This is a genomic window from Pseudomonas sp. ADAK2 TE3594 (assembly GCF_053628675.1).
Genome location: NZ_JBRJGV010000001.1, coordinates 4,844,044 through 4,956,692 on the forward strand (window position 1 = coordinate 4,844,044; position 112,649 = coordinate 4,956,692).

Below are 112,649 nucleotides of genomic sequence, written 5' to 3' on the forward strand. Positions count from 1 at the left end.
GCCACAGGGGTTCACCGTTTGGCTGGCAATGGGGATTACTCCTAAAGCCTGCCCCCAACAAGTCGATAACCCGGCATCGATAGCTGTTGGCGATCTTCACAATCGCCCATCACCTTTCTCCACAGAAGGTTTTTATGTCTTCCAACAAAGCCCGCGCAGATTCACTTTCGCTTCTGCTGTTTACCTTGCGCAGCGGCAAGCTGATGGCGATCAACCTGCTGAAAGTCAGCGAAATCATCCCCTGCCCGCCGCTGACCAAGCTGCCGGAGTCGCACCCCCACGTCAAAGGCATCGCCACCCTGCGCGGCGCTTCGTTGTCGGTGATCGACCTGAGCCGCGCCATCGGCGAGCGACCGCTGGAAGACCCGAACGGTGGCTGCCTGATCGTCACCGACGTCAGCCGCTCCAAGCAGGGTTTGCACGTTCAAGCGGTGAGCAAGATCGTTCATTGCCTGACCACCGACATCCGTCCACCGCCCTTCGGCTCCGGCGGCGTGCGCTCGTACATCACTGGCGTGACCTCGGTCGACGGCACGCTGGTGCAAGTGCTGGACATCGAAAAGGTCATCCACGGCATCGCTCCGGCGCAGATCGAAACGGCCCCGACCGAACTGAGCATGGAAGACGCCGAAGTCCTCGGCAACGCGCGAATCCTGGTGGTCGATGACAGCCAGGTCGCCCTGCAACAGTCGGTGCACACCCTGCGCAACCTCGGTCTGCAATGCCACACCGCTCGCAGCGCCAAGGAAGCCATCGACTGCCTGCTGGACCTGCAAGGCACTGCCCAGCAGATCAATCTGATCGTCTCCGATATCGAAATGTCGGAAATGGATGGCTATGCCCTCACCCGCACATTGCGCGAGACACCGGACTTCTCGCACCTCTATGTGTTGCTGCACACCTCGCTGGACAGCGCGATGAACAGCGAGAAGGCCCGACTGGCCGGGGCCAACGCGGTGCTGACCAAATTTTCCTCGCCGGAACTGACCAAATGCCTGATCGCGGCGGCCAGGGCCGTCGCCGAACAAGGTCACTGAGTTTTGGCCGAGGACTTCTGTTTTCTGATGCGGCGCAACCTGGCTGAGGTTGTGCCGCCTTGCACTTGGCCAAATGGCATTGAGTTGACCCAGTACCGTCCTGAACTCGCCGAAGCCGTCCATCACTTGATGGAACTCGGCTATCGGGAAGGTAGCGGTCGCGTACCGGCGCTGGAGGTCTGGCAACAGCGTTTCGAAACCGATCCCGAATACGATCCGTCCCTGTGCTTTATTGCCCTGGATGCCGAGGGAATCGTCGGCGTCGCCCAGTGCTGGACCAGCGCTTACATCAAGAGCCTGGTGGTGCATCCGCGCGCTCAAGGCCTCGGACTTGGCCGTGCATTGCTGCTGAATGCTTTCAATGTGTTTCAGCAACGCCGCGAAGGCTTTGTGGATCTGAAAGTGCTGGAAAACAACCTTCGGGCCCAGCGTTTGTATGAAAGTGCCGGGATGTATGTGGTCCGCCGAGAGCCGGTTCCAACCTGACACCGCTTTCGCGGGCAAGCCTCGCTCCTACACAGGTCACCGAACCCTGTAGGAGCGAGGCTTGCCCGCGAAGAGGCCCACACAACCACCCCAAAACCATCAGGCATACTCCGACCTCGGCCACTACACGCCAAGGATGCCCAAACCATGAAAGCCACCACCCTGACCTTCCTCTGCCTCACCGCCCTAGCCACCCAAGCCCACGCCTCCAGCCCCGACGCCTGGGCCGCCTATGACAAAGCCGTGCTCGCCAGTTGCACCAAGGCCAGCGGCCTGAAGAACGCCAAACCCGTCGGCAACGCCGCGCAGTTCGATGACCGGGTCGGTTATACCGCGCTCCTGCTGCAAGGCCAGTACCCGCAAAAACACATGAAAGGCCAACAAGGCACCGAGCTGTGCCTCTACAACAAGAAAAGCAAAACCGCCTACGTGACCGAGTGGGACTCCATCCGCCCAACAGCAAAAGCGCAATGAGTGGCGCATAACTTGCTTCGGCCCAGGCCTTTGCGGTGGCTTTTTGTCGCCATTGCATGCCCTCACAGGTGACTGGCCGTTCAATGAATACAACGTTTTCCTGCGTAGGTTGTGGCAAATGCTGCAACGACCACCATGTACCCCTGACACTGGCCGAAGCCCGGATGTGGGCGGCCGATGGCGGTCAGGTGATCGTGCTGGTGGAGGCCTTCCTCGCCAATGGCCTGGGCCTGCCCGCGCAGCAACGCGAACACGCCGAACGCCGCTCGGTGGCGGTTCGAAGCGGCGCCTGCGAGGCCCACGTGGCGATCACCTTTGCCGCGTACAACGTAGGCCCCTGCCGGAATCTTGACGAAGACAACCTCTGCCGCATCTACGAACGCCGACCGCTGGTGTGCCGCATCTACCCGATGGAAATCAACCCGCACATCCCGCTCAACCCATCTATCAAGGAATGCCCGCCCGAGTCCTGGGAAACAGGGCCGGATTTGATCATCGGTGGTGAGCTGGTGGATCAGGAACTGGCAGCTTTGATCCAGCGCTCCCGTCAGGCGGATCGCGATGAGATTCAGACCAAGGAGGCGATTTGCGCGCTATTGGGGATTCGGACGACTGCGCTGAAGGGCGATGGATTTGCTGCTTATTTGCCGGACATGACGGCGTTTGCCATCGTCATTGATCAGGTGGCGCAGCAGCCCTTGGCGGCGTCGGGCGGTGAATGGGTCTTTCATGTGTCAGGCGACGATATCGCCGGGCAAGTGCAGGCCGCCGGGGCGCAGGTGGTGACAGAAGTGCCGCTGAACTATGCGTTTATTTCGTTGCGGGCGGCCTGAGCCAGAGGATGTGTTGTATTTAATGGCCTCATCGCGAGCAGGCTCGCTCCCACAGTGGATTTCGTCGTACACAACATCTGTGTCTCAAGAAGATCACATGTGGGAGCGAGCCTGCTCGCGATGACGATAGATCAGGCACCGCAGAGGCAAAAACTCAGCGCTTACCCATCGAACGACGAGTGCCAGGAGGCGCTGCACCCGGGGTCTTGGTGTGACCATTCTTCGCGCCATTCTTGTACCAAGGCTGGCTGGCATTCTTCGCCGCGGCCAATTCTCCCGGTTTGAACGGAAACTTGAACGCTGGGATCGCCGCTTTGGTTTCGCTGTCTGCGCTGGAGTCGACGCTGTCTGGCAGGTCTGCCTGGTCGTCGCTCAAAGCGTCGGCAACCGGCGGTTGTGTCGGGGAAGTCATGAAAGCTCCGGGTGATGCTCAAAGAGTCGGGCCCGGTAGGCGAGCCGCGAAAGGCGGCAGTATACCTGTGTCGGGAGCTGCAAGCTTCACGCCGCAAGCGAGTCCGTCGGGTTTTGTGCTGACGGACCTGTCGCCTTCGCGGGCAAGCCTCGCTCCTACAGGTGCATTGTGTCGTACACCGAATCTGCGAACGACGATGAACCCTGTGGGAGCGGGCTTGCCCGCGATAGCGGTGTGTCAGTCACAAAAATGTTGAATGTGCCGCCACCATCGCGGGCAAGCCCGCTCCCACAGGGGCAGTGGTCATATACAAAATCTGTGGATGACACAAATCCTGTGGGAGCGAGCCTGCTCGCGATGAACGATAACGCGGTCTACGCCGGATCGACGTTATCCAGCACCCGATTCACCGCCAACTCCGCCAACATGATGACCTGCTGGATCGCCAATGCCGTATGGCGCTGCGGGCCGGTCAGGTCATTGGCGAAATCGCTGGCCAGGACACTCGCCGAGGCCAACGATTCACAGGCATGGGCCAGCAGGCTTTCGGTATCGGCATTCGGGACGACCATGAACATCGTGCTGGGGCGGCGTTTTTTTTCGGTGTAGGACGCCGGGGGATCGAGGTAGTAATCGAGGGCGCGTTTTATGGCTTCGCGGTCTTTGAGTAACTCTTCGGTGCGCAGGGTGTCGGGGTTGGCTTTGTTGAAGTTCGAATCAGAATTATCGTTTTCCATTTGTAGCTCCTAATCTCAATTGGAGCCATCACTTGCCGTTATGGTCGTGAGGCTTTCGCCTACTCGTTTCGGGGATCTCACGCCCGGTCGCTGAATGTGCAGCGACAGCCAAAGACTAGAGAGCCCGCTTCCGACGGACAACCTGAAAAATGCGTGGGAAAGTTCCATGTTTTGACACTGGAAGCGTGGGTACGATCAATCCCGCATCTGACACCGATTTTTCGTCTGACACGGATTACTGTAGGAGCTGTCGAGTGAAACGAGGCTGCGATCTTTTGATCTTGAAAATCAACGTCAAGAGATCGCAGCCTTCGGCAACTCCTACGTGGGGTTGTGTACACCCGCGATAGACTGGTTGGCTGTCAGGCCGCCATCGCGAGCAGGCTCGCTCCCACAATTGAACCGTGTACACCCGCGAGAGATTGGGCGGCTGTCAGGCCGCCTTCGCGGGCAAGCCTCGCTCCTACAAAAAGCCATCGGCATACACCCGCCTTTCACCACTCAACAGGCCGAGCGTTAGCTCGCCTGCAGCTCTTGATCTGGCTTTTGATCTTGATCTGCCCGCCCCTTCGGGAGGCGGAGTGGAGGTGTTCATCTGGGGATTGGCGCGCAGCGCCGTTCGACGCAGTCGAACCCATCGCATGTAGGTCGTAGCGAAGCAGACCGTAGGGCGATGCCCCCAGATGGATACCGGAGCGAAGGAACGCCGAGCCTCAGCGAGGGGCCGGACGCTTGGAGCGAAGCCTTTTGCTTACTTTTCGGCGTCTGGAAAAGTGAGGCGCCGTAAGGGCGAAACCCTAAGCCGCCGTTACCGCAGCAACGGATATGTACCCCACCAACCAAAGCATGGTCGGCTATAAGGCCGCCAAGATCAAAACAAGATCCCAGCCCAAACTGACAGAGCCGTCAGTTACCAGTCACTCTCCTGACGGGCGAACAGGTTTATAAAGGAAGGTATAAACCTGACAAAATTCCGACCACTCTGCCCGGCGCCCCACTCGCATGCGAATTCAGAAAAAAATCGCCCTGTTCGCCGCCCTTCTGATCACCCTGGCAGCGCTGGGCGTGTGGTACGCCGCCAAACCCGCCACGACCAAACTGACCACTTCCACCGCCATCCCCGTGCGAGTGGTCAGCGTCGCCGAAAAAGACGTGCCCCGCTACATCAGCGGCATCGGCTCGGTGCTGTCCTTGCACAGCGTGGTCGTGCGCCCACAGATCGACGGTATCCTCACCAAGCTGCTGGTCAAGGAAGGCCAACTGGTGAACAAAGGTGACCTGCTGGCCACCATCGACGACCGCTCGATCCGCGCCAGCCTCGATCAGGCCCGGGCGCAACTGGGCGAAAGTCAGGCGCAACTGCAAGTGGCACAGGTCAACCTCAAACGCTACAAACTGCTGAGCGTCGACGACGGCGTGTCCAAGCAAACCTACGATCAGCAACAAGCCCTGGTCAACCAACTCAAAGCCACCGCCCAAGGCAATCAGGCGTCGATCGACGCCGCTCTGGTGCAGCTTTCTTACACGCAGATTCGCTCCCCGGTCACCGGTCGCGTCGGTATTCGCACGGTAGACGAAGGCAACTTCCTGCGCATGACCGACACCCAAGGCCTGTTCACGGTGACCCAGATCGACCCGATTGCCGTGGAGTTTTCCCTGCCGCAACACATGTTGCCGACCCTGCAAGGGCTGATAAACGATCCACAGCACACGTCGGTCAAGGCTTACATCGGTGCCGATACCGACGGCGAAACCGGCAACCTGCTGGGCGAAGGTCATCTGACCCTGATCGACAACCAGATCAACGCCAACACCGGGACCATTCGCGCCAAGGCCGAATTCGCCAACCCCGTACAGAAACTCTGGCCGGGCCTGCTGGTAACGGTAAAGATTCAGACAGCACTGGATAAAAATGCGCTGGTGGTGCCGCCCACCGTCGTACAACGTGGCCTCGATCAACATTTCGTCTATCGGGTCAATGGCGACAAGGTCGAAGCCGTTCAGGTGCAGATGGTTTATCAAGGCAGCGGCCAGGACATCATCAAAGGCGTAAAACCGGGCGATGTGCTGGTCAGCGACGGCCAGTCGCGGCTCAAACCTGGCTCGACCGTGCAGGTGGTGACCGACCCACCGCAAGTGGTGCAATCGGAGCCGAAACCATGAAGGGACATGGCTCGGTTTCCGCGTGGTGCATCGATCATCCGGTGGCGACGGTCCTGCTGACCTTTGCCTTGGTGCTGCTCGGCGTCATCGCCTTTCCGCGACTGTCGATTGCACCACTGCCGGAAGCAGAATTCCCGACCATCCAGGTGGCCGCGCAACTGCCCGGCGCCAACCCCGAAACCATGGCCTCCTCGGTAGCCACGCCGCTTGAAGTGCAATTCAGCGCCATCCCCGGCGTGACCCAGATGACCTCGAGCAGCGCCCTGGGCTCGACCATTCTGACCCTGCAATTCACCCTCGACAAAAGCATCGACACCGCCGCGCAGGAAGTCCAGGCCGCGATCAACACCGCCGCCGGCAAACTGCCCAAAGACATGCCGAACCTGCCGAACTGGAGGAAGGTCAACCCGGCCGACAGCCCGGTGCTGATCCTCAGCATCAATTCGCCGCAAATGCCCGGCACCGAAGTCAGTGACCTGGTGGAAACCCTGCTCGCCCGTCAGATCAGCCAGATCGACGGCGTAGGCAATATCAACATCACCGGTCAGCAACGTCCGGCGATCCGCGTGCAGGCCTCGGCGGACAAACTCGCCGCCATTGGCCTGACCCTGGCGGACATTCGCCTGGCGATCCAGCAGACCAGCCTCAACCTGGCCAAGGGTGCGTTGTATGGCGAGTCGAGCATTTCGACCTTGTCCACCAACGACCAATTGTTCCACCCCCAGGAATACGGCCAGCTGATTGTTTCCTACAAGGACGGCGCACCGGTTCATCTCAAGGATGTGGCCAAAGTCGTCAACGGTTCGGAAGATGCCTACATCCAGGCTTGGGCTGATGGTCAGCCGGGGGTGAACCTGGTGATTTTCCGGCAACCGGGGGCCAACATCGTCGAGACCGTGGACCGTATTCAAGCGGCCCTGCCGACGCTGGAGGCCATGCTGCCGGCCTCGGTGCAGGTCAAAGTGTTGATCGACCGCACCCAGACCATCCGCGCTTCGTTGCATGAAGTGGAAGTCACCCTGCTGATCGCGATCCTGCTGGTGGTGGCGGTGATGGCGCTGTTCCTGCGGCAGTTGTCGGCGACCCTGATCGTGGCGTCGGTGCTCGGTGTGTCGCTGATCGCCAGTTTTGCCCTGATGTACATCATGGGCTTCAGCCTGAATAACCTGACACTGGTGGCGATCGTGGTGTCCGTCGGGTTTGTGGTGGACGATGCGATTGTGGTGGTGGAAAACATTCACCGTCACCTGGAGGCCGGCGACAGCATGCGCGAGGCGGCGATCAAGGGTGCCGGCGAGATCGGCTTTACCGTGGTTTCCATCAGTTTCTCGCTGGTGGCGGCGTTCATTCCGCTGCTGTTCATGGGGGGCGTGGTCGGGCGGCTGTTCAAGGAATTCGCCCTGACCGCCACCTCGACCATCATGATTTCCGTGGTGGTGTCCCTGACGCTCGCACCGACGTTGGCCGCGCTGTTCATGCGTGCGCCGGAACACAGCCAATCGGGTTTCGGCGAGCGCTTGCTGGCGCTGTACGAGAAAGGCCTGCGCCGCGCCCTCGCCCATCAGAAATTGATGATCGGTGTGTTCGGCCTGTCCCTCGGCCTGGCGGTCGCCGGGTACATTTTCATTCCGAAGGGTTTCTTCCCGGTGCAGGACACCGGTTTCGTTCTCGGCACCACCGAAGCAGCGGCGGACATTTCCTACGGCGACATGGTGAAAAAACACTTGGCGATGGCCGAAATCGTTGCCGCCGATCCCGCCGTCGAGACGTTCTCACATTCGGTCGGCGTTTCGGGCAGCAACCAGACCATCGCCAACGGACGCTTCTGGATTTCGCTGAAAAAGCGCGGCGACCGTGACGTATCTGCCAGCCAATTCATCGACCGGATTCGCCCACAGCTGATGAAAGTCCCGGGCATCGTGCTGTACCTGCGCGCCGGGCAAGACATCAACCTCAGCTCCGGCCCGAGCCGCGCGCAGTACCAATACGTGCTCAAGAGCAACGACGGGCCACTCCTGAGTACCTGGACCCAGCGCCTGACGGAAAAACTGCGCAGCAACCCGGCGTTCCGCGACATTTCCAACGACCTGCAACTGGGCGGCAACATCACCCACATCAGCATCGACCGCAGCGCTGCGGCGCGTTTCGGCCTGACCGCCAGTGATGTCGACGAAGCGCTGTACGACGCCTTCGGCCAGCGGCAGATCAACGAATTCCAGACCCAGACCAACCAGTACAACGTGATTCTGGAGCTGGACACCAAACAGCGCGGCAAGGCCGAAAGCCTCAACTATTTCTACCTGCGCTCGCCGCTGAGTGGAGAGATGGTGCCGCTGTCGGCCCTGGCGAAATTCGATGCGCCGACCATCGGCCCGTTGTCCATCGCTCACGACGGGATGTTCCCGGCGGCCAACCTATCGTTCAACCTGGCGCCCGGCGTCGCGTTGGGCGATGCGGTGATCATGCTCAATCAGGCCAAGACCGACATCGGCATGCCGGTGGCCATCAGCGGTAATTTCCAGGGCGCGGCCCAGGCGTTCCAGAGTTCGCTGGCCAGCCAGCCGTGGCTGATTCTGGCGGCGCTAGTGGCGGTGTACATCATTCTTGGCGTGCTCTACGAGAGCTTCGTGCATCCGCTGACGATCATCTCGACCCTGCCCTCGGCGGGGCTCGGGGCGGTGATCATGTTGTGGATCTGTGGCCAGGATTTTTCGATCATGGCGCTGATCGGGCTGGTGCTGCTGATCGGCATCGTCAAGAAAAACGGCATTCTGATGATCGACTTCGCTCTCGACGCCCAACGTAACCGTGGCTTGCCTCCCGAAGAGGCGATCTACGAAGCGTGTATGACGCGGTTCCGGCCGATCATCATGACCACCCTCGCCGCCCTGCTTGGTGCCCTGCCGCTGATGCTCGGCTACGGCACCGGCGCCGAACTGCGCCAGCCATTGGGCATCGCGGTGGTCGGCGGCTTGCTGGTGAGCCAGGCGCTGACGCTGTTCACTACGCCGGTCATATACTTAATGCTTGAGCGGCTTTTCCATCGACCTAAACCAGCTCCGGCACCGATGTCGGTGCAGGCGACCACAGACTGAGGCGGGGTCATGCGCGTTCTGATTATCGAAGACGAAGAAAAAACCGCGGACTATCTACACCGCGGTCTGACGGAACAGGGCTACACCGTGGACGTGGCTGGCGATGGCGTCGAAGGCCTGCACCTGGCGCTGGAAAGCGATTACGCAGTGATTGTCCTCGACGTCATGTTGCCCCGCCTCGACGGCTTCGGCGTATTGCGTGCGCTGCGGGCACGCAAGCAAACGCCAGTGATCATGCTCACCGCCCGCGAGCGGGTGGAAGACCGCATCAAAGGCCTGCGCGATGGTGCCGACGATTACCTCGGCAAACCGTTTTCCTTCCTCGAACTGGTGGCGCGCCTGCAAGCGCTCACCCGTCGTAGCGGCGGCCATGAACCGGTGCAGGTGAGCATCGCCGACCTGTGGATAGATTTGATCAGCCGCAAAGCCACCCGCGCCGGCACTCGCCTGGACCTGACCGCCAAGGAGTTTTCGCTGCTCAGCGTGCTGGCGCGGCGGCAAGGGGAAATTCTCTCGAAAACCGCCATCGCCGAGATGGTCTGGGACATTAATTTCGACAGCGACGCCAACGTGGTCGAGGTCGCGATCAAACGCCTGCGGGCCAAGCTCGACGGGCCGTTCGAAGAGAAATTGCTGCACACGATTCGTGGCATGGGTTATGTGCTGGAGAGCCGTAGTGTCCAGTAACTCGATCGCGCTGCGCCTGAGCGGGATGTTTACGCTGGTGGCGCTGCTGGTGTTTCTGTTGATCGGCGGTGCGCTGTATCAACAAGTCGACAAGGGTCTGGGCCTGCTGCCCGAAGCCGAGCTGGATGCGCGTTACAGCGTGCTTGAATCAGCGCTCAACCGTTACGGCACGCCCGAGCATTGGGTGAAGATCAACGCCAAGCTCAAACTGCTGAGCGAAGAAGACAAGCGCATCCGCTTTTGGGTGGTCAGCGGCAACCCCGGTTATGAATACGGCCAACCCGACGCGCCAATCCGCGCTTTCGCCCAAGGCCCGTTGGGCATGCGCGACATGGAGTTGCCCGACCATCCGTACCCGCTGAAAGTGCTGGTCACTGAGCTGCCAGCCAAGGACCAGCGCCCGCCGCTGCGCTTCATGATCGGCATCGACACCGAGACCTTTTACGAGACGCAGCACCACTTGCTGATCGCCCTGATCAGCCTGGCGATCGTGGGTGTATTGCTGGCCTCGCTGCTCGGTTACTGGGTAGCGCGGATCGGCCTCAAGCCGCTGATCAAGTTGTCGCAGGAAGCCCAGCGCCTGGCGCCGCCGAGGCTGTCCGGCCGTTTGCAACTGTCGCCATTGCCACCGGAACTGAATCAGTTTGTCAGCTCGTTCAACGCCACACTGGAACGAGTCGAACAGGCCTATTCACGGCTGGAGTCGTTCAACGCCGACGTCGCCCATGAACTGCGCTCACCGCTGACCAACCTGATCGGCCAGACCCAGGTTGCGCTGACACGCGGGCGTTCGGCCGAACACTATTTCGAAGTGCTGCAATCGAACCTCGAAGAGCTCGAACGACTGCGCTCGATCATCAACGACATGCTGTTCCTCGCCAGCGCCGACCAGGGCAGCAAGGCCACTAAACTGACGTCCACCTCACTGGCCGATGAAGTGGCGACGACGCTGGAATATCTGGATTTCATTCTTGAGGATGCGCAGGTTCAGGTCGAGGTCAGTGGCGATGCGCAGGTACGAATCGAGATCGCCCATCTGCGCCGGGCGTTGATCAACTTGCTGAGCAACGCGGTGCAGCACACCGAGCCCGGGAAAGTGATTGAGGTACGGATCGAAGTCGAAGAGCATCAGGTCAGCATCGGCGTCGCCAACCCGGGATCGCCGATTGCCAATGAGCACTTGCCGCGATTGTTCGAGCGCTTCTACCGGGTCGATGCGTCGCGCAGCAACAGTGGCAACAACCATGGCCTGGGGTTGGCAATCGTCAAGGCGATTGCGCTGATGCATGGTGGCGATGTGTTTGTGCGCAGTGATCATGGGATGAATACTTTCGGGATTCATCTCCCGGTCTGATCACACAGCCCCTTCACCACAGAAAGCCAAACCACCAATACCGGGCAATTGTCGACTACCCGCAGAATGTCTTCTAAGCTTCAATTAGCAAAAGGCCAGCATGTTTTGCTGGCCTTTTTTTTATCCGGCATTTATACAGGCGCTCTGAACGCGACCGGTTTCTGGGACTCTGCCCGATTCTTGTAAAAAACCTTCATAACGCCTTATTTTGCAGAAGTCAGAACCATGAGTGTGAGCAGTGCGAAATCCCGCCAACCGATCCGTGCAACCCGGTCGGAGCGGTTCCTGGTTTTCGGCAGTTTATTGTTGGTGATTGCGATACTGAGCATCGTGGCGTTCCTGCTGATCCGCGAACGCGCCCATGCCGAATTGTCCGCCGCTCGCGCTGCCAACAATATCGTGCAATTGATCGATGCCGACGTGCTGCGCAATGTCGAACTCTATGATGTGTCGCTGCTGGGTTTGATCGCTGCCTCCCAGCGAGAAGACCTCAAGAGCGTTTCTCCAGCCATTCGCCATCTGGCCTATTTCGACCGCGCCACTGCCGCGCCGTACAAGGGCAACATTTTGTTGCTCGACAACAAGGGCGACGTGATCGCTGACTCGGCCTCGGTGGAAGCCCGGCAGGGCAACTACGCCGACCGCGAATACTTCCAGTCTCACGTGAACAACCCGGACCCGGGCATGTTCATCAGTCCCCCCTTCAGAGCCAGGTCGCCCGAACAGGATTGGCGTATCAGTTTCAGCCGCCGGGTGAACGGCTCCCAGGGTGAATTTCTGGGCGTGGCCGAAGCCGCCATGCGGTTGAGTTACTTCGATCAGTTGTTCAACAGTTTGAGCATCGGTCGTGACAGTACGGTCAATCTGATCAGCAAGGACGGGACGCTTCTGGCTCAACAACCACGTCTGGCCGAAGAGCTGATTGGCAAGAACTTCAGTAACCGTCCCAATTTCCAGCGCATCGTCAAGGAAGGCAACGGCAGCTTCACCAGCATGTCCGATCGATACCATGACAAGCGCTTGTACACCTTCTCCAAGGTCGGGAACTTGCCGTTGATTGTCATCGTTGCGCTATCAAGTGATGAAGTCTTTGCGGCCTGGAAGCGCACCGCGGTGGTGGTCAGCTTTGCAACCATTGCCCTGTGCGTGAGCCTGCTGTGGCTGACCTGGTTGCTCTGCCGGGAACTGCGTCGGCGCCAGAGTGCCGAGCTGGAGCTGGCACAACTGGCCGCTACCGACCCCTTGACCGGTCTGGCCAACCGCCGAAGCCTGGATCAGGCCCTGCGCCATGAATGGTTTCGCGCCCAACGTTCCGGTCTGCCATTGTCGGTGCTGATGATCGATGTCGATCACTTCAAGGCGTTCAACGACCGACATGGCCATCAGGGCGGCGACGATGCCTTGCGCTGGGTGGCCAAGGTAATCGGCACCCATGTTCGACGGCCGGCGGACCTGGTCGCCCGTTACGGAGGCGAGGAGTTTTCGGTAATCCTGGCTGAAACCGACAGCGCCGGCGCTCAACAGATTGCCGACAACGTCCGCGCAGCGGTGGAGAAGTTGCCGTTGGTGGGGAGTGATACGTCGCCGATTACTGTCAGTATTGGTATCAGTACCTGGACGACGACGTCCGATATCAGCCTGGAGCAATTGCTGTTTACGGCGGACAAGGCGCTGTATCAGGCCAAGGAAAGTGGGCGGAATCGGGTGGTTGCAGCAGACTGAGATCTACGGTGTGGCGGCCGGCCCTATCGCGGGCAAGCCCGGCTCCCACAGGTTGTTCGGTTGACGCGAATTCGGGCACGACGCATGACCTGTGGGAGCGGGCTTGCCCGCGAAGAGGCCATGACAGGCACCACAAAACACACTTTCCCGCACCCATAAAAAAAGGCCACCCGAAGGTAGCCTTTAAAAAACTAGAGAGGTTTTTTGCTTACACGGCCGCAACAGGACGCATGTAAGAGATCGGTGCAGTGCTGGCGTCTTCGAAAGTCACGACTTCCCAAGCATCTGTCTGCTCAATCAACTTGCGCAGCAGCTGGTTGTTCAATGCATGTCCGGACTTGAAGCCCTTGAACTCACCAATCAGGCTATTGCCCAGCAGGTAGAGGTCACCAATTGCATCGAGGATCTTGTGCTTCACGAACTCGTCTTCATAGCGAAGGCCGTCTTCGTTCAGTACACCATCCGCGTCGACCACAATAGCGTTTTCAACGCTGCCGCCGAGTGCGAGGTTGTGCTTGCGCAGGTACTCGATGTCACTCATGAAACCAAAGGTACGGGCGCGGCTGACTTCTTTTACGAACGAAGTGCTGGAAAAATCCACGCTTGCACTTTGTGTGCGGTCACGGAAAACCGGGTGATCGAAATCGATCTCGAAGCTCACTTTGAAACCTTCGAAAGGGACGAAAGTGGCGCGCTTGTCGCCGTCTTCCACTGTCACTTCCCGCAGGATCCGGATGAACTTCTTGGCGGCGTCCTGCTCTTCCAGGCCGGCCGATTGAATCAGGAATACGAAGGGTCCAGCGCTACCATCCATGATCGGGACTTCGGACGCGGAGAGCTCGACGTAGGCGTTATCGATGCCCAGGCCAGCCATGGCCGAGAGCAGGTGCTCCACCGTGTCCACTTTGACGTCACCGTTAACAAGCGTGGTCGACATAGTGGTTTCGCCAACGTTTTCCGCGCGGGCAGGAATCTGCACCACAGGGTCGAGGTCAGCACGACAAAACACAATGCCGGTGTCGACAGGCGCTGGCTTGAGGGTCAGGTAGACCTTCTCCCCGGAGTGCAGGCCGACACCTGTGGCACGGATAATATTCTTCAGGGTGCGTTGTTTAATCATGGCATGGGCCGCTTCAGCGCAAATTGCGAACTGGTATCAACAAAGGCTGGCGATGATAGCAGACCAGACCTTTGCTGAACACCAATCACCCTAATACCCCTGATACATTTCATCAATCGGCCTGACGACGCAGGAAAGCCGGGATGTCCAGGTAGTCCAGATCATCTTGCGGGTTCATCTTCGCGGCAGTCGCAGCACCGGCCTGAGCCTGGTTGCGCATGACGGTCGGACGGTCCAGGTCACGGTAGTTCACCGCAGGCTGTTCCTGACGAACAGGGGCTTGTTGTTGTGGCTGGGAAGCCATCGAGGTGTGAACCGTATTGTCGATGACCTTCACAGGCTTCTCGATTTTAGCGCCTAAACCGGTGGCAACAACAGTCACGTGCAGCTCGTCGCGCATGTCCGGATCGATAACGGTACCGACCTTGACCATCGCGTGCTCGGAAGCGAAGGCTTCGATGATGCTACCCACGTCGGAGTACTCACCCAGGGACAGGTCAGGACCGGCGGTGATGTTCACCAGGATGCCGCGTGCACCTTGCAGGTTCACGTCTTCGAGCAACGGGTTGCGAATGGCCGCTTCGGTGGCCTCACGTGCACGGTTCGGACCGCTGGCGCAGCCAGTGCCCATCATCGCCATGCCCATTTCGCTCATCACGGTACGCACGTCGGCAAAGTCGACGTTGATCATGCCCGGACGCTTGATGATGTCGGAGATACCGCGCACGGCACCGGCCAGTACATCGTCGGCCTTGGCGAAAGCCGACAGCAGGCTTGCGTCTTTCCCGAGGATGGTCAGCAGCTTCTCGTTGGGAATGGTGATCAACGAGTCGACGCTTTCAGACAGCAGACGAATACCTTCGTCGGCGATCTGCATACGCTTGCGACCTTCGAACGGGAACGGACGGGTCACCACCGCAACGGTGAGGATCCCCATTTCCTTGGCCACTTCGGCAATGATCGGCGCAGCACCGGTACCGGTACCACCGCCCATGCCGGTGGTGATGAACACCATATTGGTGCCCTGCAGGACTTCGGCAATGCGCTCACGGTCTTCGAGAGCGGCCTGACGACCTACTTCAGGGTTGGCGCCGGCGCCCAGGCCTTTGGTCACGCCGGTGCCCAGTTGCAGAATGGTCCGCGCGCCGATGCTTTTCAGCGCTTGGGCATCAGTGTTGGCGCAGATGAATTCAACGCCTTCAATGTTGCTCTTGACCATATGATTGACAGCGTTGCCGCCGCCACCGCCAACACCGATAACTTTAATTACCGGGCTTGCGGGGATGTTGTCTACGAGTTCGAACATTTTCCCTCTCCTTACATTCTCTAGTTTTTTCGCCTACTGCTGTTTGAAGCGGTGTTGCGGTAAAGCTTTAGAAATTGCCTTGTACCCAGCTCTTGAAGCGATCGAGCAAGGCGACTTTCGGTTCGTCATTGCTGTAGCTGTCGCGGCTGCCGATGCCCGAGAACGAAATCCCGTCGGACTGCTTCTGCAGGCCGTACATCAACAGGCCAACGCCAGTGGAATAAATCGGGTTGCGGACCACGTCGTCCAGGCCCTTGACGCCATGCGGCACGCCCAGGCGAACCGGCATGTGGAAGATCTCTTCGGCCAGTTCCACCGCACCTTCCATCTTCGACGTACCGCCAGTCAGCACGATGCCGGCCGGGATCAGGTCTTCGTAGCCACTGCGACGCAGTTCGGCCTGGATCAAGGTGAACAGCTCGTCGTAACGCGGCTCGACCACTTCGGCCAGGGCCTGACGGGACAGCTCGCGCGGTGGACGGTCGCCGACGCTCGGCACCTTGATGGTTTCGCCGGCACCGGCCAGTTTGGCCAGGGCGCAGGCGTAGCGAATCTTGATTTCCTCGGCGTACTGGGTCGGGGTGCGCAGCGCCATGGCGATGTCGTTGGTCACCTGGTCGCCCGCAATCGGGATCACCGCGGTGTGACGGATCGCGCCTTCGGTGAAGATTGCGATGTCAGTGGTGCCGCCGCCGATGTCCACCAGGCACACGCCCAGCTCTTTCTCGTCGTCGGTCAGGACCGAGTAGGCCGAGGCCAACTGCTCGAGAATGATGTCGTCGATTTCCAGACCGCAGCGGCGCACGCACTTTTCAATGTTCTGTGCGGCGTTGACGGCGCAGGTGACCACGTGAACCTTGGCTTCCAGACGCACGCCGGACATACCCAGCGGCTCGCGAACGCCTTCCTGGTTATCGATCACGTAATCCTGCGGCAGGGTGTGCAGCACACGCTGGTCAGCCGGGATCGCCACCGCCTGGGCAGCGTCGAGAACGCGCTCAAGGTCGGCGGAGCTGACTTCGCGATCACGAATCGCCACGATGCCGTGGGAGTTCAGGCTGCGGATGTGATTGCCGGCCACGCCGACAAACGCCGAGTGGATCCGGCAACCGGCCATCAGCTGCGCTTCTTCAATAGCGCGCTGGATCGACTGGACGGTGGACTCGATGTTCACCACTACGCCTTTTTTCAGGCCGCGGGACGGATGAGTACCGATCCCGACGATTTCGAGCGTGCCGTCGTCCGAGACCTCGCCGACCAGCGCCACCACCTTGGAGGTGCCGATATCGAGACCGACGATCATTTTGCCGCTTTGCACGTTTGCCATGGGTCCTGCCTCTTCTTAATTCTTCGCGACAGCGGGTTGGGCTGTCGTGGGCGCTACAGGTTCCCGCCAGCCAACAGCGAGGCCGTTGGCGTAGCGCAGATCGATGCGCGCAATGTTCGTAATCTGCTCTTTGAGCGTCTTGTCATAGATGGCAATGAAGCGGCGCATCTTTTCCACCAGCTTGCCGCGTCCCAGCAGCAGTTCGATTCCCGGGCCCGCGCTGCCTGCGCCGGTGGTCAGGAACCAACTGCCTCGTTCACGCAACTCCAGGCGTGCAATCGAGAAGCCCAATGGCCTGAGCATCTGGCTCAGCACCTGGTATTGCTGCATCACTTGCTGCTGGGCCCGCTGCGGGCCGAACAGCTGTGGCAGGTGTTCGTAGTTCGCCAGCTCGCGCGGGGTGAACGCCTGCCCCTGGTTGTTCAGCAGCGACTCATCGCCCCAACGGGCCACCGGCAGTTGTTCTTCCAGGCGAATCACCACCTGATCCGGCCATACCCGACGCACTTCGGCGTGAGCAATCCATGGCATCTGTTCAAGCTCGGTACGCATGCTCTCCAGGTCGATGGTGAAGAAGCTCGACGCCACGTAGGGGGCGATCCGCTGCTGCACCGCTTGCTGGCTGATGTAACTCAGGTCGCCCTGCACCGCGATCTTGGTGATCGGCCGGTCGGCGTACGGCAGCAAACGCTGTGCGCCTTCATAAGTGCCGAACCCCAACGCCACCAGCAGCACGGGCCAGAACAGGCTTTTCAGAAAACCAAAGTTGGCTTTCGGCAGGCGCGCGGACATCGGCTCTTTGGCCACCATTCGGCTGGCACCCCGCGGCACCGGCTTGCGGCCGGGTGCGGAAGGCTGATGACGTAGCTGAGCGCCTTGCATGGTCTTAACCTCTTGTCGGCTCTTGGTTACCGGCAGTGTTGCCGGTAACGCTGGCGGCCAGAATCGCCAGAACCAGTTGCTGGAAATCCAGGCCGGCGGCACGGGCCGCCATCGGAACCAGACTGTGATCGGTCATGCCCGGTGCGGTATTGACTTCCAGGAACCAGAACTGCCCGTCGGCGTCCTGCATCACGTCTGCCCTGCCCCAACCGGCGATACCCAGCGCCTCACAGGCTTTGGCCGTGAGGTCCATGAGTTCTTTTTCTTTATTGCTGTCCAGGCCACACGGGATCCGGTACTGAGTATCGGAAGCCACGTACTTGGCGTCGTAGTCGTAGAAACTGTGGGTTGTGCCCAGGGCGATTGGAGGCAACACCTGGTCACGCAGGGTGGCGATGGTGAACTCCGGACCTTGAATCCATTGCTCGACCAACACTTGCGAATCATAGGTACTGGCCGCTTTCCACGCGTCGATCAATTCAGACGCGGAAGTCACTTTGGCCATACCGATACTGGAACCTTCATGGGCCGGTTTGACGATCAAAGGGAAGCCCAGTTCCGTGGCCGCCGAAATACAATCGGCCTCAGAGCTCAGTACCGCATGGCGCGGCGTCGGAATCCCGAGGCTGTGCCAGACCTGCTTGGTGCGCAGTTTGTCCATGGCCAGTGCCGAGGCCAGAATGCCGCTGCCGGTGTACGGAATACCCAGGCATTCGAGCAGGCCCTGCATGCTGCCGTCTTCACCGCCACGACCGTGGAGGATGATGAACGCGCGGTCGATTTTTTCGTTCAGCAGACGCTGCAGCAGGTCATCGCCCACATCAAGACCGAAGGCGTCCACACCGGCGCTTTGCAGTGCTTCGAGCACTGCGTTACCCGACTTCAGGGAGACCTCACGCTCGGCACTCTTGCCGCCGAACAGCACGGCGACACGGCCGAAGTCTTTCGGCGCAATAGTGGAGACGAGGTTGGCGTAAGCAGCAGTCATTTCAACTTCCCCACGCTTGGCGCGGCAACCGCGCCAGCGAACAACGGACTATTCAACAGTTTCGGTGCGAGACCGCCGATATCACCGGCGCCCTGGCACAACAGAATGTCGCCGGCACGCAGCAGCGGCTTGACGATCGGTGCGAGGTCGATGCCGCGCTCGATGTAGATCGGGTCGAGCTGACCACGCTGGCGAATGCTGTTGCACAGCTTGCGGCTATCAGCGCCCGGAATCGGCTCTTCGCCGGCCGGATAGACTTCCATCAGCAGCAGCACGTTGGCGTCGGCCAGTACATTGACGAAATCGTCGTACAGATCGCGGGTGCGGCTATAACGGTGCGGCTGGTAAACCATCACCAGACGACGCTCCGGCCAGCCACCGCGCACGGCTTTGATCACGGCCGCGACTTCGGTCGGGTGGTGACCGTAGTCGTCCACCAGCATCACGTTGCCGCCTTCAACCGGCAGTTCGCCGTAAACCTGGAAGCGACGACCGACACCCTGGAACCCGGACAGGCCCTGGACGATGGCTTCATCGCTGACGCCTTCGTCGGTGGCGATGCAAATGGTCGCCAGCGCGTTCAGCACGTTGTGGTTGCCCGGCATGTTCACCGACACATCCAGCGGCTCGCGATCAGGGCGCAGCACGGTAAAGAAGGTCTGCATGCCCTGCTGACGCACATTGATGGCACGCACGTCGGCGTCGTCGCCGAAACCGTAGGTGACGGTCGGACGTTTCACCTGTGGGAGGATTTCACGCACCACCGGATCATCCAGGCACACCACTGCCAAGCCGTAGAACGGCAGGTTGTGCAGGAACTCGACGAAGGTTTTCTTCAGTTTGTTGAAGTCGCCGTCGTAGGTCGCCATGTGGTCGGCGTCGATGTTGGTGACCACGGCCACCAGCGGCTGCAAGTGCAGGAAGCTGGCATCGCTTTCATCGGCTTCGGCGATCAGGTAGCGGCTGGTGCCGAGCTGGGCATTGGTGCCCGCGGCATTCAGGCGACCACCGATAACGAACGTCGGGTCCAGGCCACCGGCGGCGAACACCGAAGCGATCAGGCTGGTGGTGGTGGTTTTGCCGTGGGTACCGGCGACGGCGATGCCGTGGCGGTAACGCATCAGTTCGGCCAGCATCTCGGCACGCGGCACCACCGGAATCCGGCGCTCCAGGGCAGTGGCCACTTCCGGATTGGAAGTGGTCACGGCGCTGGAGGTGACCAGCACATCGGCGTTCGCGGCGTTCTCGGCACGGTGGCCGATATAGATGTGGGCACCGAAGGATTCCAGGCGCTCGGTCACCGGCGATGCTTTCAGGTCGGAACCGGACACTTCATAGCCCAGGTTCAGCAACACTTCGGCAATGCCGCACATGCCCACGCCGCCGATACCGACGAAGTGGATGCGACGGATACGGCGCATTTCCGGGTGCGGCATGGCTTTCTTGTTCTCAACCATGGGCCACCTCCAGGCAGGTATCGACCACGTTACGGGTGGCATCGGGTTTGGCCAGGCGGCGTGCCGCGGTGGCCATGTCGTTGAGTCGTTGCGGTTGCATCAAGACCTCTGTCAGGCGAGCGGCAAGATCCGCTGCGCCAGTCGTTCTTTGCGGCATCAGGAAGGCAGCGCCTTCACGGGCCAAATAATCGGCGTTGCGGGTCTGGTGATCGTCGATCGCGTGGGGCAAAGGCACCAGCATCGAGGGCAGACCGGCAGCCGCCAGTTCACTGATGGTCAGCGCGCCTGCGCGGCACACCACCAGGTCGGCCCAGCCATAGGCTTGGGCCATGTCTTTGATGAACGGCTGCACTTGCGCCTCGACGCCAGCCGCGCGATAGCGCTCTGCAGTCACTTCATCGTGGTTTTTGCCGGCCTGATGAAACACGTCCGGGCGCAGGTCGGGGGCGACTTGCGACAGGGCTTCAGGCAGCAACTTGTTCAACGGCTCTGCGCCCAGGCTTCCGCCCAGGATCAGCAAACGCGCCTTGCGACCGGCCAGGGCAGGTCGCGGTGTTTCGAGGAACAGCTCGGTGCGCACCGGGTTACCGGTGGTGCGACGGCTGTTCGACAGGGTAAAGGTGTCGGGGAACGCTTCACAGACTCGGGCGGCCAACGGCACCAGCAACCGATTGGCGGTACCGGCCACGGCGTTCTGCTCGTGAACGATCACCGGCACGCCGGCCAATTTGGCAGCAACGCCGCCGGGGCCGGTCACATAACCCCCGAAGCCGACCACACACACCGGCCGCAGCTGACGAATGATCGCCCGCGCCTGCCAGATCGACTTGAGCAACATGAACGGTGCCTTGAGCAGGGACAATTTGCCCTTGCCGCGCAAACCGCTGGCGTTGATCCGATGCAGTTCGATGCCGGCTACCGGGACCAGATCGTTCTCGATGCCACGCGGTGTCCCGAGCCAATGCACAGTGTAACCACGGGCCTGGAATTCGCGAGCACACGCCAGCGCCGGGAACACATGGCCCCCGGTGCCGCCGGCCATGATCAATACGTTAGCGCCCATGGTTCGGCTCCTCGGCGAAGTCGCTCTCATGGAATTCCATCTCTTCACTGCCCAAGTGGGTTCGACTCTCCCACTCGATGCGCAGCAACAAGCCAAGACAGGCACAGCAGATCACCAACGAACTGCCGCCATAACTGAGGAATGGCAGGGTCAGCCCCTTGGTTGGCAGCAGGCCGACGTTCACCCCGATGTTGATCAGGAACTGACCAATCCACAGGAACGACAGGCCGTATGCGATGTAGGCGGCGAAAAATTGCTTGGCCTTCTCGGCCCAATAACCGATGTACATGCCACGAATACAGACAAAGACGAACAGCGCTACGGTGCACAAAGAACCCACGGCACCCAGTTCTTCGGCCAGGACCGAGAACACGAAGTCAGTGTGGGCTTCCGGCAGGTAGAACTGTTTCTGCACGCTGTTGCCCAGGCCAACGCCCAGCCATTCGCCGCGACCGAAAGCGATCAACGCTTGAGACAACTGGTAGCCAGCACCGAACTGGTCGGCCCACGGGTCCGCAAAGTTGGTCAGACGCGCCATTCGATACGGCTGCATTTGAATCAACAACACCACCGCACCGACCGCCAGGACCACCATCAAGGAAAAACGGAACAGCCCGACCCCGCCGAGGAACAGCATCGCCGCAGCCGCCCCCATCATCACGACGGTGGCACCGAAGTCCGGCTCCATCAGCAACAGACCCGCCATCGGCAACAGAACGATGAACGGCTTGAAGAAGCCCATCCAGCTTTCACGCACTTCTTTCTGACGACGCACCAGATAACCGGCGAGGTAGATCACCACGAATACCTTGGCGATCTCGGAAGGCTGGACGTTGAAGAAACTGAAGCCGATCCAGCGCATCGAACCGTTCACTTCACGCCCGATCCCCGGGATGATCACCATCACCAGCAAACCGAACGCACCAATCAGCATCAGCCAGCCCAGGCGCTGCCAAGTCGCGATCGGAATCATCATGGTGACGATGCAGGCACCAAGGCCCAGCACCACGTAGATAAGGTGGCGAATCATGTAATAAAAGGCACTGCCCGACTGCACTGCCGCCACTTCGGTCGAGGCCGATGCAATCATGACCAGCCCCAGGCCGAGCAGCGCCAGGCAGCCGGCAAGCATCGGGAAATCGAGGTCGATGCCGCGCCCGGTGATGATCGGCGACGGGTACGGCTTGATGATATTCAGGAGGCTCATGCCAAGTCCTCCACGGCGCGGACAAACTGGTGGCCGCGATCTTCGTAGTTCTTGAACATGTCGAAACTGGCGCAGGCCGGGGACAGCAGCACCGCGTCGCCCTTTTCGGCGATGGCGCGGCATTGCTCGACTGCTTCGATCAACGAGCCGACGCGAACCAGCGGTACGCCATCGCCGATGGCCTCGCCGATCTTGTCGGAATCACGGCCCATCAAAATGACGGCGCGGCAGTTGGCCGCCACCGGATCACGCAAATCCTTGAATTTTTCGGCACCCTTGCCATCGCCACCGGCGATCAGCACAAGCTTGCCGTCGATGTCCGCGCCCAGGCCTTCGATGGCCGCCAGAGCGGCGCCAACGTTGGTGGCTTTGGAATCGTTGTAATAACCCACACCATCGAGGTCGCGCACCCATTGGCAGCGATGCTCGAGCCCGGCGAAATTGCGCAGGGCCGAAAGCATGGCATCGAACGGCAGGCCGACGGCGTGGCCCAGCGCCAAGGCCGCGAGGGCGTTGGACTGGTTATGCGCGCCACGAACTTTCAACTCGCGCACCGGCATCAGGTTCTGGAATTCGAAGGCCAGGTATTTCTCGCCGTCCTCTTCCCGGATACCAAAGGCCTTGAAGTCGGGCTTGTTCAGACCGAAGGTCCAGCACGGTTGGCCTTCGCCCATCAGCGGACGGCTGAGGGCGTCCTGACGGTTGACCACAAACTGCCGGGCGCCCCGGAAGATCCGGTGCTTGGCCAAGTGATAGGCCGGCAGACCGCTGTAGCGGTCCATGTGGTCTTCGCTGATGTTGAGCACGGTCGCCACTTCGGCGTTGAGTTGATCGGTGGTTTCGAGCTGGAAGCTCGACAACTCCATCACGTACAACTCAATGTCGTCGCTGAGCAAATCCAGCGCTGGCGTACCGAGGTTGCCGCCGACGGCAACACGCTTGCCAGCCGCAGCCGCCATCTCGCCGACCAGGGTGGTGACGGTGCTTTTGGCGTTGGAACCGCTGATGGCGACAATCGGCGCCTTCGCGTTACGCGCGAACAGCTCGATGTCGCCGGACAACTTCACGCCACGGGCGGCGGCAGCCTGCAGGGCCGGGGTCGCCAGCGCCAGGCCTGGGCTCACGTAGAGCTCGTCGGCACGGCACAGGAATTCGACGTCCAGCTCGCCACAACGCACTTCCACGTGCGGATAGTCACGCTTGAGCGTGGCCAGTTCCGGTGGATTTTCCCGCGTATCGGCGACAGCAAACGACACGCCCCGGTTCGCCAGGAAGCGAACCAGGGACATGCCGCTCTTGCCGAGGCCGACAACGATGCGGAAGTGGTCAGAAGCGATCAGAGACACTCGTTCTACCTCAGCTTCAGGGTGGCAAGGCCGACCAGTACCAGAATCACGGTGATGATCCAGAAACGGACGATCACACGCGGCTCGGGCCAGCCCTTGAGTTCAAAGTGGTGGTGTATCGGTGCCATGCGGAACACACGGCGACCGGTCAGCTTAAAGGAGGCAACCTGAATGACGACTGACAGGGTCTCCATCACGAACACGCCGCCCATGATGAACAGGACGATTTCCTGCCGGACGATCACCGCGATGGTGCCCAGGGCCGCGCCCAGCGCCAGTGCGCCGACGTCACCCATGAACACTTGGGCCGGATAGGTGTTGAACCAGAGGAAACCCAGGCCCGCGCCGATCAACGCGCCACAGAACACGATCAATTCACCCGCGCCCGGTACATACGGAATCAGCAGGTATTCAGCGAATTTCACGTTACCCGACAGGTAGCAGAAGATCCCCAAACCGCCGCCGACCATCACGGTAGGCATGATCGCCAGACCGTCGAGGCCGTCGGTCAGGTTGACCGCGTTGCTCGAGCCGACAATCACGAAATAGGTCAGGACGATGAAACCCGCGCCCAGCGGAATGCTGTAGTCCTTGAGCATCGGCAGGATCAGGGTGGTTTCTACCGGCGTTGCCGCGGTCATATAAAGGAAGATCGCCGCGCCCAGGCCGAACACCGACTGCCAGAAATACTTCCAGCGGCTCGGAAGGCCTTTAGAGTTTTTCTCGATCACTTTGCGGTAGTCATCGACCCAGCCGATGGCGCCGAACAGCAACGTCACCAGCAACACGGTCCAGACATAACGGTTGCTCAGGTCAGCCCAAAGCAACGTACTGACGCCGATGGACGACAGAATCAGCGCTCCACCCATGGTCGGGGTGCCGGATTTGGACAGGTGCGATTGCGGACCGTCGTTACGAACGGATTGACCGATCTGACGGTTCTGCAAAGTGCGGATCATCCACGGGCCATAGCACAGCGACAAGACCAGCGCGGTCAGCACACCGAGGATCCCGCGCAGGGTCAGGTACTGAAAGACCGCGAAGCCTTTGTAGAACTGTTGCAGATACTCCGCTAGCAGCAGCAGCATTAATGTTTCTCCAGGCTGGTCCCGCACAAAGCGGCGACGATGTTTTCCATCGCGGCGCTGCGCGAGCCCTTGATCAAAATGGTGGTGTTTGTGTCCTGCTCGGCGTCCAGGGCCTTGATCAGCTCAGCCTGTGTGCTGAAGTGAAAAGCCTGCTCGCCGAAAGCGTTCACTGCGTGGGTCATCATTGGCCCGACCGCGTAAAGCGCGGAAACCTTGCCGCGGGCGTACTCGCCCACATCGCGGTGCCCCTGCTCCGCCCAATCGCCCAACTCGCCGATATCTCCGAGCACCAAAACGGTGCGACCGGAAAAGCCGGCGAGTATATCAACGGCGGCGCACATGGAGGTGGGGTTTGCGTTGTACGTGTCATCGATCACGCGCATACCGTTAGTTGCCAGTTGCGCGACGGTGCGGCCCTTGACCGGTTGTACGGCGCCGAGACCGGTGGCGATGCCGAACAGCGACACGCCCAAGGCATGGGCTGCGGCGGCGGCGGCCATGGCATTGGCGACGTTATGGGTGCCGAGCAGGTTCAGTTGAACCCGTTCCACACCTTCAGGGCTGTGCAGGTTGAACGCCGGGCAACCGCGAGCATCGCGGTCCAGATCGCTGGCGTAGAAGTCGGCGCTGATATTGCTCAGGGCAAACGTCAGCACTTTGCGACCGGCGGCTCGGGTTTTCCAGATTTCAAAAGCCTTGTCGTCAAGATTCAACACGGCGACGCCATCGGCATCCAGCCCTTCGAGAATCTCGCCCTTGGCTTCAACGATTTTTTCCGGCCCGCCGAACTCGCCGACGTGGGCGGTCCCGGCGTTGTTGATAACAGCCACGTGGGGCTTGGTCATGCCGACGGTGTAGGCAATCTCGCCGAGCCGCGAAGCGCCGAGTTCGATCACGGCAGCGGTGTGTTCCGGTGCCAATTCGAGCAGGGTCAGCGGAGCGCCCAGGTCATTGTTCAGGTTGCCACGGGTCGCCAGCACCGGACCGCGCGTGCGCAGGATGCTCGCGAGCATTTCCTTGACCGTGGTCTTGCCGCTGGAACCGGTAATGGCCGCGACCGGATGAGTGAACGCAGCGCGGTTCATCGCACCCAGTTGACCGAGAGCCCGGCGGGTGTCCTTGACCAGCAGCTGCGGCAGCGCGCTGTCGGCGACTTCGCGCTCGACCAGGGCACCTACGGCGCCTTTGGCGGCGACGTCATTGAGGTAGTCATGGCCATCGAAACGCGGGCCGGCCAGAGCAATAAACAACTGGCCGGGCTTGATTGCGCGGCTGTCGATGCTGACGCCGTCGAAGCTGGCGTCGCTGGCAACCAGACGGCCATTCAATGCGCTGGTCAGTTCGCTCAGTTTCAAGGCTTTAAGCATGGGCCACCTCCCACGCGGTCAGGGCGTGATCAGCCTCGACCAGATCGGAGAAAGCGTGGCGCTCGCCGTTGATTTCCTGATAGTCCTCGTGACCTTTACCGGCCAGGACAATCACGTCATCGGCCGATGCGCTGGCGATCAATTGGGCAATCGCCTGGCCACGGCCGGCGACGAAGGTGACTTTATCCACAGCGGTGAAACCGGCGCGGATGTCATCGAAAATCACGGTCGGATCTTCGGTGCGCGGATTGTCATCGGTGACCAGTACGCCATCAGCCAGACGCTCGACCACTTCCGCCATCAGCGGACGCTTGCCGCGATCGCGATCACCACCGCAACCGAACAGGCAGAGCAACCGGCCTTTGGCGTGAGGACGCAGGGCCATCAAGACTTTTTCCAGCGCATCCGGTGTGTGGGCGTAATCGACCACCACCAACGGCTGGGTACCGCCGCCCAGGCGCTGCATGCGACCGACCGGACCTTCGAGTTTCGGCAGTACTTTGAGGATTTCGTCCAGTGCGTAATCCAGCCCGAGCAAGGCGCCGATCGCGGCCAAGACGTTGCTCAGGTTGAAACGGCCGAGCAAGGTGCTGCGCAAATGGTGCTCGCCTTGCGGCGTGACCAGCGTGGCGCGCACGCCTTCGTCGTCGAACTGCGCCTGGCGGCAATACAGGTAGGCGCTGGAATCTTCCAGGCTGTAAGTGATCAGGCGCGACTCACCTTCATCGGCAGCCAGTTGCCGGCCGAAATCGTCGTCCAGGTTGACCACCCGGCACTTCAGATCATTCCAGGCAAACAACTTGGCCTTGGTTTCGCCATAGGCCTGCATGGTGCCGTGGTAATCCAGATGATCGCGCGACAGGTTGGTCATCACCGCCACATCGAATGCCAACGCAGTCACGCGGCCCTGATCCAGGCCGTGGGAAGAGACTTCCATGGCCACGGCCTTGGCGCCGGCCTTTTTCAGGTCGGCGAGGGTCGCTTGCACCGCAATCGGGTTCGGTGTGGTGTGCAGACCGCTTTCCAGTGCGCCGTAGAAACCGGAGCCCAGGGTGCCGACGATGCCGCAGTGCTGACCAAGCAGGTCGAGCGCCTGGGCGACCAATTGGGTCACACTGGTTTTACCGTTGGTGCCGGTCACGCCGATCAGGTTCAAATGACGGCTCGGGTCACCATAAAAGCGCCCGGCGATGTCCGACAGCTGCGCCGCCAGGCCTTTGACCGGAATCAACGGCACATCGGTAATCGGCAGCACTGTCGCGCCTTCGACTTCATAAGCCACGGCAGCAGCGCCGCGTTGCAAGGCGTCGGCGATGTGCGCACGCCCGTCGAACTTGCCACCAGGAACCGCGAGAAACAGATCGCCTGCTCGTACGTTGCGGCTGTCCAGCGCCAATTCGCGGATCAACAGATCGCGGCCGGCGTGGGCGAAAATCTTGTTCAGGCTCAGCGACATCAGCCGCGCCCTCCATTAGCTTTCAGCGGAACGACCGGTGCGGCGTTCGCTTGTTGAGTGGCAGGCAGGTTGTCCGGGGTGATGTTCATCAGGCGCAGGGTCCCGGACATCACTTTGCTGAACACCGGTGCCGATACCAGACCACCGAAGTAGCCGGCCTTGGTCGGTTCATCGATCACCACCACGATTGCGTAGCGCGGATCGCTCATCGGGCCGAAACCGGCGAACAGCGAACGGTAGGAGTTCTCGGCGTAGCCCTTGGTGCCGACCGATGTTTTACGCGCGGTACCCGACTTGCCGCCCACGTGATACGCCGGCACCTGCGCACGGAATACACCGCGCGGGGCTTCGATCACTTGTTGCAGCATGGTTTGCATGGTTTTCGCGACGGCTTCCGGCAACACCTGTGTGGTTTGCGGCGCCTTGTCGGTTTTGATCAGGGTCAGCGGCGCGAGGCGACCATTGTTGGCCAGGGCCGAGAAGGCGTGGACCAACTGGATCGCGGTCACGGAAATACCGTAGCCGTAGGACAGCGTGGCGGTTTCAGCCTTGCGCCATTCGCGGTAGTTCGGCAGGTTGCCAACGCGCTCACCCGGGAACCCGAGGCCGGTGTCCTGGCCGAGGCCGACTTTCTGCGCCAGGCGGAAAATCGTTTCGCCGCCGATATCGAACGCGACCTTACTCATGCCGACGTTACTGGAATTGATCAGGATACCGGTCAGGTCGAGTACCGGGCCTTCGGTCTTCGATACGTCCTTGATGGTGTACTTACCAATCTGCAAGGAGCCTGGATACACCTCGACGGTATCGCTCGGCTTCCAGCGCCCGGTTTCAATCGCGGCGCTCATGGAAATCGCCTTCATGGTCGAACCCGGCTCGAACACGTCGATCATCGCGCGGTTACGCATCATCGCCGGCTGCAGGTTGCGACGGTTGTTCGGGTTGTAGGTCGGCTGGTTGACCATGGCCAGGATCTCGCCGGTCTTCACGTCCATGATCACCAGGCTGCCAGCCTTGGCGCCGTTCTCGATGATCGCGTTGCGCAGTTCACGGTTGGCCAGGTATTGCAGACGCAGGTCAATGGACAACGCCAAGGGCTTGCCGGCCTTGGCGTTTTTGGTGACTTGGACATCTTTGATCAGCCGGCCGCGCCGGTCCTTGATCACCTGTCGCTTGCCGGGCACGCCGGCCAGCCATTCGTCGTAGGCAAGCTCGACGCCTTCGCGTCCGTGGTCATCGATGTCGGTAAAGCCGACCATGTGAGCGGTGACTTCGCCGGCCGGGTAGAAACGCCGAAACTCTTCAATGCCATAAACGCCCGGCACTTTCAGATCGAGCACAGCCTGGCCTTGCTCGGGGGTCAGCCCGCGCACCAGATAAATGAATTCTTTATTGGCCTGGGCTTCGAGACGCTCGGCCAGGGCTTTCGGGTCCTGCCCCAGGGCAGCCGCCAGTGCCGGCCACTTCTCTTTGGCCGTTTGCATTTCCTTGGCGTTGGCCCACAGGGTGGTGACCGGGGTACTCACGGCCAACGGCTCGCCGTTACGGTCGGTAATCAGACCACGGTGAGCCGGAATTGGAATATGACGAACGCTGCGTGCATCGCCCTGACCTTTAAGGAAAGCACGGTCGACCACTTGCAAATCAATGATGCGCCAGGAAATCGCCGCCACCATGATGCCGAGCAAACCCACCACCAGACGGAACCGCCACGGAAAGAGCGCGCCTTCGAGTTTCATCATGGCGCCACCATCTGCACTTCAGCGGCGCCGGGAATGCGCATCTTCAGTTGCTCGGTGGCCAGGACTTCGATACGGCTATGGGCGGTCCAGGTGCTCTGCTCCAGAATCAACCGGCCCCACTCCGCCTGCGCCTTGTCGCGCACGCTCAATTCGCCGTACAGAGCATTCAGCAACTGACGATTCCAGTGTGCGCTATAGGACACGCCGATGGCCGACACAAGCACGCTGACAAACAACAGCAGCATGAAAAAGCTTCCGCCGGGAAGTGGCTTGGCGAAAAGCTTGCTCACCGCAACTTCTCCGCGACACGCATGACGGCGCTACGGGAACGTGGGTTGGCTTTGAGTTCGGCCTCGGAGGCGGACTGCGCTTTGCCATGGATTTTGATGATCGGCTCGAAAGCGACGTGACGGACCGGCAGGTTGCGCGGCAAGTTGTCGGCTTCGCCTTTCACCAGTTTGCGCATGAACAGTTTGACGATGCGATCTTCCAGCGAGTGGAAGCTGATGACGACCAGACGGCCGCCCACTTCCAGGCATTCCAGCGCGGCTTCGAGGCCGGCTTCCAGATCGCCCAGTTCGTTGTTGACGTGAATACGCAGCCCCTGGAATGCGCGGGTGGCCGGGTTCTTGCCCTTTTCCCACGCCGGGTTGGCGACTTTCAGCACTTCAGCCAGATCGCCAGTGCGCTCGAACGGCTTGATGTCGCGACGCTCGGCCACGGCGCGCGCCATGCGACCGGAGAAACGCTCTTCGCCGTATTGCTTGAACACCCGGGCAATTTCTTCCACCGGCGCGGTGTTGACGAACTCGGCAGCGCTGATCCCGCGGGACGGATCCATGCGCATGTCCAACGGACCGTCGTTGAGGAAACTGAAACCGCGTTCAGGGTCGTCGAGCTGCGGCGAAGACACGCCGAGGTCGAGTAGAACGCCGCTGACCTTGCCGGCCAGGCCACGTTCGGCGACTTCGGAACCGAGCTCGGCAAAGCTGCGCTGCACAACGACAAAGCGGCCGTCTTCGGCCGCTAGCGTTTGCCCGGTGGCAATCGCTTGAGGATCTTTGTCGAATCCGAGCAACCGGCCATCAGGCCCGAGCTGGCTGAGGATCAACCGACTGTGTCCGCCACGTCCGAACGTACCGTCCAGATAGCAGCCATCAGGACGTACGGCGAGAGCCTCGACGGCTTCGTCAAGCAGTACGGTGATGTGGTTAAAGCCGCTATCAATAGTCACAGGATCAAATCACGCAGTTCATCAGGCATGGCGCCCGGTTGTTGAATAGCAGCCAGGTCAGCGGCAGAAACCGCATCCCAGGCATCCTCGTCCCACAATTGGAACTTGTTCAGTTGGCCTACCAACATTGCGCGCTTATCCAACTTGGCATATTCGCGAAGACGCGGCGGAACCAGAAAACGACCACTGCCATCGAGCTCGAGGTCGACGGCATTACCAATCAGTAAACGTTGCAGGCGGCGGTTCTCTTCGCGAAGCGAAGGCAGTGCGCGCAGTTTGGTTTCGATAATTTCCCACTCATCGAGGGGATAAACACACAAACACGGATCAACGGCATCGATGGTGACGATTAATTGACCGGAACTACGCGAAACCAGCTCGTCACGGTACCGGCTCGGCATAGCGAGACGGCCCTTTGCATCGAGACTGATAGCGTTAGCTCCGCGAAACACGTCAGCGTTTCTCCAAATATTAGCGTTTTACGCTCAAAAAACCCACTTCATGCCACTTTCCGCCACTTGCGCACACTATAGGAATGCGCCCACCACACCGTCAAGGCGCGGATTAAAGGAAAACCCTTACAGAACGGAGATTTAGGAGCGTAAAAGGAGGGTTAACGAGAATCTGACGGATGAATTCGCTCAATAACTTGAATCAGCACAGAAGGCTGCGTTCAGAAGTTAAAGTAGTTTGTTAAGAGTAAGATTTTTTCGGTATTACAAAAGCGCTTCTGCTATTGATTCAGCAGGGAGGGAAATTGCCATTACACACATCGCTGCCAATGACTCGGCAGAGAGGAAAAAAGGTGGAGAGTCGATCTGTAAGCCGGGTTCTGTCTTGAACAGTCATTCGTCTACGATGGCCATCACTGGACATCTTTAGCAACCTACCCGGTCCCAGCGCGGGCCACGCCTTGGGACCCTATTTGGTCTTGCTCCAAGTGGGGTTTACCTAGCCACGAACTGTTGCCAGACGTGCGGTGCGCTCTTACCGCACCTTTTCACCCTTACCGTCGCCGAAGCGCTTAGGCGGTTATTTTCTGTGGCACTTTCCGTAGGCTCACGCCTCCCAGGCATTACCTGGCACTTCGCCCTATGGAGCCCGGACTTTCCTCCCCCCCCTAATTTTCATAGAGGGCAGCGACTGTCCGATCGACTCTCCGCCGCGAAGATTAACGGCAGAGCGACCGAAGAACAAGCGCTAAAAGCCTCTGGCCGGCGCTGCACGTCGGTTTACTCGCCCTTCTGTTTATCCAGCGCGACCTGATAGAGCACATTCTTGCGTTCGCCGGTAATTTGCGCCGCCAATGCCGCCGCACGCTTGAGCGGCATCTCTTCGAGCAGCAGGTTGAGAATACGCATGGCTTCACTGCTGACAGCGTCTTCGGTCTCGGGGGCAGTCCAGCCCGCCACTAGCACGACACACTCACCACGCTGCTGATTGCTATCCGATTCGACGAACTCACGCAACTCGGCCAACGGCAGGCCTTTAAGGGTTTCGAAGGTCTTGGTCAGTTCTCGCGCCAGCAACGCCGGACGCTCGGCACCGAATACCAGCTCCATGTCTTGCAGGCATTCGAGGATGCGGTGCGGTGCTTCATAGAAAATCAGCGTGCGCGGCTCTTCTTTTACCAGTTCCAGACGAGCACGTCGGCCGACAGCCTTGGCCGGCAAAAAACCTTCGAAGATAAAACGGTCGGACGGCAGCCCCGCCGCCGACAACGCCGCAATCAAGGCACATGCCCCCGGAACCGGCACCACATTGATTCCCGCGGCACGGGCCTGACGCACCAGGTGATAACCCGGATCGGAAATCAGCGGCGTCCCGGCATCGGAAATCAACGCCACATCGTCGCCCGCCAGCAGGCGCGAGATAAAGCGGTTACCCTCCTCCCGCTCGTTGTGTTCATGGCAGGCCGCCAGCGGCGTGGGGATGCCGAAATGCTGCATCAATCGCTGGGAATGGCGAGTATCTTCGGCCGCGATCAAGGCGACCTCGCGCAGGATCTTCAGCGCACGCGCACTGATGTCGTCCAGGTTGCCGATGGGCGTCGCCACCACATAAAGCGAGCCAGCAGCGGAATTCAAAGCACCTGGAGCAGTCAAAGCGCACACCTCATGATCGGTAAAAGGCGACATTGTAGCGCGTAGCGGCGCTTGCGATACGCCTCACCCTCCCCGGGTTTTCCAGCCTTTTGTGCAGTGCTGCAACATTTGCACGAGCTAAATTGATCGATTCACGCCAGTAACATCGCGCCCCGGCCAGTGCTTGGGTACAATTCCACGCTAATTTGATCGAGTATCAGGAACACTTACATGATCGCTTGCCTGCGGCTGTTCACTGCCCTCTGCCTCGCTGCCTTGCTGGCGGCTTGCGCCAGCTCGCCCTCCTCCAGCCTTGGCGAACTTCCACGGACCCCGGATGCCAGTATCGAGCAACTGCTCGAACAGGCCACTCGAAGCAAAGATCCGGAAAAAGCCGCCCTACTGCGCTTGAGTGCGGCAGACCTGGCTTATCGTCAGGGCAATGCCGGCCAGTCCGCGCAAATCCTGCAACAGGTGCCGGTGGAACAACTCAAGCCTGGCCAACAAGTCTTCGCCAACACCCTGGCGGCCGAACTGGCCATGACCCGCAATCAGCCCAAAGCGGCGCTGGCTGCCCTGAGCCATCCGAGCCTGCAACGCCTGAGCGAACTGCCCGTCGAACAACAGGTTCGCACCGGCACCGTTCATGCCCGCGCCCTTGAGGCCGACGGCCAGACCCTGCCCGCCGCACGGGAGCGCATCTTTATTGCGCCGATGCTTGAAGGTGAAGCCGCCAGCAAAAACCACGAAGCGATCTGGACCCTGATCGCTTCTCTGCCTACTGATCAATTGCAGCCGACCACCGACGATGACCTCGGCGGCTGGATACGTCTGGCACTGGCGGTGAAAACGGCCGGCACCCTGGAACAGCAGCAAGCCGCGATCGACAACTGGCGCGAACAGAATCCAAAGCACCCGGCCGCCATCCAGCTGCCGTTGCCACTGACCAAACTCAAGGAACTGGCCAGCCAGCCTCTGAGCAAAATCGCCCTGCTGCTGCCGCAAGACGGCCCGCTGGCTTCGGTTGGCAAAGCACTGCGCGAAGGCTTCATGGCCGCGCACTACCAGGCGCAACAAGCCGGGCAGAAGCCACCTACCATCGAGTTCTATGACAGCTCGCGCCTGACGTCCCTCGACGAGTTCTATCGCAAGGCCCAGGCCGATGGCGTGCAACTGGTGGTCGGCCCGCTGGAGAAACCGCTGGTCAAACAGCTCAGCGCCCGCCCGCAATTGCCGATCACTACCCTGGCCCTGAACTACAGCGAAGGCGCACAAGGTCCGGCCCAACTGTTCCAGTTTGGTCTTGCCGCCGAAGACGAAGCCCGCGAAGTATCTCGCCGGGCGCGCGCCGACGGCCTGCACCGCGCCGCCATCATGGTGCCGAAAGGCGAATGGGGCGACCGCGTCTACAAGGCGTTCAGCCAGGATTGGCAAGCCAACGGTGGCAGCATTGTCGCGACCGAGCGCGTCGACCAGCCGGTACAACTGGCCCAGCAGATTGCCGACATGTTCCAGCTGCGCCAGAGCGAAGGCCGCGCCAAGAGCCTGCAAAGCACTGTTGGCTCGCAGGTTGCCGCACAACCTTCGCGCCGTCAGGACATCGAGTTCATCTTCCTGGCCGCGACGCCGCAACAGGCTCAACAGATCAAACCGACCCTGAACTTCCAATACGCGGGTGACGTGCCGGTTTACGCCACCTCCCACGTGTTCAGCGCCAGCGGCGACCAGAACCAGTACAACGACATGAACGGTATTCGCTTCTGCGAAACCCCATGGTTGCTGGATGCCAACGACCCGCTGCGCAAACAAGTCACTGCACAATGGCCACAAGCCGGCGGCAGCCTGGGCCGCCTGTACGCGATGGGCGTTGACGCCTATCGCCTGGCACCGCGCCTGGGGCAACTCAAGGCCTTGCCGGACAGCCGCATCCAAGGCCAATCGGGCAGCCTGGGCATGACTCAGAATCAACGGGTCGAGCGTCAGTTGCCATGGGCAGAGTTCGCCAACGGTCAGGTTCAACGCCTGCCGGACACCTCGCGCTGATGCCTGACAGGTCACGCCAGCAAAGTGGTAAAGATGCCGAGCGTCATGCGCTCGAGCATCTTCAGCAACAAGGTCTGCGCCTGCTGGCGCAGAACTGGTTGTGTAAACGCGGCGAGCTTGATCTGGTCATGCTTGATGGCGATACAGTAGTATTCGTCGAAGTCCGCTACAGAAAAAACACCCAATGGGGTGGCGCGCTCGATAGCATCGATGGGCGCAAACGGCAGAAACTGATTTTCGCCGCGCAGTATTTTCTTCAGCGCGAGTCGCGTTGGGCCAATTCCCCCTGCCGCTTCGACGTGGTTGCCATCGACAGCAACCTTGATCAGTTGAACTGGTTGCAGAATGCCTTCGACAGCTGATCGCTTGCGCCCCGAACCGGACACCTTCACCCAACACTTTTGCTCTTTGCTTTGCGGGCTGCACATTCATGTGCCGAGTAGCCGCGCTAATTAAGGTCACACAGATGGACATGCAATCGCGAATTCGCCAGCTTTTTCAGGCCAGTATCGACACCAAGCAACAGGCGATGGACGTACTTGCACCGCACATCGAGCAAGCCAGCCAGGTCATGGTCAACGCCCTGCTCAACGAGGGCAAAATGCTGTCCTGCGGCAACGGCGGTTCCGCCGGTGACGCACAGCACTTCTCGTCCGAGCTGCTCAACCGCTTCGAGCGCGAGCGCCCGAGCCTGCCCGCCATCGCGCTGACCACCGACAGTTCGACGATCACCTCGATCGCCAACGATTACAGCTACAACGAAATCTTCTCCAAACAGATCCGTGCCCTCGGTCAGCCGGGTGATGTTTTGCTGGCGATTTCCACCAGCGGCAACTCGGCAAACATAATTCAAGCGATCCAGGCCGCACATGATCGCGAAATGATTGTCGTAGCATTGACGGGTCGTGATGGCGGCGGCATGGCGTCACTGCTATTGCCTGAGGACGTCGAGATTCGCGTACCAGCCAACGTCACTGCACGTATTCAGGAAGTCCACCTGCTGGCGATCCATTGCCTTTGCGATTTGATCGACAGCCAACTGTTCGGGAGTGAAGAATGACCCCTAATCGCCTAGGCCTTCTGGCCTTGACCCTGTGCCTTGGCATCAGCGGCTGCACCTCGGTGGTTAACGCCAGCCGTGAAGCGCCGATCGACGATGACCGTGGCACCCGCACCTTCGGCAGCAAGATCGACGACTCCCTGATCGACACCAAGGTCGGCGTGAACATCGCCAAGGCTGATCCAGCCCTGGACAACGACTCGCACATCGTCGTCACCAGCTTCAACGGCGTCGTGCTCCTCGCCGGGCAAACCCCGCGCGCCGATCTCAAGGCCAAGGCCGAACAGGTTGCCGCCTCCGTTCAGCGCGTGAAGAAGGTGCACAACGAACTGCAAGTGCTGCAACCCTCCTCGCTGCTGGCGCGCCAGAACGACACCTGGCTGACCACCAAGATCAAGACCCAGATGCTCACCGACGCCTCCATTCCCGGATCGCGCATCAAGGTCGTGACCGAAAACGGCATCGTCTACTTGCTCGGCCTGCTGACCAAGCAGGAAGCAGCACAGGCGACCAATCTGGTACAAGGCGTTTCCGGCGTGCAGAAGATCGTGAAGTTGTTTGAGTACATCGACTGATCCCCTTGCGGGAAGCAATAAAAAAGGCGATCCATTCGGATCGCCTTTTTATTACTTCACCACCTTCAAACTCGGTCGACCGCTGGGACGCGGCGGCTCACTGTCGGGTGGCGGAACATCATCATCCGGCTCGATCTCTTCCTCGTCTTCCAGAGGCGATTCCATATCGAACACCATGCCCTGACCGTTCTCCCGGGCGTAAATGCCCAGGATCGATGCGATAGGCACGTACAGGGTGTGCGGCACGCCACCGAAGCGCCCCTCGAAACTGACTGCCTCGTTGTCCATGTGCAGATGACGCACGGCCGCCGGGGAAACGTTCAGGACAATCTGTCCGTCACTGGCAAAACCCTGAGGCACCTGCACCGATGGATACTCGGAATTAACCAGCATGTGCGGGGTGCAATCGTTGTCCACAATCCACTCGTAGAGCGCGCGGACCAGATAAGGTCGACTGGAGTTCATAGCGGCTCCTTAAGCCTTAGCGCATATCGCGTTCGACACCAGACAGACTCGCCTGGAAAGCCTCACGCGCAAACGAGCGCTCCATATAATCAAGCAGCGGCTTGGCAGGCCGCGGCAGTTCAATACCCAGAATCGGCAATCGCCAGAGTATTGGCAATAGGCAGCAATCCACCAGACTTTGTTCCTCACTGAGGAAAAACGGCTTGTCGGCGAACAACGGCGACACGCCTGTCAGGCTTTCGCGCAGCTCTTTACGAGCCACGACACGGGCTGCTTCCTTGGTCCGCGGATCCAGAATCAGATCCACCAGACCACACCAGTCACGCTGAATGCGATGAATCAGCAGACGACTGTTGGCACGCGCCACAGGATAAACCGGCAGTAGTGGCGGGTGCGGGTAACGCTCATCCAGATATTCCATCACCACGGTCGACTCCCACAACGCCAGGTCACGATCGACCAGGGTGGGCAGGCTTCCGTAAGGGTTCACCTCAATCAGTTTAGGCGGCTGGCGACCAGCCTCCACGTAAATGATCTCGGCGCTGACACCCTTCTCTGCAAGTACGATGCGCACTCGGTGGGAATAGTGGTCGGCGGGGTCGGAGTAACAGGCCAACCGATTGGTCACGCCCATGGCGGTCCTCCTCGCTTGTTGAAATTATCGGAAACGGAAAAACACGCGCGCCCAGAGGGCGCCTCCCGTAACGCCTGGATCACCAGACTCGTTACACCTTCAGAGACGCCCCTGGGCGCGCGCGATTAACAGCAATGGCTTACAGCTCTATCAATGGACGTCTTTCCAGTATTCACGCTTGAGCAAGTAAGCGAATACAAAGAAGAACGCCAGGTACAGCAACACATAGGTACCGATGCGCTGATGCTGCAGCTTCACCGGGTTGGCCGAGTAGGCCAGGAAGGTCACCAGGTTCTTGACCTTCTCGTCGAACTGCTCTTCGTTCAGCGTGCCGGTTTTCGGCAATACCGTCAGTTGATCGCAAGCTTCATGGGTCAAAGCGGTGCCGGTCAGCGGATCGTATTGCTTCTTGCCGTCTTCGACGATTTGAACTTGTTTACAGCCTACCACCTGACGACCCTGCAGGCCGACCAGAACGTTAGGCATGCCGACGTTCGGGAACACCTTGTTGTTCACGCCCCAAGGACGCGACGGGTCTTCGTAGAACGAACGCAGATAGCCGTAGAGCCAGTCTGTACCACGAACACGAGCCACCAGCGTCAGGTCGGGCGGCGCCGCACCGAACCAGGTCTTGGCGTCAGCCGGCTGCATGCCGATGTTCATGTGGTCACCGATCTTGGCACCGGTGAACACCAGCTTCTCAAGCATCAGCTCGTGAGGAATGCCCAGGTCATCGGCAACACGCTCGTAGCGCTGGAACTTGGCGCTGTGGCAGCCCATGCAATAGTTGGCGAACGTACGTGCGCCGTCCTGCATGGCAGCCTTGTCGGAAACGTCGATGTCGACCTTCTCAAGCTCAGGACCACCGTGTTCGGCCGCAAAGGACAGTACAGGCATCGCCGCAAGAATCAGTACAGCAAATAGCTTTTTCATCAGCCAGTCACCCTTTCCGGAACCGGTTTGGTCTTCTCGAGCCTGGTGTAGAACGGCATCAGAATGAAGTAGGCGAAGTACAGGAACGTACAAACCTGCGACAGCAACGTACGCTCTGGAGTTGGGGCCAACACGCCCAGCACGCCCAGAATCACGAACGAAATGCAGAACACCCAGAGCCAGATCTTGCTCAGCCAGCCTTTGTAGCGCATCGACTTGACCGGGCTGCGGTCCAGCCATGGCAGGACGAACAGCACAGCGATGGCCGCGCCCATGGCGATAACGCCCAGGAGCTTGTCCGGAACCGCCCGCAGAATCGCGTAGAACGGTGTGAAGTACCAGACCGGAGCGATGTGCTCAGGGGTCTTGAAGGCGTTCGCCACTTCAAAGTTCGGCTTCTCGAGGAAGTAGCCGCCCATTTCCGGGAAGAAGAATACGATCGAGCAGAAGATGAACAGGAACACCACCACGCCGACGATATCTTTCACGGTGTAGTACGGGTGGAAGGCAATGCCGTCCAGCGGTACACCGTTTTCGTCTTTGTGTTTCTTGATGTCGACGCCATCCGGATTGTTCGAACCGACTTCGTGCAGCGCCAGAATGTGCACCACCACCAGACCGAGGATCACGATCGGCAGGGCAACCACATGCAAGGCGAAGAAGCGGTTCAGGGTAATACCGGAAATCAGGTAGTCACCGCGGATCCACTGGGTCAGGTCGTTACCGATGACCGGGATCGCACCGAACAGCGAGATGATCACCTGGGCACCCCAGTAGGACATCTGGCCCCACGGCAGCAGATAGCCCATGAAGGCTTCAGCCATCAGCGCCAGGTAGATCAGCATGCCGAACACCCACACCAGCTCGCGCGGTTTCTGATACGAACCGTAGAGCAGGCCACGGAACATATGCAGGTAAACCACGATGAAGAACATCGAGGCGCCGACTGCGTGCAGCAGGCGCAAGATTGAGCCGTGGTTCACATCACGCATAATGCCTTCAACGGAAGCAAAAGCCTCTTCCGCCGACGGGGTGTAGCTCATCGTCAGCCAGACACCGGTAACGATCTGGTTGACCAGAACGAGCAGTGCCAGGGAGCCAAAGAAGTAGAAGAAGTTGAAGTTCTTCGGGGCGTAGTACTTGCTGAGATGGTCTTCCCACATTTTGGTCGCGGGGAAGCGCGCATCAACCCAATCCATGAACTTGCTCATCACGCTTTCTCCGTATCGACGCCAATGACAATGATGTCATCGGTCTCATAGGAATGCGGGGGAACTGGCAGGTTCAAAGGCGCAGGTTGCGACTTGTAGACGCGGCCAGCCAAATCGTAGTGAGAACCGTGGCAAGGGCAGAAATAACCCCCTACCCAATCCTTGCCCAGGTCTGCAGGTGCCACTTCTGGACGGAAAGTCGGTGAGCAACCCAGGTGTGTGCAGATACCGATCAGCAGCAGAACTTCTGGCTTGATCGAACGCGTCTCCGGGTCGACATAGGTCGGTTGCGTCGAGTTCTTGGAGGTCGGGTCAGACAGCTGGCCCTCGATCTTTTTCAGATTCCCCAGGATTTCCTCGGTACGGCGGACAATGAACACCGGCTGGCCGCGCCACTCAGCAATCATTTGCTGACCTGGCTCGATTTTGCTGACATTCACTTTCACCGGTGCACCTGCGGCTTTCGCCTTGGCACTGGGAAACCATGACCCCACGAACGGGACCGCAGCCCCCACCGCTCCTGCAGCACCCACCACGGATGTGGCTGCTACCAAGAAGCGACGCCGGCCTGCATTCACGCCGTCATTGCTCATTCAGTCCTCTCCCATCAGCTTTGTGGCCTGTTAAATCAGGCGTCTACTAAGTAAAATTCTGAACTTATAAAAATTTTGCCGAATGGTAATGAAAAGCCCCAATTCTGACAAGGTAATTACCGAGGGGCTCCACTGCCAAGCCTTGCAGTATAGGGCCTCTGCGGATGTGGCAAGTTGTCACAGCGCAATTCCTTGATAAATCACGCCCATAAAAAAACGCCCAGCTTCGCGAGGAAACTGGGCGTTCTTTTTGAACGTGAAAGCGAATTAACGCTTCGAGTACTGCGGACGCTTACGCGCTTTACGCAGACCAACTTTCTTACGTTCAACTTCACGAGCATCGCGAGTAACGAAGCCAGCTTTGCGCAGAGCGCCACGCAGGGTTTCGTCGTACTGCATCAGTGCGCGAGTGATACCGTGGCGGATTGCGCCAGCTTGACCACTTACACCACCGCCGATCACGGTGACGTAGATGTCGAACTTCTCGACAGTCTCAGTCAATTCCAGCGGCTGACGAACTACCATGCGGGCAGTTTCGCGGCCGAAGAAATTATCCAGCGAACGGTTGTTGATGGAGATGTTACCAGTACCCGGACGCAGGAAAACGCGTGCGGTTGCGGTCTTGCGACGGCCAGTGCCGTAATTTTGAGTCGCCGACATAATGAACTATTCCGTTAAAACTTCAGTTCTTGGGGCTGCTGAGCAGTATGAGGGTGTACAGCGCCCGCATAGACTTTCAGCTTACGATACATGTCGCGACCCAGCGGGTTCTTAGGCAGCATGCCTTTGACCGCGGTCTCGATCACGCGCTCAGGGGCTTTAGCGATCAGCTTTTCGAAGTTGATCGACTTGATGCCGCCCGGGAAACCGGAGTGGGAGTAGTAGATTTTGTCGGTGGTTTTAGCACCGGTTACACGAATCTGCTCGGCATTGATAACGACGATGTAATCGCCGGTGTCAACGTGAGGAGTGTACTCAGCTTTATGCTTGCCACGCAGACGGCTCGCGATTTCGGTGGCCAGACGACCCAGGGTCTGACCTGCAGCGTCGACGACAAACCAGTCGCGCTGTACTGTTTCCGGTTTAGCAGTAAAAGTTTTCATTCTTTATAGCCTCAGGGGCCGCCCTGTAAATTAGACGGCGGATCTTACTGAATAGTGCGTACTTTGACAAGTCAAAGGCAGCCGGATACAGACGCTTTCGGGGGCTCGGGTCGGCGCGTCCGTTCAACGGCAAGATTCTTCGGCGGCGGCGCATCACTTCCACTGCAGAAAGAGGTGCGCAATTATGCAGATTGCGAAAAATAATTCAACCTGCTTTTATGATTGTTTTGCCCAAGGAGCACCCGATGGACTATCGCCAGCTAGGCCGTACCAATCTGAACGTGAGTGCAATCTGCCTCGGCACCATGACCTGGGGCGAGCAAAACAGCGAGGCTGAAGCCTTCGCCCAGATCGAACGGGCCAAGAGCGCGGGCATCAATTTCATCGACACCGCCGAAATGTACCCGGTGCCGCCCAAGGCCGAAACCTACGCCACCACCGAGCGCTACATCGGTAATTACTTCAAAAGTCGCGGCGATCGCGCCGACTGGATCCTGGCGAGCAAGATCGCGGGCCCCGGCAACACCATCGACTACATCCGCGACAAAAACCTGCGACACAACCGCCAGCACATCACCGAAGCCGTGGATGCCAGCCTCAAGCGCCTGCAAACCGACTACATCGACCTGTATCAGCTGCACTGGCCGGAGCGCAGCACCAATTTCTTCGGTCAGTTGGGCTACAAACATAAAATTGAAGCCAACCTGACGCCGCTGGAAGACACCCTCGAAGCACTGGACGAACAGGTCAAGGCCGGCAAGATCCGCCACATCGGCCTGTCCAACGAAACCCCGTGGGGCACCATGCGTTTCCTCGCCCTCGCCGAAGCCCGTGGCTGGCCGCGCGCCGTTTCGATCCAGAACCCCTACAACCTGCTCAATCGCAGCTTCGAAGTGGGCCTTGCGGAAATCGCCATCCGCGAACAGTGCGGTCTGCTCGCCTATTCACCACTGGCGTTCGGCTTCCTGTCGGGCAAGTACGAAGGTGGTGCGCGTCCGCCCAAAGGTCGCCTGAGCCTCTACAGCCGTTTCAGCCGCTATTTCAATCCGCAATCGGAAGCGGCGTGCAGCCGTTATGTAGCACTGGCTCGTGAACACGGCCTGGACCCGGCACAGATGGCACTGGCATTCGTCACACAGCAACCGTTCGTCACCAGCAACATCATTGGCGCCACCACGCTCGAGCAACTGGACAGCAACATTGCCAGCTTCGAGCTGAAACTTTCCGACGAAGTGTTGGCAGGGATCGAGGCGATTCACCAGGATCAGCCCAATCCTGCACCTTGATTGATTCATAGACCCAATCGCGAGCAGGCTCGCTCCCACATGGATCCGTGCCGATCACAAAATAGTGGTCAGACATAAATCCAGTGTGGGAGCGAGCCTGCTCGCGATAGCGGTCTAGCAATCACTGCCGCATCAAAGCGACCGCGCAATAATCTCTTTCATGATCTCATTGGTCCCGGCATAGATCCGCTGCACCCGCGCATCCGCCCACGCCCGGGCGATCGGGTATTCCCACATGAACCCGTAACCGCCATGTAACTGCACGCACTCGTCGAGCACCTTGCATTGCAGGTCAGTGCCCCAGTACTTGGCCATTGCCGCTGTCGGCACGTCGAGCTTGCCTTGCAGGTGCAGTTCCAGGCAGCGATCGACGAAAACCCGGCCGATCTGGATTTCGGTCGCCATTTCAGCGAGTTTGAAGCGGGTGTTCTGGAAATCGGCGATGGCCTTGCCGAAAGCCTTGCGCTCACGGGTGTAATCCAGTGTCCATTGCAACGCCGCTTCGGCCGATGCCAAGCCACCTACCGCGACCGTCAGACGCTCCTGCGGCAGTTCCTGCATCAGGTAAGCGAAGCCCATCCCGGCCTGGCCCAGCAGGTTTTCCTTCGGTACCCGAACGTCCCGGAAGAACAGCTCCGAGGTGTCCTGAGCCTTCATGCCGACCTTTTCCAGACGCTTGCCTTTGGCAAAGCCCGGCGTGTTGGCCTCCACCAGAAACAGACTGGTGCCCTTCGCTCCTGCCTTCGGATCGGTCTTGGCCACGACGATCACCAGGTCAGCCAGAAAACCATTGGTGATGAAGGTCTTCGAACCGTTGATCACGTATTCGTCGCCATCCAGCACAGCGGTGGTCTTCACCCCTTGCAGGTCCGAACCGGCACCCGGCTCGGTCATCGCAATCGCGGTGACCATCTCACCAGACACCAGCTTGGGCAGGTATTTGTGTTTCAGCGCTTCACTGCCGTAATGCAGGATGTAAGGCGCAACAATGTCCGAATGAAGAGAGAAGCCGATGCCAGTCAGCCCCAGGCGGCCGACCTCTTCGATCACCACCGCACTGTAGAGAAAGTCTGCCCCCAGCCCGCCGTATTCTTCCGGCAGATGCGAACAGAGCATCCCCGCCTCCCCTGCCTTGTTCCAGAGTTGGCGGTCGATATAGCCTTGTTTTTCCCATTGCCCATGAAACGGCACGGCCTCTTTTTCGAGGAACGTTCGCACGCTGTCGCGAAAAAGTTCGTGCTCGGAGCTGAACAAGGTTCTGGGGATCATGCGGCACCTGTCGATATTGTTAGGCGGAATTGACCTTTAGAGACTAAGCCTCGCTTCCGATACAGGACACTGGACACATCCGACAAAAAATAAGACGATCCAGCCGTCTGGTGACCACTTTCCCCTATAAGAATAAAGTTGAATTATGTCTAACCAAGTCTCCACGCCCTTGCGGCGCGTCAGCATCCTGGCTATCGACCGGGTTTTCGCTTCCACCCTCATGCAAGCCAAGGATTTCTTCCATCTGGCCAGCCTGCGCTATGGCAAACAACTGGGCCACGGCCTGACACCGGCGTTTGAAACCCGGCTGGTCAGCCCCGATGGCAAACCGGTGAACAGCTTCAGCGACGTGATCATGCCGGTGGATGGCGGCCTGGAAAACGCCGACGTCATCATCCTTCCCGCCTTCTGGGACGATTTCGACACCCTCTGCAAACGTTATCCACAGGTCCTGCCGTGGCTGCGTCAGCAGCATGCACGCGGCGCCGTGTTGTGTGGCGAGGCCACCGGCGTGTTCTGGCTGGCCGAGGCCGGGTTGCTCGATGGCAAGGAAGCGACGACCTACTGGCGTTTCTTCAATGCGTTTGCCGAGCGCTTCCCGCAGGTCCAGCTCAATCAGGACAAACACCTGACCGACGCCGACAACCTGTATTGCGCCGGCGGCACCACCTCGGCCTGCGATCTCTACATTTACTTGATCGAGCGTTTTTGCGGCGCAAACGTGGCCCAGGCCGTGGCCCGCGACATTCTTTACGAAGTGCAGCGCAGCTATGCGCCGGGGCGGATCGGTTTCGGCGGGCAGAAACTGCACCAGGATGTGATCATCCTGCAGATCCAGCATTGGCTCGAAGAACACTTCGCCGACAAGTTCCGCTTCGAAGACGTGGCCCGCGAACACGGCATGAGCATCCGCAACTTCATGCGCCGCTTCCAGACCGCCACCGGCGACAAACCGCTGCATTACCTGCAACGTCTGCGCATTGAGACGGCCAAGGGCTTGTTGTCCGGCAGTCGCAAGAGCATCAAGACCATCAGCTATGAAGTCGGTTACGACGATGCGAGTTTCTTCGCCCGGCTGTTCCGCCAGCACACTGAGTTGTCGCCGAACCAGTATCGGCAGCAGTTTCAGCAAGCGGCGTAATACTCAAATACAACACACATCCCATGTGGGAGCGAGCCTGCTCGCGATAGCGGTATCACATTAAACATTGATGTGACTGACACACCGCAATCGCGAGCAGGCTCGCTCCCACAGGGATCTTGGTGTGCCAGAGAGTTTCTACAGCGCACGAAAAAGGGCCTGCAAATGCAGGCCCTTTTTATTTTCCGAAATATCCTACGGCTTGTGCGCCCGGGACAGGAACTCGTGTGACTGCATTTCCAGCAGGCGGCTAAGCGTGCGCTGGAACTCGAAGTTCAGGCGACCGCCGGTGTAGAGGTCTTTGAGCTCGACTTCGGCGGAAATGATCAGCTTCACGTTGCGGTCATAGAACTCGTCGACCATGTTGATAAAGCGTCGGGCGATGTCGTCGGTGGTGACGCTCATCTGCTCGACATTGCTGAGCAACACGGCGTGGAAGATTTTACCCAGTTCGATGTAATCGTTCTGGCTGCGTGGGCCGTCGCAGAGTTCGCGGAAGTCGAACCAGGCCACGTCATCGCAAGTGCGCACGGCACGGATTTCACGGTTCTCGATCACCAGCACGTCGTTCTCGATGGCTGCCGTGCATTCCGGCGTCAGGGCCCGGAAGCTCTTGCGCAGGCTTTCCTGGGCAGCGTCATCCAGCGGGAAGTGGAACAGTTCCGCTTGCTCGAGGTGACGCAGACGGTAGTCGACGCCGCTGTCGACGTTGACGATCTCGGTGTTCTGCTTGATCAGCGCAATGGCCGGCAGGAAACGCGCACGCTGCAGGCCGTCCTTGTACAGGCCGTCGGGCACGATGTTCGACGTCGCGACCAGGGTCACGCCGTTCTTGAACAACTCTTCCATCAACGTGCCAAGAATCATCGCGTCGGTGATGTCGGAGACGAAGAACTCATCGAAACAAATCACTCGCGACTCGTCGGAGAAGCGCTTGGCGATGATGGTCAGCGGGTTTTTCTCGCCACCCAGGGTCTTCATCTCTTCATGCACGCGCTTCATGAAGCGGTGGAAGTGAGTGCGAGTCTTTTCCTTGAACGGCAGCGCTTCGAAGAAGGTGTCGACCAGGTAAGTCTTGCCGCGACCAACGCCGCCCCAGAAGTACAGGCCCTTGACCGGCACCTGGTCTTTCTTGCCAAACAGTTTGCCGAGCAGGCCCGGTTTGTTTTGCGAGGCCGCGACCAGATCGTCGTACAGGCGCTGCAAATGGCGCACGGCAGTTTCCTGCGCGGCGTCATGGAAGAATTCCGGGCGTTTCAGATCAGCTTGATATCGTTCTAGGGGCGTCATAATTCGTTAGCAAGGCAACAAAAACGGGCCGTCACTGTAGCGACGGCCCGTGGGAATGGCAATCGGCCCTTGGTCGGACCGAGCCGTTGATTATTCCTGAACCGGTGTCAGGGCAACGCGCAAAGCACCGATGGCAGCATCGCGAGCAGCGCTGTCGGCGAAGGACGGACTGTCGGCAACGCACTCGCCTTCCAGCCAGACGCTGAAGCTCAGGTCTTCACTGCGCACGTCCAAGGCTTGACCGGATTGCAGTTGCTTGGTCACTTGCCCTGCGGTTTTACCGTCAGCGAAGTTGCGCGACAGCAACAGTTGCTCGCCATCGGCCGCCAGCAGACGGAAGCGGAAACTGCCGTCGTCTTCACGGAAGCTGACGAAGCGCGCGGCTTTCGCGGCTTTCTTCTTGGTGGTTGCTGCGACTTGGGTCTGAGCAACGAAAGAACGCAGGCCGACCGCCTCACGCAGTTCGTGAAGGAACGGCGTCGCCACCGAGCGGGCCTTTTTGGCGCCGATCTGCAGCATGTCTTCCAGATCCGCCGGGCGTTCGATCAACTGGTGATAACGCTCGCGGGACTCGCCCAATTCGCTGTCGAGCAGTTGGAACAGACGATTCTTCGCCTCGCCCCAACCCAGGCCCTGGAGCAATTCGCTGCGGAATTCGTCGGATTGTGCCGGCGTAGCGAAAGCCTGGAACAAGGTGAACAGGTGCGAGTTGTCCGGATCCTTGGCTTCACCCGGGGCACGGGAGTCGGTGACGATGCGCGAAATCGCGTCTTTCATCTCTTTGGCGCTGCTGAACAACGGAATGGTGTTGTCGTAGCTCTTCGACATCTTGCGACCGTCGAGGCCCGGCAAGGTGGCGACGCTTTCCTCGATCAGCGCTTCAGGCATGGTGAAGAACTCTTTGCCCTGGCCGAACAAGTGATTGAAGCGCTGGCCGATGTCCCGGGCCATTTCCACGTGCTGGATCTGGTCACGGCCGACCGGCACCTTGTGGGCGTTGAACATCAGAATGTCCGCCGCCATCAACACCGGGTAGCTGTACAAGCCCATGGTGATGCCCGCGTCCGGGTCTTCGCCGGTCTCGACGTTCTTGTCCACCGAGGCCTTGTAGGCATGGGCGCGGTTGAGCAGGCCCTTGGCGGCCACGCAGGTCAGCAGCCAGGTCAGCTCGGGGATTTCCGGGATGTCGGACTGGCGATAGAACGTCACGCGGTCCACGTCCAGGCCACCGGCCAGCCAGGTCGCGGCGATTTCCAGACGCGAGCGCTGGATGCGCAGCGGGTCATCGCATTTGATCAGGGCGTGGTAGTCGGCCAGGAAGTAGAACGAATCGGCATTGCTGTCACGGCTGGCGACGATCGCCGGACGGATGGCGCCGGCGTAGTTGCCCAGGTGCGGCGTGCCGGTGGTGGTGATGCCGGTGAGGATACGGGTACGAGTCGTCATGGGTAATCGCTTGTCAGACTGCAATCAATTCGAAAGACGCGGCAGGATCAGATCCTTGAGATCGGTCAGCTTGCCATGAAAAAAGTGTCCGCATTCTGCCACTTTCAGCAGCTCATGGGGGCGATCGAGTGCGTCGGACCAGTCGTAAACGAGCTGCGGATCGATGACTTCGTCGGTTTCCGGCTGGATCAGGGTCAATGTACCTTGTTGCGGCAGTTGATCCTGATCGCCCAAGCGCATGACAGCGGGCGCGACCATGAACAAATGCTTGAGTTGCTCACCCTTGGCTTCCAGGCGTCCGCCGAGACTTGCTGCAACAAATCCGCCGAAGGAGAAACCGAACAGGGTCAGGGGCAAGTCAGGATGTTTGGCCCGCAGCCATTCGGCCACTGCTTGGGCATCGTCGACTTCGCCACTGCCCATGTCGTGCGTGCCTTCACTGGCGCCGACGCCACGGTAGTTGAACCGCAAGGTAATAAAACCGGCGTCGCGCGCGGTGCGCTGCAAGGTCGAGACGACCTTGTTGAGCATGGTGCCGCCCTGCACCGGGTTCGGGTGGCAGATCAGCGCCAGGCCGCGGGGCTGCTCGTTATCCGGCCCCTCGTTATTTAAGTACAGGGCTTCCAGTTGGCCGACCGGGCCATCAATCACTACAGGGGTTTCGCGCATAAGCAAGGAAGGAACTCCGTGACCTCGAATCGGGTCGACTCGTCTAGCCAATTGTCTGTGCCAATTCTATTGCGAGTGAATCGCGGTATACAGCGCAGGTTCGAGCCGTTAACGTAAAGCAAAGCCGTTTATAGAGGAAGGACTCGTGGAACACTCGCTCTTAGTTTGGTTGTTGCCGACTCTTGCCCTGGTTGTGGGTGTCGCCATTGGATTCCTGATCGCTCGCCTGGTGCCGAATGCCGCGCCTAGCAGCACGCAACGTCAGCTGGATGACATTCAGGAACGTTTTGACAGTTATCAGAACGAAGTGGTCACCCACTTCAACAGCACTGCAAACCTGGTCAAGAAACTGACTGCGAGCTATCAGGAAGTGCAGGATCATCTCGCCGAGGGCGCCAACCGTCTGGCCCTGGACGAGCAGACTCGCCAACGCTTGCTGGCTGCCTTGCACGCCGACGCGGCGCAGACTCCACGGGAACGCCTGACGCCACCGCGCGATCAGGAACCGCCTCGCGACTACGCCCCCAAAGCCCCAAACGCGCCGGGCATGCTTGATGAGCATTACGGCCTGAAGAAGTAATCAGGTTTCGCGCGACACAAAAAGCCCTCGGACAAGTGATTGTTCGAGGGCTTTTTGTGTTTCTGATCCGATATCTCTGGTGCCTGTCACGGCCTCTTCGCGGGCAAGCCCGCTCCCACAGTGTTCTTCGTCGATCACAAAATTGCGGTCAAACACAAATCCTGTGGGAGCGGGCTTGCCCGCGAAGAGGCCTGAGCAGGTGACAAAAAAGCCCGCCTGATCTGCTGAGGATCGGGCGGGCTTTTTACGCCTGGGGTTCAATCAGACGCTTTACGGATACTGCTGAACCTGGCCCTGCTGCTGATATTCCTGACCAGGAATCGCCTTCAGGTTGACCTCGACGCGACGGTTCTGCGCCCGGCCATTCACATCACCATTGCTGGCAATCGGGTTATCCGGCCCGGCACCACGCGCCGACAGGTTGGCGCCGCTGACACCCTGGGAGGTCAGGTAAGTCGCCACACTTTGGGCGCGACGCTGGGACAGGTCCATGTTGTGCTGACGGCTGCCGGTGCTGTCGGTGTAGCCGACGATCTCGATCTGGTTCTGGTTGAACTCCTTGAGCGAGCCCGCCAGGCTGTTCAGCGGCTGGTAGAAGCTCGACGCGATGTTCGCCGAATCGGTGGCGAAGGTGATGTTGCCCGGCATGATCAGCTTGATCTGATCGCCCTGACGCTGCACTTCAACCCCAGTGTTGGCCATGCTGGCCCGCAGCTTTTTCTCCTGCTGGTCGGCGTAGTAACCGTAACCGGCGGCGGAAGCTCCCACCACGGCGGCGCCAATCAGCGCGCCCTTGCCACGGTTATCGTGACCGATGGCAGCACCGGCCAGTGCACCGGCCAAGGCGCCGAGGCCACCGTATTTGGCGGTTTTGCTCATGCCCGTGGAGCCGCCATCAGCCTGACCCTGGTTGTCATAAGGGTTCTGCGATGCGCAACCGGACAATAAAGCCACAGCAGTAGCGACAATAATCAAACGACGCGAGGTGAACATGGAGAGCTCCTACTTTTTTGCATTCTGTGGTGCAGCGGACTTAAGCAATGAACCTTTGCGGGCGTTTGATCATGGCCAACGCCAAAAATTCCGTCGTGCCTTTCACAACTGCATCTTCAGGCTCGTACAAAGGGGTTACCGCGCATTTCATCGCCCAGACACGTGTCCGGACCATGACCGGTCACCACCGTCGCCTCTTCGTCGAGGGTATACAACCGCTGCTTGATCGACCGCACGAGAGTCGCCTGATCGCCTCCCCATAAATCCGTGCGCCCTACCCCTCGCTTGAAAAGCGTATCACCGGCAATCAGCAGCTTAGCCTCTGAAAACCAAAAGCTCATGGAACCTGGTGTATGACCCGGCGTATGCAATGCCACGCCACAACCGCAAGCCAGCTCTTCATCGTCGGCCAACCAGCGATCTGGCGATGGCACGGGGGTGTAAGGCACGCCGAACATCTGGCACTGCATCTCCAGATTGTCCCAGAGGAACTGATCTTCTTTATGCAAATGCAACGTCGCACCGGTTTTCTCCTTCAACTGGCCAGAGGCGAGGAAGTGATCGAGGTGCGCGTGGGTGTGAATGATGCTGACCACTTTCAGGCCCAAGGCATCCAGGCGGGCGAGGATCAGTTCGTGATTGCCGCCCGGGTCGACGACGATGGCCTTCTTGGTGATCGGGTCGCCAATGATTGTGCAGTTGCACTGCAACGGGCCGACGGGGAAGGTTTCGCGGATGAGGGTGGGTTGCTGGGACATCGGGCACGCTCGGGAAACAGGAATAGCCAATTTTGGCACAGAATTGCCCTGATCCATTTACCCCATGTACATCGTAAAAATGCGTTACCCCAACACCCCCAGCTCCTTCGCCCGCGCCACCGCCTGCGTGCGTCGTTCAACCCCCAACTTACTGTTGATATGGCTGGCATGGGTTTTCACCGTGTGCAGCGAAATGAACAGCTGATCACTGATTTCCTGGTTCGAACACCCTTGGGCAATCAGTCGCAGAACGGCCAGTTCACGCGTACTGAGTTGTTCGGCTGCAGGCGATGACTCCAGCACCGGCCGGGAGGTCATGGCCGGAAGTTTTTCCGAGAGACTCTGAGAAACGGCCGTCGGCGCAAAGAGTTGAAGTTGCCCGCGCAGCCAGTCCGGATGTTCGGTCAACAATGGGTCAAACGGTTGCAGGACGCCACCGGCGGCCGCTTCCAAAGCCTGGGCCAACGCTTTGCGGGCCTCGGATTCGCGCCCGCCCGCCAGCAACAGGACGATTTTCTGACTGAGCGCCATCACGCTGAGCATCTGCCGGCCGCTGTGCTGACCGTGTTCATGCAACGCGTTCAAGCGCCCTTCGGCAAGCATGGACTGGCCTTTCATCATGTCCAGCACCGCCTGTTGCAGTTCAATGTGCAGCGGCAGTTGCGGATGGAATTCCGGGGGGGCCGCAGGATGCTCTCCGTTGTAGGTCTGACCCAATCGCGTGAGCCAGGCTTCGGCCAGATCGGTGCGGCCCTGAGCCAACCAGAGTTCGCATTTGACCAGGGTGATCATCGCCAGGTAGTAAATCGGCGGGACATCCCAGATGTGCATCAGGCGCTCGGCCTCGGCGAGTTCGGCAAAGGCTTTGGCGAACTCGCCGCTGCTGCCCTCCAGACGGGCGATCACGCAGTGGCCGATCAGCACACTGATGTCGCGACAGGCCCGTGCTTCGCCCAGACCCGCGAGCAAACGTGCCCGCGCAGCCTGGGGTTGCAAGCGCAGCGCCAGCAAAAAACCCTCATATAAGGTCAACCGTGCGCGCACCGCATAGAGCCGTTGCGGTGATAAGCCTTGCAGGCGTTGCAGCCCTTGGCGGACTTCATCCTGTGAGCGAAGAATCTCCCCGCGCGCTTGCAGCACGCGAGCGCGGTCGTAATGGGCCAGTGCCTCGAACAGCGGGTTGCCGACCCGTTGTGCCAGCTCAAGGGACTCACGATTCAGCCCCCGGGCACGCCAGAGGTCGCTGTCGGCAATGGCCAGGTTAGACAATGTCGAGAGGCACATCAGGCGCTGCCCATAGCGTTTGGCCGGCAGGCTCTCCAGCGCTTCGGTGCAATAGAGCAACGTCAGCTCGCGATTGCCTCGCCCCCGGGCAATGATGCCGCTCAAGGCCAGCCACTGCGCCAGCATGGATTTTTGCGCAGTGGCCGACGGGGCCGGCAGGAAGCGGCTCAAGTGGCTGGCCAGCTCCTCGGCGGCGTCCAGTTGGCAGGCCAGCCCCAACGCCCAGCTGTAGAGCACGATCAGCCGTGGCGTGCTGATCAGCAGGCTGTCGGGCAAGTCCATTTTCCAGCGCAACAGCATGCCGACGTTCTGCTCGGCCAACAGTTGTTCTTCAGAGAGGTTTTGTACCAGATTCGCTGCAACGTCCAGATGCCCGGCACGCAACGCCTGCTCTACCGCCTCATCGAGCAACCCTTGGGCATTGAACCAGCGGCAGGCACGCAGATGCAGGCTGGCCGTCGGCACCATCGCCTGGGCGGTGGGCCGGCTGCGCAGCAGGTCGGAAAACAGGTGGTGATAGCGATACCAGTGACCGTGTTCGTCCAGCGGCACCAGAAACACCTGATGCGCTAGCAGGAAACGCAGGATCTCGGCACTGTCATGGGCTTCGCGCACGGCGTCGCACAACTCGCTGCAAAAACGCTCTTGAGGCGCGGTCTCGTACAGGAATGACTGCACCTCGGCGGGCAGGCAATCGATCACTTCTTCGAGCAGGTAATCGCGAATCAGCCCTTCCCCACCGTACAGCGATTGGGGCAATGCACCCTCGCTGCCCGCCTCGGAGGCCGCCAGCAACCAGAAACGCAGCCCGGCCACCCAGCCTTCGCTGCGCTGGATCAAACTCTCCAGCGCCTCGCCACGCAATGAAATGCTGTGTCGATCAAGCAGGGTCAGGGCTTCATCGTGGGTCAGTCGAAGATCCTGCTCATGCAATTCGAGCAGTTGCCGCGACAGTCGCAGGCGTGCCAGATGCCAGTCGGGACGTTGCCGACTGGTGACCATGACCAGCAGGCCATCGGGTAAATGATTGAGAAAAAATTGCAGGCAACGATCAAGCACCGGGCCTTGGGCCAGATGATAGTCATCAAGCACCAGCAACAGCGGCGTACCGGGTGAAAGGTGCACAGCCAGCTCATCGAGCAAACCGTCCAGCCATTCTTCGAAGGCGAACGGCTGATGACGTTGGCGCATTTTCAACAGCCCCAGCGCCTGCCTGCCCAGTTGCGGAAAATACTCCTGAAGACCTTCGAGCAGGCGCTCAAGAAAACGTCCGGGATCGCTGTCCCGAGGACTCAACCCTAGCCACAGGCTTTGCCAGTGACCCGGCAACCCCTGGCAAAACTCCACCGCCAATGAACTCTTGCCGAACCCCGCCGGTGCGCTGACCAGCAATAGCCTGCCACCGAGGCCGGCGCTCAGGCGCTCGCACAAACGCGGCCGCAGCACATGGCCGTCGGGCAGCGGAGGCCGGAAAAAACGTCCGTCCAATGCTGCGACGGCAACGCTTGCAGGGCCCGGAAGTGGGGACAGATCAGTCATGGCCGGCTCTTGTTTGAAAGGCTGATGGCGGCGTTACAGATGTCCGCAGCCTAGCGGTAAACGAAGAGCTATTGAAGGTTATTGCTACAAATGGCTACAAAAAGACTACAAGCAAAAGTGTCGATGAACCGGCCAGCCACACCGGCCTCGTAGCAGCTACAACGATATTCAGGAACTTCCAAAAAAAACGCCCCGAACCAGTCGGGGCGTTTTTTCGAGGATGCGGCCTCGGTTTACAACGTATTAGCGAACGCCTTCCTGACGCAAAGCTGCCGGCGTGAAGTCTGCGGTAGTGGCAGTGAAGCCGAAGTTATACGCCGACTTCTCTTCGTTCTTCATGCCCAGGGCCAGGTAGCGGCCCGATTGCAGGTCGTACAAGGTTTCGAGGGCGTACCACGGCACTTGCTTGTCGTAGTAGTTCTCGGAGTGAGCCTCGGCGACACGCCACAGTTGCCCGCGACCGTCGTAGTGGTCGACCACAGCTGCCTGCCAGGTGTCTTCGTCGATATAGAAGTCACGCTTGGCGTAGATGTGACGCTGACCTTCCTTCAGGGTCGCGACCACATGCCAGACCCGACGCAGTTCATAGCGAGCCAGGTCCTGGTTGATGTGACCGGCCTTGATGATGTCGGCGTACTTCAGTTGTGGCGAATCGAGCTTGTAGCTGTCGGAGGCGATGTACATCTCTTTCTTGCCTTCAAGCTTCCAGTCGTAGCGATCCGGCGCACCGTTGTACATGTCCAGGTTGTCGGAGGTACGCAGGCCATCGGCAGCGGTACCCGGTCCGTCATAAGACACTTGCGGCGCACGACGCACACGGCGTTGCCCGGCGTTGTAGACCCACGCCGAACGCGGCTCCTTAACCTGGTCGAGGGTTTCGTGTACCAGCAGCACACCACCGGCCAGACGCGCTGGCGCGGTCACTTTCTGCTTGAAGTAGAATAGGATGTTGCCCGGATTTTTCGGGTCGTAATCCTTCATCTTGTCGCGGAACACGAACTGGTCCTCGAAGTACACCAGGCTGAACGAGCCGTTCGGCTGCGGTGTGGCCTGGGTTATCAGACGGGTCACACTGCCGCCGCGATAACGGGTGATGTGGTTCCAGATGACTTCAACGCCACTTTTCGGAATCGGGAACGGGATCGCGGTTTCGAAGTTTTCCAGACCGTTGCCGCCGGACACCAGGTTAGTGTTGGTGGCGTTCTTCTTGATCGAGGCAAACACCTCATCCGGCACGGTGGCACCGCGATGGGACGGGTAGACCGGCATCTTGAAGGTTTCCGGGTAGCGCTTGAACATTGCGTACTGGCCCGGCGCGAGCTTGTCCTTGTACTGGTCGACGTTCTGCGCAGTGATGGTGAACTGCGGTTTTTCACTCGCGAACGGATCAGACAGAAAACCCTTGCTGTCCACGCTACCGGCGTTTTTCGGCATGGGTTTCCAGGCCGGGATCGAACCGTCGGCGTTGCCCGCCATCTCGGCGCCCATCGGGGTCAGGCTCTTGCCCAGCTTGTCCGCTTCGGCCGCAGGGACCGCCGCCATGACACCGGTAGCCAGCAGCGACAGCCCCAGAACGCCAACGTGGAACAGACTCTTTGTTATTTTCATAAATGTGTTCGTCCTGAAAATACAGTGCTTAGAAGTTCACGCCGAAGCTGAGCGCAACGAAGTCGCGATCATCCACGGTGGTGTACTTGCCGTCGAAGAAGTTGGTGTACGCCAGGCTCGCGGTGTAGGTGTTCTGGTATTCGGCATCGACACCCAGGCTCACCGCTTTACGACCTTCCTCGAAGTTACCGCCAGGGCCAGGCGAGTAACCGCTCACGTCATGGGACCAGGCCACGTTCGGCTTGAGGTTCACACCGGCGAACACATCGTTGTAATCCCAGATGGCACGACCGCGATAACCCCACGACATCGATGTGGTAAAGCCATCGTTGTTGCAGTTGCGGCTGCGGTTGTTGGTAGCAGCACCGGCGCCGGCACCGTTGATGGTGCTGGTGTTAAGGATCGCCGAGCAGGTGTTGAGGCCGCCGGTACTAGGCAGTTCACCAGGACCGTAGACCGGGTCACGGCCGTAACGGACATCAGAGCTGCTTTCCAGACCGCCAACATGGGTCACGCCCACTTCGCCCACCAGGGTCAGACGACTGGCGCCCATGACCTGATCGAAGAAGTGCGTCAGGGTGGTCTGGAACTGGGTGACTTCCTTGCGGCGATAGCCATGCAAGTCCTGGCCTGGCACACCCTCGAGCAGCGAAGCATTGGTCAGGGCGCCGCCCAATGGGCGTACGCCGGCAAACAGGATGTCGGTGGAGTTGAGCTGTACCGGCGCGTTCGGACGGTAGCTGAGTTCACCGCTCCACGCAGTGCCGGTAGGCAGGGTCGTGGAGAAGCTCAAGCCGTAGAGGCGGATGTCTTCCGGATACTCGACGAAGTAGTTCGAGTTACCCGCGACCACCAAGGGAGCCAAAGCCCGAAGCGCCCCCGGCAAAGCCGCTGCCCGGGCGTAAGCCGACGCTGGAGCACCGGTGGCGCTGAAGATCGGCGCACGACTGTGATAGTTCATGAAATAGGCACCGAACTCGGTGTCCAGCGGCTCGAACATGTATTTGAGGGACGCGCCCCACTGGCCACTGTCCCGTGCATCGCGATCCGGACCACGGCGCACCAGAACACCTTCCTGGTTGACGTCGACACCCAGCCTGCTCAATGTCGGCAGGGCCGCGGCCGGAATGGTCGAGCGCTTGTTCAGCACGCGCAGGTTGTTGTCGCAACCGTCGGCAATGATGTCTGGCTGGGAGAAAAAGGTGCCGCAGTTATCGACGACCGTCTGGTCCCATTCCAGCTGATAGAAGGCTTCGGCCGACAGATTGTCGGTGAGGCTCTGGGACACGTAGAACATGTTGACCGGGATCAGACCTTCCTTGACCTCGGCGCCGGGACGACGGAATGCGGACACGTCGATCGGGTTGATCGAGTTGATGCCACCGCCGATGAAAGTACTTTCACCCCAGCTCACAACCTGCTTGCCAAGACGCACGGAACCCGGCTGATCGGCAATGGCGTAGTTGTGGTAAACGAAGGCGTCGAGGATCTGGCCGCCGGCGGACTTGGCGCCTTCTTTGCGGTTGCTGTCGCTGATGTCCTTGAACTGGCGGCTTTCATCCTTGAGTTCGAAGTCGTACCAGTATTTACCCCGGACAAAGACACCGGTATCGCCGTATTTCAACTCAAGGTCATGGATGCCTTTGAAGATCTTCGAAAAGGTTTCGCCACTCTTGAAGTTGGCGTGACCGTCATCGGACGTCTGGGACAGGCCATGGCCCCCGTTATTGACGCCGATAAGATTCTTGTTGGGGCTCTGAGTAGACCAACTGGCTCCGATCGACAGGGATGAGTCAAATTGACCTTCGATCTCACCGACGTTGAAACTGACGCCGAATGCAGGCCCGGCGAGCGAAGAGGCAAGACTGACCGCCAAGGGCAGTTTCGCCCGGCGCCAGAACTGGTTTACTGATGTCATCGACGCTACTCCATGTGCATTATTGTTATGGCTGAGTACTTTTAAAAACGTTGTGGGTGACCGGAAGCCAAGCGGTTCCGAAGTCACTCCAAAGTTGCATCGCCCCGTTTTGTGCGTGAGCTCCGTTCTTAAAAATCCTTGAGCGGACTATAGCCAGCAGGTAGTAGTGCTTGATCCCTCTAAAGTGTGATTTGCAGCTGCCGGCCACTCTGGAACAGTCCTTTCGCCAGTCCGACACATGTCGGCCCGGCAAGGATGGCTGAAAATTCGGATTTCACAAGTCAAGCGCTTGCTTGGTGGGTCTGGCGCGCCGTTTTCGGCGCGCCAGCAGACGCTTAAAGCGTCGAGAGGAAGGTACTGTTGTTAGCCTGCCATTCGGTGATGTCGACGCGGATGCGCTTCTTGTCGAGTTTGCCGACACTGGTCTTGGGAATTTCAGTAACAATGGCGATCTGGCTCGGGATAGCCCACTTGCTCAGGTGCCCCTGTTCAACGAACGGCTTGAGGTGCTCCTTGAGTTCCCTGGCCCCGATCTCATGCCCTTCCCTGACGACCAACAGCGCAAACGGACGCTCGCCCCACTGCGGATCGGCGATGCCTACCACTGCTACTTCGCGTACCGCAGGGTGGCGGCTGATCAGGTCTTCCAGGTCCAGGGAGGAGATCCACTCGCCGCCAGTCTTGATCACGTCCTTGATCCGGTCGCGAATGTCGATCACGCCCATGCTGTCCAGGGTCGCTACGTCACCGGTGTGCAACCAGCCCCCGGCCCAGAGCTCGGCGCCCTTTTGCGGTTCGTTGAAATAACCTTCGGTGAGCCACGGCGCGCGCAGCACCAGTTCGCCCTGGGTCTCGCCATCGGCGGGCAGGAAGTTGCCGTCGGTGTCGACGATCGCCGCCTCGACCAACGGCCCCGGCACACCGGCCTTGATCCGGTAGGTGGTGCGTTCGTCTTCGGTGCCGGCCATCAGCTCATCGTTAAGGTGCGCGCACGATACCAATGGCCCGGTTTCCGACATGCCGTAAGCGGCGGTCAACTGAATGCCCTTGGCTTTGGCTGCTTCATACAGCGCACGGTTGAGCGCACTGCCGCCGATGACGATTTTCCAGCCCCCGAAATCGACGTTTTGCGCCGCCTTGGCATTGAGGACCATTTGCAGAATGGTCGGCACGCAGTGGGAAAAGCTCACCTTCTCCTTGCGCCACAGTTCCACCAGATACTCGGGGTCGTAACGGCCGGGGTAGACCTGCTTGAGCCCGAGCATGGTTGCTACATACGGCAAGCCCCAGGCATGCACATGGAACATTGGGGTGATCGGCATGTACACATCGTTGGTGCCCAGCAGGCGCACGCTGTCGATGGAACCCATGATGGTCGACACGCCCATGGTGTGCAGCACCAGCTGGCGATGGGTGAAATACACGCCTTTGGGGTTACCGGTGGTGCCGGTGGTGTAGAACGTCGTGGCGACCGAGTTTTCGTCGAAGTCTTCAAAGTCGTACTGCGGGCTCGCGGCGGCCAGCAATTGCTCGTACTCGCCAATCAGGTTCGGCAGGTCGGCGGTTTTTTCCGGCAAGTCGGTCAGCAGCAGGGTTTTCTCCACGGTAGTCAGGTGCCCGGCAATCGCCTTGTACAACCCGACGAACTCGCTGTTGACCAGCACGAAGCGGTCCTCGGCGTGGTTCATGGTGTAGAGAATCTGTTCCGGCGACAGGCGTACGTTGATGGTGTGGATCACCGCGCCGATCATCGGGATGGCAAACATGCATTCCAGGTAGCGATGGCTGTCCCAGTCCATCACTGCCACCGTATCCCCGGCCTTCACGCCGGCGGCCGTCAACACGTTGGCCAGCCGCGCGACCCGTTCGATCAGGGTCGGATAGCTATAGCGCAATTGATCGCGGTAGATGATCTCGCGGGTTTTTTCGTAACGGGCACCGGACATCAGCAGCCGTTTAATCAACAGCGGATACTGGTAAGCGCCCTCGGCTGGGGGGATAACGCGAGTCTGCAACATAAGAGTCCCTTTTCTGACTGCACGGTCTTGGCTTTTAAAGCTAAGCACTCTAGAGCCCTTGAACGCCAGCCAAATCAGCCAAAGGGATGATTTGCACAGCTGTACAAATGCTAGCTTTGCGCCAGCATTTGCAGGAATTCGTTATGTATATCGGATGCGCAGCTGAAGGCGTTGCGCATACCTTGAGAAATCAATGCATCTCGGTGAACGCGAGTTTCACGCCGATGGCGATCAGCACCGCGCCCATGGTCCGGTCGAACCAGTGGCCCATGCGGGCGAAACCGGCGCGCACGCGTTGCTGGCTGAACAGCATCGCCACCAGGCAGAACCAGACTGCCGTCGCCGCGGCCAGATAAATCCCGTAACCGGCCTGTACCGCCAAGGGTGTGTGCGGGTTGATCACCACGGTGAACAGCGACAGGAAAAACAGCGTGGCTTTCGGGTTCAGGCCATTGGTCACGAAGCCCGAGGTGAAAGCGCCCCGCGCGGTACGTTCGCCAACCTCCTGATGCAGGTCGTCAGCCGCAGGTGGGGCCGGTTGCGCGCGCAGGGCCTTGAAGCCGATGTACAGCAGGTACGCGGCGGCGGCCCATTTCAAGGCATTGAACAGCACGATCGACTGGGACACGATCAGCCCGATACCCAGCAGCGAATAGCCGACGTGCAGGAAAATCGCCGAGCCGACGCCCAGCGCCGTCCAGGTCCCGGCACGGCGACCGTGGGTCACGCTCTCACGCACCACCACGGCAAAGTCCGGGCCGGGGCTGGCGACGGCCAGCAGGTGAATCAGGGCAACGGTCAAGAATTCTGTCCAGTACATGAGGACTCCCTTTGGGCAGGCTGATCAATTGAAATTTCCAGGGTAGACGTCACACCCTATGGCATCTGTGAAACCTGTGGCCACCGCCAACCGTAATGCAATCTGTAGGAGCGAGGCTTGCCCGCGAAGAACGAAAACGCGGTGCATCAGATACACCGCGGTGCTTGCTTCGCGGGCAAGCCTCGCTCCTACAGCGAACGCAGCCTTCGGCAGCATGACCAATTTGTTTCATCTGGTAGGCTCGGCAGATTACGCCTTCAGTTCAATGCACAAAAGGTACAGTTGATGACGAACTCTCGCCGCGCCGTTTTCCTCGACCATCCGTCCCTGGACCTCGGCGATCTCGACCTCAGCCCGCTACGCGAGTGCTTCAGCGACTTGCAGCTGTTCGCGCAAACCACGCCTGATCAGGTGGTCGAACGCCTCAAAGGCGCCACTGTCGCCATCAGCAACAAGATCCTGATCGATGCGGCGGCCATGGCTGCCAGCCCCGAGTTGAAGCTGATCCTGATCACCGCCACCGGCACCAACAACGTCGACCTCGCCGCCGCCCGTGCTCACGGGATCACTGTCTGTAACTGCCAGGGTTACGGTACGCCGTCGGTGGCTCAGCACACGATCATGTTGTTGCTGAATCTGGCGACGCGGCTGGCCGATTATCAGAAGGCGGTCGCCGAAGGTCGCTGGCAACAGGCAAAACAGTTCTGCCTGCTGGACTATCCGATCGTCGAACTCGAAGGCAAAACCCTCGGTCTGCTTGGCCACGGTGAACTGGGCAGTGCCGTGGCGCGGTTGGCCGAGGCGTTCGGCATGCGCGTGTTGCTGGGGCAGATTCCGGGGCGCCCGGCCCGACCGGATCGCTTGCCGCTAAATGAACTACTGCCGCAAATCGACGCCCTGACCCTGCACTGCCCGCTCAACGAACACACCCGCCACTTCATCGGCGCTCGCGAACTGGCCTCGATGAAACCCGGTGCGTTCGTGGTCAACACCGCGCGCGGCGGTTTGATTGACGAGCAGGCATTGGCCGACGCCCTGCGCAACGGTCATCTGGGCGGCGCGGCCACCGACGTGTTGAGCGTCGAACCACCCTCCGCAGGCAATCCGCTGTTGGCCCAGGATATTCCACGGCTGATCGTCACTCCGCACAACGCCTGGGGCAGTCGCGAGGCGCGGCAGCGAATCGTTGGCCAGTTGACCGAAAACGCCCAAGGCTACTTCAGCGGTCAAGCGCTGCGGGTCGTCAGTTGATAAACTGCGGCACTTTTTTTCCAGGAGCAGAGTATGGATCCGCGCAGTGAAGTACTGCTTCGTCAGGCCGAGTTATTCCAGGGGTCGGTGCTGCTGGCTGGTTTGCCCGCCGATGATTTGCTGGGCCGCCTGCCCGATGCCCACGGTTGGTGCTGGCACGCTGGCGATCAAGCAGCGCTGGACGCCCGTTTCGCCGAGCGCAGCCATTTCGGCGTGAATGCGCCGGGGCGCGAGTTCGACAACGCCGTGGTGTTTCTGCCCAAGTCCAAAGACCTGACCGATTACATCCTCAACGCCCTCGCCTCTCGCATGGCCGGCCGTGAGTTGTACCTGGTGGGCGAAAAACGCAGTGGTATCGAAGGCGCCGCCAAGCAACTGAACCCCTTCGGCAAACCCCGCAAGCTCGACAGCGCAAGGCATTGCCAGCTCTGGCAGGTCACCGTGGCCAATGCACCAGAAGCCAAGTCGCTGGAAAGCCTGGCCCAGGAATATGAACTGCCATTGGCCGAAGGCCCATTGAAAGTCATCAGCCTGCCGGGCGTGTTCAGCCACGGTCGACTGGATCGCGGCAGCGCCCTGCTGCTGGAACATCTGGACAAACTGCCCAGCGGCCACTTGCTGGACTTCGGTTGCGGCGCGGGTGTGTTGGGGGCGGTGGTCAAGCGGCGTTATCCACATAACCAGGTCACCCTGCTCGATGTGGACGCGTTTGCCGCCGCCAGCAGTCGCCTGACCCTGGCCGCCAACGGCCTGGACGCGGAGGTGCTGACCGGCGACGGCATCGATGCCGCCCCCATGGGTTTGAGCGCGATTCTGAGCAACCCACCGTTCCATGTCGGCGTACACACCGACTACTTCGCCACCGAGAACTTGCTGCGAAAAGCGGCTAAACATCTGAAAAACGGCGGCGAACTGCGACTGGTAGCGAACAGTTTCCTGAAATATCAACCGCTGATCGAAGAGCACTTGGGCGTGTGTGCGATCAAGGCTGAAGGACAAGGTTTCCGAATCTACCGGGCCAAGCGCGGCTGAAAACACTTTTGCAAAAGAGGGCTGCCCTGGAGCGACGAATAACCTGTGGGAGCGTGGCTTGCCCGCGAAGAATGCACCGCGGTTTTTCAGGTATTACGCGTCATCGTTCTTCGCGGGGCAAGCCACGCTCCCACAGGTTCTGCAACCTAACTACCGACATTGGGGCTTGCCCAATCGGATTTGCCTAGGCAGAATCCGCTCCGTCCTAGGGGAGTAGTCTCCCACGAGCGCCATGCTCGTCCGGCATACGTCAACATACTTGGTCCTCAGACCATGGCGTATGCGACCCAAGCGTCCGCATCAGACGGATCGCAGGGTTTGACAAGACCTATGACACGAACACCTTACCCGGGGCGGGAAGGCTGTACGTGTCATAGCCGTGTCGACCCGCCCCTTAGGAAAACCCTGATGATGTTGGACTCTCTACTCGTTCCCACCGCAATCGTTGCCTTGGCCGAAATCGGCGACAAGACGCAACTGCTCGCGCTCATTCTTGCAGCCCGCTTTCGCAAACCCTGGCCGATCATCGCCGGCATCGTCGCCGCGACCCTGGCCAACCATGCGGCAGCCGGCGCGGTAGGCGCCTGGTTCGGCAGTTTCTTCTCGAATGCGACGTTGCACTGGATCCTCGCCGCGAGCTTTACCGCCACCGCGCTGTGGACGCTGGTGCCGGACAAGATGGACGAAGACGAAGCCAGCACCGCCCGCAAATTCGGGCCGTTCCTGACTACGCTGATTGCGTTCTTCCTTGCGGAAATGGGCGACAAGACCCAAGTCGCAACCGTGATGCTTGCCGCGCAATACCCGGACCTGTGGCTGGTGATCATCGGCACCACCGCCGGGATGTTGATTGCCAACGTGCCAGTGGTACTGGCAGGTAACTTTGCGGCGGACAAACTGCCCTTGACCCTGATCCGTCGCCTGGCGGCGTCGGCGTTCCTGATCCTGGCGATTGTTGCGGTGTACAAGGCGATGGAGAGCAGTGGGTGGGTTTGACGCGGTAGGTCGTTAGACCGCGTTATCGTTCTTCGCGAGCAAGCCTCGCTCCTACAGGTTTTCGGTCGATTACATAATGTGTGTACGACCCAAAACCTGTAGGAGCGAGGCTTGCCCGCGAAGGCGTCAGCAGCCTCACCCAATGACTATCAGGATTTCGATGCTTTCTCGTACAACGGCATCACCTTCGGAATCGCCGCTTGCAAGGCAGCAATCCGACTGGCCGACGCCGGGTGAGTGCTCAAGAATTCTGGCGGCGCGCCATTCGAGGCTTTGCTCATCTTGTTCCACAGGGTGATCGCAGCGTTCGGGTTGTAACCGGCGCGGGCCGCCAATTCGAGGCCGATCAGGTCTGCCTCATTTTCATTCTCGCGACTGTTGGGCAAGGTCATGCCGTATTTCGCCACGGTGTCCGCCAGAGCCAGGCCGCCCTCGCCCAGGCCGAACAACGCACCAGCACCCTGCTTGGCCATTTCGATGCCGTAAGCCTTGGACATCGCTTCGCGACCGTGCTCGCGCAAGGCGTGAGCGATTTCGTGGCCGATGATGGCGGCGATTTCGTCGTCGGTGAGATGCAGGGTGTCGATCAGTCCGGTGTAGAAAATGATCTTGCCGCCAGGCCCGCAGGAGGCATTCAGCTCGTCACTCTTGATCAGGTTCACTTCCCATTGCCACTGCGCTGAATCCGGACGAAACACCGGAGCCTGGGCAATCAGCCGCCTGGAGATCGCCTGCACGCGCTTGGCATCGTTACTGGTTTGGTCCAGCACGCCTTTGCTGTTCGCCTCCCCGACGGTCTTTTGATAAGACTGGGCGTACATCTGATTGACCTCAGAGGTCGACAACATGCTGAACATGTATTGCTTGCGCTCAACGCCCACGGCGCCACCACTAGTGGTGTTGACCGACTGACAACCGGCGAGCAGCAGACCTGCGCTCAGTGCACACAAAACCAATGTCTTATTCATCAAGAAGCTCCCTGGAAACATGTCGCGTATCCTAGGTGGGGATTTGTATCGGCGCCAGATACAACGGACGTGTAGCACCTACATTTCAGACAAAGCCCTTATCACCGTAGGAAAAAATTCACATACCAGCGCCCGCCACGGCCGATCACGGTCCGCAATGATTCATTTACGACATCCAGCACTCCAAAACAGCCAATTCGTAACACCTCGTTCATGCCCCTCCGCCAGCCTGCCGATACAGCACCGCAGACGTCCTCTTGCGTGCGGAGCACCCATGAAATTCAAGTCGATCCAGTTTTCCGTTGCCGCCCTGGCCGGCGCCATCGTGCTCAGCGTCGTCGCAGCCCTGGTGCTGTACGCGCTGTTTTCCGGCGCCCGGACCCAAGACATGGTTCAGCAACGGACCCAGGCGCAGTTCGAGCAAGTCATCGAACAACGCCTGACGTCGCTGGCGCAAACCCAGGTCAGCCAGATCCAGCGCGAACTCGAAGCACCGCTGCTTATCGCCGGTGGCCTGGTGCGGGTGAACGCGTTGATCGGTACCCCGGGCGCCGATGGTCAGCCACAGTTGAGCCTGAGCCGTGAGCAACTGATCAGCCTGATCAAGGAAAACGTCACCCGCAACCCGAAAATTCTCGGCACCTACATCGGCTGGGAAAAAAACGCACTCGACCACAATGATGCGGCCTACGTCGACACCCCAGTGGTCGGCATCGACGCCAGCAACGGGCGCTTCCTGCCGTGGTGGTTCCGCAACGAAGACGGCAGCCTGGGCCTGGACAAACTGGTGGACGTCGACGACCAGAAAACCCTGTCCACCGGCGTACGCGCCAGCGAGTACTACCTGTGCTCCAAGGAAACCAAAAAATCCTGCGTGATCGATCCGGCGCCCTACAAGGTCGGCGACAAGATCGTCATGCTCGCCTCCTTCATTGAGCCGATCATGCTCAACGGCGTGTTCCAGGGCATCGTCGGCGCCGATCTGTCGGTGAACTTCATTCAGGAAATGCTCCTGGGGGCGAATCAGAAACTGTACAGCGGTGCCGGTGAAATGGCCCTGATCGGCAGTAACGGCCGGATCGTCGCCTACACCAAAGACCCGAGCAAATTCGGCGAGAAAGTCAGCGACATCCTCGACAGCAAGCAGATTGCCAACATGGCCAACCTCAAGCGCGGCGAAGTCACTTACACCGTCGACAAGGCCCAGGGCCGGATCGAGTTGTACCTGCCCTTCGGCATCGGTCAGACCGACGCCCGCTGGACCTTGATGCTGCAATTGCCGCTGAATGCGGTGATGGCCGATCTGCAAAAACTTCAGGGTGATCTGGACGCACAGCGCAAATCCGACACCTTTGGTATGGCCATGGTCGGCCTGTTGATTGCCGGTATCGGTTTGTTGGTGATCTGGCTGGTGGGCCACGGCATTGCTCGCCCACTCAAGCAAATGGTGGCGATGCTCGACGATATTGCCCAGGGCGAAGGCGACCTGACCCGCCGTCTGACCAGTGACCGCGCCGACGAACTGGGCTCGATCGCCAAAGGCTTCAACACCTTCCTCGCCAAGTTGCAGGCGATGATCACGCAAGTGGTGACGTCGGTGCAGAGCGTCAGTGATTCCTCGGAACACACCGCCGACATCGCCATCCGCACCAACATTGGTGTGCATAAACAGATGGCCGAGATCGATCAGGTCGCGACCGCCGTGCATGAAATGACCGCCACCGCCCAGGATGTCGCGCGCAATGCAACCCAGGCCGCGCAAGCCGCCAGCCATGCAGATCAGGCAGCGGCGCAGGGCATGCAAATCGTCCGGGATACGTCGAATTCAATTGGCGTTTTGGCGGTGGAAATCGGCAAAGCCGTCGGCGTGGTGCAGACCCTGGCCAAGGACAGTGAAAACATCAACGCGATCCTGACGGCCATTCGCGGCATCGCCGAGCAGACCAATCTATTGGCCTTGAACGCGGCCATCGAAGCCGCCCGTGCCGGTGAGCAAGGTCGTGGGTTTGCAGTGGTGGCCGATGAGGTGCGCAACCTGGCGCAGAAAACCCAGAAGGCCACTAAAGAAATCCAGACCATGATCCAGCATTTGCAGCAAGGCACCCGCGATGTGGTGCGGGTCATGGAAGACAGCCAGAACCGCACCGACGAAAGTGTGCAACACGCGGCGAAAGCGGCCGAGGCGCTGGAAACCATTACCCAGGCGGTGTCGGTGATCAACGACATGAACACCCAGATCGCCAGCGCCGCCGAGGAGCAGAGCGCGGTGGCGGACGACATCAACCGTAATGTGATCAACATCGGGCAAGTGGCCAATGAAGTGGCCGGCGGAGCGGATGAATCGAGCGCGGCCAGTGCAGATTTGACCAAGTTGGCGGAACAGCAGCGGCGGTTGATCAATCAGTTCAAGGTTTGATCCGAAGGCCTCTTCGCGGGCAAGCCTCGCTCCTACAGGGGATCACCTACCCGTAGGAGCGAGGCTTGCCCGCGAAGGCGTCAGCACAGACAACAGATCAACCCGGGGTCAAACACTCCGGCCCATTGAGCTTCGGATCATTCACCAGGTTCGCCAGCACCCGCTCACGCAACGCCGCGGGCTCACTGGCCAGCAACGCCTGCAAGGCATGCAACGGTGTTTCGGGGTCGAGCCAGGCTTGCTGCCCCGCCGCATCGAGAATCAGCGGTCGACGCTGACTCGCGGCCGGCTGGGTGATCACCGCCGTACTCAACCACACCTGCTCCTGCACCGGATACGCCTCCCAGATCGCCGCGAAGAACAGCGCCGAACCCTCCCCCGGGGTCAGCCAGTACGGACGCTTGCGGGTGGTGCCGCGCCATTCATAGAAACCATTAGCCGGTAGCAGGCAACGACGCAGGCGCAAGGCTTCGCGAAACATCGGCTGTTCGGCAACGGTTTCGGCGCGGGCATGGGCCGGGGTGCGGGACAGGTCGGTCAGCCACGGCGGCGTCAGGCCCCAACGGGCGCGGGCCAACTCACGTTGCCCGTCTGCGCAGGCACGCAGCATCAACACCGAATCGTTGGGGGAGATATTCCACTGGGCCTGCTGATCGGCGGGGAATCCGGGCAGGGCCGCGAAGGCGGGGTTCCAGCGAAACAGGGCATAACGTCCACACATGGGGCAATACGACTCTTGATCAAACGAACGTCAGCCTAACAGACCAGCGTGCCGGGAAAACTCTCCGGCTCATCGCCGGACAGCGGCAGCGCGGCATTGTACGCGGTGATCAGCTCCCGGGCGTATTCGGCCTGATCGTTATCGACCGACAAGCCCAGCAGGCCGAATATCGGCAACTCCCCAGTGCCGCCGATCAAATCCCGGCCCACCAGATGTGCCTCGATACCTTCGCTGGCGAGCATGCCTTGAAGCAGTTCGCCTTCCATCAGGTTTTCCGGTTCGTAGATGCGCTGCATAGACCCTCACTCGTTTTCACTGTGAACTTCGAGCAACCATTCATGACCGTCAGTCTGCAAGACAAAAGTAACGGGACGGCAACACACAGGACAATCTTCGATATAGGTCTGATCGCCACCGGACAAATCCAGAACCGCCTCGGATTCTTCACCGCAATACGGGCATTCATAGCGCTCTGTTTCCAGCATCGCGGTCTCCCAAGTGACTTGTGCGTATAATCGCCGGTCTATTTGCAGGGCTATTTTCGTCTGGCTAACTTTTCAGACCGTGCCCCGTTGGTTTTCGATCAAAACCTTTACTTACCCTAGCCGTTTCTAACAAGAGAGCATGATGGGCGAATTCGATGCCATCCGACCTTACGACGACAGCGAAGTCCCAGCGGTGCTGGCACGGCTGCTCGGCGACAAGGCGTTTCTAGATATCCTCACCCACTTCCGCTTCCCGCGTTATGCCGGTGCCTTCGGCTGGATGCTCAAACCTCTTATAGCTCATCGACTGCGCCGTGAGTTCGCCGACGTCAACTCGGTGGCCACCTTGCAGGACAAAGTCGAGTTTTACGTCGACCACACCATCGAGCGCGCCACGGACGGTGTGACGTACACCGGCGTGGAGCAATTCAAGTCCGGCAGCGCCTACCTGTTCATCGCCAACCACCGCGACATCGTGATGGACCCGGCCTTCGTCAACTACGCCGTGTACCACGCCGGCCTGCCGACCCCGCGCATCGCCATTGGCGACAACTTGCTGCAAAAGCCTTTTGTCAGCGATTTGATGCGCCTGAACAAGAGCTTCATCGTGCACCGTTCGATCACTGGTCGCCGGGAAAAAATGGCGGCGTATCAGCTGTTGTCCGCGTACATCAACCACTCGATCCGCAACGACTGCGCCTCAATCTGGATCGCCCAGGCTGAAGGCCGGGCCAAGGACGGCGACGACCGCACCGAGTCGGCAATCCTCAAGATGTTCCATATGAGCCGCAAGGACGAGCCGTTCGGCGAAGTCATCCGCTCGCTGAACCTCACCCCGGTGTCGATCAGCTACGAATACGACCCGTGCGACCAGGCCAAGGCCCGCGAGCTGTACATCCGCGCCACCACCGGCAGCTACACCAAGGTACCGGGCGAGGATGACGTGAGCATCGCCAAAGGCATCACCGGTTACAAAGGCCGGGTCCACGTGAACTTCGCCACGCCGATCAGCGAGCTGTTCGAAGACACCAAGCAATTGGCGATCGAAATGGACAAGCAGATTCTTGGTGGCTACCGGTTGTTCCCGGTGCACTACCTGGCCTATGCGCAATGGAAAGACGCCGACCCGCAATTGCCGGTGCCGAAAGCGGACGAGGTGTTTGCGGCGGACGAACTGGCCAAGGCCCAGGAAGAATGGCAGCGCCGGCTGGATGCCTGCCCTGAGGAGCATCGTCCGTTCCTGGTGCTGCAATATGCGACGCCGGTGCGCAATCAGTACCGGGTCAAGGCCGGGTTGCCGCTGTAAGGCAATGGCTGGAAATGACAACGGCGCCTTCGGGCGCCGTTTTTGTTTGTCTTGATGCGACAGGACAGTCAGGCACTGTACTTGTGGCGAGGGAGCTTGCTCCCGCCCGGCTGCGCAGCAGCTGACACTACCAGGGTGACTGGTTTGGGGCCGCTTCGCAGCCCAGCGGGAGCAAGCTCCCTCGCCACAGGGTCTTGTGTCAGATTTTCAGACGCGAGTACTGATCCACGACACCAGCAACGCCATCCCGAGGCAGGCGAAACCGAAGCGGTAGAAAAAACGGTTCATGCGCAGGGTCGCCCAATCCAGTGTGGGCTCTTCACTGGGACGACTTTGGCGCTGCGCCTCGATACTGGCCATGGCGCGCTGTTCGCGACGACGGGTGGCGTGCAGCAACCAACTGCCCGGGAAGGCGAACAGCAAGGCCAGCAAATTGATCAATTTGGCGGGATGAGCGGTAAAGAGCGAAATCAAATGCAACGACATCACAAACCTCAGGCAAACCGGTGTAGCAGACGCCGGACCGACGACCACGGCGCGGATTCTACCGAAAGCGCTCCGACCTGCCCCGGCTTTCCGACAAATAACGAAACCATTTAGCCGATTGCTGTCCTGTGTCACGGCGCCGTCATCTGAATCCGCCAGTCTGTCGCCCCTCGAAACCGACACGGACCCCGTCATGCTCCACGCCGAAAACCAGGACCGCCTCTACCTCATTGCCCAAAGCGACGAACAACAAACCTTAGTCGGCAGCCTCGCCTTCAACGTTCAGGACCGGCATTGGCTGGTGTATTGCGCGCTGGGTGGGCATCAACATGCGGATTTGCCGGAAACGGATTTACTGACGGGGGTGAGCGTGCTGGATTTTTATTCGGAGGCGGCTTGAGCGTCCTACAAACGCAGTGATTGAAACGGAAGATTCCGACAGGTTTTGAAGGTTGTCGCTCGGAAATGGGGTGGATAGGCTTTGGGGGTCGCTGCACATCAGCGACCGGGCGTCGCAGTCCGTTCAGTTCAGCTCATTTGGTGCATAATCGCCGGCCCAAACCGGAGCGCTTCGGTGCTAGTCGTTTGGTTTAATGGTGGCTGTGCGCGGGATACCTTCGGGTATGCCGGGTTTCCGAATGGCTCGGTCTGCGACCCCGCGTACAGCTGCCTCCTTCAATCGCGTCGCAGCGATCGTGGCAGCTAAACCTTTCATTCGGAGCGTCACCATGTTCAAAGCCACACCCAATCCTCCAGAAACCGACAATGTTTCCCCCTACGAATCCCTCGATTCAAAAAAACTCCACGATGCCGCTAACCGCGCGCTCGATCACTACCTCAACCCATCCGCCCTCAAATCCCCCGTGGCCCGCAAGCCGAGCACGATGTATATGGTTGCGCCGGATATCAAAGACGAAGACCTGTTGGCCCACACCTGTGAATCGTTGGCCCAGGCCAGTGTGATGGCGAGTGATATTGCAGGCTATCTGGAAGGGCCGCACCGGCACACGGTGATGGCGATTCAACAGATCGTCATGCTGGCAGAACTGGCGGTGAACCGGATGCTGGATAACGTTGCCATACCAAAACCTGCGCCACACAGCTGATCCCCTGTAGGAGCGAGGCTTGCCCGCGAAGACGGCCTGATATTCAACATTGATGTCGCCTGACACGCCGCCATCGCGAGCAGGCTCGCTCCCACAATTGAACCGTGTGCATCTGCGAGAGATTGGACGGCTGTCAGGCCGTCTTCGCGGGCAAGCCTCGCTCCTACAAGTGGGTCGGCGTACATCTGCGAGAGATTGGGCGGCTGTCAGGCCGTCTTCGCGGGCAAGCCTCGCTCCTACAAGTGGGTCGGCGTATGTCTGCGAGGGATTGGGTGGCTGTCAGGCCGCCTTCGCGGGCAAGCCTCGCTCCTACAAGTGGGTTGGCGTATGTCTGCGAGAGATTGGGCGGCTGTCAGACCGCCTTCGCGGGCAAGCCTCGCTCCTACAAGTGGGGCGGTGTATGTCTGAGAGAGATTGGTTGGCTGTCAGGCCGCCATCACGGGCAAGCCCACACACAGTGGAGCGGCGTACACCCGCCTTTCACCACTCAACAGGCCGAGCGTTAGCTCGCCTGCAGCTTTTGATCTGGCTTTTGATCTTGATCCACCCGCCCCTTCGGGAGGCTGAGCGCAGGTGTTCATCTGGGGATTGGCGCGCAGCGCCGTTCGACGCAGTCGAACCCATCGCATGTAGGTCGTAGCGAAGCAGACCGTAGGGCGATGCCCCCAGATGGATACCGGAGCGAAGGAACGCCGAGCCCTAGCGAGGGGCCGGACGCTTGGGGCGAAGACCTTTGCTTCCTTTGGGGCATTTGCCAAAGGGAGTCGCCGTAAGGGCGAAACCATAAGCCGCCATTACCGCAGCAACGGATATGTACACCACCAACCAAAACATGGTCGGCCCAAAGGCCGCCATCGTAACCAAGACCGCAAAGGACACAAAGGACACAAAAAAACCCGGCGCCATCACTGACACCGGGTTCTTTAAACAAGCCGCAAATCGTTACTCGGCAAGCACCTGACCAATCGTCGGATCCTTGAACAAGCGGGTCAACGCATCACTCAATACATCACTGACCAGCTTGGTATTGGTTTCCTGATTCGGCGCCATGCCAAAACGCTGATCCAGCGACGCACCGTAGCGACCGCTGTAACGGCGGTTGGCATTCTGCACATCCGAACGGAACGTCGCGCCAATCGTTGCCTCAGTCACATACAGGCCTTCCTTGGGCGACTGATACTTCAGCTCAGCCAGGGTCACCGTCAATTGCGGTGCATTCAGCGCATTGGCCGTCGGCGTAAAGCCCAGCAAGCGCACGGCCGCTTCAGCCTGAGCCTGCAGCTTCGGCAAAATCTGCGCGCCCTGCACAGTGATCGCACTGGTCTCCGGGTACAGACCACCACGAGTCCCCAGCGTTGGCGACGGACGACCGTCCACCACACGCACCACCACCGGCTGACCACGGCCGACCGGCGCCAGCTGAGCTGTCAGCTTGGGTTCCGGGTTCAGTTGTTGCGGGCTGTGGGCGCAGCCGACGAGGGTCAAACTGGTCACAGTGATCAAACCGAACAACAGGCGTTGCAACATGCTCTTCTCTCCAGAATCAGGCACTAACAGGCCCGCAGTATAGCGGTGCGCCACTGCGGCGAACTAGCTTCGCACAACGATTACTAAAATCTCTGACAAACCCGGCGCAGCGCGGTTCCTGTCACACATCTGTCACCGACCTTACACATGCACGTCATGGCTGACTGGCAACCTTCACAGTAGTCACCCTACAAGGTACTTTGCCATGCGTTTTCTCATCTCAATGTTCGCGCCACGCCCACTGCATCGCTGCTTTGCCCTGCTCGACCGCGATGGTCGCTGCCAGGCGTTCAAACAGTGCAGCCTGCAGCCCATGGGCGATGGCTGGGTCGAAATCGAAGAAATCCGCCTCAACTGGCTGCACCATCCCCTGCCCGCCAGCGCCCGTGTCAGCCAGCGCCAGCCACGTGCACGTGCGCAACAACTGTTGACCACCTGACCGGACGCCTAATAAAAGTCATTAAACACGACCATTTCCCTGCGTTTCTTAGATACAATCTCCCCCCGATTATAAGGACGTCTCCTGATCGGGCCTCGCAGCATCGTCAATGCCTCGGTATTGACACCCCCGCACCGCCCACAGAGAGCCGCCCACACAGATCGAGTGAAGCTGGCGCGCTTGCTGTTCCCTAAGCAAAAACACCACTTTTCGCGAATCTGCAGAGCTGTCATTACGCTCGGTTACTGAGCTGTTTGCCCGTTTTGCCTGTCATGTACCCCATGGCGGCAATCCATCCGGGCACAGTGCCAGGCTGGGACAGCCCTTTTTTGAGGTTCACGTCTTCAAAAGAGCGTGAAAAAAACGGGTTTTCACAACTTCACAAGAGTGTGGCGAGCAAATGAATAGTTTTGCGTCTGAACATGCACCATTAGCGTCTACAACAGCCCAACGACACAGGACCGAGTATTCCTCGAACACCGGAGCCTGAAGCCTGTCCGCTACGGATTTGGTTGCACAAACGGATGTCTCGACCATAAGTCGAATTGCCAGCCGAGTGCCGAAATGAGTTCATGTGACTCTTGAGGCCAAGCCGCATGCATCCGTCGAAGTTGCGAAAAATTGCGAAGATTCGGACATGGCGATCCTGGCCATGGGTACCAGGGGCATCACTGACATCGCCCCGGAACGCCTGGCAGCTATGCCGACAATTTGGTGCTGCAGATTTTGGAGACGCGTTAAATGGCGCATAACGAAGCAGTCGACGTAGTACTGGTTGGGGCCGGCATCATGAGTGCCACCCTTGCTGTACTGCTCAAAGAGCTCGACCCCGCGATCAAGCTGGAAGTCGTCGAGCTGATGGATTCCGGTGCCGCGGAGAGTTCCAATCCGTGGAACAACGCCGGTACCGGTCACGCCGGGCTGTGTGAGCTGAACTACACGCCACAGGCCGCCGACGGCACCGTCGACATCAAGAAAGCCGTGCACATCAACACCCAGTTCGAGGTGTCGAAGCAGTTCTGGTCCTATCTGACCAAGAAAGGCACGTTCGGCTCGTGCAAGTCGTTCATCAGCCCGGTGCCGCACCTGAGCTTCGTGCAGGGCGACGACGGCGTCTCCTTCCTCAAGGAACGTTTCAAGACGCTGAGCAAACACCACGCCTTCTCGGACATGGAATACACCGAAGACAAGGCGACCATGGCCGAGTGGATGCCGTTGATGATGCCGGGCCGCCCGGCTGACGAAGTCGTCGCCGCCACCCGCGTGATGAACGGCACCGACGTCAACTTCGGCGCCCTGACCAATCAATTGCTCACGCACCTGACCAGCGCACCCGATGCCCAGGTCAAGTACTGCAAGCGTGTGACTGGCCTGAAGCGTAACAACGGTGGCTGGACTGTCAGCATCAAGGACGTCAATACCGGCAACAGCCGTGAAGTCGACGCCAAGTTCGTGTTCCTCGGCGCTGGCGGTGCGGCACTGCCGCTGCTGCAAGCCTCGGGCATCGAAGAAAGCAAAGGCTTCGGCGGCTTCCCGATCAGCGGCCAGTGGCTGCGTTGCGACAACCCGGAAGTGGTCAAGCACCACCAGGCCAAGGTCTACAGCCAGGCCGCCGTGGGTTCGCCACCGATGTCCGTGCCACACCTGGACACTCGCGTGGTCGACGGCAAGAAGTCCCTGCTGTTCGGGCCTTACGCCGGCTTCACCACCAAGTTCCTCAAGCACGGCTCCTTCATGGACCTGCCGATGTCGGTTCGCGCCGGCAACATCGGCCCGATGCTGGCCGTGGCCAAAAACAACATGGACCTGACCAAGTACCTGGTCAGCGAAGTGATGCAGTCGATGGAACAGCGCCTGGAATCCCTGCGTCGTTTCTACCCTGAAGCGAAAGCCGAAGACTGGCGCCTGGAAGTAGCCGGTCAACGGGTGCAGATCATCAAGAAAGACCCGAAGAAAGGCGGCGTCCTGCAGTTCGGTACCGAACTGGTCGCGGCCAAGGACGGTTCCCTTGCGGCCCTGCTCGGCGCCTCGCCAGGCGCTTCGGTGACTGTTTCGATCATGCTTGAGCTGATCGAAAAATGCTTCCCGAACAAAGCGTCCGGTGAATGGGCTGCCAAACTGGCGGAAATCTTCCCGGCTCGGGAAAAGGTCCTGGAAACCGACGCTGGGCTGTATCGCAAGATCAATGCGCACAACAACGTCGCGCTGGAACTGGTTGAAGCCAGTAACGAGACCGAAAGCTACGCTTGATTCGGCCGCATAAAAAACGCCCCGTCCTCATTGAGGGCGGGGCGTTTTTTTGTGCCGTCTGTAGGAGCCAGGCTTGCCGGCGAAGGCATCCTTAAGATCGCTTTCGCCGGCAAGCCGTGCTCCTACAGGTATGGGTTAACCGCGAGCCTTGTCGATCAACTCGATGTACTCGGCCGCGTTGCGCTGATCCTTGATCAGGGCGACGAAGTCATTGCCGTGCTCATCCTTGCCATTCAGGTCATGGCCGGCTTCAACAAAGAACGTCAGAAAACGCTCGAAGTCATCGATACGCAGGCCACGGTACGCCTTGATCAGTTTGTGCAGCGACGGTGAAGTGGCATCGACCGGCTCAAAATCGAGAAACAGCTTGATCTGCTCATCGCCGATCTCGTCACCAATCACTTGCTTCTTATCTTTACGCATTGCCGACTCCAGCTCGCAGACATTTCACGGGGCGGGCAGTTTACCCCTGCCCGGGCATGGGGCTCAACGCGGACGAACGCTACCTGTGTGCAGATCGGCCCAGATATGGCCGTTGGCGTAGCTGAGGAACTGGCAATACACCGTGTCGTTGCGCAACAAGTCGATCACCACCCGGTACTGGGCCATTGGGTAGAAGAGCGTCAGGGTCTTGCGATTTTCGTCGTAGATCGGCTTTTTCAGGCTTTTGCTTTCGCCATCGAAGTTGACCAGCACCTGGCTGATGGTCGCGCCCTTGTTCAAGGATTTGCCCTTGAGGCGGATCAGCAATGGCGATGTGACCGGGATCGGCTGTTGGTTGGACTGGCGCTGGCTGCCGATCACCACCGAATACTCGGTGACCTGCAACAGTTGCTGCTGCTCGGGTTCAGCGTCACGCAGGGTCAGGTCGTCAGGGGGCAAAAACTGCGCGTGCATCGGCGACGGGGCGGCTGCCAGGGGCAGGCTGAGGGTCAGCAACAGGGCGGCGCAGCTGCGGATCAAAAGGCTCATGACAGGCTCCGGGGGCGGGGCCGAGCACTCTAGCATGGGTGTACGAAAACTCTTCTGTGGACACCGATCCCTGTGGGAGCGTGGCTTGCCCGCGATAGCGATCTATCTGACACGACGCAATCGCGGGCAAGCCCGCTCCCACAGGAAAGGGGATAGCCGGGCTTACATGCCTTTAACAGCAAAAATCCCGTTGGCGTTACGCCAGTAGCCTTTGTAGTCCATGCCGTAACCGAAGATGTAACGGTCGATGCACGGCAGGCCGACGAAATCGGCTTTCAGGTCCGGGCGAGCCTTGCGGTCGTGGTCCTTGTCGATCAGCACGGCGGTATGCACGGCGCGGGCGCCAGCGTGTTTGCAGAAGTCGATGATCGCGCCCAGGGTGTGACCTTCATCGAGGATGTCGTCGATGATCAGCACGTCACGGTCAATGAACGAGACTTCCGGCTTGGCTTTCCAGAACAGGTCGCCGCCGCTGGTTTCGTTGCGATAACGGGTGGCGTGCAGGTAGGACGCTTCCAGCGGGAAGCTCAGATGGGTCAGCAGCTTGCCGGAAAAAATCAGCCCGCCGTTCATCACACAGAACACCACCGGATTGCTTTCAGCCAGCTGTTCGTTGATTTGCGCACCGACGCGGGCGATGGCCGCCTCGACTTCAGCTTCGGTGTACAGGCAGTCAGCCTCTCGCATGATTTGACGGATATGCTCGAGATCAGCGGACATGGCGCTCTCCAAGGGGTTTTAGGGGGAGGGACGGATTCGGAAAAGCGGGCAAAGGTACGCATCAAGCGAGGCCAGATCAAGCGTTTGTGGACTAACGTTCTGTATGTCTATAGGACAACACCCTCGGATAGATTAATCTAGGCCGGTTTTTTTGCCCGCCGCCGGAGCCTTTCCCCATGCCCATCCTCGAGATCCGCCATCCGCTGATCCGCCATAAACTTGGCCTTATGCGCCGCGCCGACATCAGCACGAAGAATTTCCGTGAGCTCGCTCAGGAAGTCGGTGCCCTGCTGACCTATGAAGCCACCAAAGACCTGCCGCTGGAAAGCTACGACATCGAAGGCTGGTGCGGCACGGTGTCGGTCGAGAAAATCGCCGGCAAGAAGATTACCGTGGTGCCGATCCTGCGTGCCGGTATCGGCATGCTCGAAGGCGTGCTCAGCCTGATCCCGGGCGCCAAAGTCAGCGCCGTGGGCGTGGCCCGCAACGAACAAACCCTGCAGGCCCACACCTACCTGGAAAAACTGGTGCCGGAAATCGACGAACGCCTGGCCATGATCATCGACCCGATGCTCGCCACCGGCAGTTCCATGGTCGCCACCATTGATTTGCTGAAAAAGGCAGGCTGCAAAGACATCCGCGCAATGGTGCTGGTAGCCGCTCCTGAAGGCATCGCCGCTGTAGGCAAAGCTCACCCGGACGTGATGATCTACACCGCCTCCATTGACGAAAAACTCAACGAACACGGTTACATCATCCCAGGCTTGGGCGATGCCGGTGACAAGATCTTCGGTACCAAGCAGAAGGACGCTTGAGCATGCAGCAAGAGTTCAACGATCCGCTCTGGCGCACGGTGCTGTCGGGTGCACAGATGCTGTTCGTGGCCTTTGGCGCGCTGGTGTTGATGCCGTTGATCACCGGCCTCGACCCGAACGTGGCGCTGTTCACCGCAGGTTTGGGGACGATTCTGTTCCAGATCGTCACCGGGCGCCAAGTGCCGGTTTTCCTCGCTTCGAGCTTTGCCTTCATCACGCCGATCATTCTCGCCAAGGGCCAGTTTGGCCTGGCGGCAACCATGGGTGGGGTGATGGCGGCCGGTTTCGTCTACACCTTCCTTGGTCTTGCCGTGAAGATCAAAGGCACCGGGTTCATAGACCGTTTGCTGCCACCGGTGGTGATTGGCCCGGTAATCATCTCCATCGGCCTGGCCATGGCGCCGATCGCCGCCAACATGGCGATGGGCGAGGCTGGCGATGGCACTGAACTGATTCCTTACCAGACAGCGATGTTGATCTCGATGCCGGCGCTGCTGACCACCTTGATCGTCGCGGTGTTCGGCAAAGGCATTTTCCGCCTGGTGCCGATCATCTCCGGCGTGTTGGTGGGTTTTGCCATGGCGTTCTATTTCGGTGTGGTCGACACCGCGAAGATTGCTGCTGCACCGTGGTTTGCGATTCCACAGTTCACGGCGCCTGAGTTCAACTGGCAGGCGATTCTGTTCATCGTTCCGGTAGCCCTGGCCCCGGCCATCGAGCACATCGGCGGCGTAATCGCGGTCGGTAGCGTGACTGGTCGCGATTATTTGAAGAAGCCCGGCCTGCACCGCACGTTGCTCGGCGATGGCATTGCCACCACCGCGGCCGGACTGTTTGGCGGCCCGCCCAACACCACCTATGCCGAAGTGACTGGCGCGGTGATGCTGACCAAAAACTACAACCCGAAAATCATGACCTGGGCGGCAATCTTTGCGATCAGCCTGGCGTTCATCGGCAAGTTCGGCGCCCTGCTGCAAAGCATCCCGGTGCCGGTGATGGGCGGGATTCTCTGCCTATTGTTTGGTTCGATTGCCGCGGTGGGGATGAACACCATGATTCGCCACAAGATCGACCTGGGCGAAGCACGCAATCTGGTGATTGTCTCGGTGACGCTGGTGTTCGGGATTGGCGGCGTACTGGTCGGCACCGGTACCGGCCCGGATGATTTCGGCCTCAAAGGCATCGCGCTGTGCGCGGTGGTGGCGATTGCGCTGAACCTGTTGCTGCCGGGCCATGACAGCTGGAAGCACAAGAAGGCGGATGAGCCGCTGATCTAAGCAGGTCTCAAGAACGCCATCGCGGGCAAGCCCGCTCCCACAAGGTCAGCGCAAAACCTGTGGGAGCGGGCTTGCCCGCGATGCTTTTAAAGCGCCAACGGCGCTCTCTCACACAATGCGTTCAACGCCTTCGCCCACTGCGGATCATCGTTGAGGCACGGCACCAGCACCAACTCCTCCCCTCCCGCTTCGCGGAATTGCTCCTTCCCGCGATCACCGATCTCTTCCAGGGTTTCGATGCAATCGGCGACGAACGCCGGGCACATCACCAGGACTTTCTTCACGCCGCTTTTGGCCAACTCATCGAGACGCGCTTCGGTGTAGGGTTCGATCCACTTGGCCCGGCCCAAACGCGACTGGAACGACACCGACCATTTGCCATCCGGCAGGCCCATGCGCTTGGCAAACTCTGCCGCGGTGCGCAGGCACTGACCGCGATAACAGGTCGCGACCACTTCCGGCGGCGCACCGGCGCAGCAATCGCCGCCACCTTCGAAGCTGTGACCCGGATTGAGCTTCTTCAGGTGCCGTTCCGGCAAACCATGAAAGCTCAGCAGCAGGTGATCGTAATCCTGCTGCAAATATGGCGTAGCGCTGGCCACCAGGGCATCGAGGTATTCCGGCTGATCATAGAACGGCTGGAGAATCGAGAACTGCACGTCGAGTTTCTTCTCCCGCACCACCCGCTTGGCTTCTTCGATCACCGTGGTCACGGTGCTGTCGGCGAATTGCGGATAGAGCGGCGCCAGGGTGATTTTTTTGTGACCCTGAGACGCCAGACGAACCAGCGCCGACTCAATGGATGGCTCGCCGTAGCGCATCGCCAGCTCCACCGGTCCGTGGCTCCATTGCGCGGTCATGGCCCGTTGCAGACGACGGCTGAGCACCACCAATGGCGAGCCGTCCGCCCACCAGATCGACGCATAAGCGTGAGCCGATTGTTCCGGGCGCTTGATCAGAATCAACGACACCAGCAAACGCCGCACCGGCCATGGCAGGTCGATCACATACGGGTCCATCAGAAATTGATTGAGGTAGCTGCGCACATCCGCCACCGAGGTGGAAGCGGGTGAACCCAGGTTGACCAGAAGCAACGCGTGATCGGTCATGCAACGTCCTATTTCTAAAGGCGGCTGGACAGATCGTCCAACGCCGCGCGCAAATCAGTGAACTGGAATGTGAACCCCGCTTCCAGCAAGCGAGCCGGCATGGCCTTCTGGCCACCCAGCAGCAACAATGACAACTCACCCAGGCCCACCTTCAACACGAGGGTTGGCATCGGCATGAACGCCGGACGATGCAACACGCTACCCAACGTTTGGGCGAATTCGCGATTGCGTACCGGCTTGGGCGCGCAGGCATTATATGGACCGCTGGCCTCATTGCGGTGCAGAAGAAAATCAATCAGGGCGATTTGATCCTTGATATGAATCCACGGCATCCACTGCCGACCATTGCCGATCGGCCCGCCCAGCCCCAGTTTGAACGGTAACAACAACCGCGACAAAAAGCCGCCCTCGGCGGACAGCACCAACCCGGTACGAATGAGGATCACGCGAATGCCCAAGGCTTCGGCGCGTTGCGCGGTCTCCTCCCAGGCGACGCACAACTGGCTGGCGAAATCATCAATGACCGGTGGAGATTGTTCAGTCAACTCCCGCTCACCACCGTCGCCGTACCAACCGATCGCGGAGCCAGAAATCAATACCGGCGGTTTCTGCTCGCGGCTTTCGAGCCAGGCCAGCAGGGTTTCGGTCAGGGTGATCCGGCTGCTCCACAACAACGCCTTGCGTTTGTGCGTCCAGAGCCGATCGGCAATCGGTGCGCCCGCGAGGTTGATAATTGCATCCACCGGTTCTTGACCCAGGTCCTCAAGTCGGGCGATTCCACGTACCTGAGTGCCACAGACTTTGGCGACTTTTTCAGGCGTGCGACTCCAGACCGTCAGGCGATGTCCCTGGCTCAACCAGTGTTGGCAGAGTTGACGTCCTATCAAACCAGTACCGCCGGTCAGCAATATGTGCATGACATCTTCCTCGCGTGGCGTTTTACCCTGATCACTAGTCTATTTTTATAAGCAGGGATCTTTGGTATTGGGCAGGCTCTGTGCTTAACAATAGGCCAAGCTGTCAGAACGAGGACGCTAAAAGTTATACCAAAAAACAATATTGTACAGGTTTGAACCACGGCGTAGTCTGTACAGAAAGGTAAACGAGGCCCCTATGACTGTACCTATCGCAATCATCGGCACCGGCATCGCCGGACTCTCAGCCGCCCAGGCCCTGACGGAGGCCGGGCATGTCGTTCAACTTTTCGATAAAAGCCGCGGCAGTGGCGGACGCATGTCGAGCAAGCGCAGCGATGCGGGTGCTCTGGACATGGGCGCGCAATATTTCACTGCCCGCGACCGTCGCTTCGTCACCGAAGTCCAGCGCTGGCAAGCCAACGGTTGGGTCGCCGTATGGACGCCGCAGCTCTATACCTTTCACGGCGGCCAGCTCAGACCTTCGCCGGACGAACAGACACGCTGGGTCGGCACGCCACGCATGAGCGCGATCACGCGCGGCCTGCTCGGTGATCTGGAAGTGCATTTCGCCTGCCGCATCACCGAGGTCTATCGCGGCGAAGAACACTGGCACCTGCAAGACGCCGAGGGTTTCACTCACGGCCCGTTCAGCCATGTCGTTATCGCCACGCCAGCCCCTCAGGCGACCGCGCTGCTGGCGGCCGCGCCGAAGCTCGCCGGAGCCGCCGCCGGGGTAAAAATGGAACCCACCTGGGCCGTCGCCCTGGCATTCGACACGCCACTGGAAACCGCCATCGAAGGTTGCTTCGTGCAGGACAGCCCACTGGACTGGCTGGCGCGCAACCGCAGCAAACCGGGACGCGACACCACCCTCGACACCTGGGTGCTGCACGCCACCAGCGCCTGGAGCCGGCAGCACATCGACCTGCCCAAGGAAGCGGTGATCGAGCAATTGCACGGTGCCTTTGCCGAACTGCTGCACGACGCCATGCCTGCTCCGACCTTCAGCCTCGCTCACCGCTGGCTGTACGCCCGGCCGGCCAGCAGCCATGAATGGGGTGCCCTGGCCGATGCTGATCTGGGTCTGTATGTGTGCGGCGACTGGTGCCTGTCTGGCCGTGTCGAAGGTGCCTGGCTCAGTGGTCAGGAAGCAGCCCGCCGGCTGCACGAACACCTGCAGTGAATTGAATCAAGTCCAGCCCATCGCTGCTGTCGACATGGGCAGCAGCCCCGCAAAAACCTATACAAAAAAATTGACTTGTACACCCTCGGATCTATGCTGAAGAGCATGTTGTACAGAAACACCACTCTGTACAGGTTCAGATTCGAGGTGCTCCGATGCCTGCACAGTCAGCGACCCATTCGAAAATCGCCATCAGCGGCCGCATCTTTTCTGACTATGCGCTGCATCCCGATTTCCCGATGGAAGAAGAAGGCTGGCTCAACGATCCGGTGCTACGGGAAAACTTCCTCGCCCGCGTGCTTGCCTACAGCGACTGGCAGCAATTGCTGCAAGCAGGCCTGACCCGACGCGGCCTCACGGATTTTCATTCGCGCTACAAATACCTGTTGATGGCCCACAACCCGGTGCAATACAAAACCCTGGGCAACTTGCTGGGCAATATGGGCCAGTCCGCTCTCGAAGAGCTCGGCCCGCGCTATTTCAGCGAGCTGATGGCGGCCCTGGAAAAATGCGCCACACGCCGCACCCACACCAACGTGCTGCAGCACCTCAGCGGCTATCTCAAACGGGCCATCAGCGCTGAAGACAAACAGCAAGTGCAGCACGTCATCGGCCAGTATCGCCAGGGCATCGTGCCGCTGGAGGTGCCATTGACGCTGCTCAAACACTATTTTCGCCAACACCCGGATCCATACATTGCGCAACAGGTTTACCTGCAACCGCCTCCAGAAAACCTCAGCCTGCGAAACGCAATTCAATGAAAAATCCACCGGACACCAGCGCCAGCGAAGACCTTGGCAGCGACTTCAAAAAAGCCCTGGACGCTGGCTGGCTACCCATTCGTGAAGTGGCCCGGCAAACCGGGGTCAATGCCGTCACCTTACGCGCCTGGGAACGGCGCTACGGGCTGATCGTGCCCCAGCGTACGCCCAAGGGGCATCGGCTGTTCTGTGCCGAACACGTTCAACGGATCCTGACGATTCTCACCTGGCTCAATCGCGGCGTGGCTGTCAGCCAGGTCAAACAACTGCTCGACACGCCCCATGGGCTTACCGACCCCATCGGGAACGACTGGCTGGTGCTGCGTCAGACACTGCTGCAAGCGGTCACTCAACTGGCCGAGCGCACCCTCGATGACACGGTGAATCAGGCGATGGCGCTGTATCCGCCACGCACCTTGTGTGAAAAATTGTTGATGCCATTGCTGGCGGAACTGGAACAACGCTGGCAAGGCCAGTTCGGCGCGCAGATGGAGCGGGTGTTTGTCTATTCCTGGTTGCGCAGCAAATTCGGCGCGAGGATCTACCATAACAACCGTCAGTTGCGCACCGCGCCGCTGCTGCTGATCAATCACTCGGACCTGCCGCTGGAACCTCATCTGTGGCTCACGGCCTGGCTGATCAGCAGCGTCGATTGCCCGGTGGAAGTCTTCGACTGGCCACTCCCCGCCGGCGAACTTGCGCTGGCGGTCGATCATCTGCAAGCCCGCGGCGTACTGCTGTATTCCAGCAAAGCCATGAATCTTGCGCATCTGACGAAACTTTTGAATGGCGTCAGTTGCCCAAAAATGATTGCCGGACCAACGGTGTGTATCCACCACACCGAGTTATCCGCAAGAACCACTGCCATTGCTGATTTGTCCCTGGCCGAAGACCCGTTGTCGGCCCATCAGGGCCTGATTCAGCGTGGGCTCATTTAATGACGCTTTTTTAATGGATCGTGCGGATACCACCATGCAATTGATCTGGCTGCGCAGCGACTTGCGTCTACACGACAACACCGCCCTCTCGGCCGCCGCAGCCCGCGGTCCGAGCGTGGCGGTGTATTTGCTGAGTCCGCAGCAATGGCTGGCGCATGACGACGCGTCGTGCAAAGTGGATTTCTGGCTGCGCAACCTCAGCGAGTTACGCCATGCGCTGGGCGCCCTGAACATCCCGCTGCTGATTCGCAAGGCGTCCCGCTGGGATGAGGCACCGAAGGTCTTGCTCGAGTTGTGCCAGCAATTGAAGATCGACGCAGTGCACGTCAACGAGGAATACGGCATTCATGAAACCCGTCGTGATGCCGCGGTGGCCCAAGCCCTGAAAACCCAAGGCATCGACTTTTACCGCTACCTCGATCAACTGCTGTTCAAGCCTGGCACCGTGCTGACCAGAACCGGCACCTATTTCCAGGTCTTCAGCCAGTTCCGCAAGGTCTGCTACGAACGCTTGCACGCATCATTACCGAGATTGGTTACCGCCCCCGCCATCCAGCCTCCGCTGGGTATCGCCAGTGACGAACCGCCCTCTCGTGTCGAGGGTTTCGACACGCCCAGCGACAGTTTGCGTGCTCTCTGGCCGGCCGGCGAAGCCGAGGCCCGACGCCGCCTCGAGACCTTTACCGACGCACATATCGACTATTACCACAGCGAGCGCGACTTCCCGGCAAAACCCGGCACCAGCCAACTCTCGGCCTATCTCACTGCCGGGGTCATCTCACCTCGTCAGTGCCTGCACGCCGCGTTGCAAAGCAATCAGGGGGAGTTCGAAAGCGGCAAGGTCGGTGCCGTCACCTGGATCAACGAGTTGTTGTGGCGCGAATTCTACAAACACATTCTGGTGGGCTACCCACGGGTCTCCCGGCACCGTGCCTTTCGCCCGGAAACCGAAGCCCTCGCCTGGCGTGACGCCCCGGAAGACCTCAAGGCCTGGCAACAAGGCCGTACCGGCCTGCCGATCATTGATGCCGCCATGCGCCAATTGCTGGAAACCGGCTGGATGCACAACCGCTTGCGCATGGTCGTGGCAATGTTCCTGACCAAAAACCTGCTGATCGACTGGCGTGAAGGTGAACGTTTCTTCATGCGGCATCTGATTGACGGCGATCTGGCGGCGAACAACGGTGGCTGGCAGTGGAGTTCGTCCACCGGCACCGATTCGGCGCCCTACTTCCGGATTTTCAACCCGCTGAGCCAGTCGGAAAAATTCGACGCCGAAGGGGTTTTCATCAAGCATTGGTTGCCGCAGATCAATGGAATGAACAAAAAAGACCTGCACAATCGCGCGAGACTCGACGGATTATTCGGTGTGACGGATTATCCATCGCCGATCGTCAACCTGAGCACTTCCCGCGAACGGGCCCTGGCCGCGTTCAAGAACCTGCCATCCCGACAGGGTTTATCACCCCCGGAATTAATTTGATGCCGTCGCATTGCGTTATAAATACGGTGCTGAGCCGGAAAATTATCTGCTTAAAAAGGGAATTGGGATGAGTCTTACACCTCCAAGGCGATACTGGTTGACCGGCGCCAGCAACGGCATTGGTGCCGCTTTAGCCGAAGAAATACTGAAAACCGGTGCCCACCTGGCTGTCAGCTCCCGCTTATTGGCGCCATTGAAAGCTCTGTCTCAGCGTTACCCCGGACAAGTGCTGGTGGTCGCGGGTGATTTGACCAACGGCCAACAGGTGCGCGAAATCGGCGAGCAGATTGCCAAGGAATGGGGTTCTCTGGACACCATGATCCTCAACGCAGGCACCTGCGAATACGTCGACGCCAGTCAGTTCGAGTCGTCAATCATCGAGCACATCGTGCGTACCAACCTGCTTGCCAGCAGCTATTGCATCGAAGCCGCACGGCCCCTGCTGCAGACGGGCACTGCGCCGCATCTGGTGGGCATGGCCAGCTCGGTGACCTATTTGCCCCTGCCACAAGCTGAAGCCTATGGCGATTCAAAGCCCGGGTTACGCTACCTTTTCGAGTCCTTGCGCATCGACGTGGCGCCAGAAAACATCGAAATGACCATAGTCAGCCCAGGACTTATCGATATCCCCCTGAGCAATGACGTTTCAAAGCACCTCGACTGGTCAGCGGACGACGCTGCGCGATACCTCTTCAACATGCTCAAGCATCGTCCACTGGAGCTCCCCTTACCGGAACTGCTCATGCCTGTCCTTTGGCCCCTGCCACACAAGTCTGGCCAGACGGGACTGAAAATCGGCAAGTGCATGGAGCGAAACAATCCGCCGATCGACGATCTGCCGTGAAGCCTGAGCGTCCGTCAGGCCTTTCACACAGCGTGGGCCCACTGCCTTACACTGCGTGCCATGAAAACCATTCCCCACACGCAAATCGCCGAGCCTGCGGTCACCTGTTCGACCTGCGCAGCCTGCTGCTGTCAGCTTGAAGTCATGTTGATCACCGACACCGGCGTGCCCGAGCGCTTTATCGATACTGACGATTGGGGCGGGGAAGTCATGCTGCGACTGGATGACGGCTGGTGCGCCGCGCTGGATCGCAACAGCATGATGTGCACCATCTACGAAAAACGTCCGCTGATCTGCCGGGAGTTCGAAATGGGCGCACCGGAATGCATCACCGAACGCCAGGGGATTGCGACGGCGTATCGGTAAAAGGGGAGATTTTAGAGATAGGTCAGCAGGTCTGACGTCTTCGCGGGCAAGCCTCGCTCCTACAGGGTAAGGTGGTCTCTGTAGGAGCGAGGCTTGCCCGCGAAGCTTTTGACGTTACAACGGCATCGTGTAATGCAGCGAGTAACTCTCTACACCATCGTTCGGGCTGCTGATCCCGGCATTGGAATAGTGCGTGGCGCGAATCCCGACTTCATGTCCGCCGGTAAAGCGCAGACCAAACCCGAAACGGTCTTCAAACTGAAAGGCTCCGCCAAGTTTATTGTCTTCGACCTCGGTGTTGGCAAACACCGCGATGCCGATACCCGCTTCAACGTAGGGTTTGATGGTCTGACCGGCAAACTCGTACACCAGCACCGGCGAGAACGACAAACTGTGATTGCTCGACGTTTTATCGCCATCCCAATAGGTGTAAGCACCGCTCCAGTAGCCGGTCAAGCGACCGATATCACTCTGCAACCAGCTCTTGTCCCAGTCGAATTGCATGCCCAATCGGTAAGTCATGGTCGAATCGCTGGTCTGGCCGACCCCGAATTCCACCCCTGCTGCCTGCGCGGTAAAACTGTGCCCCATCAATGCGGTCGCAATCGCGGCCAAGCAGAATAGTCGCTTCATTAGAAACATCCTTTTCCGAACAATTTCGTATGGTTTTTATGCTGCCCAACAGACAAAGCTACAGAAGTTGAAGCTTGATCAGAAGTTCAGCTCAATTATTCGTGTGATCTCTTTTTTTATCTACAAGTCGAAGCTTTGCACAACACCCGTCGAATGCCACAAAACCGGCAAGATATTTCTGAAATGTTCCGTATCCGCACTCGACCAGAACCGGGTAGCGCGAGCAGGTCCCTCGGCCAGCAACTCACGCTCGGCCAACAATCGTTGAAGCTGCCGTGCCACAGCGGCACCGGTATCGATCAGGCTGATGTTCTGGGGGATCATCTGCTTAAGCAGCGGCTTTAGAAAGGGATAATGCGTGCAGCCAAGAATGATCGTGTCTGCACCGGCAGCCAGCAGCGGATCGACATACCCCTGCAGCAACTGACGCAATGCCTCGCTGTGCAAATCGCCATTTTCAATCAGCTCCACCAGCCCTGGGCATGGCTGAGTGATGACTCGCACATCGGCAGCAAAACGGTCGAGCAAGGCAGCGAATTTGGCACTCTGTAAAGTGCCGGTGGTGGCGAGTACGCCAACTACACCGCTGCGCGTCGCCGCTGCAGCCGGCTTGACCGCGGGCTCCATGCCGACGATGGGCCACTCGGGGAAATCGCGTCGCAAGTCCGCAACACCTGCGACAGTCGCGGTGTTGCAAGCGAGCACCAGCGCCTTGGCGCCCTGCTGCTGAAAGAACTGCGCCATGACACTGCAACGCTGACTGATGAATGCCGGTGATTTCTCACCGTAGGGAATATTCCCGCAATCGCCGAGGTACAAAAGAGACTCGTTGGGCAGCAACTGCTGGATCTCGGCCAGCACGGAAAGTCCACCGACGCCGGAATCGAATACAGCAATCGGCGCTTCACGCATGGCTTGACCCGCAGACACTGCAACCCGGATCACGCTTGACCCGCAATTCACGGAAGCGCGTGCCCAAGGCATCGATCAATAACAGGCGCCCCACCAGCGGTTCACCGAACCCCACCAGCAATTTCAGCGCTTCGAGGGCTTGCAGGCTACCGACCAGGCCCACCAGCGGACCGAGTACACCGGCCTCGCTGCAGGTCAGCTCGGCTTCGCTGCCGTGCCCGTATAAACAGTGGTAGCACGGGCTTTCCGGACGACGGGAGTCGAAGACCGACAATTGCCCTTCCAGCCGAATCGCCGCACCGCTGACCAGCGGTTTGCGCGCAGCCACACACGCGGCGTTGACTGCTTCGCGGGTGGAAAAATTATCGGAACAGTCCAGCACCAGATCCACCGCCGCCACTGCCGCCGCCAAAGAATCTTCATCCAGGGCGGTGCGATGGGCAATCAGCTGAATCTGGGGATTGATCGCGGTCAGGCGCCGGGTCGCTGAATCGACTTTGCTCAGGCCGACGCTGTCAGTGTCGTGAACGATCTGACGTTGCAGATTGGTCAGATCGACCGTGTCGAAGTCCGCCAGATGCAACTCACCGACACCGGCCGCAGCCAGGTACAGCGCCACCGGTGATCCGAGACCGCCGAGGCCGACAATCAGCACACGGCTTTCTTTGAGCCGCAACTGGCCGTCGATGTCGACGTGTTGCAGCAGAATCTGCCGGCTATAGCGGAGTAATTCCTGATCATTCAGCACGGCAAGCGCCCCAGACTGATGCGTTCGTGACCGCCCAGATCGGTGCGGCTGTGGACTTCTTCAAAGCCGCGGGTCAGCAGCAAATCGCGCACGGCCTCGGCTTGATCGTAACCGTGTTCGAGCATCAACCAGCCACCTGCCTCAAGATGATCCGGTGCCTGATCGACGATCAGACGCAAATCGTCGAGCCCATCGACGCCGGCCACCAGGGCACTGGCTGGTTCGAAGCGCACGTCGCCCTCCGCCAGATGCGGATCGGTCGAAGCAATGTAGGGCGGATTGCTGATGATCAATTGAAAGCGTTGGCCTTCCAAAGCGCTGAACCAATGACTACTCAGCACCGTGGCGTTGTTCAGGTGCAGCCGCTGGCGATTGCGCTCGGCCAGGGCTACGGCTTCCAGCACGCGATCCACGGCGGTGACTTTCCAGACTGGACGTTCGCTGGCCAGGGCCAAGGCGATGGCGCCACTGCCGGTGCCCAAATCGAGCACCAAGGCCTGTGTGGCCGGCAACAGTTCCAGCGCGGTCTCTACCAGCAATTCGGTGTCGGGACGCGGAATCAATGTGTGAGGCGCGACTTCCAGGTCGAGCTTCCAGAAGCCCTGCTGCCCCAGAATGTAAGCCACCGGCTCACCGCTACGGCGGCGCTGCAGGTACTCGGCAAACTTCAGGGCTGCTTCGCTCGGGACGATACGTTCAGGCCAGGTGTGCAGAAAACTGCGGGACTTGCCCAAGGCAGCCGCCAGCAGCAATTCGGCATCCAGACGCGCGGTGGGCGAGTCGGGCAAATCGGCGGCGCGCAACAAGCTGGCAATGATCGTCATTTACTCACCTATCGCTGCCAATTGGTCGGCCTGGAACTCGGCCAGCAGCGGTTCGATCACCGCATCCACACCGCCCGCGAGAATTTCATCGAGGGAATACAGCGTCAGGTTGACCCGGTGGTCGGTGACCCGGCCCTGGGCAAAGTTGTAGGTGCGAATGCGCTCGGAGCGGTCACCGGACCCCACCAGCAATTTACGCTCGCTGGCGATGGCATTCGCAGCGGCGCTGGTCTGCTGATCGTTAAGCTTGGCCGACAGCCAGGACATCGCCCGCGCGCGGTTTTTGTGCTGGGAACGTTCTTCCTGGCACTCAACGACAATGCCGGACGGCAAGTGCGTGATACGAATCGCCGAGTCGGTCTTGTTGACGTGCTGACCACCGGCACCGGAGGAGCGATAGGTGTCGACCCGCAGATCCGCCGGATTGATCTCGATCGCTTCCTGCTCGTCCGGCTCGGGCAACACGGCCACGGTGCAAGCCGAGGTGTGGATGCGGCCCTGGGATTCAGTGGCCGGAACCCGCTGTACGCGGTGCGCGCCGGATTCGAACTTCAACTTGCCGTAAACGTTCTCGCCTTCAACCCGGGCAATGACTTCTTTATAGCCGCCGTGTTCGCCTTCATTCTCCGAGAGAATCTCTACCCGCCAGCCACGCCGCTCGGCGTAACGCGAATACATGCGGAACAGGTCGCCGGAGAAAATCGCTGCTTCGTCACCGCCGGTGCCGGCACGGATTTCGAGGAACACGTTGCGCCCGTCGTTCGGGTCTTTGGGCAGCAGCATGCGTTGCAGTTGGGCTTCGATTTCGATCAGTTGCTCTTTGGCTTCGCGGACTTCTTCCACGGCCATTTCGCGCATGTCCGGGTCGCTGTCCTTGAGCAGCGCCTGAGCCCCTTCGAGGTCGCCCTGCACTTTAAGCAGCTGTTTATAGGTGCCAACAATCGGCTCGACTTCCGCGTATTCCTTGGAATAGGTGCGGAACTTGTTTTGATCGGAAATGACCTCGCCGTCGCCAAGCAGGGCGGTCAATTCCTCGAAACGGTCCTGGAGGATGTCCAGCTTATTGAGCAGTGACGCTTTCATTGCGGTTTTTTATCCGAAAAGCTATCCGATGAGCCCTCACCGAGGGCAAAGAGTTCCTGGGCCATGGCCAGCGCATCGAGGCGGCCTTCGGCAGAGAGCTTTTTCAACTGCACGCTCGGTGCGTGCAAGAGTTTGTTGGTCAGGCCGCGAGCCAGTTGCACCAGCACGTCTTCCGCGCTGCTGCCGTTGGCCAGCATGCGCTGGGCTTTCTGCAATTCTTCGTCACGCATGCGCTCGCTTTGTTGACGGTAGGCCTTGAGCACATCCACCGCCGCCAGTTCGCGCAGGCGAACCATGAAATCTTCGGCACCGACCGACACCATCTCTTCGGCGGCCTGGGCAGCGCCCTGACGGCTCTTGAGGTTTTCGGCAACCACTTCGTGGAGATCGTCGACGCTATACAGGTAAACGTCGTCCAACTCGCCGACTTCTGGTTCGATATCCCGAGGGACGGCGATATCCACCATGAAAATCGGCTTGTGCTTGCGCAATTTCAAGGCACTTTCCACCGCGCCTTTACCGAGAATCGGCAACTGGCTGGCGGTGGAACTGATGACGATGTCGCTGCGCACCAGTTCTGCCGGGATGTCCGAGAGCAGCACTGCGTGGGCGCCGAACTGTTCGGCCAGAATGCTCGCGCGCTCCAGGGTGCGGTTGGCAACCACGATTCGCTTCACCCCCAGCTCATGCAGGTGGCGGGCGACCAGGGTGATGGTCTCGCCAGCGCCGATCAGCAAAGCCTGGCTGCGTTGCAAATCACTGAAAATCTGTTTCGCCAGGCTGACCGCGGCAAACGCTACGGATACCGGGTTTTCGCCGATGGCGGTGTCGGTTCGCACCTGTTTGGCCGCATTGAATGTGGCCTGGAACAGCCGCCCGAGCAGCGGACCGATGGTGCCGGCCTCGCGAGCGACCGCGTAGGCCGATTTCATCTGACCGAGAATCTGCGGTTCACCCAACACCAGCGAATCGAGCCCGGAGGCAACCCGCATCATGTGACGAACTGCCGCATCATCTTCATGCACATAAGCGCTCGCGCGCAGCTCATCGAGACTCAAATGATGATAATCGGCCAGCCAGCGCAACACGATGTCAGCCGAAAGGTGATCCTGTTCTATATACAGTTCACTGCGATTGCAGGTGGAGAGGATCGCAGCTTCGCGGCTGTCGGTGAGTCGGCAGAGCTGCTGCAAGGCCTCAACCAGCTGCTCAGGGGTAAAGGCCACGCGCTCGCGGACGTCTACTGAAGCAGTCTTGTGGTTAATACCGAGTGCAAGGAAGGCCATTCAAGGTCGCTGATGGTGACGTGAAGCCGACAATTGTCCTACTTCGACAGAGCCAGAACAACCACTCGATCTCTATCGCTCCTGTAAGAATTGCCAAAGGCTGCGATCCGTTCTCGTTTACAAGAGCGCCGGGCCTGCGGGGATTGCTCGCGCGGGTAAATTGGCCGGGCGGTTATGTTTGGCCGAAGGCTTGTGTCATGATGATCCGACCGCAGGTTAGTCGTCCTTTTCCTATATGAATAGATCTTCCGCGTTGCTCCTCGCTTTTGTCTTCCTCAGCGGCTGCCAGGCCTTGGCACCCGTTTCGTCGGACGGTACGCCGCCGGTCGAAGACAGCACTCCGGTTCCTGAAAAGCCCAAGGTTTACAGCTCGTTCAGTGAAGAAACCGTCTTCAGCCTGCTGAGCGCCGAACTCGCTGGCCAGCGCAATCGTTACGACATTGCCCTGGACAACTACGTGACCCAGGCCATCAATACCCAGGATCCGGGCGTCTCCGAGCGGGCATTTCGCATTGCCGAGTATCTGGGTGCCGATCAGGCTGCCCTCGACACCGCACTGGTCTGGGCCAAAAACGCCCCGGACGATCTCGAGGCGCAACGGGCGGCTGCCGTGCAACTCGCCCGCGCCGGGCGTTATGACGACTCCATGGTCTATATGGAGAAAGTCCTGCAAGGCAAAGGCGACACGCATTTCGACTTCCTCGCCCTGTCCGCCGCCGATACCGACCAGGACACGCGCAACGGCCTGATGAAAGGTTTTGACCGTTTGCTGCAGCGTCATCCGCACAACAACCAGCTGATTTTCGGCAAGGCCTTGCTGATGCAACAGGACGGCGACGCCAAAGGTGCCCTGACCCTGCTCGAAGACAACCCGCCGGACGAGGGCGAAATAGCGCCGATCCTGCTGCGCGCGCGCCTGCTGCAAGGGCTCAACCGTGGCGATGAAGCCCTGCCGCTGCTGCAAAAAAGCATCAAGAAGTACCCGGACGACAAACGCCTGCGCCTGACCTATGCGCGCATGCTGGTTGAACAAGACCGCATGGACGATGCCAAGGTCGAATTCTCGAGCCTGGTGCAGCAATACCCCGAAGACGACGAACTGCGTTATTCCCTGGCCCTGGTCTGCCTGGAAGCCAAGGCGTGGAACGAGGCCAAAGGTTACCTGGAAGATTTGATCGCTCGGGAAAGCCATGTCGACTCGGCACACCTGAACCTGGGGCGCATTGCTGAAGAGCGTAACGACCCGCAGGGCGCATTGATCGAGTACGCCCAGGTCGGCGCGGGCAACGATTACCTGCCGGCGCAATTGCGTCAGGCCGATATTCTGATGAGCAATGGCAAGACCGCCGAAGCCCAAAGCCGTCTGGCAGCCGAGCGCGGCGAGCAACCCGATTACGCGATCCAGCTGTATCTGATCGAAGCCGAAACCTTGTCCGCCAACAAACAGGGCGACAAGGCCTGGAAAGTCTTGCAGCAAGCCCTGCAGCAATACCCGGACGATCTGAATCTGCTGTACACCCGGGCCATGCTGGCAGAAAAACGCAATGACCTGGCGCAGATGGAAAAAGATCTGCGACTGATCATCAAGCGCGACCCGAACAATGCGATGGCGTTGAACGCCCTCGGCTACACCCTGTCCGACCGCACCACACGCTACGCCGAAGCCAAGGCCTTGATCGAACAGGCACACCAGCTCAACCCCGAAGACCCGGCGGTCCTCGACAGCCTCGGATGGGTCAACTTCCGCCTGGGTAACCTCGATGAAGCCGAGCGGTATTTGCGCCAGGCACTGGAGCGCTTCCCCGATCAGGAAGTTGCCGCGCACTTGGGCGAAGTCCTGTGGGCCAACGGCAAACAACGCGAAGCCAAGCAAATCTGGAGCAAGTTCCTCAAGGAACAGCCCGACAGCCCTACCCTGCGCGGCACCATCAAGCGCCTGACCGGATCAGAGACTCTTTAAGATTATGTTTTTGCGCCACCTCGTTATTTTCAGCTTCATCGCCCTGCTCGCCGGTTGCGCAGGCTTCGGCGCCCGTGAATCGGTCCAGGGTCAAGGCAACACGGCCCAATGGCGCGAGCACAAACAGCAACTGACCGGCCTCGACGGCTGGCAGATCAACGGCAAAATCGGTATCCGCGCGCCAAAAGATTCGGGCAGCGGCACGTTGTTCTGGCTGCAACGCCAGGATTACTACGACATCCGTCTCTCCGGCCCGCTGGGTCATGGCGCGGCCCGCTTGACCGGTCGCCCGGGCAAAGTCTCGCTGGAAGTGGCCAATCAGGGCCGCTATGACGCGCAAACCCCGGAAGCCCTGGTTGAAGAACAACTGGGCTGGAAATTACCGGTATCCCATCTGGCATGGTGGGTTCGCGGGCTCCCGGCCCCGGACAGCAAAAGTCGCCTGACCCTCGACGTCGACAGCCGCCTGGCCAATCTCGAACAGGATGGCTGGCAGGTCGAGTATCTGAGTTATGCCGAGCAAAACGGCTACTGGCTGCCCGAGCGGATCAAACTGCACGGCACCGACCTTGATGTCACGCTGGTGATCAAGGAATGGCAACCACGCAAACTGGGGCAGTGAACATGACTGCGCCACGCCTGACATTGCCCTCGCCCGCCAAGCTCAACCTGATGCTGCACATCCTCGGTCGTCGGGAAGACGGTTACCACGAGTTGCAGACGATTTTTCAGTTCCTCGATTACGGCGATGAAATCACCTTCGCCGTTCGCGACGATGGCGTGATTCGGTTGCACACCGAATTCGCCGACGTCCCTCACGACAGCAACCTGATCGTCAAAGCCGCCAAAAAACTTCAGGAACAATCCGGTTGTTCACTGGGTGTCGACATCTGGATCGAAAAAATCCTGCCCATGGGCGGTGGAATCGGTGGCGGCAGCTCGAATGCGGCGACCACATTGTTGGGCCTCAATCATCTTTGGCAACTGGGTTGGGATGAGGACCGGCTGGCCGCGCTGGGCCTTACGCTAGGCGCCGACGTCCCGGTTTTCGTGCGTGGCCACGCGGCTTTCGCCGAGGGTGTGGGGGAGAAACTCACCCCTGTAGAGCCCGAAGAACCGTGGTATCTCGTGCTCGTGCCGCAAGTATCTGTAAGTACAGCAGAAATTTTTTCAGATCCACTGTTGACACGTAACACTCCTCCCATTAAAGTGCGCCCCGTTCCCAAGGGAAACAGTCGAAATGACTGCTTGCCGGTGGTAGCAAGGCGTTATCCAGATGTACGTAACGCATTGAATTTGTTAGGTAAATTTACCGAAGCAAAACTCACCGGAACTGGAAGTTGTGTGTTTGGGGGCTTCCCAAGCAAAGCTGAAGCTGATAAAGTCTCGGCCCTTCTGACAGAGACCCTTACAGGGTTTGTAGCAAAAGGAAGCAACATTTCGATGTTGCATCGCAAGCTGCAAAGTCTGCTCTAAAGGAATCGATTACTGGGTAATCGTTGCAACAGATACAGGGGCGTCGCCAAGCGGTAAGGCAGCAGGTTTTGATCCTGCCATGCGTTGGTTCGAATCCAGCCGCCCCTGCCATTTTCTATACTCATCCAGGTTACCCTCAGCCTCTAGGTACTGCGCGTGTCCAAGATGATGGTCTTTACGGGGAACGCTAACCCCGATCTGGCTCGGCGTGTTGTACGTCAGCTGCATATCCCTCTCGGTGACATCTCTGTCGGTAAGTTCTCCGACGGCGAAATTACTGCCGAGATCAATGAAAACGTTCGCGGTAAAGACGTTTTCATTATTCAGCCGACTTGCGCTCCGACCAACGATAACCTGATGGAACTGGTAGTGATGGCTGATGCCTTCCGCCGCTCCTCGGCTACTCGTATCACTGCTGTTATTCCTTACTTTGGTTATGCCCGTCAGGATCGCCGTCCGCGTTCCGCACGTGTGGCTATCAGCGCGAAAGTCGTTGCTGACATGCTTACCGTAGTCGGCATCGACCGTGTTCTCACGGTTGATCTGCATGCTGACCAGATTCAGGGCTTCTTCGATATTCCGGTAGATAACATCTACGGCTCCCCGGTACTGGTGGATGACATTGAAGATCAGCGCTTCGAAAACCTGATGATCGTGTCCCCGGACATTGGTGGCGTCGTGCGTGCACGGGCTGTTGCCAAATCCCTGGGCGTGGACCTCGGGATCATCGACAAACGCCGTGAGAAAGCCAATCACTCTGAAGTGATGCATATCATCGGTGATGTCGAAGGGCGTACCTGTATTCTGGTCGATGACATGGTCGATACCGCCGGCACTCTGTGCCACGCGGCCAAGGCCCTGAAAGAGCATGGCGCTGCCAAGGTTTTCGCCTACTGCACGCACCCTGTGCTGTCGGGTCGGGCGATCGAAAACATTGAAAATTCCGTGCTGGACGAGCTGGTGGTGACAAACACCATCCCGCTGTCCGCTGCAGCACAAGCCTGTGCGCGTATCCGTCAACTGGATATCGCACCGGTAGTTGCCGAGGCGGTCCGCCGCATCAGCAATGAAGAATCGATCAGTGCGATGTTCCGTTAAGGGCCCTGCCCTTTTCATTACATCTCGTTGACGAAAAGCGCCCCGCCCCGGCATTCCTGTCGGGGCGGGGCTTTTTTGCCCATATCGCCTTTTAAGCGCTGGTCGCAAACGCTGGGGCGAATGTGGTTATTTTGGAGATACAACATGAACGATTTTACTCTGAATGCTGAAGTGCGTTCCGACCTGGGGAAAGGTGCGAGCCGCCGCCTGCGTCGTCTCGCAAGCCTGGTTCCTGCTGTAGTTTACGGTGGCGACAAAGCCCCTGAATCCATCAGCATGCTGGCTAAAGAAGTTGCCAAACTGCTCGAAAACGAAGCGGCTTACAGCCACATCATCGAGCTGAACGTTGGCGGCACCAAGCAAAACGTAATCATCAAGGCTCTGCAGCGTCACCCGGCCAAAGGCCACGTGATGCACGCTGACTTCGTACGCGTTGTAGCTGGCCAGAAACTGACCGCTATCGTGCCTGTACACTTCGTTGGCGAAGCTGCTCCGATCAAGAAAGGCGGCGAAATTTCGCACGTTGTTTCTGAAATCGAAGTTTCGTGCCTGCCGAAAGACCTGCCTGAATTCATCGAAGTTGACCTGGCTGATGCCGAAGTCGGCGCGATCATTCACCTGTCGGACCTCAAAGCCCCTAAAGGCGTTGAGTTTGTTGCTCTGGCTCACGGTAACGACCTGGCTGTTGCCAACGTTCACGCTCCACGTGTTGCTCCAGAAGCTGCAGAAGGCGCTGCAGAGTAATTTCACTCTGTACGCCGGAGTGACCGGAACATCGCGGACTAGAGCGTAGCGAGAAAGCGGGCGAGAACGCGGAGTTTACATAATGGTAAATGAGCACTTGTCGTCCACTTTCGCCGCACACCCTGATCGCGGCGATGTTATCCATCACTTCAAGGAAGGGCCCCTATCGTGACTGCCATCAAACTGATCGTTGGCCTGGGAAATCCAGGCGCTGAATACGAACAGACCCGGCATAACGCAGGGGCCCTTTTTGTTGAGCGCATCGCGCACGCGCAGGGTGTCAACCTTGTGGCCGATCGCAAATATTTCGGCCTGACCGGGCGCTATTCGCATCAGGGTCAGGATGTTCGTCTGCTGATTCCCACCACCTACATGAACCGCAGCGGCCAGGCCGTCGCGGCACTTGCCGGCTTCTTCCGCATCAAGCCTGAAGAAATCCTGGTGGCGCATGACGAACTCGATCTGCCTCCGGGCGTTGCCAAGCTCAAACAGGGCGGCGGCCATGGCGGTCACAACGGGTTGCGCGACATCATCGCGCAACTGGGCAATCAGAATACCTTTCACCGCTTGCGGCTTGGCATTGGCCACCCGGGCGTTGCCAGTATGGTTTCAAATTTCGTCCTGGGTCGTGCGCCACGCGCCGAACAGGAAAAACTCGATGCCAGCATCGACTTTGCCCTCGGCGTGCTGCCGGATATCCTCGCCGGTGAATGGAACCGCGCGATGAAAAACCTGCACAGCCAGAAGGCCTGACTCACTCCTCGGGGAAAACACCATGGGATTCAATTGCGGCATCGTCGGCCTGCCTAACGTCGGCAAGTCCACCCTATTCAACGCCCTGACCAAATCCGGGATCGCGGCCGAGAACTTCCCCTTCTGCACCATCGAGCCGAACACCGGTATCGTGCCGATGCCGGATCCGCGTCTGGAAGCCCTGGCAGCCATCGTCAATCCAAAGCGCATCCTGCCGACCACCATGGAATTCGTCGACATCGCTGGCCTGGTTGCCGGCGCCTCGAAAGGTGAAGGCCTGGGCAACAAATTCCTCGCCAACATCCGCGAGACCGATGCCATCGCCCACGTGGTCCGCTGCTTCGAAGACGAGAACGTGATTCACGTCTCCAACAGCGTCGACCCGAAACGCGACATCGAAATCATCGACCTGGAACTGATCTTCGCCGACCTCGACAGCTGCGAGAAGCAACTGCAGAAAGTCGCCCGCAACGCCAAGGGTGGTGACAAGGACGCCGTGGTCCAGAAAGGCCTGCTGGAGCAACTGATCGCTCACTTCACCCTCGGCAAGCCAGCGCGCACGCTGATGAAGAACATGGGCGCCGACGACAAAGCGGTGATTCGTGGCTTCCATCTGCTGACCACCAAGCCGGTCATGTACATCGCCAACGTTGCTGAAGACGGTTTCGAGAACAACCCGCTGCTGGACATCGTCAAGGCCATCGCCGAAGAAGAAGGCGCCATGGTGGTTCCGGTCTGCAACAAGATCGAAGCCGAAATCGCCGAGCTGGAGGACGGCGAAGAGAAAGACATGTTCCTCGAAGCCCTGGGCCTCGAAGAGCCTGGCCTGAACCGCGTAATCCGCGCCGGCTACGAAATGCTGCACCTGCAGACCTACTTCACCGCCGGTGTCGAAGAAGTCCGCGCCTGGACCGTCCGCGTCGGTGCCACCGCACCACAAGCCGCTGGCGTGATCCACACCGACTTCGAAAAGGGCTTCATCCGCGCCGAAGTCATCGCCTACGACGACTTCATTCAGTACAAGGGCGAAGCCGGCACCAAAGAAGCCGGTAAATGGCGTCTGGAAGGCAAGGATTACATCGTTAAAGACGGCGACGTGATGCACTTCCGTTTCAACGTGTAACGGTGACCGTGGATTTACACCGTACTCGATAGACTAAAAATCCCCGCAATCACTCGCTGATGCGGGGATTTTTGCGTCTTGGGATCACCATCTTCCTCCATTGTGATCTGGGTTGTTGAAGAACAAGCCGTACAAGCTCACCGACGGAAAAGGGCTGCACCTAGAGGTCAAACCCAACGGCTCAAAAGCGTGGCGCTACCGTTTCGAGCTTCGAAGCTCTCGGCGCGTGTCGAGGCTGACACTCAGCCTGTTTGAAAACCGGTAGCCCGTGATAGCTGCTGATACGCCGCCACCAATTGTTCCAGGGTAAACGCCAAATTGCGCCCGCTGGGGTTGGGCAGCACCCAGACGACCGCATTGCCGAAGGTCTCGGGCTGAAGCCCCCACGCAATGATCTTCTGCCCGGACAGTCCCGAATAAGCCGCTTTGCCGAGAAACGCTACATGGCGTGGATTGTAGCGGGCAATCTTCTGCTCGAAATCGGCCGCGGCGGCGACGAATTCCTGCGCCGACACTTGATCCGCCCTCGCGGTTGGCCGTGCTACCACCGCCGTCAATCCGCACTGGTACTGAAGAATTGAGCGGTCGTTTTCCGGGCGTATTTCTTCGGCCGTGAACCCGGCCAGATGCAGCGTGCGCCAGAACCGATTGCTGCGCCCGGCAAAATGATGCCCCTGCTCCGCCGCAAGCAGGCCGGGATTGATGCCGCAAAAGACCACTGACAGATCTTCCGCGAGAATATCGTCGAGGCCGTTCATGGTAGCGCTCAGCCGCAGATGACGATGACGGCGTTACGCACGATCGCGGCCAGCTCTTCACGGGATTTGCCCGCCCGGGCGCGGATCGAAATGCTGTGCAGCAGCGAAGAGGCGATCACCGCCAGCGCGGCCAGGTCGCTATCAGGTTTCAGTTCGCCGGCCTCGATCGCCGTTTGCAGGCGCGCTTCAAGGTCAGCATCCAACTGGCTGAGCCTGGCCGACAGCACATTGCGGATTTCCGGGTCTTCGACAGCCTCGGTGGTCGCCGTGCCGATGGCAAAGCAGCCACGGGGCTGTCCGTCGCCCGAGAAGTAGATCGCCAATTGCCCTTCATAAAAACCGGTCAGCGCCTGCGCCAGGGTCAGGCTGTTGTCGGTCAATGCCGCCTGCATGGCGGTATGCGCGGTGTCCCAGTATTGATCGAGCGCCTGGATGTAGAGCGCATGTTTATCGCCGAACGCGGCGTACAGGCTTGGCCGGTTCATTCCCGCCGCCGTGGCAATGCTGTCCAGCGAAGCGCCGGAGTAGCCGGTGTTCCAGAACACGCCAAGGGCCTGTTGCAGCGCTGTCTGCGGGTCATACGCGCGAGGTCGGCCGCGGCCTTTTCCTTCTGTCGTTTTATTTTGTGCCATGCCGTACAAATTCCTTGCAAGGAGTAGAAGTCGCTCATATTCTTACACCATCGCACAAAATTAAGGAACCAGAAATTCCTTGGTCAGCAGCTTTGTTGTAGTGCAGCTCGAATCGGGTGTGGCAACGACGAAACAGCGGTACGGAGCGATCCTCCCCCACCGCGTACGGATTTGATTTCTCGCAGCAATTAATCACGTCGCGGCCACAGGCGATTGCCCGGGTCGGCCCGATGTCCCGTTTTGGCTTCAGCACCTTGGATAGAGCAGATCATGACCAAGCCAATTGATCTCACCGCAGAACACGCCAGCGCCCAGCCGATCCGGGATCTGGCGGGCACACCGCCGAAAAAGCCACTCAAGCAAAAGCTCCGGCCACTGCTGATGGCTGGCCTGCCCGCGCTGTTCGCCGTCATCGGTTACAGCCAATACAGGGCGAACGAGCCTTTCGTGTCCACCGACAACGCCTATGCCCGCGTGGCCAAGTCGTCGATCAATGCGCGGGTTTCCGGGCAAGTGGTCGAGGTCGCCGTTGACGACAACCAACCCGTGCGCAAGGGACAAGTGCTGTTTCGCATCGACGCGCAGCCGTTTCAGATTGCTGTCGACCGCGCCGAAGCCCAGCAGGGCAACGCTCGCCTGCGCATCGATGGCCTCAAGGCCAGCTATCGCCAGCAACAGGCCGAACTGCAATCGGCGCGGGCGTCGGCGGAATACGATCAGAAAGAGTTCGCCCGCAAGAAAGCGCTGATTGCCACCGAGTTCGTCTCGCGGGCTGCCTATGAGCGCGCCGAGACCGACCTGAAAGTCTCGCGCCAACGCATCGCTTCGATCGAGCAACAGATCGCCAGCACCGTGGTCGCTCTCAACGGCGATCCGGACATCGCCATCGACCGTCACCCGACCGTGCGCGAAGCCAAGGCCCAGCTCGACGAAGCGCAACTCTATCTGTCCTACGCCACGGTGACCGCGCCGGCCGACGGCATCGTCGCCAAGGTCGACGACTTGCAGGTTGGCAATTACGTCAACAACGGCAGCGCCGCGTTCGCGTTGATTTCCGATCGCGAGATCTGGGTCGAAGCCAACTTCCGCGAAACCCAGGTCACGCATATGCGCCCCGGCCAGACCGCGACGATCACCCTCGATACCTACCCGGATCGGCCGTTCAAGGCTCATGTCATCAGCATGAGCCCCGGCGCCGGCGCCGACTTTGCCCTGCTGCCGCCAGAGAATGCGACCGGCAACTGGGTGAAGGTGGTGCAGCGGGTGCCGGTGCGTCTCGAACTCGACGACGCCGACCCGGCCCTGCCGCTGTTCTCCGGCACCAGCGCAACAGTTCAGGTCGACACCGGGCACCGTACGCCGTGGTGGTATCCGCTCAAGTCATTGCTCAGCGCGGGTAACTCGTGATGAACACCATCTCTCACACCAAGGCTGCCGATCTGCGCGCGCTGCACTTCGTCGCTCTACTGGCGACCTACCTGCAATCGGTGAACCTGCCGCTGCCCAATGCAGCCCTGCGCTTGATACAAGGCAGCCTGTCGATGACCGACGATCAGGCCGGGTGGATTTTCACGGCTTATCTGGCCGCCAGCGCGATCACCTTGCCGATTGCCCAGTGGCTCGCCGCATCCTTCGGATTGAAGCGGGTTTATCAGATTGCGCTGGTGTTGTTTGCGCTCAGCCTGTGGCTCGGCACGTTAGCGAGCACGCCGCTGGAGTTCATCGCCGCGCGCATTCTGCAAGGCTTGGCCAGCGGTGTACTGGCTCCGCTGTCGATGGCGATTGCCCTGGAAACGCTGCCTGCGGAAAAGCGTCCTGCGTTCGGGGCGAAATGGACGGCGCTGGTGCTGTTCGGCATCGTCAGCGGCCCGGGCATTGGCGGCTTGATCTGCGAGTACTTCGACTGGCGGCCGATGTTCTACCTCAGCCTGCCGTTGACGGGGTACATCTTCATGGTGGTGGCGTTGCTGCTCGCGGAGAAAAAAGCCGATCAGCGTCCGCCGTTCGATTTCTTCGGTTTCGGCACCTTCACCCTCGGCATGATCGGCCTGCAGATGCTCCTCGACCGTGGCGAACGCCTGGACTGGTTCGACTCGGTGGAAATCTGGATCGAAGCGCTGGCCTGCGTGCTCGGGCTGTACCTGTTCGCCGTGCATCGGTTGACCGCCAAGGTGCACTTTGTCAGCAAGGCTTTGCTCGCTGACCGCAACTTCGTGCTGTCGACGGTGATGTTCTTCGCCCTCGGCTTTGTACTGCTGTCGACCATGGCGCTGACCTCACCGATGCTCGACGAGATCCTCGGCTACCCACCGGACACCACCGGGTTCCTGACCATTCCACGCGGCATTGGCTTGGTTGGCGCGTTCCTGTTGATGGGCCGTGTGCCGCTGTGGATCGACACCCGTGTGTTAATCGCCGCTGGCATTGCCCTGGTGGTCTACGCCAACTGGTTGATGCTCGGCTACTCGCCGTTGATGGACTGGACACCCGTGGCGCTGACCGGGTTCATCCAGGGGGTCGGCCTCGGCGTGCTGATGCCGGCGTTGAGCAAGGTCGCTTTCAGCACGATCAACCCAGCATTGCGCCCGGAAGCCACCGGCCTTTTCAACTTGATGCGGGTCTACGGCAGCACCCTCGGTGTGGCGGTGGTGCAGATCTTTTTCTTCAACAACACCCAGGCGATGCACGTGGCGCTGGTCAGCCAACTGACGCCCCATCGCGTGACGCTGCCGACGTCGCTACCGGCGCTGGAAGGTTTGAACCACCTGGTGACCCATCAGGCCGCGTTCGTCGCGGTGATGGGCCAGTTCAAGATTCTGATGCTGGCGATGCTCGTGGTGAGTCCGCTGGTGTTGTTGCTGCGCAAACCTGCTGCGGCCAACTGATCTTCGTGGAGTCTGCAAAATGAAAACGTCTACGCGCTTCACTCACTCTGCAATCCCCAGCGCCTTCAGTGCATTGGCCATATTGGTAATGCTCTCGGCCTGCACCGTCGGACCCGATTTTCAACGCCCCGCCGCCGGTTCGTCGCAGCACTATGATCAGCAAGCCGAACAATCGTCTGGCGATCAACGCTTCGATATGGGCCAACGCATTCACGGCGATTGGTGGACAGCGCTGCGCTCACCGAAACTCGATCAGCTGATGCGCCGCGCCATCGACGGCAACCTCAAACTGGTCGCGGCTGACGCGACTCTGCGCCAGGCCGCCGCCTCCGTTGCGGCGGCGGAAGGTGCGCTGTACCCGCAAATGGATTTCGCCGCGGCGGGCGGGCGGCAACGGACCCACAATGGGCCGGAGCCGAGCGTTGCCAATGTCTATGCCATCGGCCCACGGGTCGCATTCGATCTGGATGCCTTCGGCGGCATCAAACGTGAAGTCGAAGGCCAACAGGCGTTGGCCGATTTACACAAGCATCGCTACGAAGCGGCCTACCTCACGTTGACCGGTGAAGTGACCCGACAGGCGTTGCTGCTCGCCTCGGCCAACGCGCAGATCGAGGCTGTGCAAACGCTGCTGACCAATGACACAAAAAACCTTGATCTGGTGCAACGCGCACAACAGAGCGGCACCACGACGCGCATCGATGTGTCGCTGGCCGAAACCCGGCTCGCGCAGGATCGCACCCTGCTGCCGCCGCTCGCCCAGCAGCGCGATGCGGCGCGACATGCGCTGTCGATTCTCGCAGGCAAAGGCCCGGCCGACTGGATTGCGCCGGACTTCACCCTCGACGAGTTTGCCTTGCCGACGAGCCTGCCGGTGAGCCTGCCCTCGGAAATGGCCCGCACCCGTCCGGACATCTTGCAGGCCGAAGCCGAACTGCACATGGCTAGCGCGGCCATAGGTGTGGCCACGGCCAATCTCTATCCGCGGATCGAACTGTCGGCCTCGCTGGCTCAAGCGGCCTCCGGCAATGGCGGTGCCGCACTGTGGGGTTTTGCTGCCGGACTGACCGCGCCGATCTTCAATGGCGGCACACTCAAGGCCGAGCGTCAGGCAGCAGTCGATGGCTACAACGCCTCGCTCGCACGCTATCAGCAGACGGTGATTCAGTCGTTCGGCCAGGTCGCGGACACCTTGCAGGCGATCCATCACGGCGCCGAGCAATACCTCGCGCAGGATGATGCGTTGCGCGCCGCCGACAGCAGTTTCCGGCTCAACCAACAGGCTTACGCCCAAGGCGAAAACAGCGTCCTGCAAGTGCTCGAGGCCGAGCGTGCGTACGAGCAGGCGCTGCTTGGCCAGATTCAAGTGAAGACCGCGCGTTATCTCGACACGGTGCAACTGCTCGTGGCGCTGGGCGGCAATTCCGTTGGTGTCTTCGAGCAAAAACTCGCCGCGCGTGCAGGCAACGAGCAAACACCGCTGTAACCACCGACATTGGAGAAAAACCATGACCTACGAAGCCTTTCACGATGAGCTTCGCGACACCCGCTGGCCGCTCAACAACGGCGCAGGCGCTATGCCGGCCGTTGGCTTCGGCACCTTGTTCCGCGATCCGAGCACGACCACTGAAGCGGTCAAATGCGCGTTGGAGGTGGGTTTTCGCCACTTCGACTGCGCCGAGCGTTATCGTAATGAAGCGCAGATCGGCGTGGCGTTCCAGCAGGTCTTCGCCGCCGGCCACATTCGCCGCGAAGACGTGTTCATCACCACCAAGCTGTGGAACACCAATCACCGGCCCGAGCGGGTCAAGCCTGCATTCGAAGCAAGCTGCCAACGGCTGCAAACCGACTACATCGATTGCTACCTGATCCACACGCCATTCGCTTTCCAGCCGGGTGACGATCAGGACCCGCGGGACGTGTTCGGCCACGTTATATACGATGGCGAGATCACCTTGCTCGATACCTGGCGTGCGCTGGAAAGCCTGGTGGATGAAGGCCGCTGCAAATCCATCGGCTTGTCGGACATCACCCTGGAGGCGCTGAAAAAGATTGTTGCGGCGGCACGGATCAAACCGGCCGTGGTGCAGATTGAGTCGCACCCGTACCTCCCGGAATGGGAAATGCTCGAGTTCTGCCAACAGCACGGCATCATCCTTTTGGCCTTCGCGCCACTGGGGCACGGGATGGAGCCGAATGTGCTTGAAGAGGCAGTGCTGACCGGCATCGCCCGGCATGTGCAGAAGACCCCGGCGCAAGTGGCACTGGCGTGGGCGGTGCAACGTGGCACGGCATTCCTGACGACGTCGGCAACGCCCAGCCATATTCAGGAGAACTTTGATATCGCGACATTGGCGCAGCGGGCGATGCGTGAGATCAAGGAAGACATCAGCACGCGGATCCGCTTCAATTCGGTGGTGGAAACCGGGGTGCCCGGGTTTATTCCGAGGCGTCCGGCTTGAAGCTTGTGGCGTGATGCAGATTGAAGCCCTCACCCCCCCGCCCTCCGGGAGAGGGTTAGGGTGAGGGGCTGCCATTGAAGGTGAGCACCGACTCCCAGACACCGTCCCCCATAAGGCGAACAACCAATGGACGTTTTCCAGAGCATGCGTTTCTTCGTCGCCGTCGCTCAGAGTGGCAGTTTCACTGCGGCCGCCGAGTTGCTCGACACCACCACGACCAACGTCTCCAAAGCCGTTTCCGCCCTTGAAGCCCGTCTGCACACACGCCTTATCAACCGCACTACCCGCCGCCTCGCCCTGACCGAAGCCGGCGTACGTTACCTGCAACGCTGCGAACGCATCCTCGATGATGTCCGCGAGGCCGACGAGGAAGCCGGCACCGCGCAGACCCTGCCCGTGGGTCGTTTGAAAATCCACGCAATGTCGGCCATCGGCAACCACTATGTGATCGACGCCATCGCCCGCTACCGGGAGATTCACCCCACGGTGATGTTCGACCTGACCCTGACCAACCGCGTGCCGGACCTGCTCGAAGAAGGCTACGACATGTCCATCGTACTGGCCCGCGAACTGCCTGATTCAGGCTTCGTCGCTCAGCGTCTGGGCATCACTTACAGCATCCTCTGCGCGTCGCCGGCCTACCTGGAAAAACGCGGCAGGCCCGACTCACCCAGCGCCCTCGGTGAACATGAGTGCCTACGGATCGTCAACACGGTCATGCCAGTGGAGAACTGGACGTTCGAAGGCCCGCAAGGCATGGAGACCATTACCATTCCCTTGTCGCCCTTCCATATCAATACCGCCGACGGCATGACCATCGCGATCAGAAAAGGCATGGGAATCGGCATTCAGCCGATAGCATCGGCCGTGGATGGCCTGCGGGCGGGGACGTTGGTGCGGGTGTTGCCGGAGTACCGGCTGGAGGAGTTGAACCTGTTCGCGATCTATCCGTCGCGCAAGTTCGTCGATGCGAAAACCAAAACCTGGGTGGATTTTCTCAAGCTATCGATCCCGCAATTGCTGGCATCGGATGAGCACGTTGCTGGAGCAAGAAAAGACTGAGTACAGCAGATATGGAGTGTCGACCCTCCATCCTCCGCACCGAATCAACTGGAACAGCCAGTGCCCATTATTTGATATTGCAGGACATGGCGCTGACCATGGGAGTCTTCATAGGTCATCTGAACCGGCACCGGTGCGCACTCATTCGCCGGCTCAGTGATCGAAATCACATGCACGATATCGAGCTTCGTCGAGTAGTCATAGGTTTCGACCCGAAGGTTTGTCGTCGGCACCGTATCCGCATAGGCCTGCGCGCCCAGGCTACCAAGCAATAACACCATCGCCATTTTCATCGTGTTCATGTTGTTCACCGTCTCGTTGAGTGGACCGCTTCAGCGCGATTGCTGGCGGCTTGAAGACGATGCTATGGAATGACGGCGGCGGGAAAAATCGATCGGCGGGACAAACACTGTTGCCGAATCAGGGATGAATGGCTGGGTTCAGTCGCTTTCAGTCGGTCGCGACAGACTGAAATGGGCCAGAACGGACGTTTTGGGAGCGAAAGTGAAGCTGTCCCGATTATCCTCTAGCGCTACGCCAGTCTATCCAGCTCCGCCAGCAATTCAGGCGTAATCACCAACTCACTGGCCATGACAGCCCGTCATTCACGATACCGCCGTGATACACCTTCTATCAGGTCGCTTCGGGTAAAGGGGGCGCTTTCTCAGGCGGTTTGATTGAGCCAATGTAAACCGCAAAGATAGTCAGCAGCGCGCCACAAATCTGCAGCGTGGAGCTGGCCTTGCCGAGAAAGGTGACATCAATGAAATACGTGATCACCGGCTCCAGTAGCAGGATCAGACCGGCCAACCCCAGGCTGATGGCTCCAATCGAACGGTTGACCAACAACCAGCCGACAAACTGCACCAGCACCCCGTATATGATCAACATCAGCAAGGTTTGCCCATCCACGATGGCCAAGCTTTCCCCAGTTGCCAGCGCGTATGTCAGCAGAACCAGTGCCGCCCAAAGACTCAAATTGAGCATCTGTGCGATCTTGTCACCCCCGCCGTCAGGTAACTGGGTGTTGATCTTCAGGAAGTACACGCAGATGGCATACGCCAGCCCCGACAGCACGCCATACACCACGCCCTTGATCCCTACCGCACTGGTCATCTCGGGTAGCAACAACAGATAGAGCCCAACAAAAGCCAAGGTAATGGATACCAGGAAGTAGATCGAAGGTTTTTCCTTCAACAGGTACAACCCCAGCAGGGTCATGAAGAACACCTGGCAGTTGGTCAGGATCGACCCGATGCCCGGGCCGACGATATAGATGCTCTGGTGCCAAAGCACCAGGTCAATGGCCAAAAACACCCCAGCCAACGCGGTGTACAGCTGCGCCTTGGCGGTTTTGAGCAGCACCGGTGTTTTGCGCACCTTGAGCAGCAGGAAGAACAGGATCGAGGCGAACACCATCCGATAGAACCCTGCGCCACCCGCGCCGATATGGGCGAAAGCGACCGCTAGAGCAGACAGACTGAGCATCAGTCCGCCGATGGTCAATTCAATGATTGCCCGATTGTTATTAGTCGACATGAGAAACCTCATTGATAATGACCGGCATTAACTTTATGAACACTCACAACTCCCCCCAGACAACAAATACTGGACTCGACAAAGCAGAAAATCCCCAAAGGTCTTTTCTGCCACGCGTCAGAAAACACAACTAATTTTTAATTAGCTTTAATAGTCAGCCGCCACACAACCCTTTAAACTTCTTGCGCGGCCAACTTCAACCATTGTTGTACCGGCGCATAACCCAGAATGTTTTCGACATAACCCTGCAGTTGTTCAGGGATGGCAATCCCATAACGACGGAAGCGGAACACCACCGGAACAAACATCGCATCAACAATGCCAAAGTCACCACAGAGGAACTGTGTTGAACCGCTCACCTCACGGAGCTGCTTCCAGATTGCGAACACCCGCATGATTTCCTCTCGGGTCTCGGCGGTCAGGCTTTCCGGGATGTCACCGGTGTTCAGGCCAAACGACATCTGCGTGCGCAGATGGGTGAAACCGGAGTGCATCTCTGCCGCAGCAGCTCGTGCCAGGGCCCTGACCCGTGAATCTTGAGGCCAAAGGTTGGCGGTCGGATATGTGCCGGCAATGTATTCGCTGATGGCCAGACTGTCGTTGATGACAACATCATCAAGCAGCAGCGCCGGTACCTTACCGGAAGGCGAGTGCTCCAGGATGCGCTCGCGCGTGTCGCTTTGTTCCAGTTTTATCTGAAGGGTTTCAAATGCAACATCCGCTGTCACAAGAACCAGCCACGCACGAAATGACCATGAAGACTTATTAAAATCCCCAACTACCAGTTTTGTAGACATCGCATCCCCTAGCTTGTGTTGTGAAATAGGTGCTAAATTTAGCGACCTTTTTTTCATACGTATTGCACAAAACTGGACAATTAATGGATGAGAATCGCCACAACAAAGCCTCTCAAAAAAACAAGGACTTTGTTCAATTCTGGCGTATACCCGAAGGCGACTGTGAATTGCTATCTGCGCGTTACAGCACTCAATCTTTCGGCCGACATTCACATGACCGATACGCTATCGGCGTTATAAGTAGCGGTGTTGAAAAGCTTTTTTATCGCGGCAGTTACTACATGGGGATCGCTGGCAGTGTGGTCACCATTACCCCCGGTGAGATCCACGACGGCTTGCCAGGGCATGATGAGGGCTGGATGTATCGAATGCTCTATATCGATCCCGAATGGGTCAATCGGATGGTGTTTCAAGGGCGTTTTTCAGACGATCATATTCATCTTTTTCAAACAGCTCTGAGCCAGGCCCCCGACTTCGCCCGGACCTTTTTGCATCAACATCAAATCATTGAAACATCCCCCTCCAGCCTTGAACGGGAAACTATCCTGCTGGATTTGGTGACGCAGCTCTTCGAGCGCAGCGGAGCGTCCATCGAACCGGTCAGTGCGGTTGAGCAGCATGCAGTGCAAAAGATCAAGAGGAAGCTCGAAGACGAGTTCGACAAACATCTGTCTCTGGAAGAACTGGCACAACTGGTGAATCTTGACCCTCTTTACCTGATCCGGGTGTTCAAAAAAAGTGTTGGCGTCTCCCCCCACAGCTATCAAATCCAGAAAAGAATCGCCCAGGTCCAAAAACTGCTGCGCACCGGGTCCAGCCTCGCAGAAGCGTCGTTCGCTTGCGGCTTCTTCGATCAAAGCCACATGACCCGGGCCTTCAAAAAAGTAGTGGGCATCACACCCGGCAGCTTCCGCAAAAGCAGTACCTGAGCTTGTGCGCCCCCATCGTCTGACTCATTTGAGCCCGTATCCATTGCACCTTCCTGATAAGAAGTCGGAAGGTGTAAACCTTCCCCGTAGGAGCGAGGCTTGCCCGCGAAGAACGATGACGCGGTTTGCCTGTATCACCGCGTCATCGTTCTTCGCGGGCAAGCCTCGCTCCTACAGGTGCAGCAGTGTTACGCTTTTTTGGTTCTCGGCAGGAAGATCGCCAGCACACCAAGCAGCGGCAAGAACGAGCACAGGAAGTACACGTATTCAATGCCGTGGATATCCGCCAGATGCCCGAGCAACGCCGCGCCAATCCCGCCGAAGCCGAACATCAGGCCGAAGAACACCCCGGCAACCATCCCGACATTCCCCGGCACCAGTTCTTGCGCATACACCACGATGGCCGAGAACGCCGAGGCGAGGACGAAGCCGATCACCACGCTCAGGACGCTGGTCCAGAACAGGTCGACGTGGGGCAGGATCAGGGTGAACGGTGCGACACCAAGGATCGAGAACCAGATCACCGCCTTGCGCCCGATTTTGTCGCCAATCGGCCCTCCGAAGAAGGTCCCTGCCGCGACCGCGCCGAGAAACAGGAACAGATGCAGCTGCGAACTGGCCACCGACAGGTCGAATTTTTCAATCAGGTAAAACGTGAAGTAACTGGTCAAACTGGCCATGTAGAAATACTTGGAGAACACCAGCAATCCAAGTACCACCAGCGCGCTGATCACCCGGCCTTTGGACAAGCCGTGAGTCGCTGCCTGACCTTGTTTGAGCTTGAACAGGTTCAGGTGGTTGGCGTACCAACGGCTGATCCGATACAGCACGAACAGCGCAAACAGCGCGAACAATCCGAACCAGGCCACATGCCCCTGACCGTAGGGAATAATGATCGCTGCCGCCAACAACGGCCCGAAAGCCGAACCCGCATTACCGCCGACCTGAAACGTCGACTGCGCCAAGCCGAAACGCCCACCCGAGGCCAGTCGCGCCACACGAGAAGCTTCCGGGTGAAAGGTCGATGAACCGACACCGATCAACCCCGCCGCCAGCAGAATCATCGGGAAGCTACCGACCACAGACATCATCAGAATGCCGATCAATGTGCAGACAGTACCGGCCGGCAACAGCCAGGGTTTGGGATGACGATCAGTGTGGTAACCGACCCATGGCTGCAACAGCGAGGCCGTCAGTTGAAAGGTCAGGGTGATCAGACCGATCTGGGTGAAGGTCAGGCCATAGCTGGCCTTGAGCATCGGATAGATCGACGGCAATACCGCCTGAATCAGGTCGTTGATCAAATGCGCCAGCGCCACCGCGCCGATGATGCGCATGACCAACGGACTGCTTTGTGAAGTGGCGGGCGCCGACGTGGCGGCGGACTGAGCGTTGCTGATGGCCATGAGAGTTTCCGTACTGCGGATGAGTGCGCACTGGCAGGTCGGTCAATGTGCCATTTTTCGGTGCAGGTGCGCCATCCCCTTAGCCTGCTAACGACTTCAAAAAAAGAAGGTGATAGCGCAACGCCATGGTCTGAATCTTGCCTTGCTTATCCGCTTCAACGCGGCCCCTTACAAAGGGAACCGAGAATGGGAAGTTTCGCTACAGAGTCGGCCTACAGAGCGGACCAAGGGGAATTTTCGAGGCCTTTTAGAAGGGCACCAGTCGCGGTCGCAATGACCTCGACGCACGCTAATGATGCGTGGTGTCCAGAGGAGTCATGGGGCATGCAGGCTTTTTTATCACCGGGGATCGGGCTACTGGGGCGCTTCGGCTTCGCGCGCAAATTTCAGCTGCTGTTTCTGCTGTTTATCCTGCCACTGGCGGGCAGCCTGTGGATGATCGGTCAGGATTATCGTGACAAGTTGAACCTGATCTCCGGCGAACGCGCCGGGGTTCGTCAATTGCTCGCCCTCGATGCACTCGACAATCTGCTCGCCGCCCAGCGTGACCGTGCCGCTCGTTGGCGCGCCACCGAAACCAATCGCCAGCCGACACCCGCAACCATCGCGGCGATGGCAGCGTTCGACGCGGTTCAGCCGGCCGTCGCCCAAGCCACCACGGACCTGGGCAATGCCCTGAAAACCGAAGGCGCCGAGGGCCAAATCCTCACCCGCTATCAGGCCCTGCAAACCGCGCTCACCGGCCTGGACTCGAAAAGCCTGAGCAGCGTCGGTTGGTGGCCGGACGGTTATGACCGCTTCACTAATGCCTTGAGTGCTCTGCAAGCCTTGCGCGAACAAATCGCGATGGACAATCGCCTGACCCTCGCGCCATGGCTGGAAACCTGGCTGCTGACGCAGATTTCCACTCAACATGCGCCGGATCTGATCGAAAGGGTCGGGCGTCTCGCCGCCGTCGGCCAGGCCTCGGTAGTATCCGGGCAGTTCACCCTGCAAAGCCGCCTGCAACTGCGGGACTTGCGTAGCCGCATCGGCGATGCGCGGGAGCAGCTTGTTAAAACGGCTGGCTTGCTGGAAACACGCCTGCCCAGCGCCCTGCAAACCTGGGCCGGGCAATACCACGACAGCCTCAAGCACCTGGACGCCGGTTTGAAAGTGCTGGATGAGGGCGTCTTCGGCGGCAGCATCAACCTCAAGCCGGAAGACTTTGAACGCAGTCTCGACGCCCTCCTCGGCGACCTCGCCTCGCTGCGCCAGCAATCGTTGGT

Annotated in this window: 106 protein-coding genes, 1 tRNA gene, 1 other RNA gene, 3 pseudogenes and 1 riboswitch (1 of these 112 running past the window's edge); of the genes and pseudogenes, 50 read left to right on the forward strand and 61 right to left on the reverse strand. The window is 59.4% G+C overall.

The window, feature by feature from the left end; all coding sequences use genetic code 11:
* The first annotated feature begins 134 nt into the window (after positions 1–134).
* The 4 genes from AB7M22_RS21595 to AB7M22_RS21610 all read left to right on the forward strand — a co-directional run bounded on the left by AB7M22_RS21595 (position 135) and on the right by AB7M22_RS21610 (position 2,830).
* Complete coding sequence (locus AB7M22_RS21595; protein ID WP_007905472.1) at positions 135–1,037, forward strand: chemotaxis protein CheV; 903 nt, start codon at positions 135–137, stop codon at positions 1,035–1,037.
* 27 nt (positions 1,038–1,064) lie between these two features.
* Positions 1,065–1,523, forward strand: a complete 459-nt coding sequence (locus AB7M22_RS21600; protein ID WP_454187736.1) for a GNAT family N-acetyltransferase — start codon at positions 1,065–1,067, stop codon at positions 1,521–1,523.
* Positions 1,524–1,670: 147 nt separating this feature from the next.
* Entirely contained in the window at positions 1,671–1,997 is a 327-nt protein-coding gene (locus AB7M22_RS21605) for a hypothetical protein (RefSeq protein ID WP_008014466.1), read from the forward strand.
* Positions 1,998–2,080: 83 nt separating this feature from the next.
* The gene (locus tag AB7M22_RS21610; protein WP_454187737.1) at positions 2,081–2,830 is read left to right on the forward strand and encodes a YkgJ family cysteine cluster protein; all 750 of its coding nucleotides are present in this window, start codon (positions 2,081–2,083) and stop codon (positions 2,828–2,830) included.
* Between the two features lie 154 nt (positions 2,831–2,984).
* Here AB7M22_RS21610 and AB7M22_RS21615 read toward each other — a convergent pair whose 3' ends face one another.
* Together AB7M22_RS21615 and AB7M22_RS21620 are read right to left on the reverse strand one after the other, a co-directional pair.
* The gene (locus tag AB7M22_RS21615) at positions 2,985–3,242 is read right to left on the reverse strand and encodes a hypothetical protein (protein ID WP_007905458.1); all 258 of its coding nucleotides are present in this window, start codon (positions 3,240–3,242) and stop codon (positions 2,985–2,987) included.
* Between the two features lie 374 nt (positions 3,243–3,616).
* Complete coding sequence (locus tag AB7M22_RS21620) at positions 3,617–3,979, reverse strand: DUF6124 family protein (protein ID WP_454187738.1); 363 nt, start codon at positions 3,977–3,979, stop codon at positions 3,617–3,619.
* A gap of 1,002 nt (positions 3,980–4,981) precedes the next feature.
* On the opposite strand from AB7M22_RS21620, the gene AB7M22_RS21625 reads away from it, so the two are divergent.
* The 5 genes from AB7M22_RS21625 (at position 4,982) to AB7M22_RS21645 (ending at position 13,000) form a co-directional block, all read left to right on the forward strand.
* Complete coding sequence (locus AB7M22_RS21625; protein ID WP_454187739.1) at positions 4,982–6,142, forward strand: efflux RND transporter periplasmic adaptor subunit; 1,161 nt, start codon at positions 4,982–4,984, stop codon at positions 6,140–6,142.
* Positions 6,139–9,237 (forward strand): multidrug efflux RND transporter permease subunit, encoded by a 3,099-nt coding sequence (locus tag AB7M22_RS21630; RefSeq protein WP_454187740.1) that lies wholly within the window; start codon positions 6,139–6,141, stop codon positions 9,235–9,237. Before AB7M22_RS21625 ends, AB7M22_RS21630 begins: the two co-directional genes overlap by 4 nt.
* A gap of 9 nt (positions 9,238–9,246) precedes the next feature.
* On the forward strand, positions 9,247–9,924 hold the full coding sequence (locus AB7M22_RS21635; protein WP_454187741.1) for a heavy metal response regulator transcription factor: 678 nt from the start codon (positions 9,247–9,249) through the stop codon (positions 9,922–9,924).
* Positions 9,914–11,278 carry a heavy metal sensor histidine kinase gene (locus tag AB7M22_RS21640; RefSeq protein ID WP_454187742.1) on the forward strand — a complete coding sequence of 455 codons (1,365 nt, stop codon included), beginning with the start codon at positions 9,914–9,916 and terminating at the stop codon, positions 11,276–11,278. The genes AB7M22_RS21635 and AB7M22_RS21640 overlap by 11 nt, the downstream gene beginning before the upstream one ends.
* Before the next feature lie 225 nt (positions 11,279–11,503).
* Positions 11,504–13,000, forward strand: coding sequence for a diguanylate cyclase (locus AB7M22_RS21645; protein WP_454187743.1), 1,497 nt, complete (start codon positions 11,504–11,506; stop codon positions 12,998–13,000).
* Positions 13,001–13,208: 208 nt separating this feature from the next.
* Here AB7M22_RS21645 and lpxC read toward each other — a convergent pair whose 3' ends face one another.
* The 18 genes from lpxC to rsmI form a co-directional block, all read right to left on the reverse strand.
* A complete protein-coding gene (gene lpxC, locus AB7M22_RS21650; protein ID WP_007939852.1) occupies positions 13,209–14,120 on the reverse strand; it encodes a UDP-3-O-acyl-N-acetylglucosamine deacetylase in 912 nt (303 codons plus the stop codon).
* Between the two features lie 112 nt (positions 14,121–14,232).
* Positions 14,233–15,426, reverse strand: a complete 1,194-nt coding sequence (ftsZ, locus tag AB7M22_RS21655) for a cell division protein FtsZ (protein ID WP_007904318.1) — start codon at positions 15,424–15,426, stop codon at positions 14,233–14,235.
* Between the two features lie 67 nt (positions 15,427–15,493).
* On the reverse strand, positions 15,494–16,753 hold the full coding sequence (ftsA, locus tag AB7M22_RS21660; RefSeq protein ID WP_007904319.1) for a cell division protein FtsA: 1,260 nt from the start codon (positions 16,751–16,753) through the stop codon (positions 15,494–15,496).
* A gap of 15 nt (positions 16,754–16,768) precedes the next feature.
* Entirely contained in the window at positions 16,769–17,635 is an 867-nt protein-coding gene (locus tag AB7M22_RS21665; protein ID WP_007904320.1) for a cell division protein FtsQ/DivIB, read from the reverse strand.
* A 4-nt stretch (positions 17,636–17,639) separates the two neighbouring features.
* Positions 17,640–18,623, reverse strand: a complete 984-nt coding sequence (locus AB7M22_RS21670; protein ID WP_454187744.1) for a D-alanine--D-alanine ligase — start codon at positions 18,621–18,623, stop codon at positions 17,640–17,642.
* Positions 18,620–20,080 carry a UDP-N-acetylmuramate--L-alanine ligase gene (gene murC, locus AB7M22_RS21675; protein WP_454187745.1) on the reverse strand — a complete coding sequence of 487 codons (1,461 nt, stop codon included), beginning with the start codon at positions 20,078–20,080 and terminating at the stop codon, positions 18,620–18,622. The genes AB7M22_RS21670 and murC overlap by 4 nt, the downstream gene beginning before the upstream one ends.
* The gene (murG, locus tag AB7M22_RS21680) at positions 20,073–21,143 is read right to left on the reverse strand and encodes an undecaprenyldiphospho-muramoylpentapeptide beta-N-acetylglucosaminyltransferase (protein WP_454187746.1); all 1,071 of its coding nucleotides are present in this window, start codon (positions 21,141–21,143) and stop codon (positions 20,073–20,075) included. The genes murC and murG overlap by 8 nt, the downstream gene beginning before the upstream one ends.
* Entirely contained in the window at positions 21,133–22,350 is a 1,218-nt protein-coding gene (gene ftsW / locus AB7M22_RS21685; protein WP_008005016.1) for a putative lipid II flippase FtsW, read from the reverse strand. Before ftsW ends, murG begins: the two co-directional genes overlap by 11 nt.
* The gene (gene murD, locus AB7M22_RS21690) at positions 22,347–23,696 is read right to left on the reverse strand and encodes a UDP-N-acetylmuramoyl-L-alanine--D-glutamate ligase (RefSeq protein ID WP_454187747.1); all 1,350 of its coding nucleotides are present in this window, start codon (positions 23,694–23,696) and stop codon (positions 22,347–22,349) included. Before murD ends, ftsW begins: the two co-directional genes overlap by 4 nt.
* A 5-nt stretch (positions 23,697–23,701) precedes the next feature.
* Positions 23,702–24,784 carry a phospho-N-acetylmuramoyl-pentapeptide-transferase gene (mraY, locus tag AB7M22_RS21695; RefSeq protein WP_008037292.1) on the reverse strand — a complete coding sequence of 361 codons (1,083 nt, stop codon included), beginning with the start codon at positions 24,782–24,784 and terminating at the stop codon, positions 23,702–23,704.
* Positions 24,784–26,151, reverse strand: coding sequence for a UDP-N-acetylmuramoyl-tripeptide--D-alanyl-D-alanine ligase (locus AB7M22_RS21700; protein ID WP_454187748.1), 1,368 nt, complete (start codon positions 26,149–26,151; stop codon positions 24,784–24,786). Before AB7M22_RS21700 ends, mraY begins: the two co-directional genes overlap by 1 nt.
* Positions 26,144–27,607, reverse strand: a complete 1,464-nt coding sequence (locus AB7M22_RS21705; protein WP_454187749.1) for a UDP-N-acetylmuramoyl-L-alanyl-D-glutamate--2,6-diaminopimelate ligase — start codon at positions 27,605–27,607, stop codon at positions 26,144–26,146. The genes AB7M22_RS21700 and AB7M22_RS21705 overlap by 8 nt, the downstream gene beginning before the upstream one ends.
* Positions 27,607–29,346: a peptidoglycan D,D-transpeptidase FtsI family protein gene (locus tag AB7M22_RS21710; RefSeq protein WP_454188843.1), complete on the reverse strand. Its 1,740-nt coding sequence runs from the start codon at positions 29,344–29,346 to the stop codon at positions 27,607–27,609. The genes AB7M22_RS21705 and AB7M22_RS21710 overlap by 1 nt, the downstream gene beginning before the upstream one ends.
* Complete coding sequence (gene ftsL / locus AB7M22_RS21715) at positions 29,346–29,639, reverse strand: cell division protein FtsL (RefSeq protein ID WP_454187750.1); 294 nt, start codon at positions 29,637–29,639, stop codon at positions 29,346–29,348. The genes AB7M22_RS21710 and ftsL overlap by 1 nt, the downstream gene beginning before the upstream one ends.
* Positions 29,636–30,583, reverse strand: coding sequence for a 16S rRNA (cytosine(1402)-N(4))-methyltransferase RsmH (gene rsmH / locus AB7M22_RS21720; RefSeq protein ID WP_454187751.1), 948 nt, complete (start codon positions 30,581–30,583; stop codon positions 29,636–29,638). The genes ftsL and rsmH overlap by 4 nt, the downstream gene beginning before the upstream one ends.
* The gene (gene mraZ, locus AB7M22_RS21725) at positions 30,580–31,035 is read right to left on the reverse strand and encodes a division/cell wall cluster transcriptional repressor MraZ (protein ID WP_008147486.1); all 456 of its coding nucleotides are present in this window, start codon (positions 31,033–31,035) and stop codon (positions 30,580–30,582) included. Before mraZ ends, rsmH begins: the two co-directional genes overlap by 4 nt.
* A 353-nt stretch (positions 31,036–31,388) precedes the next feature.
* An RNA gene (gene rnpB / locus AB7M22_RS21730) (RNase P RNA component class A) lies at positions 31,389–31,742 on the reverse strand.
* A 73-nt stretch (positions 31,743–31,815) separates the two neighbouring features.
* Positions 31,816–32,721: a 16S rRNA (cytidine(1402)-2'-O)-methyltransferase gene (gene rsmI, locus AB7M22_RS21735; protein ID WP_454187752.1), complete on the reverse strand. Its 906-nt coding sequence runs from the start codon at positions 32,719–32,721 to the stop codon at positions 31,816–31,818.
* A gap of 177 nt (positions 32,722–32,898) precedes the next feature.
* Between rsmI and AB7M22_RS21740 the strand changes: the two genes are divergently transcribed.
* From AB7M22_RS21740 to AB7M22_RS21755, 4 genes are all read left to right on the forward strand, one after another.
* Positions 32,899–34,710: a penicillin-binding protein activator gene (locus tag AB7M22_RS21740; RefSeq protein ID WP_454187753.1), complete on the forward strand. Its 1,812-nt coding sequence runs from the start codon at positions 32,899–32,901 to the stop codon at positions 34,708–34,710.
* Positions 34,710–35,072: a YraN family protein gene (locus AB7M22_RS21745; protein WP_007904371.1), complete on the forward strand. Its 363-nt coding sequence runs from the start codon at positions 34,710–34,712 to the stop codon at positions 35,070–35,072. Before AB7M22_RS21740 ends, AB7M22_RS21745 begins: the two co-directional genes overlap by 1 nt.
* A gap of 104 nt (positions 35,073–35,176) precedes the next feature.
* Entirely contained in the window at positions 35,177–35,770 is a 594-nt protein-coding gene (locus AB7M22_RS21750) for a phosphoheptose isomerase (RefSeq protein WP_007904374.1), read from the forward strand.
* Entirely contained in the window at positions 35,767–36,345 is a 579-nt protein-coding gene (locus AB7M22_RS21755; protein ID WP_007904376.1) for a BON domain-containing protein, read from the forward strand. Before AB7M22_RS21750 ends, AB7M22_RS21755 begins: the two co-directional genes overlap by 4 nt.
* 51 nt (positions 36,346–36,396) lie before the next feature.
* Here the strand turns inward: AB7M22_RS21755 and AB7M22_RS21760 are convergent, their stop codons facing one another.
* The 7 genes from AB7M22_RS21760 to rplM form a co-directional block, all read right to left on the reverse strand.
* On the reverse strand, positions 36,397–36,810 hold the full coding sequence (locus tag AB7M22_RS21760) for a ClpXP protease specificity-enhancing factor (protein WP_008004998.1): 414 nt from the start codon (positions 36,808–36,810) through the stop codon (positions 36,397–36,399).
* 16 nt (positions 36,811–36,826) lie between these two features.
* Positions 36,827–37,444, reverse strand: a complete 618-nt coding sequence (locus tag AB7M22_RS21765) for a glutathione S-transferase N-terminal domain-containing protein (RefSeq protein WP_454187754.1) — start codon at positions 37,442–37,444, stop codon at positions 36,827–36,829.
* A 150-nt stretch (positions 37,445–37,594) separates the two neighbouring features.
* Positions 37,595–38,377 carry a cytochrome c1 gene (locus tag AB7M22_RS21770; protein WP_008004996.1) on the reverse strand — a complete coding sequence of 261 codons (783 nt, stop codon included), beginning with the start codon at positions 38,375–38,377 and terminating at the stop codon, positions 37,595–37,597.
* Positions 38,377–39,588, reverse strand: coding sequence for a cytochrome b (locus tag AB7M22_RS21775; RefSeq protein ID WP_454187755.1), 1,212 nt, complete (start codon positions 39,586–39,588; stop codon positions 38,377–38,379). The genes AB7M22_RS21770 and AB7M22_RS21775 overlap by 1 nt, the downstream gene beginning before the upstream one ends.
* On the reverse strand, positions 39,588–40,181 hold the full coding sequence (gene petA, locus AB7M22_RS21780) for a ubiquinol-cytochrome c reductase iron-sulfur subunit (protein WP_007905300.1): 594 nt from the start codon (positions 40,179–40,181) through the stop codon (positions 39,588–39,590). Before petA ends, AB7M22_RS21775 begins: the two co-directional genes overlap by 1 nt.
* Before the next feature lie 267 nt (positions 40,182–40,448).
* Positions 40,449–40,841, reverse strand: a complete 393-nt coding sequence (gene rpsI, locus AB7M22_RS21785; protein WP_002555064.1) for a 30S ribosomal protein S9 — start codon at positions 40,839–40,841, stop codon at positions 40,449–40,451.
* A gap of 14 nt (positions 40,842–40,855) precedes the next feature.
* Complete coding sequence (rplM, locus tag AB7M22_RS21790) at positions 40,856–41,284, reverse strand: 50S ribosomal protein L13 (RefSeq protein ID WP_007905295.1); 429 nt, start codon at positions 41,282–41,284, stop codon at positions 40,856–40,858.
* Positions 41,285–41,529: 245 nt separating this feature from the next.
* On the opposite strand from rplM, the gene AB7M22_RS21795 reads away from it, so the two are divergent.
* The gene (locus tag AB7M22_RS21795) at positions 41,530–42,570 is read left to right on the forward strand and encodes an NADP(H)-dependent aldo-keto reductase (RefSeq protein ID WP_454187756.1); all 1,041 of its coding nucleotides are present in this window, start codon (positions 41,530–41,532) and stop codon (positions 42,568–42,570) included.
* Positions 42,571–42,702: 132 nt separating this feature from the next.
* Here the strand turns inward: AB7M22_RS21795 and AB7M22_RS21800 are convergent, their stop codons facing one another.
* On the reverse strand, positions 42,703–43,839 hold the full coding sequence (locus AB7M22_RS21800; RefSeq protein WP_454187757.1) for an acyl-CoA dehydrogenase family protein: 1,137 nt from the start codon (positions 43,837–43,839) through the stop codon (positions 42,703–42,705).
* A 244-nt stretch (positions 43,840–44,083) separates the two neighbouring features.
* Here AB7M22_RS21800 and AB7M22_RS21805 point away from each other — a divergent pair, with 244 nt between their 5' ends.
* Positions 44,084–44,980: a GlxA family transcriptional regulator gene (locus tag AB7M22_RS21805; protein WP_173667540.1), complete on the forward strand. Its 897-nt coding sequence runs from the start codon at positions 44,084–44,086 to the stop codon at positions 44,978–44,980.
* Positions 44,981–45,175: 195 nt separating this feature from the next.
* Here AB7M22_RS21805 and zapE read toward each other — a convergent pair whose 3' ends face one another.
* The 3 genes from zapE to AB7M22_RS21820 all read right to left on the reverse strand — a co-directional run bounded on the left by zapE (position 45,176) and on the right by AB7M22_RS21820 (position 48,385).
* Positions 45,176–46,270: a cell division protein ZapE gene (gene zapE, locus AB7M22_RS21810; protein ID WP_008004987.1), complete on the reverse strand. Its 1,095-nt coding sequence runs from the start codon at positions 46,268–46,270 to the stop codon at positions 45,176–45,178.
* A gap of 90 nt (positions 46,271–46,360) precedes the next feature.
* Positions 46,361–47,716 carry a tryptophan--tRNA ligase gene (locus AB7M22_RS21815; protein WP_454187758.1) on the reverse strand — a complete coding sequence of 452 codons (1,356 nt, stop codon included), beginning with the start codon at positions 47,714–47,716 and terminating at the stop codon, positions 46,361–46,363.
* Positions 47,717–47,740: 24 nt separating this feature from the next.
* Positions 47,741–48,385 carry an alpha/beta hydrolase gene (locus tag AB7M22_RS21820; protein WP_454187759.1) on the reverse strand — a complete coding sequence of 215 codons (645 nt, stop codon included), beginning with the start codon at positions 48,383–48,385 and terminating at the stop codon, positions 47,741–47,743.
* 145 nt (positions 48,386–48,530) lie between these two features.
* Here AB7M22_RS21820 and AB7M22_RS21825 point away from each other — a divergent pair, with 145 nt between their 5' ends.
* Positions 48,531–48,965, forward strand: a complete 435-nt coding sequence (locus AB7M22_RS21825; RefSeq protein ID WP_454187760.1) for a YhcB family protein — start codon at positions 48,531–48,533, stop codon at positions 48,963–48,965.
* Between the two features lie 270 nt (positions 48,966–49,235).
* Here the strand turns inward: AB7M22_RS21825 and AB7M22_RS21830 are convergent, their stop codons facing one another.
* The 7 genes from AB7M22_RS21830 to AB7M22_RS21860 form a co-directional block, all read right to left on the reverse strand.
* Positions 49,236–49,958 carry an OmpA family protein gene (locus tag AB7M22_RS21830; protein ID WP_007905276.1) on the reverse strand — a complete coding sequence of 241 codons (723 nt, stop codon included), beginning with the start codon at positions 49,956–49,958 and terminating at the stop codon, positions 49,236–49,238.
* 116 nt (positions 49,959–50,074) lie between these two features.
* Positions 50,075–50,716, reverse strand: a complete 642-nt coding sequence (locus AB7M22_RS21835; RefSeq protein WP_007905270.1) for an MBL fold metallo-hydrolase — start codon at positions 50,714–50,716, stop codon at positions 50,075–50,077.
* A gap of 84 nt (positions 50,717–50,800) precedes the next feature.
* Positions 50,801–53,539, reverse strand: a complete 2,739-nt coding sequence (locus AB7M22_RS21840) for a LuxR C-terminal-related transcriptional regulator (RefSeq protein WP_454187761.1) — start codon at positions 53,537–53,539, stop codon at positions 50,801–50,803.
* A 243-nt stretch (positions 53,540–53,782) separates the two neighbouring features.
* Positions 53,783–55,147: a DUF1329 domain-containing protein gene (locus AB7M22_RS21845; RefSeq protein WP_454187762.1), complete on the reverse strand. Its 1,365-nt coding sequence runs from the start codon at positions 55,145–55,147 to the stop codon at positions 53,783–53,785.
* 28 nt (positions 55,148–55,175) lie between these two features.
* Entirely contained in the window at positions 55,176–57,065 is a 1,890-nt protein-coding gene (locus AB7M22_RS21850; protein WP_454187763.1) for a DUF1302 domain-containing protein, read from the reverse strand.
* Positions 57,066–57,400: 335 nt separating this feature from the next.
* Entirely contained in the window at positions 57,401–59,083 is a 1,683-nt protein-coding gene (locus AB7M22_RS21855) for a fatty acid--CoA ligase (RefSeq protein ID WP_454187764.1), read from the reverse strand.
* Between the two features lie 190 nt (positions 59,084–59,273).
* Positions 59,274–59,903, reverse strand: coding sequence for a LysE family translocator (locus AB7M22_RS21860; protein WP_454187765.1), 630 nt, complete (start codon positions 59,901–59,903; stop codon positions 59,274–59,276).
* A gap of 285 nt (positions 59,904–60,188) precedes the next feature.
* Between AB7M22_RS21860 and AB7M22_RS21865 the strand changes: the two genes are divergently transcribed.
* The 3 genes from AB7M22_RS21865 (at position 60,189) to AB7M22_RS21875 (ending at position 63,182) form a co-directional block, all read left to right on the forward strand.
* Positions 60,189–61,154, forward strand: a complete 966-nt coding sequence (locus AB7M22_RS21865) for a 2-hydroxyacid dehydrogenase (RefSeq protein WP_454187766.1) — start codon at positions 60,189–60,191, stop codon at positions 61,152–61,154.
* 33 nt (positions 61,155–61,187) lie between these two features.
* Entirely contained in the window at positions 61,188–62,186 is a 999-nt protein-coding gene (locus AB7M22_RS21870; protein ID WP_454187767.1) for a methyltransferase, read from the forward strand.
* A 195-nt stretch (positions 62,187–62,381) separates the two neighbouring features.
* Positions 62,382–62,506, forward strand: a riboswitch (yybP-ykoY riboswitch).
* 91 nt (positions 62,507–62,597) lie between these two features.
* Positions 62,598–63,182: a TMEM165/GDT1 family protein gene (locus AB7M22_RS21875; protein ID WP_032836242.1), complete on the forward strand. Its 585-nt coding sequence runs from the start codon at positions 62,598–62,600 to the stop codon at positions 63,180–63,182.
* 149 nt (positions 63,183–63,331) lie between these two features.
* On the opposite strand, the gene AB7M22_RS21880 is transcribed toward AB7M22_RS21875, so the two are convergent.
* A complete protein-coding gene (locus tag AB7M22_RS21880; protein WP_032836235.1) occupies positions 63,332–64,150 on the reverse strand; it encodes a M48 family metallopeptidase in 819 nt (272 codons plus the stop codon).
* A gap of 1,363 nt (positions 64,151–65,513) precedes the next feature.
* Between AB7M22_RS21880 and AB7M22_RS21885 the strand changes: the two are divergent.
* Both AB7M22_RS21885 and AB7M22_RS21890 read left to right on the forward strand, forming a co-directional pair.
* Positions 65,514–65,711: pseudogene (locus AB7M22_RS21885) on the forward strand (HAMP domain-containing protein); the annotation flags it as partial.
* A gap of 111 nt (positions 65,712–65,822) precedes the next feature.
* A complete protein-coding gene (locus AB7M22_RS21890; protein WP_454188844.1) occupies positions 65,823–66,566 on the forward strand; it encodes a methyl-accepting chemotaxis protein in 744 nt (247 codons plus the stop codon).
* Positions 66,567–66,663: 97 nt separating this feature from the next.
* Here the strand turns inward: AB7M22_RS21890 and AB7M22_RS21895 are convergent, their stop codons facing one another.
* Genes AB7M22_RS21895 through AB7M22_RS21905 form a run of 3 tightly spaced genes read right to left on the reverse strand, consistent with a single transcriptional unit; the run spans position 66,664 to position 67,772 of the window.
* Positions 66,664–67,287 carry an SOS response-associated peptidase gene (locus AB7M22_RS21895; RefSeq protein ID WP_454187768.1) on the reverse strand — a complete coding sequence of 208 codons (624 nt, stop codon included), beginning with the start codon at positions 67,285–67,287 and terminating at the stop codon, positions 66,664–66,666.
* Positions 67,288–67,322: 35 nt separating this feature from the next.
* Positions 67,323–67,583: a putative signal transducing protein gene (locus AB7M22_RS21900; RefSeq protein ID WP_192345484.1), complete on the reverse strand. Its 261-nt coding sequence runs from the start codon at positions 67,581–67,583 to the stop codon at positions 67,323–67,325.
* 6 nt (positions 67,584–67,589) lie between these two features.
* Entirely contained in the window at positions 67,590–67,772 is a 183-nt protein-coding gene (locus tag AB7M22_RS21905; RefSeq protein ID WP_454187769.1) for a CPXCG motif-containing cysteine-rich protein, read from the reverse strand.
* Positions 67,773–67,914: 142 nt separating this feature from the next.
* Here AB7M22_RS21905 and AB7M22_RS21910 point away from each other — a divergent pair, with 142 nt between their 5' ends.
* Positions 67,915–69,078 carry a 1-acyl-sn-glycerol-3-phosphate acyltransferase gene (locus AB7M22_RS21910; RefSeq protein WP_454187770.1) on the forward strand — a complete coding sequence of 388 codons (1,164 nt, stop codon included), beginning with the start codon at positions 67,915–67,917 and terminating at the stop codon, positions 69,076–69,078.
* 207 nt (positions 69,079–69,285) lie between these two features.
* Here AB7M22_RS21910 and AB7M22_RS21915 read toward each other — a convergent pair whose 3' ends face one another.
* The gene (locus AB7M22_RS21915; protein ID WP_008014178.1) at positions 69,286–69,564 is read right to left on the reverse strand and encodes a hypothetical protein; all 279 of its coding nucleotides are present in this window, start codon (positions 69,562–69,564) and stop codon (positions 69,286–69,288) included.
* Positions 69,565–69,757: 193 nt separating this feature from the next.
* Here AB7M22_RS21915 and AB7M22_RS21920 point away from each other — a divergent pair, with 193 nt between their 5' ends.
* Both AB7M22_RS21920 and AB7M22_RS21925 read left to right on the forward strand, forming a co-directional pair.
* Positions 69,758–69,964, forward strand: a complete 207-nt coding sequence (locus AB7M22_RS21920) for a hypothetical protein (protein ID WP_007939788.1) — start codon at positions 69,758–69,760, stop codon at positions 69,962–69,964.
* Positions 69,965–70,292: 328 nt separating this feature from the next.
* Positions 70,293–70,670: a DUF6124 family protein gene (locus tag AB7M22_RS21925; protein ID WP_454187771.1), complete on the forward strand. Its 378-nt coding sequence runs from the start codon at positions 70,293–70,295 to the stop codon at positions 70,668–70,670.
* A gap of 942 nt (positions 70,671–71,612) precedes the next feature.
* Here the strand turns inward: AB7M22_RS21925 and AB7M22_RS21930 are convergent.
* Positions 71,613–72,197 (reverse strand): YajG family lipoprotein, encoded by a 585-nt coding sequence (locus AB7M22_RS21930; protein ID WP_007905851.1) that lies wholly within the window; start codon positions 72,195–72,197, stop codon positions 71,613–71,615.
* Positions 72,198–72,402: 205 nt separating this feature from the next.
* On the opposite strand from AB7M22_RS21930, the gene AB7M22_RS21935 reads away from it, so the two are divergent.
* The gene (locus tag AB7M22_RS21935; RefSeq protein WP_008012002.1) at positions 72,403–72,636 is read left to right on the forward strand and encodes a hypothetical protein; all 234 of its coding nucleotides are present in this window, start codon (positions 72,403–72,405) and stop codon (positions 72,634–72,636) included.
* Between the two features lie 741 nt (positions 72,637–73,377).
* Positions 73,378–74,886: a malate dehydrogenase (quinone) gene (mqo, locus tag AB7M22_RS21940; protein ID WP_454187772.1), complete on the forward strand. Its 1,509-nt coding sequence runs from the start codon at positions 73,378–73,380 to the stop codon at positions 74,884–74,886.
* Between the two features lie 135 nt (positions 74,887–75,021).
* On the opposite strand, the gene AB7M22_RS21945 is transcribed toward mqo, so the two are convergent.
* The 3 genes from AB7M22_RS21945 to AB7M22_RS21955 all read right to left on the reverse strand — a co-directional run bounded on the left by AB7M22_RS21945 (position 75,022) and on the right by AB7M22_RS21955 (position 76,578).
* Positions 75,022–75,309: a PA4642 family protein gene (locus AB7M22_RS21945; protein WP_008011998.1), complete on the reverse strand. Its 288-nt coding sequence runs from the start codon at positions 75,307–75,309 to the stop codon at positions 75,022–75,024.
* Positions 75,310–75,372: 63 nt separating this feature from the next.
* Positions 75,373–75,858 (reverse strand): hypothetical protein, encoded by a 486-nt coding sequence (locus AB7M22_RS21950; RefSeq protein ID WP_008011996.1) that lies wholly within the window; start codon positions 75,856–75,858, stop codon positions 75,373–75,375.
* Between the two features lie 162 nt (positions 75,859–76,020).
* Positions 76,021–76,578 (reverse strand): hypoxanthine-guanine phosphoribosyltransferase, encoded by a 558-nt coding sequence (locus AB7M22_RS21955; RefSeq protein WP_008011994.1) that lies wholly within the window; start codon positions 76,576–76,578, stop codon positions 76,021–76,023.
* Positions 76,579–76,754: 176 nt separating this feature from the next.
* Here AB7M22_RS21955 and upp point away from each other — a divergent pair, with 176 nt between their 5' ends.
* Entirely contained in the window at positions 76,755–77,393 is a 639-nt protein-coding gene (gene upp, locus AB7M22_RS21960; RefSeq protein ID WP_008011992.1) for a uracil phosphoribosyltransferase, read from the forward strand.
* A gap of 2 nt (positions 77,394–77,395) precedes the next feature.
* Entirely contained in the window at positions 77,396–78,670 is a 1,275-nt protein-coding gene (locus AB7M22_RS21965) for a uracil-xanthine permease family protein (protein ID WP_454187773.1), read from the forward strand.
* Positions 78,671–78,756: 86 nt separating this feature from the next.
* Here AB7M22_RS21965 and hemH read toward each other — a convergent pair whose 3' ends face one another.
* Together hemH and AB7M22_RS21975 are read right to left on the reverse strand one after the other, a co-directional pair.
* The gene (gene hemH / locus AB7M22_RS21970) at positions 78,757–79,779 is read right to left on the reverse strand and encodes a ferrochelatase (RefSeq protein ID WP_454187774.1); all 1,023 of its coding nucleotides are present in this window, start codon (positions 79,777–79,779) and stop codon (positions 78,757–78,759) included.
* Between the two features lie 14 nt (positions 79,780–79,793).
* Positions 79,794–80,696: a TIGR01777 family oxidoreductase gene (locus tag AB7M22_RS21975; protein ID WP_454187775.1), complete on the reverse strand. Its 903-nt coding sequence runs from the start codon at positions 80,694–80,696 to the stop codon at positions 79,794–79,796.
* A gap of 196 nt (positions 80,697–80,892) precedes the next feature.
* Between AB7M22_RS21975 and AB7M22_RS21980 the strand changes: the two genes are divergently transcribed.
* From AB7M22_RS21980 to AB7M22_RS22005, 6 genes and pseudogenes are all read left to right on the forward strand, one after another.
* Positions 80,893–81,879, forward strand: a complete 987-nt coding sequence (locus AB7M22_RS21980) for an NAD(P)/FAD-dependent oxidoreductase (protein ID WP_007905831.1) — start codon at positions 80,893–80,895, stop codon at positions 81,877–81,879.
* A 218-nt stretch (positions 81,880–82,097) separates the two neighbouring features.
* Positions 82,098–82,640, forward strand: a pseudogene (locus tag AB7M22_RS21985) (YbgA family protein); the annotation flags it as partial.
* On the forward strand, positions 82,637–83,578 hold the full coding sequence (locus AB7M22_RS21990) for a MerR family transcriptional regulator (protein WP_454187776.1): 942 nt from the start codon (positions 82,637–82,639) through the stop codon (positions 83,576–83,578). The pseudogene AB7M22_RS21985 and the gene AB7M22_RS21990, both read left to right, overlap by 4 nt.
* Before the next feature lie 34 nt (positions 83,579–83,612).
* Positions 83,613–85,061 (forward strand): deoxyribodipyrimidine photo-lyase, encoded by a 1,449-nt coding sequence (gene phrB, locus AB7M22_RS21995; protein WP_454187777.1) that lies wholly within the window; start codon positions 83,613–83,615, stop codon positions 85,059–85,061.
* Between the two features lie 67 nt (positions 85,062–85,128).
* Complete coding sequence (locus AB7M22_RS22000; protein ID WP_454187778.1) at positions 85,129–85,905, forward strand: SDR family NAD(P)-dependent oxidoreductase; 777 nt, start codon at positions 85,129–85,131, stop codon at positions 85,903–85,905.
* Between the two features lie 60 nt (positions 85,906–85,965).
* On the forward strand, positions 85,966–86,271 hold the full coding sequence (locus AB7M22_RS22005; RefSeq protein ID WP_007905822.1) for a YkgJ family cysteine cluster protein: 306 nt from the start codon (positions 85,966–85,968) through the stop codon (positions 86,269–86,271).
* Between the two features lie 114 nt (positions 86,272–86,385).
* Here AB7M22_RS22005 and AB7M22_RS22010 read toward each other — a convergent pair whose 3' ends face one another.
* The 6 genes from AB7M22_RS22010 to hemA all read right to left on the reverse strand — a co-directional run bounded on the left by AB7M22_RS22010 (position 86,386) and on the right by hemA (position 91,757).
* Entirely contained in the window at positions 86,386–86,904 is a 519-nt protein-coding gene (locus AB7M22_RS22010) for an acyloxyacyl hydrolase (RefSeq protein WP_454187779.1), read from the reverse strand.
* 120 nt (positions 86,905–87,024) lie between these two features.
* Positions 87,025–87,816 carry a glutamate racemase gene (gene murI / locus AB7M22_RS22015; protein WP_008011973.1) on the reverse strand — a complete coding sequence of 264 codons (792 nt, stop codon included), beginning with the start codon at positions 87,814–87,816 and terminating at the stop codon, positions 87,025–87,027.
* On the reverse strand, positions 87,809–88,564 hold the full coding sequence (locus tag AB7M22_RS22020) for a molybdopterin-synthase adenylyltransferase MoeB (RefSeq protein ID WP_454187780.1): 756 nt from the start codon (positions 88,562–88,564) through the stop codon (positions 87,809–87,811). Before AB7M22_RS22020 ends, murI begins: the two co-directional genes overlap by 8 nt.
* Positions 88,558–89,388 (reverse strand): peptide chain release factor N(5)-glutamine methyltransferase, encoded by an 831-nt coding sequence (prmC, locus tag AB7M22_RS22025; RefSeq protein WP_454187781.1) that lies wholly within the window; start codon positions 89,386–89,388, stop codon positions 88,558–88,560. Before prmC ends, AB7M22_RS22020 begins: the two co-directional genes overlap by 7 nt.
* Positions 89,389–90,471, reverse strand: a complete 1,083-nt coding sequence (prfA, locus tag AB7M22_RS22030) for a peptide chain release factor 1 (protein ID WP_123359226.1) — start codon at positions 90,469–90,471, stop codon at positions 89,389–89,391.
* Complete coding sequence (gene hemA / locus AB7M22_RS22035) at positions 90,468–91,757, reverse strand: glutamyl-tRNA reductase (RefSeq protein ID WP_008011966.1); 1,290 nt, start codon at positions 91,755–91,757, stop codon at positions 90,468–90,470. Before hemA ends, prfA begins: the two co-directional genes overlap by 4 nt.
* A 235-nt stretch (positions 91,758–91,992) precedes the next feature.
* On the opposite strand from hemA, the gene AB7M22_RS22040 reads away from it, so the two are divergent.
* From AB7M22_RS22040 to AB7M22_RS22080, 9 genes and pseudogenes are all read left to right on the forward strand, one after another.
* Entirely contained in the window at positions 91,993–93,717 is a 1,725-nt protein-coding gene (locus tag AB7M22_RS22040; protein ID WP_454187782.1) for a tetratricopeptide repeat protein, read from the forward strand.
* 4 nt (positions 93,718–93,721) lie between these two features.
* Positions 93,722–94,339, forward strand: coding sequence for a lipoprotein insertase outer membrane protein LolB (lolB, locus tag AB7M22_RS22045; RefSeq protein ID WP_454187783.1), 618 nt, complete (start codon positions 93,722–93,724; stop codon positions 94,337–94,339).
* Positions 94,340–94,341: 2 nt separating this feature from the next.
* A complete protein-coding gene (ispE, locus tag AB7M22_RS22050; RefSeq protein WP_007905805.1) occupies positions 94,342–95,193 on the forward strand; it encodes a 4-(cytidine 5'-diphospho)-2-C-methyl-D-erythritol kinase in 852 nt (283 codons plus the stop codon).
* A 36-nt stretch (positions 95,194–95,229) separates the two neighbouring features.
* Positions 95,230–95,304 (forward strand) — tRNA-Gln (locus AB7M22_RS22055).
* 45 nt (positions 95,305–95,349) lie between these two features.
* Positions 95,350–96,291, forward strand: a complete 942-nt coding sequence (locus tag AB7M22_RS22060; protein WP_003171603.1) for a ribose-phosphate pyrophosphokinase — start codon at positions 95,350–95,352, stop codon at positions 96,289–96,291.
* 144 nt (positions 96,292–96,435) lie between these two features.
* The gene (locus AB7M22_RS22065) at positions 96,436–97,035 is read left to right on the forward strand and encodes a 50S ribosomal protein L25/general stress protein Ctc (protein ID WP_008011958.1); all 600 of its coding nucleotides are present in this window, start codon (positions 96,436–96,438) and stop codon (positions 97,033–97,035) included.
* 168 nt (positions 97,036–97,203) lie between these two features.
* Positions 97,204–97,788, forward strand: a complete 585-nt coding sequence (gene pth / locus AB7M22_RS22070; protein WP_007905795.1) for an aminoacyl-tRNA hydrolase — start codon at positions 97,204–97,206, stop codon at positions 97,786–97,788.
* A gap of 22 nt (positions 97,789–97,810) precedes the next feature.
* Positions 97,811–98,911, forward strand: coding sequence for a redox-regulated ATPase YchF (gene ychF / locus AB7M22_RS22075; protein WP_008011955.1), 1,101 nt, complete (start codon positions 97,811–97,813; stop codon positions 98,909–98,911).
* Between the two features lie 112 nt (positions 98,912–99,023).
* Positions 99,024–99,134: pseudogene (locus AB7M22_RS22080) on the forward strand (Arm DNA-binding domain-containing protein); the annotation flags it as partial.
* A 19-nt stretch (positions 99,135–99,153) separates the two neighbouring features.
* On the opposite strand, the gene mug reads toward AB7M22_RS22080, so the two are convergent.
* Positions 99,154–99,669 (reverse strand): G/U mismatch-specific DNA glycosylase, encoded by a 516-nt coding sequence (mug, locus tag AB7M22_RS22085; protein WP_454187784.1) that lies wholly within the window; start codon positions 99,667–99,669, stop codon positions 99,154–99,156.
* Positions 99,670–99,677: 8 nt separating this feature from the next.
* A complete protein-coding gene (locus tag AB7M22_RS22090; protein WP_454187785.1) occupies positions 99,678–100,301 on the reverse strand; it encodes a TetR/AcrR family transcriptional regulator in 624 nt (207 codons plus the stop codon).
* Positions 100,302–100,571: 270 nt separating this feature from the next.
* Here AB7M22_RS22090 and AB7M22_RS22095 point away from each other — a divergent pair, with 270 nt between their 5' ends.
* The 5 genes from AB7M22_RS22095 (at position 100,572) to AB7M22_RS22115 (ending at position 106,710) form a co-directional block, all read left to right on the forward strand.
* Positions 100,572–101,708, forward strand: a complete 1,137-nt coding sequence (locus tag AB7M22_RS22095; protein WP_008011950.1) for an HlyD family secretion protein — start codon at positions 100,572–100,574, stop codon at positions 101,706–101,708.
* Positions 101,708–103,186, forward strand: a complete 1,479-nt coding sequence (locus AB7M22_RS22100) for a DHA2 family efflux MFS transporter permease subunit (RefSeq protein ID WP_454187786.1) — start codon at positions 101,708–101,710, stop codon at positions 103,184–103,186. The genes AB7M22_RS22095 and AB7M22_RS22100 overlap by 1 nt, the downstream gene beginning before the upstream one ends.
* A gap of 19 nt (positions 103,187–103,205) precedes the next feature.
* Positions 103,206–104,672, forward strand: coding sequence for an efflux transporter outer membrane subunit (locus tag AB7M22_RS22105; protein ID WP_454187787.1), 1,467 nt, complete (start codon positions 103,206–103,208; stop codon positions 104,670–104,672).
* 22 nt (positions 104,673–104,694) lie between these two features.
* A complete protein-coding gene (locus AB7M22_RS22110) occupies positions 104,695–105,648 on the forward strand; it encodes an aldo/keto reductase (protein WP_008011944.1) in 954 nt (317 codons plus the stop codon).
* 126 nt (positions 105,649–105,774) lie between these two features.
* Positions 105,775–106,710: a LysR family transcriptional regulator gene (locus AB7M22_RS22115; protein ID WP_008011942.1), complete on the forward strand. Its 936-nt coding sequence runs from the start codon at positions 105,775–105,777 to the stop codon at positions 106,708–106,710.
* A 44-nt stretch (positions 106,711–106,754) separates the two neighbouring features.
* On the opposite strand, the gene AB7M22_RS22120 is transcribed toward AB7M22_RS22115, so the two are convergent.
* From AB7M22_RS22120 to AB7M22_RS22130, 3 genes are all read right to left on the reverse strand, one after another.
* A complete protein-coding gene (locus AB7M22_RS22120) occupies positions 106,755–107,012 on the reverse strand; it encodes a DUF2790 domain-containing protein (RefSeq protein WP_454187788.1) in 258 nt (85 codons plus the stop codon).
* Positions 107,013–107,343: 331 nt separating this feature from the next.
* Entirely contained in the window at positions 107,344–108,249 is a 906-nt protein-coding gene (locus AB7M22_RS22125; RefSeq protein ID WP_454187789.1) for a DMT family transporter, read from the reverse strand.
* 173 nt (positions 108,250–108,422) lie between these two features.
* A complete protein-coding gene (locus tag AB7M22_RS22130) occupies positions 108,423–109,046 on the reverse strand; it encodes a glutathione S-transferase family protein (protein WP_454187790.1) in 624 nt (207 codons plus the stop codon).
* Between the two features lie 83 nt (positions 109,047–109,129).
* Here AB7M22_RS22130 and AB7M22_RS22135 point away from each other — a divergent pair, with 83 nt between their 5' ends.
* Positions 109,130–109,975, forward strand: a complete 846-nt coding sequence (locus AB7M22_RS22135; RefSeq protein WP_454187791.1) for a helix-turn-helix domain-containing protein — start codon at positions 109,130–109,132, stop codon at positions 109,973–109,975.
* A gap of 188 nt (positions 109,976–110,163) precedes the next feature.
* Here AB7M22_RS22135 and AB7M22_RS22140 read toward each other — a convergent pair whose 3' ends face one another.
* Complete coding sequence (locus AB7M22_RS22140; protein WP_454187792.1) at positions 110,164–111,381, reverse strand: MFS transporter; 1,218 nt, start codon at positions 111,379–111,381, stop codon at positions 110,164–110,166.
* 324 nt (positions 111,382–111,705) lie between these two features.
* On the opposite strand from AB7M22_RS22140, the gene AB7M22_RS22145 reads away from it, so the two are divergent.
* Positions 111,706–112,649: the start of a methyl-accepting chemotaxis protein gene (locus AB7M22_RS22145; protein WP_454187793.1), read on the forward strand. The gene runs 1,114 nt beyond the window's last position; 944 of the gene's 2,058 nt are visible here — the first part of the coding sequence; it begins with the start codon at positions 111,706–111,708; its stop codon lies beyond the right edge, outside the window.

Excerpts from the sequence above, each read along its gene's own strand:
- mqo (WP_454187772.1), top strand. The coding sequence starts at position 73,378 with ATGGCGCATAACGAAGCAGTCGACGTAGTACTGGTTGGGGCCGGCATC.
- AB7M22_RS22005 (WP_007905822.1), top strand. The coding sequence starts at position 85,966 with ATGAAAACCATTCCCCACACGCAAATCGCCGAGCCTGCGGTCACCTGT.
- AB7M22_RS21620 (WP_454187738.1), bottom strand. The coding sequence starts at position 3,979 with ATGGAAAACGATAATTCTGATTCGAACTTCAACAAAGCCAACCCCGAC.
- zapE (WP_008004987.1), bottom strand. The coding sequence starts at position 46,270 with ATGACGCCCCTAGAACGATATCAAGCTGATCTGAAACGCCCGGAATTC.
- phrB (WP_454187777.1), top strand. The coding sequence starts at position 83,613 with ATGCAATTGATCTGGCTGCGCAGCGACTTGCGTCTACACGACAACACC.
- AB7M22_RS22010 (WP_454187779.1), bottom strand. The coding sequence starts at position 86,904 with ATGAAGCGACTATTCTGCTTGGCCGCGATTGCGACCGCATTGATGGGG.
- mug (WP_454187784.1), bottom strand. The coding sequence starts at position 99,669 with ATGAACGGCCTCGACGATATTCTCGCGGAAGATCTGTCAGTGGTCTTT.
- AB7M22_RS21765 (WP_454187754.1), bottom strand. The coding sequence starts at position 37,444 with ATGGGCGTGACCAATCGGTTGGCCTGTTACTCCGACCCCGCCGACCAC.
- ychF (WP_008011955.1), top strand. The coding sequence starts at position 97,811 with ATGGGATTCAATTGCGGCATCGTCGGCCTGCCTAACGTCGGCAAGTCC.
- AB7M22_RS21840 (WP_454187761.1), bottom strand. The coding sequence starts at position 53,539 with ATGACTGATCTGTCCCCACTTCCGGGCCCTGCAAGCGTTGCCGTCGCA.
- ftsZ (WP_007904318.1), bottom strand. The coding sequence starts at position 15,426 with ATGTTCGAACTCGTAGACAACATCCCCGCAAGCCCGGTAATTAAAGTT.
- hemA (WP_008011966.1), bottom strand. The coding sequence starts at position 91,757 with ATGGCCTTCCTTGCACTCGGTATTAACCACAAGACTGCTTCAGTAGAC.
- AB7M22_RS21890 (WP_454188844.1), top strand. The coding sequence starts at position 65,823 with ATGGCCGAGATCGATCAGGTCGCGACCGCCGTGCATGAAATGACCGCC.
- AB7M22_RS21625 (WP_454187739.1), top strand. The coding sequence starts at position 4,982 with ATGCGAATTCAGAAAAAAATCGCCCTGTTCGCCGCCCTTCTGATCACC.
- AB7M22_RS21925 (WP_454187771.1), top strand. The coding sequence starts at position 70,293 with ATGTTCAAAGCCACACCCAATCCTCCAGAAACCGACAATGTTTCCCCC.
- rplM (WP_007905295.1), bottom strand. The coding sequence starts at position 41,284 with ATGAAAACTTTTACTGCTAAACCGGAAACAGTACAGCGCGACTGGTTT.
- murG (WP_454187746.1), bottom strand. The coding sequence starts at position 21,143 with ATGGGCGCTAACGTATTGATCATGGCCGGCGGCACCGGGGGCCATGTG.
- AB7M22_RS21870 (WP_454187767.1), top strand. The coding sequence starts at position 61,188 with ATGGATCCGCGCAGTGAAGTACTGCTTCGTCAGGCCGAGTTATTCCAG.
- AB7M22_RS21830 (WP_007905276.1), bottom strand. The coding sequence starts at position 49,958 with ATGTTCACCTCGCGTCGTTTGATTATTGTCGCTACTGCTGTGGCTTTA.
- AB7M22_RS21665 (WP_007904320.1), bottom strand. The coding sequence starts at position 17,635 with ATGCAAGGCGCTCAGCTACGTCATCAGCCTTCCGCACCCGGCCGCAAG.
- AB7M22_RS21950 (WP_008011996.1), bottom strand. The coding sequence starts at position 75,858 with ATGAGCCTTTTGATCCGCAGCTGCGCCGCCCTGTTGCTGACCCTCAGC.
- petA (WP_007905300.1), bottom strand. The coding sequence starts at position 40,181 with ATGAGCAATGACGGCGTGAATGCAGGCCGGCGTCGCTTCTTGGTAGCA.
- AB7M22_RS22115 (WP_008011942.1), top strand. The coding sequence starts at position 105,775 with ATGGACGTTTTCCAGAGCATGCGTTTCTTCGTCGCCGTCGCTCAGAGT.
- AB7M22_RS21740 (WP_454187753.1), top strand. The coding sequence starts at position 32,899 with ATGATCGCTTGCCTGCGGCTGTTCACTGCCCTCTGCCTCGCTGCCTTG.
- AB7M22_RS22140 (WP_454187792.1), bottom strand. The coding sequence starts at position 111,381 with ATGGCCATCAGCAACGCTCAGTCCGCCGCCACGTCGGCGCCCGCCACT.
- AB7M22_RS22110 (WP_008011944.1), top strand. The coding sequence starts at position 104,695 with ATGACCTACGAAGCCTTTCACGATGAGCTTCGCGACACCCGCTGGCCG.
- AB7M22_RS21605 (WP_008014466.1), top strand. The coding sequence starts at position 1,671 with ATGAAAGCCACCACCCTGACCTTCCTCTGCCTCACCGCCCTAGCCACC.
- AB7M22_RS22000 (WP_454187778.1), top strand. The coding sequence starts at position 85,129 with ATGAGTCTTACACCTCCAAGGCGATACTGGTTGACCGGCGCCAGCAAC.
- hemH (WP_454187774.1), bottom strand. The coding sequence starts at position 79,779 with ATGACCGATCACGCGTTGCTTCTGGTCAACCTGGGTTCACCCGCTTCC.
- AB7M22_RS21630 (WP_454187740.1), top strand. The coding sequence starts at position 6,139 with ATGAAGGGACATGGCTCGGTTTCCGCGTGGTGCATCGATCATCCGGTG.
- AB7M22_RS21755 (WP_007904376.1), top strand. The coding sequence starts at position 35,767 with ATGACCCCTAATCGCCTAGGCCTTCTGGCCTTGACCCTGTGCCTTGGC.
- AB7M22_RS21600 (WP_454187736.1), top strand. The coding sequence starts at position 1,065 with ATGCGGCGCAACCTGGCTGAGGTTGTGCCGCCTTGCACTTGGCCAAAT.
- AB7M22_RS21750 (WP_007904374.1), top strand. The coding sequence starts at position 35,177 with ATGGACATGCAATCGCGAATTCGCCAGCTTTTTCAGGCCAGTATCGAC.
- ftsA (WP_007904319.1), bottom strand. The coding sequence starts at position 16,753 with ATGGCAAACGTGCAAAGCGGCAAAATGATCGTCGGTCTCGATATCGGC.
- AB7M22_RS21955 (WP_008011994.1), bottom strand. The coding sequence starts at position 76,578 with ATGTCCGCTGATCTCGAGCATATCCGTCAAATCATGCGAGAGGCTGAC.
- AB7M22_RS22120 (WP_454187788.1), bottom strand. The coding sequence starts at position 107,012 with ATGAACACGATGAAAATGGCGATGGTGTTATTGCTTGGTAGCCTGGGC.
- AB7M22_RS21670 (WP_454187744.1), bottom strand. The coding sequence starts at position 18,623 with ATGACTGCTGCTTACGCCAACCTCGTCTCCACTATTGCGCCGAAAGAC.
- AB7M22_RS21815 (WP_454187758.1), bottom strand. The coding sequence starts at position 47,716 with ATGACGACTCGTACCCGTATCCTCACCGGCATCACCACCACCGGCACG.
- AB7M22_RS21860 (WP_454187765.1), bottom strand. The coding sequence starts at position 59,903 with ATGTACTGGACAGAATTCTTGACCGTTGCCCTGATTCACCTGCTGGCC.
- AB7M22_RS22040 (WP_454187782.1), top strand. The coding sequence starts at position 91,993 with ATGAATAGATCTTCCGCGTTGCTCCTCGCTTTTGTCTTCCTCAGCGGC.
- AB7M22_RS21920 (WP_007939788.1), top strand. The coding sequence starts at position 69,758 with ATGCTCCACGCCGAAAACCAGGACCGCCTCTACCTCATTGCCCAAAGC.
- AB7M22_RS21635 (WP_454187741.1), top strand. The coding sequence starts at position 9,247 with ATGCGCGTTCTGATTATCGAAGACGAAGAAAAAACCGCGGACTATCTA.
- AB7M22_RS21930 (WP_007905851.1), bottom strand. The coding sequence starts at position 72,197 with ATGTTGCAACGCCTGTTGTTCGGTTTGATCACTGTGACCAGTTTGACC.
- AB7M22_RS22095 (WP_008011950.1), top strand. The coding sequence starts at position 100,572 with ATGACCAAGCCAATTGATCTCACCGCAGAACACGCCAGCGCCCAGCCG.
- murI (WP_008011973.1), bottom strand. The coding sequence starts at position 87,816 with ATGCGTGAAGCGCCGATTGCTGTATTCGATTCCGGCGTCGGTGGACTT.
- AB7M22_RS22135 (WP_454187791.1), top strand. The coding sequence starts at position 109,130 with ATGGATGAGAATCGCCACAACAAAGCCTCTCAAAAAAACAAGGACTTT.
- AB7M22_RS21895 (WP_454187768.1), bottom strand. The coding sequence starts at position 67,287 with ATGTGTGGACGTTATGCCCTGTTTCGCTGGAACCCCGCCTTCGCGGCC.
- AB7M22_RS21795 (WP_454187756.1), top strand. The coding sequence starts at position 41,530 with ATGGACTATCGCCAGCTAGGCCGTACCAATCTGAACGTGAGTGCAATC.
- lpxC (WP_007939852.1), bottom strand. The coding sequence starts at position 14,120 with ATGATTAAACAACGCACCCTGAAGAATATTATCCGTGCCACAGGTGTC.
- mraY (WP_008037292.1), bottom strand. The coding sequence starts at position 24,784 with ATGCTGCTGCTGCTAGCGGAGTATCTGCAACAGTTCTACAAAGGCTTC.
- ftsW (WP_008005016.1), bottom strand. The coding sequence starts at position 22,350 with ATGAGCCTCCTGAATATCATCAAGCCGTACCCGTCGCCGATCATCACC.
- ispE (WP_007905805.1), top strand. The coding sequence starts at position 94,342 with ATGACTGCGCCACGCCTGACATTGCCCTCGCCCGCCAAGCTCAACCTG.
- lolB (WP_454187783.1), top strand. The coding sequence starts at position 93,722 with ATGTTTTTGCGCCACCTCGTTATTTTCAGCTTCATCGCCCTGCTCGCC.
- AB7M22_RS21855 (WP_454187764.1), bottom strand. The coding sequence starts at position 59,083 with ATGTTGCAGACTCGCGTTATCCCCCCAGCCGAGGGCGCTTACCAGTAT.
- AB7M22_RS22125 (WP_454187789.1), bottom strand. The coding sequence starts at position 108,249 with ATGTCGACTAATAACAATCGGGCAATCATTGAATTGACCATCGGCGGA.
- AB7M22_RS21615 (WP_007905458.1), bottom strand. The coding sequence starts at position 3,242 with ATGACTTCCCCGACACAACCGCCGGTTGCCGACGCTTTGAGCGACGAC.
- prfA (WP_123359226.1), bottom strand. The coding sequence starts at position 90,471 with ATGAAAGCGTCACTGCTCAATAAGCTGGACATCCTCCAGGACCGTTTC.
- AB7M22_RS21880 (WP_032836235.1), bottom strand. The coding sequence starts at position 64,150 with ATGAATAAGACATTGGTTTTGTGTGCACTGAGCGCAGGTCTGCTGCTC.
- AB7M22_RS22130 (WP_454187790.1), bottom strand. The coding sequence starts at position 109,046 with ATGTCTACAAAACTGGTAGTTGGGGATTTTAATAAGTCTTCATGGTCA.
- murC (WP_454187745.1), bottom strand. The coding sequence starts at position 20,080 with ATGGTTGAGAACAAGAAAGCCATGCCGCACCCGGAAATGCGCCGTATC.
- rpsI (WP_002555064.1), bottom strand. The coding sequence starts at position 40,841 with ATGTCGGCGACTCAAAATTACGGCACTGGCCGTCGCAAGACCGCAACC.
- AB7M22_RS21770 (WP_008004996.1), bottom strand. The coding sequence starts at position 38,377 with ATGAAAAAGCTATTTGCTGTACTGATTCTTGCGGCGATGCCTGTACTG.
- AB7M22_RS21835 (WP_007905270.1), bottom strand. The coding sequence starts at position 50,716 with ATGTCCCAGCAACCCACCCTCATCCGCGAAACCTTCCCCGTCGGCCCG.
- AB7M22_RS22090 (WP_454187785.1), bottom strand. The coding sequence starts at position 100,301 with ATGGCACAAAATAAAACGACAGAAGGAAAAGGCCGCGGCCGACCTCGC.
- AB7M22_RS21645 (WP_454187743.1), top strand. The coding sequence starts at position 11,504 with ATGAGTGTGAGCAGTGCGAAATCCCGCCAACCGATCCGTGCAACCCGG.
- AB7M22_RS22105 (WP_454187787.1), top strand. The coding sequence starts at position 103,206 with ATGAAAACGTCTACGCGCTTCACTCACTCTGCAATCCCCAGCGCCTTC.
- AB7M22_RS21935 (WP_008012002.1), top strand. The coding sequence starts at position 72,403 with ATGCGTTTTCTCATCTCAATGTTCGCGCCACGCCCACTGCATCGCTGC.
- AB7M22_RS21900 (WP_192345484.1), bottom strand. The coding sequence starts at position 67,583 with ATGCAGCGCATCTACGAACCGGAAAACCTGATGGAAGGCGAACTGCTT.
- AB7M22_RS21910 (WP_454187770.1), top strand. The coding sequence starts at position 67,915 with ATGGGCGAATTCGATGCCATCCGACCTTACGACGACAGCGAAGTCCCA.
- AB7M22_RS21710 (WP_454188843.1), bottom strand. The coding sequence starts at position 29,346 with ATGAAACTCGAAGGCGCGCTCTTTCCGTGGCGGTTCCGTCTGGTGGTG.
- AB7M22_RS21610 (WP_454187737.1), top strand. The coding sequence starts at position 2,081 with ATGAATACAACGTTTTCCTGCGTAGGTTGTGGCAAATGCTGCAACGAC.
- AB7M22_RS21775 (WP_454187755.1), bottom strand. The coding sequence starts at position 39,588 with ATGAGCAAGTTCATGGATTGGGTTGATGCGCGCTTCCCCGCGACCAAA.
- AB7M22_RS21965 (WP_454187773.1), top strand. The coding sequence starts at position 77,396 with ATGCAGCAAGAGTTCAACGATCCGCTCTGGCGCACGGTGCTGTCGGGT.
- AB7M22_RS21850 (WP_454187763.1), bottom strand. The coding sequence starts at position 57,065 with ATGACATCAGTAAACCAGTTCTGGCGCCGGGCGAAACTGCCCTTGGCG.
- AB7M22_RS21845 (WP_454187762.1), bottom strand. The coding sequence starts at position 55,147 with ATGAAAATAACAAAGAGTCTGTTCCACGTTGGCGTTCTGGGGCTGTCG.
- upp (WP_008011992.1), top strand. The coding sequence starts at position 76,755 with ATGCCCATCCTCGAGATCCGCCATCCGCTGATCCGCCATAAACTTGGC.
- AB7M22_RS22065 (WP_008011958.1), top strand. The coding sequence starts at position 96,436 with ATGAACGATTTTACTCTGAATGCTGAAGTGCGTTCCGACCTGGGGAAA.
- AB7M22_RS21820 (WP_454187759.1), bottom strand. The coding sequence starts at position 48,385 with ATGCGCGAAACCCCTGTAGTGATTGATGGCCCGGTCGGCCAACTGGAA.
- rsmI (WP_454187752.1), bottom strand. The coding sequence starts at position 32,721 with ATGTCGCCTTTTACCGATCATGAGGTGTGCGCTTTGACTGCTCCAGGT.
- AB7M22_RS22100 (WP_454187786.1), top strand. The coding sequence starts at position 101,708 with ATGAACACCATCTCTCACACCAAGGCTGCCGATCTGCGCGCGCTGCAC.
- AB7M22_RS21875 (WP_032836242.1), top strand. The coding sequence starts at position 62,598 with ATGTTGGACTCTCTACTCGTTCCCACCGCAATCGTTGCCTTGGCCGAA.
- AB7M22_RS21705 (WP_454187749.1), bottom strand. The coding sequence starts at position 27,607 with ATGTCGCTGAGCCTGAACAAGATTTTCGCCCACGCCGGCCGCGATCTG.
- AB7M22_RS21915 (WP_008014178.1), bottom strand. The coding sequence starts at position 69,564 with ATGTCGTTGCATTTGATTTCGCTCTTTACCGCTCATCCCGCCAAATTG.
- AB7M22_RS21980 (WP_007905831.1), top strand. The coding sequence starts at position 80,893 with ATGACTGTACCTATCGCAATCATCGGCACCGGCATCGCCGGACTCTCA.
- AB7M22_RS21595 (WP_007905472.1), top strand. The coding sequence starts at position 135 with ATGTCTTCCAACAAAGCCCGCGCAGATTCACTTTCGCTTCTGCTGTTT.
- AB7M22_RS21760 (WP_008004998.1), bottom strand. The coding sequence starts at position 36,810 with ATGAACTCCAGTCGACCTTATCTGGTCCGCGCGCTCTACGAGTGGATT.
- prmC (WP_454187781.1), bottom strand. The coding sequence starts at position 89,388 with ATGACGATCATTGCCAGCTTGTTGCGCGCCGCCGATTTGCCCGACTCG.
- AB7M22_RS21945 (WP_008011998.1), bottom strand. The coding sequence starts at position 75,309 with ATGCGTAAAGATAAGAAGCAAGTGATTGGTGACGAGATCGGCGATGAG.
- AB7M22_RS21745 (WP_007904371.1), top strand. The coding sequence starts at position 34,710 with ATGCCTGACAGGTCACGCCAGCAAAGTGGTAAAGATGCCGAGCGTCAT.
- AB7M22_RS21990 (WP_454187776.1), top strand. The coding sequence starts at position 82,637 with ATGAAAAATCCACCGGACACCAGCGCCAGCGAAGACCTTGGCAGCGAC.
- AB7M22_RS21700 (WP_454187748.1), bottom strand. The coding sequence starts at position 26,151 with ATGCTTAAAGCCTTGAAACTGAGCGAACTGACCAGCGCATTGAATGGC.
- AB7M22_RS21800 (WP_454187757.1), bottom strand. The coding sequence starts at position 43,839 with ATGATCCCCAGAACCTTGTTCAGCTCCGAGCACGAACTTTTTCGCGAC.
- AB7M22_RS21975 (WP_454187775.1), bottom strand. The coding sequence starts at position 80,696 with ATGCACATATTGCTGACCGGCGGTACTGGTTTGATAGGACGTCAACTC.
- AB7M22_RS21865 (WP_454187766.1), top strand. The coding sequence starts at position 60,189 with ATGACGAACTCTCGCCGCGCCGTTTTCCTCGACCATCCGTCCCTGGAC.
- AB7M22_RS21905 (WP_454187769.1), bottom strand. The coding sequence starts at position 67,772 with ATGCTGGAAACAGAGCGCTATGAATGCCCGTATTGCGGTGAAGAATCC.